This is a genomic window from Pseudomonas sp. EpS/L25, assembly GCF_001512295.1.
Taxonomy (GTDB): domain Bacteria; phylum Pseudomonadota; class Gammaproteobacteria; order Pseudomonadales; family Pseudomonadaceae; genus Chryseomonas.
Genome location: NZ_LNUP01000011.1, coordinates 793,358 through 906,916 on the forward strand (window position 1 = coordinate 793,358; position 113,559 = coordinate 906,916).

The following is a 113,559-nucleotide window of genomic DNA, read 5'->3' on the forward strand; positions in this document are numbered from 1 at the left end:
CGAACACCGAGACCTCGCCGCCCGACTTGTTGACCAGGGTCGAGAGGATGCCAATGGTGGTCGACTTACCGGCCCCATTCGGACCGAGCAGCGCAAAGAAATCACCTTCGACCACATCGAGGTCGATGCCCTTGAGGGCGGTGAAGCCGTTGTTGTAGGTCTTGGTCAGACCACGAATGGAGAGAGCTAGACTCATGTGCCTCCCGGCAAGAACTGATTGGCAAAGAAAAGTGCTACTTCCTATAACCCCGGCAGAGGGCAAAGGTTCGATCCTAGTCGAACCAGACAATATCGGACAGTGCCCCTATACTGCGCAGCCGCTTTTTCAGGAGACACCCATGGCCACTTCCTATCTCGATCACCACGTTGCCCTCCTCGCCCAGCTGCGCGCGGTCCTGGCCGACGTCGGTACGGCCGAGCAGGTGCCCTCGGAGAATCACGCGCTGTTCCTCGATCGCTTCGATGAGCTGGTCGCCGGGCTGCCCAAGGCACCCGAGGAATACGCCTATCTCGGTCAGGATCTGCTCAGCCAGATCTTCAGCCGCTATCCGCAGATCGCCCATCGCGTCCCGCGCGACCTGCTGTGGTTCTTTGGTGGCGACTGCCTGCACTTCATGCCGGACGAAGAACTGGCGCTCTATCAGCATTTGGACGAGCGCCGCCATGAGGCGGAATCCCGAGGCGAAACCTTCGACTGGGCGCAGGAGCAGCGACTGATGGCGTTGCCGGATGACGCAGCACGCCACTGAAACGCCGGAGGGCTATCGACCTGATCGATAGCCCTCCATGGCCACGAGAATTGCTCTATTAGTAGTAGGCGTTTTCGCGATTGGTGTGGTCGGTCACGTCGCGTACGGCGGTGAGTTCGGGGATCCGTTCCAGCAGGGTGCGCTCGACCCCATCCTTGAGGGTCAGGTCGACCTGGCCGCAACCCTGGCAGCCGCCGCCGAAACGCAGCACGGCAACGTTGTCGTCGACGATATCGACCAGGCTCACCATGCCACCGTGGCTGGCGAGCCCGGGGTTGATCTCGGTCTGCAGGTAGTAGTCGACGCGCTCGTTGAGCGGGCTGTCCTCGTTGACCATGGGCACCTTGGCGTTGGGCGCCTTGATGGTCAGCTGACCGCCCATGCGGTCGGTGGCGTAGTCCACCAGGGCGTCTTCGAGGAAAGGCTGGCTGATGGCGTCGATATAGGCGGTGAAGCTCTTCAGACCGATGGGCTGGTCATCGGGCTTCTCTTCGCCAGGCTTGCAGTAGGCGATGCAGGTCTCGGCGTACTGGGTGCCGGGCTGGGTGATGAAGATACGGATACCGATCCCGGGGGTGTTCTGCTTTTCCAACAGGTCGGCCAGGTAATCCTGAGCCGCGTCGGTAATGGTGATGGCGCTCATGGTCACTCCTCAACAGGTGTGACAAGTTTACGCCACCCCACCCCTGGACGAAAGCCCTAGTGAAACAGTCGGATAATCGACGCTAAGCCTGTTCAAAGGCTGGCTCGAAGGGTGAGCACCAGCGAATCAAAGACCTGAGGAAGCGAACCGGGCTCGCGTGCGAGTTTACGAGGGGTGAATGAGCATTCCGGCGGGGCCGCCTAGGTAGGGCTGGCGATCCAGGGTCTTGCCAATGCCGCCTGGCCGTCGTGCAGCAGCCTGTGAACAGGCTTTCAGTCCAGGCTGTGCACGAAGCTGGTTACTCGATTGCGCCCGCCATGCTTGGAATCGTACAGCGCCTTGTCGGCCTGCTGGATCATCTGTTCGTGGTTGCCCAGCGGCACGGAGAGGTCGGTGATGCCAATGCTGATGGTGAAGTTCAACGGCGTTCCCAGCACGTCCAGGCGCATCGCCTCGACGGCTTCGCGCAACCGCTCGGCGAGCAGCCGCGCACCGTCGACGCCGGTATCGAGCAGCACGATGCCGAACTCCTCGCCGCCGTAGCGGCCAGCGATGTCGGCGGTGCGGACATGGGTCTTGATCATCCCGGCCAAGGCCTTGATCGCCTGGTCGCCCACGGCGTGGCCGTAGATGTCGTTGATGCGCTTGAAGTGATCGATGTCGAGCATCATCAGGGCCATGCGGCCGCCATAGCGCTGGTGCCGGGCGAATTCCTCGGTGAGGCGCTCCTCCCAGTAGCCGCGATTGGCCAGGCCGGTGAGCCGGTCGGTACGCGACAGTTCCTGCAGCTTGTCGTTGGAAAGCTCCAGCTGGCGCTTGTTGATGGCGACGTCGGTAACGTCGTAGATCACCACGCAGATGTGAGCGATGGCGCCGGTGGAATCGCGCAACGGCAACAGGGTCACGTTCTGGTACATGAAGGCTTCCACACCGGTGATCGGCTGGTAGCTCTTGAAGTGGACCAGGTAGGGGCGCTGCTCCCAGATCGAGAACGCCCGGGTCCCCAGCAGGACCACACTCTCGGCCTTGGCGCGGAACCAGGCTTCGTCGATCTCGGCGAAGACGGCGAACAGCGATTGCTGGCTGACCTCGCCGAGAATCCGCCCGGAATGGTTTTCCATGAAGCTGTTCCAGACCTCGATGCGGTACTCGAGGTCGAGCACCACGACGCCGACGTCGATGTTCTGCACGATGTCCAGTAGCCAATGGAGCTCATTGATGTCGATCTGTGCGGCCATGCTCAACTCATCAGGTAGCCGATCTTGCGGGTGATGCGCTTCACCGAGTCCTCGGTGAACAGCAGCAGCAGATCGAAGTGGACGTTATGGCCTTCCAGGCTGTAACTGAGTTCGACCGCCAGGGTCTTCTTCCAGCGGGTCTTGTTGACGACGATGAGCTCGTCGATGGACGCATGGTGACCGAGGATGGTGGGATGGCCTTGGGAGAAGCGGATGTCGAACTGCTCCGCGATGCCGGCGAGGCAGGCGCCGATGATGATGCTCGACAGGTCCAGCAGCATCTCGATGTCGCCGGACTCCCCTGCCTCGCGCCAACGCACCAGGCGTGACATGTCGTGGAGTTCGGAGTCATGGAAGATCAGCAGGGCTTCGCCGGCGATACCCTCGCCGATGTAGCCCTGGCACACCGCGCTGAGTCGATCCTCGCGCTGGGCATCCACCAGCGTCATGTGCAGCTCGCTGACTTCCAGGATGTTGACGTTGGGAATCGGCAGCTGGACGAACACATCCAGCGCCTTGGCCAGCAGGGCCCCGGCGCGGCCCATGGAGACGTTGACCACCTCGCGCAGGGCATCGCGGAAACTGACCTGCAATTCCGGGCGCTCGATCGGCTCGGTGGATTCCGCCGCTGCCGCCGCATTGGCGCTATAGAGGCCATGGCGCTCGAGCACCTTGGCGAGTTCGCCAGGATCGGCCGGTTTGCGAATGAAATCCAGAGCGCCCAATTCGCGGACGCGAGCGACGGCCTGCTCCTGGACGTCGCCCGAGACCACGATCACCTTGACCGGCAGGCCTTCGCTACGGATGGCCGCCAGGGTGCCGTAGCCGTCCAGGATCGGCATGGTCAGGTCCAGCAGCATGACCTGGCCGAGCCCCTGGCGCAGTGCGGTCAGGGCCTCTTCGCCATTGGTAGCCTGGGTGATGGATACGGCCCAACCCTCCGGCAGGGAGCGAACCAGCTGCTTGCGCGCCATGTTCGAGTCGTCACAAATCACCAGAGGAATCACGGCCACCTTCCATGACGCAGTTTTGACGCACAGTAAACGTCGGTCACTGCACAGTAAAGCAGGTCGTGCCGCGCCTGCACGCCACTGGCGCCGGACGCCGCGTCCCGCTGGCATGAACGGCGCCCCAGGGCTGCATGAGCGGCACTCATCTTCAGCGGATGCTGGCCACCGGCCTGGCCCCGGCTTTTGCTATGCTGCCGCCCTTCGCCAGTATCTCTTCATCTTTCTGGAACGCCCATGACCGATCGTAGCTCTCGCCTCGCCGCCCTCCGCCAAGCCCTCGCGCAGCGCATTCTCATCCTCGACGGCGGCATGGGCACCATGATCCAGAGCTATCGGCTGGAAGAGGCGGACTACCGCGGCGAGCGCTTCGCCGACTGGCCGAGCGACGTCAAGGGCAACAACGACCTGCTGCTGCTGACCCAGCCCAGGATCATCGCCGAGATCGAGAAGGCCTACCTGGATGCCGGCGCCGACATCCTCGAGACCAATACCTTCAACGCTACCCGCGTCTCCCAGGCCGACTATGGCATGGAGGAGGTCACCTACGAGCTGAACCTGGCCGGTGCCCGGGTCGCCCGCGAGGTGGCCGATGCCAAGACGCTGGAGACGCCGGATCGGCCGCGCTTCGTCGCCGGCGTACTCGGCCCGACCAGCCGCACCTGCTCCATCTCTCCGGACGTCAACAACCCTGGCTATCGCAATGTCACCTTCGACGAGCTGGTGGAGAACTACACCGAGGCCACCCGTGGCCTGATCGAAGGCGGAGCCGACCTCATCCTGATCGAGACCATCTTCGATACGCTGAACGCCAAGGCGGCCATCTTCGCCGTCCAGGGCGTGTTCGAAGAGGTCGGCATCGAGCTGCCGATCATGATCTCCGGCACCATCACCGACGCCTCCGGCCGTACCCTGTCGGGCCAGACCACCGAAGCCTTCTGGAACTCCGTGCGCCACGCCAAGCCGATTTCCGTGGGGCTCAACTGTGCCCTGGGCGCCAAGGAACTGCGGCCCTATGTCGAGGAACTGGCGACCAAGGCCGACACCTTCGTCTCCGCCCACCCCAACGCTGGCCTGCCCAATGCCTTCGGTGAATACGACGAAAGCCCCGAGCAAATGGCGGTGGTGGTCGAGGAATTCGCGGCCAGTGGCCTGCTCAACATCGTCGGCGGCTGCTGCGGCACCACCCCGGCGCACATCCGGGCCATCGCCGAAGCGGTCGCCAAGCATCCGCCGCGCCAGCTGCCGGAGATTCCCAAGGCCTGTCGTCTCTCCGGCCTGGAGCCCTTCACCATCAGCCGCGAGTCGCTGTTCGTCAACGTCGGCGAGCGCACCAACATCACCGGCTCGGCCAAGTTCGCCCGGCTGATCCGCGAAGAGAACTATGCCGAGGCCCTGGAAGTGGCCCAGCAGCAGGTGGAAGCCGGCGCCCAGGTCATCGACATCAACATGGACGAGGGTATGCTGGACTCGAAGGCGGCCATGGTCACCTTCCTCAACCTGATCGCCTCCGAGCCGGACATCTCCCGGGTGCCGATCATGATCGACTCCTCCAAGTGGGAGGTGATCGAGGCCGGTCTCAAGTGCATCCAGGGCAAGGGCATCGTCAATTCCATCTCCATGAAGGAAGGTGTCGAGGCCTTCATCCATCACGCCAAGCTGTGCAAGAGATACGGTGCGGCGGTGGTGGTCATGGCCTTCGACGAAGACGGCCAGGCCGATACCGAGGCGCGCAAGAACGAGATCTGCGCCCGCTCCTACGACATCCTGGTCAACCAGGTCGGCTTCCCGCCGGAAGACATCATCTTCGACCCCAACATCTTCGCCGTGGCGACCGGGATCGAGGAGCACAACAATTACGCGGTCGATTTCATCAACGCCTGCGCCTTCATCCGCGACAACCTGCCCTACGCCCTCACCTCCGGCGGTGTATCCAACGTCTCCTTCTCGTTCCGCGGCAACAACCCGGTGCGCGAGGCCATCCATTCGGTCTTCCTCTACCACGCCATCCAGAACGGCCTGACCATGGGTATCGTCAATGCCGGCCAGCTGGAGATCTACGACGAGATCCCCGCGGCGCTGCGCGAGCGGGTCGAGGATGTGGTGCTCAACCGCACCCCGGCGGGCACCGACGCCCTGCTGGCCATCGCCGACGACTACAAGGGCGGTGGCGCGGTCAAGGAAGCCGAGACCGAGGAGTGGCGCGGCCTGCCGGTGGGCAAGCGGCTGGAGCATGCGCTGGTCAAGGGCATCACCACCTATATCGTCGAAGACACCGAGGAGTGCCGCCAGCAGTGCGCGCGCCCCATCGAGGTCATCGAGGGCCCGCTGATGAGCGGCATGAACGTGGTCGGCGACCTGTTCGGCTCGGGCAAGATGTTCCTGCCCCAGGTGGTCAAGTCCGCCCGGGTGATGAAGCAGGCGGTGGCGCACCTGATCCCCTTCATCGAGGCAGAGAAAGGCGACAAGCCCGAGGCCAAGGGCAAGATCCTCATGGCCACGGTCAAGGGTGACGTCCACGACATCGGCAAGAACATCGTCGGCGTGGTGCTGGGCTGCAACGGCTACGACATCGTCGACCTGGGCGTGATGGTCCCGGCGGAAAGGATCCTGCAGACCGCCATCGCCGAGAAGTGCGACATCATCGGCCTATCCGGCCTGATCACCCCCTCGCTGGACGAGATGGTCCACGTCGCCAAGGAGATGCAGCGCCAGGGCTTCACCCTGCCGCTGATGATCGGCGGCGCCACCACCTCCAAGGCCCATACCGCGGTCAAGATCGAACCGCAGTACAAGAACGATGCCGTGGTCTATGTCACCGACGCGTCGCGCGCCGTGGGCGTGGCCACCCAGTTGCTGTCCAAGGAACTCAAGGCCGGCTTCGTCGAGCGCACCCGCGCCGACTATGTCGAGGTGCGCGAGCGTACCGCCAATCGCAGCGCCCGCACCGAACGCCTGTCCTATGAAAAGGCCGTGGCCAACAAGCCGGCCTTCAATTGGCTGGGCTACCAGGCGACCAAGCCGAGCTTCACCGGCACCCGGGTGCTGGAGGACATCGACCTGGCGGTACTGGCCGAGTACATCGACTGGACGCCCTTCTTCATCTCCTGGGACCTGGCCGGCAAGTACCCGCGCATCCTCACCGACGAGGTGGTGGGCGAAGCGGCGACCGCGCTGTTCCACGACGCCCAGGCGATGCTCAAGAAGCTGATCGACGAGAAGCTGATCAAGGCCCGCGCCGTATTCGGCTTCTGGCCGGCCAACCAGGTGCGGGACGACGACCTGGAGGTCTATGGCGAGGATGGTCAGCCGCTGGCCACCCTGCACCATCTGCGCCAGCAGACCATCAAGCCCGAAGGCAAGCCCAATCTCTCCCTGGCCGACTTCGTCGCGCCCAAGGAAACGGGCGTGACCGACTACGTGGGCGGCTTCATCGTCACCGCCGGTATCGGCGCCGAGGAACTGGCCAAGGACTACGAGCGCAAGGGCGACGACTACAACTCCATCATGGTCAAGGCCCTGGCCGACCGCCTCGCCGAAGCCTGCGCCGAGTGGCTGCACGAGCGGGTGCGCAAGGAGCACTGGGGCTACGCCGCGGACGAGACCCTGGACAACGAGGCGCTGATCCGCGAGCAATACAAGGGCATCCGCCCCGCCCCCGGCTACCCGGCCTGCCCCGACCACACCGAGAAGGCCACCCTCTTCGCCCTGCTCGACCCCGAGGCACGCTTCAACGAGGCCGGTCGCAGCGGCGTCTTCCTCACCGAGCACTACGCCATGTTCCCGGCAGCCGCCGTCAGCGGCTGGTACTTCGCCCACCCCGAGGCCCAGTACTTCGCCGTGGGCAAGATCGACAAGGATCAAGTGGAGCGTTACACGGAGCGTAAGGGCCAGGAGTTGGCGGTGACAGAGCGATGGTTGGCGCCGAATTTGGGGTATGACAACTAATCCGGCAGACGCCTCAGGTAACAAAAACGCGCTCCTTTTCGCTGGCGTCCCTACTAGGGTGTAGGGACTTCCAACGACGAGGATCGCGTGCCCATGAGAGGCCTTACCCTAGCCGCCTGCAGTCTCCTGCTCGGTTTTGCCACCCTGAACGCCAGCGCCGCGCCCCAGGCACTCTCCCAGGAGCAGTGGCCCTTCACCGCCACGCCCCGGGCTACCCTGAACGCGCCCTGGGCCATCGCCTTCCTGCCGGATGGCACCGCCCTGGTCACCGAGAAAGGCGGCGTCCTCAAGCACCTGAACGTGCAGACCGGCAAGGCCCAGGACATCGGCGGCGTGCCCAAGGTGGTCGCCGCCGGCCAGGGTGGGCTGGGCGATGTCATCCTGCATCCGCAGTACGCCAGCAACCGACTGATCTACCTGAGCTATGCCGAGGCCGGCGAAGATGGCACCCAGGGTGCTGCAATCGCCCGGGCCAGGTTGACGCTGAAGGAAGACGGCAGCGGCTCGCTCAGCGAGCTCGAGGTGATCTGGCGGCAGACGCCCAAGGTCACAGGCAATGGTCACTATGGCCATCGGATGAGATTCGGGCCGGATGGCAAGCTGTGGATCACCTCGGGCGAGCGGCAGAAATTCACGCCGGCGCAGGACATGACCGGCAACCTCGGCAAGATCATCCGTCTCAACGACGATGGCAGCGTCCCAGCGGACAACCCCTTCGCCCAGCAAGGCGGCGTAGCAGCTCAGGTGTGGTCGCTGGGCCATCGCAATCCGCTGGGCGTCGCCTTCGACGCCCAGGGTCACTTGTGGGAACAGGAGATGGGCCCCCAGGGCGGTGACGAGTTGAATCTGATCCAGCGCGGCGGCAATTACGGCTATCCGGAGGTCTCCAACGGCGACCACTATGGCGGCAAGCCGATCCCGGATCACTCGACCAACCCGAAATTCATCCCGCCGAAGATCACCTGGACGCCGGTGATTTCTCCTGCGGGCCTGATGATCTACGAAGGCAATCGTTTCCCTGCCTGGAAGGGCAATGCCTTCATCGGTGGCCTATCGTCCAAGTCGCTGGTGCGGATCGAGCTCAAGGGCGAAGAGGCGCGGGAGGTGGAGCGCTATGCCATGGGCACGCGCATCCGCGATGTCGAGGAAGGTCCCAACGGCAGTCTCTGGGTCTTGGAAGACGGCGCCAACGCGCGACTGCTGGAGCTGCAGCCGAAGTGACGGCCAGGGTCGCTCCTCTATGGGCGACCCTTGACTCAACGCAGCTCGGAAGGCGAGCGGCGGACGATCTTGATGGAGTGCTTGATGTCGGGCTTGCGCGTCACGCTGATCGGCCGCTTGGTGACGGTGTCCAGGGTGATGTTCCAGAAGCCGGTGCTGGGCACGGTAATGCGCGCCGGAAAGGTGTCGAAGGCGCCGCCGTGGTAACTATGGCGGCCGCCATTCTTGAAGCTGCGGAAATTGGCATCGTTCATCAGGCGGATGTTGCACACCCCCGAACTCTGGATGACGACCAGGTCGCCCTCGTTGAGATGCTCGCGCTGGTGGATGAACTTCATGACGGGTCCTCGTCTTGCAAAGGGCTAGGATAGCATCCCTGCCCTGGCCTATTATCGCCGCCCGCCCCCCGACCTGCCGTTTTCCCATGCGTATTTCCGATGTCGTCCAACTGCTCGCCGATGCCGGCGCCAAGCCCAAGCACAGCGCCCGCATCCTACGCGCCTGGTGTCAGGGCCTGCCACTGGATACCGGCACCCGGCGCCAGCACGCGGAGAACTTCCTGCCACTGGAGGTGCGCAAGGCCATCCCCGAGCTGACCGCGCGGCTGGAAGGGCTGGCACGGATCACCTCGGAGCACCCGGGTGCCGATGGCTCGGCGCGGATGCTGGTGACCCTGGCCGACGGCCAGGCGGTGGAAAGCGTGCTGCTGCCCCGCGACGGTCTCTGCGTGTCGTCCCAGGTCGGCTGCGCGGTGGGCTGCGTCTTCTGCATGACCGGCAAGAGCGGCCTGCTGCGCCAGGTGGGCAGCGCCGAGATCGTCGCCCAGGTCGCTCTTGCCCGCCGGATAAGGCCAGTGAAGAAGGTGGTGTTCATGGGCATGGGCGAGCCGGCCCACAACCTGGACAACGTGCTGGACGCCATCGACCTGCTGGGCACGGCCGGCGGTATCGGCCATCGCAACCTGGTGTTTTCTACCGTCGGCGATCCGCGGGTGTTCGAGCGCCTGCCCCGGCAGGCCGTCAGACCGGCGCTGGCGCTGTCGCTGCACAGCACCGATGCCGAGCGTCGGGCCCGGCTGCTGCCCAGGGCGCCCCGCTATGAGCCGGGCGAGCTGATCGAACAGGGCGAAGCCTATGCCCGGCTTATCGGTTATCCGATCCAGTACCAGTGGACGCTGCTCGCCGGCATCAACGACAGCCAGGAGGAGATGGATGAACTGCTGCGGCTGATGAAGGGCAAGTACGGCGTGCTCAACCTGATTCCCTACAACAGCCTGGAAGTGGACGACTACCAGCGCCCGGACGGCGAGCGCATCGTGCAGATCGTGCGCTACCTGCACAGCCGCGGTCTACTGACCAAGGTGCGCAATTCGGCCGGGCAAGACGTCGATGGCGGCTGTGGCCAGTTGCGGGCCCGCGCCGAAGTGCTGCGGCCGCGTCGGGTCACCGCCTGACCGATCGTCCCGCGAGCGCCTCCGCCTATCAGGTCCGGCGGAACGTCCGGGTGGCACGCCCCTCAGACTGCTTTCGCCACTTTAAGAGGGAAGCTTTCGCCATGCAGGACCGCAGCTATCGCCATGATCCTTTCATCGCCGGCCTGAAGGAGCGCCTCCCGGAAGAGTTGCGGGACTCCTTCACGGAGGAGCAACTGGAGGCATTGAAGCTGGCGTTCGGCACGCGCAGCTGGGGCAAGCACAGCATCGACCTGCGCGGCACCCTCAAATTCTGGCATCGCCGCTATTACTTCGTCGTCCTGGCCGGGCGCAACTACCGGCAGCTCTCGCGCCTGGAGCAGGAGCTATCGCTGCTCGGCAAGGCCACGATGCTGGCGGTGATCCTGCTGGCCTGCGGCCTGGTCGGGCTGGTGTTGCTCTATCTGCTCAAGTCCGCGCTCGGCATCGACATCCTGCCGGATTATCACGTGGGACTTTGGGACTGGTTCAAGGGTCTGTTCGAGTAGCACGGATTCGCACGACCCTGGCAGGGAGGCTTGCCTACCGGGAGACCTCCTATGCCCCACCTGAATCGCCGCCAGACCCTCGGCCTGCTCGCCGCCAGTGCTGCCCTGCCCTTGCTGGGCAGCTATCCGCTCCGCGTCCTCGCGGCGAACACCGAGTATCTCGCCCTGGTCGAGAAGGAAGCGCCTGGCGTCGGCTTCTACCGCCTTACCGACGGCGAGCGCGTCGGCAGCCTGGAGCTGCCTGCGCAACCCCACGAGATCGTCGCCGATCGCCAAGGGCGCTATGCCTATGTCGGCCAGTACGGAGTCAAGAGCTGGCAGGCGCCTGGCGAAGGGGGGCATCAGGTCAGCGTGATCGATCTCGCCGAACGCCGCCTGGTGAGATCCATCGAGCTGTCGCCCTATCACCGCCTGCACGGCATGCGCCTGGATGACCAGGGTCGCCTCTATGTGCTCAGCGAGACCGATTCGCTGCTCATCCGCTTCGACCAGCCCGCGACTGCCGAGTACCCCAGCCAGATCGTCCCGGTGGGCGGCACCCGCAGCCACTACTTCGTACTGACCCGTGACGGGCGCCGTGCCTATGTCGCCGATACCCTGAGCGGCCTGGTGATCCTGGTGGATACCCACAATCCCGCCGTCCTGCCGGTGAAAAGACTGCTTGGCCAGGCGCCAGAAGGCTGCTGCCTGAGTCCGGACGAGCGCGTCTTCTATGTGCTGGATCGCTTCGCCGGCATCCTCCATGCGCTGGACGCCCGCGACCTCGCCCCCATCAGCCAGGCCAGGTTGCGCGGAGAAGCCGTACGCGTAGTCGCCCTGCCGGATGGTCGGCTGCTGGTCTCCAACCTGGCGGACAAGAGTCTGTCACTGCTCAGGCCCGACACCCTGGCCGAAGTGGCCTATCTGCCCATGGGCAGTGCCGTACCGGGGCTCAACCTCGCCCCCGACGGCGAGCGCCTGTTCGCGGCACTGGAAGACAACCAGCTGGCGGTGGTCGATCTGCGTAACTGGCGCGAGGTCCGGCGCTTCGCCACAGGTAAGGCGCCCGACACCGCCGTGGCCTTCCGCAGCTGAGCCCAAAAGCGCGCGCCAGTCGTCTTTGTGCAGACCTGGCGAGCGGTCGCACGAGAATCATCCTCATTTAACAAACCGAATCATTGTGATACAAAGTGCCGATTGCGAAGGGCGTTCGCTCTTTCTCTTCTCAGGCGGTGATCCACTCCATGCTCGTCCCTTTCCTGATCATGCTCCGCGAAGGTATCGAGGCGGCGCTCATCGTTGGCATCATCGCCAGCTATCTGCAACGCACCGGGCGCGGCCACTGGATGCCGGCGGTGTGGATCGGCGTGATGCTGGCGGCAGCCCTTTCGCTCTTCGTCGGCGCCGGCCTGCAGCTGGCCAGCGCCGAGTTTCCACAGCGCCAGCAGGAGCTGTTCGAAGCGGTGGTCGGTCTGGCCGCGACCGCCATTCTGACCTCCATGGTGTTCTGGATGCGCAAGGCAGCGCGTTCCATCAAGAGCGAACTGCACGAATCCCTGGAGAACGCCCTGTCCGCCTCGCGTAACCAGGTCTATGCCCTGATTGGCATGGTGTTCCTGGCAGTCGCCCGTGAAGGGCTGGAAACCGTGTTCTTCCTGCTGGCCATCTTCCAGCAGAGCGCCGGTCCGGGTGCCCCGCTGGGTGCCCTGCTGGGGCTGATCATCGCCATCGCGGTGGGTTATGGCCTCTACACCGGCGGCGTGCGACTGAACCTGGGCAAGTTCTTCCGTTTCACCGGGCTGTTCATCCTGTTCGTCGCGGCCGGCCTGTTCACCAACTCGATCAAGGCGCTGCATGAAGCCGGCTTGTGGAATTCGCTGCAGCAGGTGCTGTTCGACTGGAGCCACGTGCTGCCCGCCGACGGCCCGGTTGGCACGGTGCTGGCCGGCATGTTCGGTTACCAGGACACCCCGACCGTGAGTACCCTCGGCGCCTACCTGCTGTTCCTCGCCGTCACCCTGCCGCTGTTCTTCCGCACTCCGGCACCGTCGCGCCCGGCCGCGTCGAATCCTTCCACCGCTTCGCTGGAGCGCCAGCCGTGAACGCACCGAACGCCAACCTGCCGAAGAAAACCTCGCCGGCACTGCGCCTGGCCCTGTTCGGCTCCGCGAGCCTACTGATCGTGGCGGCCGCGGCCTTCTACTACGCCTCGCGCTCGGCGGGCGAGCGTCACGCCGCCGTGGCCGACGGCGAAATCAAGGTCGACATCCTGGCCAATCGCTGCGAACCTAATGCCCTCGAAGTGCCCGCGGGACCGGCCCGCTTCCGCATCGTCAACCGCTCGGACCGCGCGGTTGAGTGGGAGATTCTCGACGGCGTCCTGGTGGTCGAGGAGCGCGAGAACATCGCCCCCGGCCTCAGCCAGGTAATCAACGCCACCCTGGCCCCCGGCGACTACGCCATCACCTGTGGCTTGCTGAGCAATCCACGGGGGACGTTGAAGGTACTCCCCACCGCCGCCTCGGAAGCCGCCAGCAAGGCCGGCCCGACCCTGACCCAATTCATCGGGCCGCTGTCGGAATACCGCGTCTACCTGAATCAGCAGAGCCGCCTGCTGTTGCAGGGCATCAGCGCCCTGCAGCAAGCCCTGGCCACCGGCGACCTGAACCAGGCACGTACCGCCTACGCCGCCGCCCGCCTGCCGTACCAGCGCCTGGCCGCCACCGCCCAGCGCTTCGCCGAGCTGGACAATCGCCTCAACGCCCGCGCCGACTACTACGAAAAGCGCGAGCAGGATCCCGCCTTCGGTGGCTTCCACCGCCTCGAACAAGGGTTGTTCGCCGCCAACAGCACGGCCGGGCTGGAGCCCGTCGCCGCGCGCCTGCAGCAGGACGCCGTCGCGCTGCGCGACGCCCTGCTCGGCCAGTCACTGCCGCCGGAGCAACTCAGCGGCAACGCTGCGCGCCTGCTGCACAATCTGGCCACCACGCGCATTTCCGGTGAGGAAGAGCGCTACAGCCAGCTCGTGCTGCCCGGCTTCGCCGCGAACCTGGACGGCACTCGCAAGATCATCGACCTGCTGCGGCCGCTGTTGAGCAAAGGCCACCAGGACCTGCAGCAGCGACTCGACAGCCAGGTCCAGGCCTTCGCCACGGCCCTGGGCGATCAGCGGCGTCCCTATGCCAGCCTCTCCAGCGAAGAACGCAACCGTATCGCCGCAGCGGCCCAGGCCCTGGCCGATACCCTCGACCAGGTAGCCCCTGCCCTCGGCCTCGCCGCGACCAAGACCTCGTCATGAAGAAACCTTCCGATCAGCCCAATATCGACCGTCGCCGGCTGCTGGGCGGCCTCGGCGCCACCGGCCTGGCCCTGGCCGGCGCCGGACTCTGCCCGATGCATGCCCAGGCCGCCAGCACCGCCGAGGTGACCCGTGCCCCCGGTAGTGCCAACACCCATCAGCGTCAGGAGTTCTTTGGCCGGCACCAGAGCGGCATCGTCACTCCGCGCCCGGCGGCCGGCATGGTCGTGGCCTTCGATGTCCTGGCCAGCGATCGCGAAGACCTGGAGCGGCTGCTGCGTACCCTCGACGAGCGCATTCGCTTCCTCATGCAGGGCGGTCCCGTGCCCGAGGTGAACCCCAGGCTACCGCCACTGGATTCCGGCATCCTCGGCCCCGTGGTGACGCCCGACAACCTCACCATCACCGTCTCGGTGGGCGAATCCCTGTTCGACGACCGCTTCGGCCTGGCGGCGGCCAGGCCCAAGCACCTGCAGCGCATGACGGGTTTTCCCAACGATGCCCTGGAAGCGGACTGCTGCCATGGCGATCTCTGCCTGCAGTTCTGTGCCAATACCCCCGACACCAACATCCACGCCCTGCGCGACATCGTGAAGAACCTGCCCGACCTGCTGGCGATCCGCTGGAAGCAGGAAGGCAGCGTGCCCGTGCAGGACCCGGTACCCGGCAAGCCCGTGGAGAGCGCACGCAATTTCCTCGGCTTCCGCGATGGCTCGGCCAACCCCGACTCCACCGACCAGCGGGCCATGGACCATATCGTCTGGGTCCAGCCTGGCAACGGCGAGCCCGCCTGGGCCGCCCAGGGCAGCTACCAGGCGGTACGCATCATCCGCAACTTCGTCGAGCGCTGGGATCGCACGCCGCTGCAGGAGCAGGAAGCCATCTTCGGTCGGCGCAAGGCCAGTGGCGCGCCCATGTCGGGCGGTCACGAAACCGACGTACCGGATTACGCCAGCGATCCCAAGGGCCAGGTCACGCCGCTGGACGCCCACATCCGCCTGGCCAACCCACGCACCCCGGAGAGCCAGCGCAATCTCATCCTGCGCCGGCCCTTCAACTACTCCAACGGCGTGCGCAGGAACGGCCAGCTCGACATGGGCCTGCTGTTCATCGCCTACCAGGCCGATCTCGAGCAGGGCTTCATCGCCGTGCAGAAGCGCCTGGATGGCGAGCCGCTGGAGGAATACATCAAGCCCATCGGCGGCGGTTACTTCTTCGTCCTGCCGGGCATCACCGATCCAAAGGATTACCTCGGCCGCAGCCTCTTGGCCGCTGCGCAGTCTTGAACCCTCGACAGGAGAAGTCGAATGAAACGCTCGTTCCTCGCCGTTGCCCTCGGTCTGGCGCTCAGCGCGCCGGTGTTCGCCGCCAATTCGCCACTGGACCTGGTCGGCCCCATCTCCGACTACAAGATCTACGTCACCGACAACCTGGCCAAGCTCACCGAGCAGACCGAGGCCTTCACCGCGGCGGTCAAGCGCGGCGACCTGGCCACAGCGCGTAAGCTCTATGCCCCGACCCGGGTGTCCTACGAGCAGGTGGAGCCCATCGCCGAACTCTTCAGCGACCTGGACGCCGCCATCGACTCACGGGAAGACGATCATGAGCAGGGGGTGAAATCCGAGGACTTCACCGGCTTCCACCGCCTGGAATACGCCCTCTTCACCCAGAACACCACCGAAGGCCAGGGCCCCATCGCCGACAAGCTGCTGAGCGACGTCAAGGACCTGCAAAGCCGGGTCGACGGTCTGACCTTCCCGCCGGAGAAGGTGGTGGGCGGTGCTGCGGCCCTGATGGAAGAAGTCGCGGCCACCAAGGTATCGGGCGAAGAAGAGCGCTATAGCCACACCGACCTCTATGACTTCCAGGCCAACGTCGATGGTGCCAAGAAGATCGTCGACCTGTTCCGCCCACAAATCGGGAAGCAGGACAAGGCGTTCGTCGCCAAGGTCGACAAGAACTTCGCCACCGTCGACAAGATCCTGGCCAAGTACAAGACCAAGGATGGCGGCTTCGAGACCTACGACAAGGTCAGCGAGCGTGATCGCAAGGCTCTGGTCGGCCCGGTCAATACCCTGGCCGAGGATCTGTCCACCCTGCGTGGCAAGCTGGGCCTGAATTAGGTACCCCATGGGCGGTGTCCGGCACCGCCCCTCCCCACCGCTTATCGCCAGAATAGATTTATATATAAAGAAACATCGCTTTTAAGCATATAGCCCTGCTGCTATCGTTCACGGCCTAGAAAAGTCGCTAGCGCCCTCCTTGTGAGGTGCCGAAGACTTCGATCACGCGCAGCCGTGCGCGCCGCCTGACAGCAGGATGACCATGTACGTTTACGATCAGTACGATCAGCGGATCGTCGAAGAACGTGTCGCTCAGTTTCGCGACCAGACCCGCCGCTTCCTGGCCGGAGAGCTGGGTGGCGAGGAATACCGCCCGCTGCGCCTGCAGAACGGCCTCTACATCCAGCGCTATGCGCCCATGCTGCGTGTCGCCGTGCCCTATGGTCTGCTGAACACCACCCAGGTGCGCAAGCTGGCGCAGATCGCCCGCGACTACGACAAGGGCTACGCCCACATCAGTACCCGCCAGAACTTCCAGTTCAACTGGCCGGAGCTGGAAGACGTGCCCGAGATCCTCGCCGAGCTGGCCAGCGTGCAGATGCACGCCATCCAGACCAGCGGCAACTGCATCCGCAACACCACCACCGACCAGTTCGCCGGCGTCGCCCATGACGAACTGATCGATCCGCGCCCCTGGTGCGAGATCATTCGCCAGTGGTCGACCTTCCACCCCGAATTCGCCTTCCTGCCGCGCAAGTTCAAGATCGCCGTCAACGGCGCCGCCCTGGATCGCGCTGCCATCGAGGTGCACGACATCGGCCTGGAAGCGGTGCGCAACGAGGCCGGCGAGCTGGGCTTCCGCGTGCTGGTCGGCGGCGGTCAGGGCCGTACCCCGCATACCGGTGAATTCATCCGTGAATTCCTGCCCTGGCAGCACCTGCTCAGCTACCTGGAAGCCACCCTGCGGGTCTACAACCGCTACGGTCGCCGCGACAACAAGTTCAAGGCGCGCATCAAGATCCTGGTCAAGGCCCTGGGTGCCGAGGTCTTCGCCGAGAAGGTAGAAGCCGAATGGGCCCACCTCAAGGACGGCCCCATCACCCTGACCGAGGCCGAGGTAGCGCGGGTTTCCGCTTTCTTCGTCGATCCGCCCTATGCCGAGCTGCAGGACCTGGACGAGGCCCTCGCCCGCCTGGACGCCGAGCATCCCGGCTTCGCCCGCTGGCGCCAGCGCAATACCTTCCGCCACAAGCGTCCGGGCTATGTTGCCGTGACCCTGTCGCTCAAGCCCACCGGCGTAGCCCCGGGTGACGTCACCGACCGCCAGTTGGACGCCATGGCCGACCTGGCCGATCGCTACAGCTTCGGCGAGCTACGCACCTCGCACCAGCAGAACGTCATCTTCGCCGACGTCCGCCAGGACCAGTTGCTGGAACTCTGGCACGAGCTGCGCGAACACGGCTTCGCCACGCCCAACATCGGCCTGCTGACCGACATGATCTGCTGCCCGGGCGGTGACTTCTGCTCCCTGGCCAACGCCAAGTCGATCCCCATCGCCGAAGCCATCCAGCGCCGTTTCGACGACCTGGACTACCTGTTCGACATCGGCGAGCTGGACCTGAACATATCCGGCTGCATGAACGCCTGCGGCCACCACCATGTCGGCCACATCGGCATCCTCGGCGTGGACAAGAAGGGCGAGGAGTTCTACCAGGTTTCCCTCGGCGGCGACGCCGGCCGTGATGCCACCCTGGCCAAGATCCTCGGTCCCTCCTTCGCCCAGGACCAGATGCCCGAGGTGATCGGCAAGCTGATCAACGTCTACGTCGAGCAACGCACCGAAGACGAGCGCTTCATCGACACCTACCGTCGTATCGGTATCGACCCCTTCAAGGAGCGCGTCTATGCAAAGAATCATTAAGGGCGATCAGCTGGTCACCGACAACTGGCACCTGCTGCCCAAGGACGTCGCCCTGGCAGACGTCCCCAACAGCGACGACGTGATCATCCCGGCCGCGCTGTGGCTGGAGCACGGCCATGCCCTTACCTGCCGCGATGGCAAGCTGGGCATCTGGCTGGACAGCGACGAAGAGCCCGAGAGCATCGCCGGCGACCTGGAGCATTTTGCGCTGATCGCCATCAACTTCCCCGCCTTCGTCGATGGCCGTGGCTATTCCTATGCCCGCCTGCTGCGCGAGCGCTTCGGCTGGACCGGCGAGCTGCGCGCCATTGGCGATGTGCTGCAGGATCAGCTGTTCTTCCTCAAGCGTTGCGGCTTCGACGCCTATGTAATCCGCGCCGACCGCGATCCGGAAGCGGCACTCAAGGGTCTGCGCGACTTCAGCGAGACCTATCAAGCCGCGGTCGACGAGCCCCAGCCACTGTTCCGCCGTCGCCAGGCCTGATCGGCCCTCGATCAGACAAAAGAAAACCCGCCGCGGCGGGTTTTCTTTTGCTTGCTCGGCGCTAACCCAGGTTGACCACCACACGCCCCACCATTTTTCCGGCCAGGATCTGGCTGATGGTATCGGGAAGCTCCTGCAGGCCGATCTCCCGGGTCAGGCTGTCCAGGTCGTCCAGTTTCCACTGCACCGATAGCTTGTCCCAGAGGGCAGCCTTGGCCATCAGCGGCAACTCGACGGAATCGACGCCCAGCAGATTCACCCCGCGCAGGATGAAGGGAAAGATTCCGGCTTCGAATTTGGTGCCGGCGGTCATCCCGCAGCAGGCCACGCTACCGCCGTATTCCAGCGACTTGATGACGTTGAACAGGATGTCGCCACCGACCGTATCCACCGCGCCCGCCCACTGCTGATCCAGCAACGGCTTGCCGACGCCATCGGCCAGGGTCGCCCGGTCGAGGATCTGCCGGGCGCCGAGGCGATGCAGCCACTCGGCGCGTTCCAGCTTCGCCGTGGACGCCGCCACGTGATAGCCGAGCCTGGCCAACAACTTGACCGCCAGGCTGCCCACGCCACCGCTGGCGCCGGTGACCAGCACCGTGCCCGCCTCGGGGGTCAGCCCCATCTGTTCGAGCTTCTCGACGCACAGCGCCGCGGTCAGGCCAGCGGTGCCCAGCACCATGGCCTCGCGCAGGCTCAGGTTGTCCGGGCGGCGAATCACCCAGGCGGCTGGCACACGGATGTACTGGCCGAAGCCACCGGCAGTGTTCATGCCGAGGTCGTAGCCGGTGACGATGACCTCGTCCCCCACGGCGAATTCAGCCGCGCTGGAAGCCTCCACCACGCCAGCCGCATCGATGCCGGGGGTATGGGGATAGCGCCGGGTCACGCCGCGGTTGCCGATGGCCGACAGCGCGTCCTTGTAATTGAGTGAGGAGTAACGCACCCGGACCAGCACCTCACCCGCAGGCAGGTCGTCCAGGGTGCGGCTCACCACCTCCTGACGGAAGGCACCGTGGGGCCCTTCGGTCACCCAGAGTGCCTGGAAATCGCTCATCGCTGTTCCTCCCTCGAAATCTTGTTATGGGGTCGGCAAGCCTTGTGTAGCTCAGCGCCAGCGGGTCGACTCGGAGAGCCGCTCCCACCAGGTAGTCACCAGCCGATCCACGCCGAGGCTGGCCGCCATGCCCAGGCGTTCGGGCAGCGACTTCTTCTCGACGAAGCGTACGGCAAAGACATCCACGACCTGCGCGCGTTCGGCCAGGTACTCGTCACTGGTGCGCAGTTCGTCCACCAATTGCTTGCCCAGGGCGGCCTGGCCCAGCCAGACCTCGCCCGTGGCGACCTCTTCGATGTTGAGCTGCGGCCGGTAGTGAGCGACGAAGTTCTTGAACAGTTCGTGGGTGGTTTCCAGGTCGTCCTGGAATTTCTCCTTGCCCTTTTCGTCGTTCTCGCCGAACACCGTGACGGTGCGCTTGTATTCGCCGGCGGTGAAGACTTCGAAGTCCACGTCATGCTTCTTCAGCAGGCGATGGACGTTGGGCAACTGGGCGACCACGCCGATGGAGCCGAGGATGGCGAAGGGCGCGCTGAGGATGCGGTCGCCGATGCAGGCCATCATGTAGCCACCACTGGCCGCCACCTTGTCGACGCAGATGGTCAAAGGCACGCCGGCCTGGCGGATACGTGCCAGTTGCGAGGCGGCCAGGCCGTAGCTGTGCACCAGTCCGCCACCGCTCTCCAGCCGCACCACCACCTCGTCCTTGGGTGTAGCCAGGGTAAGGATGGCGGTGATCTCGTTGCGCAGGTGCTCGTTGGCCGTGGCCTTGATGTCGCCGTGAAAGTCCAGCACATAGACCCGCGATTTGCCGGTTTCGCTCTTGCGCTTGCTCTTCTCGGCCTTGGTTTCGCGCTTGCGCAGCGCCTTGAAGGCCTCCTTGCCCAGCACGCTCTGCTGCAATCTCAGGCGCAGGTCGCGATAGACGTCGTTGAGCTTCTGGACCTGCAGCTGTCCGCCCGCTCCACGGCGATTACGTCCGCGAATGGCCGCGGTGAAGAGCAGCACGGCGAGGATCGCCACCACCAGGGTGACGGTTTTGGCCAGGAAACTGGCATAGTCGGCAAGAAACTCCACGGACTCTCCTAGAATGGCGGCAGCAATGCCCTGCCCAGCATACCGAGTCGCCAGGCCGATAGAAACTCGGCAGCCACCGGCCGGCCATCCGGTCAGGGCAATGGCTTCGTCGGGCTGGTTCGAGGCCTGCCTCCCTGGCATTCAAACAAGCGTATGAATATTCGTTGACAGGGCACCTGTCGCCCCCTACCCTCGGTCGAGTATCCCAGCCAGGGCCACCACGGACCTGGCCTCATCGAAGAAGACCACAAGGACCCTCGCCATGAGCGCAGCCGATGCCATCGCTACCCTGAAGAGCAAATTCGACCCCTCCGCCGCGGCCGGCCTGGATCTCACCTATCAGTTCGACGTCGAGGGCGGTGACAACTACTACGTGGTCATCAAGGACGGCACCTGCGACGTCCAACAGGGCGACGCTGCCGATCCGGATTGCACCCTGATCATGGACCAGGCCACCCTGGCTGGCATCGTCAGCGGCGAGACCGACGGCATGCAGGCCTTCATGTCCGGCAAGCTGCGCGTCGAAGGCAACATGATGCTGAGCATGAAGCTGGGCGAACTCTTTCCCAACTAAACGCCAGTCATGAAAAAAGCCGGGCAATCGCCCGGCTTATTTCATGCTCTTTTTAAGACCCTGAATCAAGTGTAAATCGAACCAGCTATTGCCGCCCTCAGAGGGTGGTTTGAGCTATAACTGACCCATTGAAGCAATTCGCGCCGCCAACAGCCACCCGCCAACTCAGCCCCTAAAAACTATTGCGTCATTTAGGGCAGACTCGACCGCACGAATGTCTGACTCTTCATTACTGCTAAGAGCGGTAGTTTCTCCAGATGAAGTAGTTAGGATTAGCTTGTACTCGCATACTGGGCTTAATAGCGCGATACATTTTAATACCGAGAACAAGCAAGCCCACACCTATCGTAGCCATCAGCCAATGAGACTTTAGATCGCCAACCCCAATAAAGAAGAGTGCAAGACCAACGAAAAACACAATCACAGCGTTGGATTTTGATGGAGTTTTATCGGCTGAACCAACCTTTACGGAGCTGACCGAGGCCATTGCATAGGTTTTCTGATTCACAATGAATCGCGTATTCGTAACCTTAATACTGCTTGACGTATAAAAGGTTTTTCCAAACTGACTTCGCTTTCCATGCTGTCCTTACCTGATAGCAAAGGAACAAAACTATCATCTACACCACGCGATTCAAAACCCAACAAAGGGGCTGAGCCTGACGAAAGGGCATAACGTCAGGCTGAGCGCGTTTCGTTGCAGCTGTACCCAGGACTAGACATGCAGTCAGGGCCGCCGGGGCGGTGCGGGCGGCGCGAGATTGCCATCCCAGCCACCGCCGAGCGCCGCGATCAGTTGCACGCTGGCACTGAGGCGACTGCCTAGCAGGGTCAGGTTGGTGCGCTCGTTGCTCAGGGCGGTAGTTTGCAAGGTGACCACGTCGAGATAACCGATCAACCCGGCACGGTACTGATTCTCCGCCAATTGCAGGGCCCGCCGGGCGGCATCCAGAGCCTCCTGGCGCACCCCGGCCTCGTCCTCGTAGGTGCGCAACTGCACCAGGTAGTCCTCCACCTCGCGGAAACCGTCGAGTACGGTCTGGCGATAGCCGGCGACGCTGGCGTCGTAACTGGCCTCGGCCGACTCCACCTGAGCCCGGCGCAGGCCACCATCGAACAACGCCAGGGCAAAGGACGGCCCGATCGACCAGAAGCGATTCGGCGTACTGATCAGATTGCCCCACTGGCTGGCGCTGTAGCCACCGCTGGCACTCAGGGTCAGGTCGGGGTAGTAGGCCGCTTCGGCGACGCCGATGGCGGCATTGGCGGCCATGACCTGGCGCTCGGCCTGGGCGATGTCCGGGCGCCGCTCCAGCAGCGTCGAGGGGACGGCGCTCGGGAGTGGCGGCAATTCAGGAATGGTCTTGACCGCGGCCAGCTGGAAATTGGCCGGGACTTCGCCGACCAGCACCGCGATGGCGTTTTCCAGCTGGGCACGCTGATACCTGAGGTCGATGGCGTCGGCCTGGGTGCTCTTCAGCTGGGTGGTCGCCTGGGCCACATCCGCCGGCGTGACGATACCGGCACGGTACTGGTTCTGGGTCAGGCGCAGGGAACGCTCGTAGGCGGCCACGGTGGCGTCGAGCAGTCGCTGCTGGGCATCCAGCACCCGTAACTGCAGGTAGCTGGTCGCCAGTTGCGTCTGCAGACTCAGGCGGGTGGCCGCCAGCTCCGCGGCGCTGGCCTGGGCGGAGGCCCGATCCGCCTCCACCTGGCGCCTTACACGACCCCAGAGATCCAGCTCCCAGCTTACGCCCAGGCTAGCATCGTAGGCGTTGCTGATGGTGCTGGTGCCACCGCTGCTGAAGGTGCTGCTGGTGCCATTGGAGTTGCGGATGACGGTGTTGCTGCCCGAACCACCCCCGCGTCCGGAGCGGGTGGCGCCCAGGCTGCTGGACAGGGTCGGGAACAACGAGGCTCGCGCCTGGCTGACCAGGGCCAGGGATTGCCGATAGGTCGCCTCGGCCTGGGCCAGGCTCTGGTTGCGCTGGTTCAGCTGGACCATCAGGCGATCCAGGGTCGGATCATCATAGCGGCGCCACCAGTCGCCACGGACCTCCAGATCCTTGGGCGCCGCCGCCTGCCAGCCTTCGGCGTGGCGATAGGCGACCGGCACCGCGGTGGCGGGCCGCTGGTAGTCCGGGCCCAGGGTACAGCCGGCCAGCAGCAGAGCCAGGGTCAGCGTCGGCAGGCGCAGGATTGGGGTCATAGCGGCGTATCCAGGGCAGCGTCGGTACGGATGCCGCGCCAGCGATTGACGCGCCGGCGCAGGCGTTCGAAATAGAGGTAGACCACCGGGGTGGTGTACAGGGTGAGAATCTGGCTAAGCACCAGGCCGCCAACGATCACCAGGCCCAACGGCTGGCGCATCTCGGCGCCCTCGGTATTGCCGATCAGCAGCGGGACGGCGCCGAGTATGGCCGCCATGGTGGTCATCAGGATCGGCCTCAGCCGCAGCAGGCAGGCCTGGCGGATACCCTCTTCCGGCGACAGGCCCTGCTGGCGTTCCAGCTGCAGCGCCAGGTCCACCATCATGATGGCGTTCTTCTTGACCACGCCGATCAGCAGGAACAGGCCGAGCATGGAGATCAGGCTGAACTGACCACCCGTGAGCTGGATGGCGAGCAAGGCCCCTACCCCGGCCGACGGCAGCGTCGAGAGGATGGTCAGCGGGTGGACGTAGCTCTCGTAGAGCACGCCGAGCACGATGTAGACCAGCACCAGGGCGCCCAGGATCATCAGCGGCTGCCCGGAGACGGTACTGGCGAAGATGTTGGCAGAGCCGCCCAGGCGGCCCTGGACGTCGCTGGGCATGCCGATGGCCGCGACGGCGCGCTGTACCGCGCGGGTCGCCTGTTCCAGGCTGACGTCCGGCGCCAGGTCGAAGTTGATGCTCTCCGAGGCGAACTGGCCATCGTGGGTGACCCGGTCCTCGGCGAGGCTGTTGGTGTAGTAGGCGAAGGCCGACAGCGGCACCTGGGCGCCGCTGCCGGTGATGACGCGGACCTGCTCGAGGACGGTCGGGTCCTGGGCGTAGCGTGGATTGATCTCCATCACCACCTTGTACTGGTTGAGCGGCTCGTAGATGGTGGAGATCTGCCGCTGGGCAAAGGAGTTGTTGAGCACCGCGGCGACGGTCTCCATGTCCACGCCGAGACGCTTGGCCTTTTCCCGGTCGATCTGCAGGGTGATCTGCTGGGTGCTGCCTTCACGGCCGTCCACCGCGGTCAGCTCCGGCAGCGCCTTGAGGGCGGCCAGGACCTTGGGTTGCCAGGCTTCCAGCAGGTCGACATCACCGGACAGCAGGTTGTACTCGTAGGACGAGGTGCTCTGCTGGCGCCCACCGAATCTGAGGTCCTGGTCGGCCATGAGGAACAGCCGAGCGCCGGGTACCTGAGGCGCATTGGCGCGGATGCGCTCGATCACCTTCTGGGCATCCAGCTTACGTTCGGCGATGGGCTTGAGCCGGATCAGCATCACGGCATTGTTCACCCCGCTGCCGGCGCCGGAGCTGCCGACGAAACCGGAGGCGCTGGCCACCGCCGGGTCGGCCAGCAGCGCCTTGCGCAGGATCTCTATCTTCGGCTGCATGACCTGGAACGACAGGGCGTTGTCACCGCGGATGAAGCCGATCAATTGGCCGGTGTCCTGCTGCGGCATGAAGGTCTTGGGCACCACCACGTAGAGCGCCACGTTCAGCACGATGGTGGCGATCAGGCTCAGCAAGGTCAGGCGCCGATGGCGCAGGGCCCAGCCGAGGCTGCGGTCGTAACCCGCCACCAGGCGGCGATGGGCGCGCTCGCTGAAGCGCTGCAGGCGGCTTTCGGTGGCGGGATCGTGGGGCCTGAGCCAGCGCGCGCAGAGCATGGGCGTGAGGGTCAGGGACACCACCAGCGATACCAGGATGGCGGCGGCCAGGGTCAGGGAGAATTCGCGGAACAGCTTCTCGACGATGCCGCCGATGAACAGGATGGCGACGAAGACGGCGACCAGGGAGACGTTCATCGACAGCAGGGTGAAACCCACCTCGCGGGTACCCTGGTAGGCCGCCTTGAGCGGCGCCATGCCATTGTCGATATGCCGGGCGATGTTCTCCAGCACCACGATGGCATCGTCCACCACCAGCCCCGCCGCCAGGATCAAGGCCATCAGCGACAGGGTATTGAGCGAGAAGCCGAGGAGGTACATGACGGCGAAGGTACCCACCAGCGAGATGGGCACCGCCAGGGCCGGGATCACCGCGCTGCGCAAGCGCCCGAGGAACAGCCAGACCACGCCGATCACCAGGAACACGGCGATGATCAGGGTGAGCTCGGCCTCGTGCAGGGTGGCCTTGATCACCCCCGATCTGTCCATGGCCACTTCCAGCCGCGCACTGGCCGGGACGATGGCTTCCAGGGCCGGCAGGCGCGCCTTGAGCGCGGCGATGCTCTCGATGATGTTGGCGTTGGCCTGGCGATTGACCACCAGCAGCACGGCGCTCTGGTCATTGAAGAAGCCGGCGTTGTAGCGATCCTCCACGGCATCGCTGACCTTGGCCACGTCGCGCAGGCGCAAGGCCGCCCCGTCCTGGTAGCGGATGATCAGCGGCGCGTAGTCGGCCGCCTTGAACAGCTGGTCGTTGGCCTGGATCTGCCAGTTGTGGTCATCGTTGGCCACCGCGCCCTTGGGCCGGCGCTGGTTGGCACTGTTGATGGCGGTGCGGACATCGTCCAGCGCCAGGCCATAGTGCTCCAGCTGGCGCGGCTCCAGCTCGACGCGCACCGCCGGCAGGGAGCTGCCGCCGATCTGAACCTCGCCCACCCCATTGACCTGGGACAGGCTCTGGGCGAGCACCGTGGAGGCCAGGTCGTAGAGTTCGCCCTTGCTCAAGGTATTGGAGGTCAGCGAGAACACCATGATGGGTGCCTGGGACGGATTGACCTTGCGGTAGCGTGGCATCTGCCGCATGCCGCTGGGCAGCAAATTGCGCGAGGCGTTGATGGCCGCCTGGACCTCGCGGGCAGCGGTGTTGACGTCCTTGTCCAGGTCGAACTGGATGATGATCTGCGTCGAGCCCTGGCTGCTGCGGCTGGTCATGGAGCTGATGCCGGCGATGGTGCCCAGGGAGCGCTCCAGGGGCGTGGCCACGCTGGAGGCCATCACCTGGGGGCTGGCGCCGGACAGGGTCGCCGAGACGGTGATGGTGGGGAAGTCCATCTGCGGCAGCGGCGCCACCGGCAGCAGGCGAAAGGCGATGGCACCGGCGAGCAGCAGCGCCAGGCTCAGCAGCAGCGTGGCCACCGGCCGGGCGATGAAGGGCGCCGAGAGATTCACCTCAAGCCGCCCTGCGCCGGCCCAGGCGCTCACCGAGACTGTCGAAGGCCAGGTAGATCACCGGCGTGGTGAACAGCGTCAGCACCTGGCTCACCAGCAGGCCGCCGACCATCACCAGGCCCAGCGGCTGGCGCAACTCGGCGCCGGCGCCGGTGGCCAGCATCAGCGGCACCGCGCCGAACAGCGCGGCCAGGGTGGTCATCAGGATCGGCCGGAATCTCAGCAACGCCGCCTGGTAGATGGCCTCTTCCGGTTGCAGTCCCTGGTGGCGTTCGGCGTCGAGGGCGAAGTCGATCATCATGATGGCGTTCTTCTTGACGATGCCGATCAGCAGGATGATGCCGATCACCGCGATCAGGCCGAGGTCATTGCCGGTGAGCAGTAGCGCCAGCAGCGCGCCGATGGCCGCCGAGGGCAGTGTCGAGAGGATGGTCAGCGGATGGATGAAGCTCTCGTAGAGCACCCCCAGGACGATGTACATCACCACCACCGCCGCCAGGATCAGCAGCAGGGTACTGGACAGCGAGGCCTGGAAGGCCGCCGCCGCGCCCTGGTAGTGGGTATTGATGCCCAGCGGCAGGCCAATCTCCTGCTTGGCCGCGTCGATGGCCGCCACGGCGGCGCCGAGAGAGACGCCGGTGGCCAGGTTGAAGGACAGGGTCACCGCCGGGAACTGGCTGAGGTGGTTGATCACCAGCCGGGTCGGCCGCTGTTCCATCTTCACCAGGCTGGAGAGACGCACCGGCGCGCGGGCGGTATCGGGGGTGGTTTCCGTCGTGGTCGCGGTGCCGGTCCCACTGCTGCCGCTGGAGCTGGAGCTGCTACCCGCCTTCACCCAGACCTGGCTAAGGGCATCCGGGCCCAGGCTGTCGGCGGCGGCGCTGGCGAGCACCACCCGGTACTGGTTGGCCTGGGTGTAGATGGTCGAGATCTGCCGCTGCCCGAGGGCATCGTAGAGGGCATCGGTGATGGCCGACACCTGGACACCGAGGCGCGCCGCAGCATCGCGGTCGATGGTCAGGTACAGCTGCAAGCCCTTGTTCTGCAGATCGCTGGTGACGTCGGTGAGTTCCGGGCGCTGTTGCAGAGCTTGGATCAGCCGCGGCACCCAGGTGTCGAGCAGGTTGGCATCGGGCGAATCCAGGCTGAGCTGGTACTGGGTCCGACTGACGCGATCCTCGACGCTGAGATCCTGCACCGGCTGCATGTAGAGGGTGATGCCCACCACCTTGGCGACCTCGGGCCGCAGGCGGTCGATCACCTCCTGGGCGGTGACGTCGCGCTCGCTCTGCGGCTTGAGGTTGATCTGCATGCGCCCGCTGTTGAGGGTGACGTTGTCGCCATCGACGCCGATATAGGACGACAGGCTCGCCACCGCCGGGTCCTGCAACACCACCTCGGCCAGCGCCTGCTGCCGTTCGCTCATGCCGCGGAACGAAATGGATTGGGCCGCCTCGGTGATGCCCTGGATGGAACCCGTGTCCTGGACGGGGAAGAAGCCCTTGGGCACCAGCAGGTAGAGCACCGCGGTGAGGGCGAAGGTCGCTACCGCCAGCAGCAGCATCAGCGCCCGGTGCAGCAGCGCCCAGCGCAATGCCCGGCCATAACCGGCGATCAGCCGCTCCAGCCACAGGAGGCGATGCTCGGCCGCCTGTTCCTGCTTGAGCAGCCGTGCGCACATCATCGGCGTGAGTGTCAGCGAGATCACCAGGGAGATGAGGATGGCCACCGCCAGGGTGATGGCGAATTCGCGGAACAGCCGGCCGACCACGTCCTGCATGAACAGCAACGGGATCAGCACGGCGATCAGGGATACGGTCAGGGACACCAGGGTGAAGCCGATCTGCCGGGCGCCCTTGAGGGCGGCTTCCAGCGGGGTGGCGCCCTCCTCCAGATGCCGCGAGATGTTCTCCAGCATGACGATGGCGTCATCGACGACGAAACCGGTGGCGATGGTCAGGGCCATCAGCGACAGGTTGTTCAGCGAGAAGCCGGCCAGGTACATGGCGCCGAAGGTGCCGATCAGCGACAGCGGCACCGTGACCGAGGGAATCAGGGTCGCGCTGAAGCGACGCAGGAAGACGAAGGTGACCATGACCACCAGCCCCACCGCCAACAGCATCTCGTGCTGGACGTCGGTGACCGCGGCGCGGATGGTCTCGGTGCGGTCGCTGAGCACGGCGATGTCGAGACCGGCCGGCAGGCTTTCCCGCAGGCTGGGCAGCAGCGCCTGGATGCGGTCGACGGTCTGGATGACGTTGGCGCCGGGCTGGCGCTGGACGTTGACCAGGATGGCGCCGCTGCGATTGGCCCAGGCGGCCAGGCGATCGTTTTCCGCACCCTGGGCGATGGTAGCGACGTCACCCAGGCGCAGGGCGCCGTTGTCGGCATAGTTGAGGATCAGCTCGCCGTAGGCCTTGGGATCGCGTATCTGGTCGTTGGCGTCCAGGGTGGCCACCCGGGTAGGGCCGTCGAAGCTGCCCTTGGGCTGGTTGGTGTTCTCGCTGGTGACCAGGCTGCGGACGTCGGCCAGGGTCAGGTTGTGGGCCGCGAGCTTGTCGGGATCGACTTGGATGCGCACGGCCGGACGCTGGCCGCCGGCCAGGCTGACCATCCCTACCCCGCTGACCTGGGCCAGCTTCTGTGCCATGCGGGTATCGACCAGGTCGTAGAGGGTGGGCAACGGCAGTGTCCTGGAGCTGATCGCCAGGGTAACGATGGGGGTATCGGCCGGATTGACCTTGTTGTACACCGGCGGGGCCGGCAGGTCGTTGGGCAGCAGGTTGTTGGCCGCGTTGATCGCCGCCTGGACTTCCTGCTCGGCGACCGACAGGTCCAGCTCCAGGTTGAACCTGAGGGTGATGACAGAGGCGCCACCGGAGCTGGTGGAGGCCATCTGCGACAGCCCGGGCATCTGGCCGAACTGGCGCTCCAGCGGCGCGGTGACGGCGCTGGTCATGACGTCGGGACTGGCGCCGGGATAGAGGGTGAGCACGCGGATGGTGGGATAGTCCACCTGCGGCAAGGCAGCCACCGGCAACAGCCGATAGGCCAGCAGGCCGGCGATGAGCAGCGCCACCATCAACAGGGTGGTGGCGACCGGGCGCAGGATGAACGGGCGCGAGATATCCATCGCGCCCGGTCAGCCCTGGGTCTTGCCGGGCTTGCGTACCGCCGGCTTGGCCGGTTCGCTGGGCGGCGCCGAGGCTCCGGTGACGACTTCCACCTCGGTGCCCTCGCGCAGGCGGTCGGTACCTTCGGTCACCACGCGATCGCCAGCGGCCAGGCCTTCGGTGACCACCGTCAGGCTGCCGTCATCCGGGCCGACCTTGAGGGTGCGGACCTGAATCTTGTCGTCGGCTCCCACCACGTAGGCGAAGGTGCCGTTGGAGCCGAACTGGATGGCGGAAGACGGCAGCACCAGCACCTGGTCCAGCACCTGCTCGCGGACCCGAACGGTCACGAACTGGTTGGGGAACAGCGCCTCGTCGCCGTTGGCGAAGCGCGCGCGGAACTTGAGGGTGCCGGTGGTCGTGTCGATCTGGTTGTCGAAACTCTGCAGGGCGCCTTCGGCGACCTTGCGCACCCCGCCACGATCCCAGGCTTCGACCGGTAGCGTCTGGCCGCTGCGCGCTCGCTTGAGCAGCTCGCCAAGCTGGCTTTCCGGCAGGGTGAAGACCACCGAGATCGGCTGGGTCTGGGTGATCACGGCCACCACGGTGCTGTCATTGGCGGACAGCAGGTTGCCGCCGTCGAGTTGGCGCAGACCCACGCGGCCGGTGATGGGCGCCTTGATCTGGGTGAAGGCCAGGTTCAGCTTGGCATCGGCCACCGCCGCCTGGCTGTTCTTGAGGGTGCCGCGATACTGGTTGACCAGGGCTTCCTGGGTATCCAGGGTCTGCTTGGCGATGCTGTCTTCGCGGAACAGCCCCTGGTAGCGCTTGAGGTCCAATTCGGCATTGCGCAGCTGCGCCTGGTTCTGTTGCAGGGTACCCTCGGCCTGCTGCAGCGCCACCTGGTAGGGACGCGGGTCTATGGTCGCCAGCAAATCGCCGGCCTTGACCTTCTGGCCTTCTTCGAAAGCCACCCGCATCAGCTCGCCGGCCACGCGGGTGCGGACGTTCACGGTATTGAGCGCCGTGACCGTACCGATGGACTTGCGCACGATGGGGAAGCTGCGTTGCTCCACCGCCACCACCCGTACCGGTGTCGGGCCGGTCATACCGAAGGGCGACCGCGCGCCCTTGTCCGTGGCAGCTGCCTCCTTCTGCCCATGCTGGTGATACCAGTACCCGCCGGCAGCGGCCAACAGCAGGACGATGAGCAGCAGCCAGGGCAGTCGGCGACGCGAAGAGGTGCGGGGAGAAGAGTCGGACATCGAAGAATTCGTACGCGCAGGAGAAGGCGGAAGATAAGCAGCCGGAGCCGCAGTCACCAGCCCCTTTACCGCGTTTTTACCAAGGGCGAAACGGGCGGAAACAAAGACGTCCACCCGCTTCTCGTGGCCTGCGGCTCGGCAGCGCCGCAGGCAGGCATGGCTTAGCCCAGGACGGCCAGCGCCGCCGCGTAGTTCGGCTCCTGGCCGATTTCCGGGACCAGTTCGCTGTGCAGCACCTTGTCGTGCTCGTCCAGTACCACTACGGCGCGAGCGGCCAGGCCTTGCAGCGGGCCGCTGGCCAGGGCGACGCCGTAGTTCCGCAGGAATTCGGCACCGCGCAGGGTGGAGAGGTTCACCACCTTCTCCAGCCCTTCGGCACCACAGAAACGCTTCTGGGCGAACGGCAGGTCGGCCGAGATGCAGAGCACCAGGGTGTTATCCAGCTTGTCGACTTCGGCGTTGAACTTGCGTACCGAGGTAGCGCAGGTCGGGGTATCGACGCTGGGGAAAATGTTGAGCACCTTGCGCTTGCCGGCCAGGCTGGCCAGGGTCACGTCCTGCAGGTCGCCATTCACCAGGCTGAAGGCGGGTGCCTGTTGGCCGGGCTGCGGCAGGCTGCCCTGCACTTCGACCGGATTGCCGCGCAGATTGACGGTTGCCATGAATTGCTCCTTTTCTCATGAGAGGGGGACAGGGAGTAAACACGTTTTCCGCGGCCGATCAAAGCCTTGCGCGTCCCCGACTCAAAAATCGCGGCGATAGAAGAAATCCAGGGAGTTGGCCAGGCCACTGGCGATCTCCAGATAGAGCCGCCGGGTGAGCTGGTAACGCAGCGCCACCGTGTTGGCCGAATCGAATACCCCGACACCATAACGCAGCGACAACCGGTCGGTAAGATTGCCCGACGCGACGACACTGGTCTTGTCGCCGGAGCCCGCGGTGTCGAGCTGGAAGTTCTGGATACCCAGGCGCTGGGCCAGCTCGCCGGCAGTGCCGGAGCTACCCGCCAGGCCCAGCGCCAGGGCGGCCTGGCCGAGCACGTTGTTGTCGCCTTCGCTGCCGCTGGAGAGCGGCCGTCCCAGCACCAGGTAGGCCAGCGCCTGTTCCTGGCTCATGCTCGGCTCGGAGAACACCTCGATGCGCGGTTGCTGGACGAAACCGGACAGGCGCAGCCCGGCGGTGACGTTCTGCTCCTGCACCACCCGCACCGCCTCGACATCGATGTACGGCTGGGCGATGGGGCCCTGGAAGAACAGCCGGGCCCGTCTCATGGTCAGGCGCTGACCGTAGGCGTTGTAGCGGCCGTTGCGCAGGTTGAGCTCGCCGCGGGTGTCGAGGTTGTCGCCGATGTGGACCTTGCCGACGATCTCGGCGGACAGGCCGAAGGCATCGAAGGTGAGCTTGTCGGAACCGACCAGCACGTCCACGTCCATGGCGATCTGCAAAGGTTGCTGCCTGGCCGGGGCTTCCTGGCCAACGATGACGGCATCGTCCGACACCTTCACCGTAGAGGGTGGCAGCTGCTGTACCCGAATGTGTCCGCGCGGCACCCTGACTTCCCCGGCCAGCGCCAGGCGCCCGTCCTTCATCAGGATCTTGAGATTGGGCGCCACTTCCAGCTGGGCATAGGGCTCCACGTTGACCGGGAGCCTGTCGCCGGTGACCGCGACGTTGACGTCCAGTCCCTGGGCCCAGCCAAGGCTGCCCTGGACCTGGCCTCGCCCCTGGGTGCCACTGCGCCAGCCACCATCGAGAACGGCGCTGTCGCCCTGGATGCGCGCGGTCAGACTCAGATCCTGCAGCCGGGTCGGCACGCTGCCGCCGCCGATGTCGCCACCGCTAAGCTGGATCTGGCCATTGACGCGGGGTTGCAACAAAGTGCCACCCAGCTCGCCCGAACCGTTGATCTTGCCCTCCAGGTGCTCGATGCCGTCGACGAAGGCCTTGCCCAGGGCGAGATTGAGGCCCTGCAACTGGAAACGTCCGGCCAACGCCTGGTTCGGGTCACGCGGGTCCAGGCTGGCCTGGACGTCCAGGCGGCCAAGGTCGGCGCTGGTCAGGCGCACCTGGGTGTCCACCTGCTGGGGCTTCAGGGTGCTGGTCACATCAAGGCTGTCGTAGTTGAAGGTCTGCCACTGGCCAGTGGCGTCCCTTAGCCTCAGGCTGCCACGGCCGGCCTGGAAGCGGACCTCACCATCGAGCCCGGACTTGGGCAGGCGCAGATCGACGTCACCGTCGAGGGTGCCCTGCCAGGCCAGCTCCGACGGCAACAGCGGCTGCAGACTGGCCAAGGGGAAGGCACGCAGGTGCCAGGCCAGGCGGGTATCCGGTAGCAGCTGTTGATCGTCACCGCAGAGACTGGCCGCACCCGATCGCCAGCAATGGTGACCCAGCTCCAGCCGGCCATTGGCCAGGCGCTCGATGCGGGCAGGACTCTGCAGTGTCCAGTTCTGGCCACTGGCGGCGACCGAGCCCCGGGCCAGTTGCCCCTTCCAGTCACCCTTCTCGGACAGGGTACCGGCCGCCGCGAGGGCCAGCGTCAACCGAGGCCCCTGGAGCGAAAGATTCGCCTGTTGCTGGCGACGATCGCCCTGCCCTTGCAACCGCAGCACCCCGAAGTCGCGACCGGCCGCCCGCAGGCCTTGGGCGGTGAGGTCCAGTTGGCCGCGTTGGCGCTCGCCCAGGATGGCGGACACCGCCAGGCTGGCTATCCGGTTGTCGGCGTAGCCGAGTTGACGGCCATCGAGCCGCAACTGCCCTGTGGGCTCCCTGAAGGTACCGGCCAGATCGAGTCGCCCCTGGGCGCTACCGGAGAGATCGGGCCAGAGCTGCGCCAGGCGACGCAGATCCAGTTGCAACTGACCCTGCAGGCGCTGATCGAGAGCGCCCTGTCCTTGGATCCGGTTGTCACCCAGGCGAATATCCAGCTGGGAGACCTGCCACTGCTCGCCGGCGCCCTTGGCCTGGGCGGTGAGGACGGCCGGCTGGTTGCGCAGTCGGCCTTTCAGGTCCAGGTCGGCATCCAGTTGCAGGCGCCCCTCCCTGAAGGTACCGGAGCTACGCAGCGGACCGGCCAGGCTGCCAGGCAACTGGGCAACCCAGAAGGCAGGGTCCAACCGACTGACATCCAGCGCCACCTGCCAGGTGACGCCATCGACAAAACCCAGGTTGACCTTGCCCTGGGCGCGCCCCTGGCCGGCCTGAAGATCCAGGGACGGCAGGTTGAGCTGGGTGGTGTCGCCGCTGAAGGGAGTGGCCAGGGTGAAAGCCCCGGCCGGACCGGTGGCAGTGGCCTTGAGATTGCCCAGGTAGCCGCCATCGCGATAGGTCACCTCGCCTTGCAGCCGCTGCAGGCTTACCGGCGGCTCGGCCATGGGATAGAGGCGCCGCCAGGGGAAGTCGCGCCAGTCGAGGGTGGCATCGGCGGCCAGGCCTTGCTGCCAGTCCAGTTGCCCGGCCAGCACCACCCGCTGCTCGGGCGTGGCCTGCAGGCGCAAGGCCGCGATCCGTGCGCCCTTGGCATCGACGCGGCCATCCAGATTCAACGCTACCGGCCCGCCCTCGCCCGGCAACGTCGCCTGGCCGATCAAGGCATAGCCGGCGGCGAGATCGCCCCTCGCGGTTAGCTTCAGGTCGTCGAGGCGCAGGGTGTCGGGCAGGGTCGCCGCCGCCTTGAAACCGTTCGCCACCAGTTGCAGATCGGCCGGGGCGTTCTCGACCAGGGGCTGGACGCTGCCGGACAATCGTCCCGGCAGGTAGCCACTGCTGTCGGCCGTCAGACGCAGGGTCTTCTGCAGTTCACCCTCGATCTTCAGTGCCAGCGACCAGGCCGCCTGGTCCGGTGCTGGCAGGCCCAGGGTCCCATCCAGCTGCAGGGGCCAGTCGCCATGGGGTTGCAGGTGCCCCTGGGTATCCAGCGTCAGACCATGGGCCACACCGGCCAGGTGCTCGATAGCGACGCCGTCGGCCTGCCAGCGCGCCTGCAGTTGCAGGTCACGAGCCTCTTCGGCGCCGTTGTAGAGCACCTGCCCCAGGCGCACCTCGCCCAACTGCACACCAACGGGCAAGCCCAGCGAAGGCAAGCGGACCGGCTCGCTTTGCGCAGGCGCCGGCTCGGTGCTCGGCGCCTGGTCGATGGCCACCCGCAAGGCGGCCAGGGTATCGATGCACAGTTGTAGGCGGAGCAGGCAGCGTGGGCGCCAGGTGAATTGCGGCTCATCCACCGTCACCCGCGTAGCACCGCCCTGCCAGACCAGCTGTCGTGCCTGCCAATGGCTCCCCAGACGGCCCTGGAAGTCGGTCAGGGTCAGGTTAGGGACCTGGCCCAGTACCGCCCGCCCGATGCCGGCATTGCCCAGCACGAGCGCCAGCAGCAGGACCAGCGCGCCCAAGAGGGCCGCCAGGATTCCAAGAACGACACCAGCGAGCGGCTTCACAGCTCGGGCCCTATGGAAAAATGCAGGCGAATGCCGCCGGGTTCGTCCAGGCCGTGGGCCAGGTCGACGCGGATCGGGCCGACCGGCGAGACCCAGCGCACGCCCACCCCGACACTCGTCTTGAGTTGATAGTTGTTGAGATCGTTGAAGGCGCTGCCCTGGTCGACGAAGGTCGCCAGGCGCCACTTGTCCCGCAGCGGATACTGGTACTCGACGCTACCGGCGATCAGGTAGCGGCCACCGACGTAGTCACCTTCGTCGTTCTCCGGCGACAGCGTCTGGTAGTCATAACCCCGCACGCTCTGGTCGCCGCCGGCGAAGAAGCGCAGCGACGGCGGAATCTTGTTGTAGCCGTTGGTGAGGTTACCACCCAGTTGCAACCGCCCGAGGAAGCGATGGCCGTCGCCCACGGTGATCAGCCCCCGCGCCAGCGCCGTGGCATGCACCATGTTGGCGTCCGACAATAGCCCTTCCTTGGCCGCCGACACACCGAACTGCAGGCGATAGCCACGATTGGGATCGATGCGGTTGTCACTGCGCAGCAGCGAGAAGTCCACCCCCGGCATCACCAGGTTGGAGGTACCGTCGTCGTTGCCCAGGCGATAGTTCTCGTTGCGCCACTTCACCGACAGCACCCGCTCCCAGCCGTTGGGAAACTTGCGATGCCACTCGGGGCCGACGGTGAGCAACTGGCTGAGAGAATCGTCATCGGCGATCTGCTCGTACTGGTAGCCACCGGCGAAGCGGAACTTGTCGTTGATCGGGTCCTGGCCCGGAATGTCGTACCAGGTGGCGACGCTCTGGCGCGGCGCCGACAGCTCGGCCTCGGCGCCCAGGCTGTGCCCCTGCGGGTTGAGCCAGTGGTTCTCCCAGGTGAATCGGAGGCGCGGGCCGACATCGGTGGAGTAGCCCGGACCGAAGCCGAAGGTGCGCGGCTTGCGGGTGCGCAGGGTCACCGTCACCGGGACTTCCGCAGGCCCCTCGGTCCGGGGGTAGGTGTCCAGCCGGGCACCGTCGAAGAAGCCGCTGGCCAGCAGGTTGCTCTGGAAGTCGGCGATCAGCTCGGAATCGTAGGGCGTGCCCTGGGCGAAAGGCACCATGCGCTGGAGCAGATCGGGATCGAAGGGCGCATCCCCCTCGAAGGTCACCTTGCCCAGGACGAAACGCGGCCCGCTATCGAACACCAGGGCGATATCGGCGAAACCGGTGGCCGGATCGATGCGCAGCTGGTGCTGGGTGAAGGTACCGCGGAAGAAGCCGTAGCGCTGCGCCTGGTTCTGGATGAGGCTCTTGGCATCCTCGTACAGCCCCTGGTTCAGCGGCTGGCCCGGCTTGAGACCCGCGGGTATCGGGCGCTGGAAGGTCCGCAGCTGGCGCGCCGGTCCTTCGATGCGAATGTCCACGTTGCGCAGCTTGACCGGCGCGCCGGGCCGTACCTCCACCACCAACCGGGGAGTGTCACCCGGATCGACCCGGGTTTCGATCTGCGCGTGATAGAAGCCGAGTGCCTGCGCCGCCTGCTCGGCCTGCCGCTCCGCGGCGGGACGCAAGCGTTGCAAGGCCGCGGCGTCCCGTCCCTCGACGGAGCCAATATAGGCCTGGATATTGTCGCGCAGCGGATCGTTGGCGGGTTGGACACGAACGCTCACCTCGGCCGGCGCTGCCCAGGCCATCCCGTGCAGGCAACAAACTCCAATCAAGGCACGGCGTAGAGCTGTCGGACTATTCATACAGGGATGCTAACGGGCGTTGCGCTGTCAGACAAACGGATGCGTCCAGGGTTCGCTGCCAGGCCGCTTCGCCAGACCGCCGCGGAATAGGCTAGGATCTCTGTTTTCCCAGGACCGCCAAAATGAAGATAATCTGCTTCAACATCAATGGCTTGAGAGCAAGACCTCATCAGCTTTCTGCCATCATCGAGCGCTACGATCCCGACGTGATCGGCCTGCAGGAAACCAAGGTCTCGGATGATCAGTTTCCCCAGGCGGAAATCGAGGCGCTCGGCTACCACGTCCACTACCACGGCCAGAAGGGTCATTACGGCGTTGCCCTGCTGTCGCGCCTGGCGCCACTGGAACTGCACAAGGGCTTCCCGGGAGATGGCGAGGAATCCCAGAAGAGATTCATCTATGGCGTCTTCGCCGATCGCCAGGGCCAGCCGCTGGTGGTCATGAACGGCTATTTCCCCCAGGGCGAGAACATCGCTCATCCGACAAAGTTCCCTGGAAAGAGGAAGTTCTACGCGGATCTTCAGAATCTACTTGAAGAACGTTTCTCCGCCGACACGCCCTTGCTGTTGATGGGTGACTTCAACATCTCCGCCCAGGACCATGACATCGGCATCGGCGCCGCCAATGCCAAGCGCTGGCTGAGAACGGGCGCCTGCAGCTTCCAGCCCGAAGAACGGGAATGGATGCAACGTCTGCTGGGCTGGGGACTGGTCGACAGCTACCGCCACCTGCATCCCGCGGTCGAGGACCGCTTCAGCTGGTTCCCCTATCGCAGCCGCGGCTTCGAGGACGAGCCCAAGCGCGGGCTGCGCATCGATACGATCCTCGCCTCCCGCGCCCTGCGCGAGCGTATCGCAGCGGCCGGCGTCGACTACGACATCCGTGGCATGGAGAAGCCTTCCGACCACGCTCCGGTATGGCTGGAGTTGCGCTGAACGACTGTAACGTTAGTGTCACGGAGCGGCCCTAAGGTGGCGGCCTCGTCGTAGGTTCGAGGCCCGCCCCATGAACTGCTCCGCCCCGGTATTCCGCCGTACGCTGCTACGGCGAGCGGTGCTGACGCTATTGCTGCTACCCCTGGCACCGTACACCACCTTGGCCGCGGAGAGCGACACGCCGCTGCTGCGACTCCAGGGTTCCAACACCGTGAATGCCCGCCTGGGCCCCCGCCTGGTGGCCGGCCTGCTCGCGGAGCGCGGTTACCAGCAGCCGCAGACCCTGCCCACCGGCGTGATGGATGAATGGCGCCTGGTGGCCCGTGCACCCGACGGCAGCTCCGTCTCCGTGCAGATCGCCGCCCACGGTACCGGCACCGGTTTCACGGCCCTGGCCAACAAGACCACCGATGTCGCCGCCGCCTCGCGCCCCATCACCGATGCCGAGGTGACTACCCTCGCGCCCCTGGGCGACCTGCGTAGCCGGCAGGCCGAGTACGTCATCGCCCTGGATGGCCTGGCGATCATCGTGCACCCGGGCAATCCGCTGCGCGAACTCGACCTGCAGCAGTTGGCGCAGATCTTCGCCGGCGACATCGGCGATTGGCAGCAGTTGGGCGGCCAACCCGGCCCGATCCATCTCTACGCCCGGGATGACCGCTCCGGCACCTACGATACTTTCCGTGAGCTGGTGTTAACTCCCGCTGGTAAGCGATTGAATGCACAGGCGAAACGCTACGAGTCAAACGAAGAACTAGCGGAGCAGGTCACCCACGATCCCGCCGGTATCGGCTTCACCAGCCTGGCGGCCGCCGCCAAGCTGCCCATGCTGGCCCTGCGCGATGGCGAGGGACGCGCCATCCTGCCCAGCGAAGCCAGCATCGCCACCGAGGATTATCCCCTGGCGCGTCGGTTGTTCCTCTATGCACCACCCAACGAACGGTCCGACTGGGTACGCGGCCTGTTGGAGTTCAGCCAGACGCCCGCCGGCCAGAGCATCGTCCAACAGAGTGGTTTCGTCGCCCAGCGCATCGAGCCGCTACGGATCACCAACACCCAGGGCATGCCCAAGGCCTATGCCGACCTGGCCCAGCGGGCCCAGCGCCTCACGGTGAATTTCCGCTTCACCGCGGGCAGCGCCCAGCTCGACAACAAGGCCTTGCGCGATGTCGAGCGACTGGCCGACTTCATGCGGTTACCGGAAAATGCCAGCCGACGCCTGGTGCTGGCAGGCTTCAACGATGCCACCGAAGATCCCGCTCGTGCCGCCCTGCTGGCGCGGCTCAGAGCCCTGGCGGTGGCCACGGCCCTGCGCCACCAGAAGGTCTTCGCCGCCGACCTGCTTTCCCTCGGCGACCAACTGCCGGTAGCCGGACTCTCGCCCAACGGTCGGGTGAAGAATCGCCGGGTCGAGGCCTGGCTCCAATAGCGGTGACGCTCGAGCGCTTCCATAGCCGCTCGACCAGGCCACGGAGACCAGAATCCTGGGGCGTGCCTGATAGCGCAATCCAGAGCGGGCGGTCGCTTCCCAGGCCATGGCCACGACAGTCATCAGCCGAGCGGTCGAGCATCCAGCCGCCTCCGCGCCTACCCGCTACCAACGCGCAGAGTGCTGGCCAAGGACTCTGCGCGTCGGCGGTCGGTGCCAACAGCCATCGCCTCCAACCGGCCTGCTCTCGACAACGTCGTACCGCTGCCGCCATTCTTTTCGAAGACGGTTTCTTCACGCCCGGCGTCTATGCCAGCCATGCATTCGAGCGTAAGCCAGCCGCAGAAACACAGTTAAAGTAATTTCTGATGAATTTCGATAATTCACTTCATAAAACAAAATTAACTAACTGATTATAAAGGCCTATGAAAAACGAAGAGCGATTCAGCGACAGGGTCTCCGCCTACGAGAAAGGTCGTCCGGGCTATCCCTCGACCGTGATCCAGCGGCTGGCAGCGGATCTTGCAACGGATGCCGTGGTGGCGGACGTCGGCGCCGGCACGGGTTTGCTGACCCGGGAGTTCCTGGCGGCGGGCTACACCGTTCACGCCATCGAGCCCAACGCCCCCATGCGCCAGGCCATGGCCGCGAGTCTGGCCCGGCGGGCAGGCTTCCATACCTGGAACGGCACGGCGGAAGACACCGGCCTGGGCGAGCGGAGCGTGGATCTGATCGTCGTGGGCCAGGCCTTCCATTGGTTCGACCGCCAGCGAACCCGACCGGAGTTCGCCCGGATTCTGCGACCGGGGGGCACCCTCGCCTTGATCTGGAACTATCGACTGTCCGATAGCAGCCCCTTCATGGCCGGCTACGAGGAATTGCTGCAGCGCCACGGCACCGATTACCGGCAGGTGGAGCACCGCAATCTGCGCCCGGCGGAACTGGCACGCTTCTTTGGCCCCGAGGGTTGCCAGCTGTGGGTGACGAGCAATGCGCAGTGGCTCGATCGAGAGGGTTTGCAGGCGCGCGTGGAATCATCCTCCTACCTGCCCGCGCCCGGCAGACCAGGCCATGCAGCGCTCGGAGCCGAGGTGAGCCAGTTGTTCGACGCCCACGCCGAACAGGGCCGGGTTCGCTTCGACTACGACACCCTGGTATACAGCGGCCCCCTCACCTGAGTGCAGCCGGCACCGCGTCCAATCCCTGGATCTTCGCCCCGGCGGCGACGCTTCGCTGGGAGAACCAGCCGGTCGCCGTTTCCAGGGCATAGCGTGCCGGCGCCCGGGAGCAATGGCGGGTATCGGTCTGCGGCTGCATCTCCGCGAGGTTGAGGATGACGCCGCTGGCCGTGATGAAGGCCGCGGCCAGGGCACTGGGGGTATCCCTCATCCACAGGCAGCGGATGTCGTCACCGGGAAAGACGAACAACATGCCCTCGTCGGCTCCGAGCGGGGCACGCCCCATCAGCCCGTGCGTACGTTGCGCGGGCGTGGCAGCGACCTCGACCCGCAGTATCTGATCGCCGATGCGCAATTGGAGACGGTCGCCGGCCCCGGCAGGCATCCCGGCCAGAGCGGTCAACAACGCGGCTACCCCGGCTCGCCGGCTGCTGGCCTTGCCCCTGGCATGGACAAAAACCTTCATCGCGTGTGACCTTTGCCAGGCGAAAGCGATCTATCCCACATTGTCAGACAACCTCCCGAAGCCGATGTCCACCGCTACCCCACCCCCCACGCTTTCGTCCGCCCAGGCCACCCGCATCACGCTGGGCACGGTGCTGTTCACCTTCATCGCCTACCTTACCATCGGCATCCCGCTGGCCGTGCTGCCAGGCTACGTGCACGGCGAGCTGGGTTTCAACTCCATCATCGCCGGCCTGGTGATCAGCAGCCAGTATGTCGCCACCCTGCTCTCGCGCTCCCATGCCGGACGCATCATAGATACCGTCGGGGCCAAGCAATCGGTGCTCTACGGCATGCTCGGCTGTGGTCTCAGCGGTCTGCTGATGCTCGCCTCGGTGCTGCTGCAGCACTGGCCCTGGGTCAGCCTCGGCGCGCTACTGCTGGGACGCCTGGTGCTGGGCTGCGCCGAGAGCCTATCGGGTACCGGCGCTATTTCCTGGGCCATCGGCCGGGTAGGTCCGACCAACACCGCCAAGGTGATTTCCTGGAACGGCGTCGCCAGCTACGGGGCCCTGGCCATCGGCGCGCCTCTGGGCGTGGTACTGGTGGATCTGCTGGGACTCTGGATCATGGGCGCCAGCATCATGGCCCTGGCGCTGCTCGGCTACCGCATCGCCAAACCGCGGCCCGCCATCGTCCCGGTACGCGGTACGCGCCTGCCCTTCAGTACCGTGCTCGGCCGGGTGTTGCCGTTCGGGCTCGGCCTGGCCCTGGGAGGCATAGGTTTCGGCACCCTGGCTACCTTCATCACCCTCTACTATGCCAGCCAGGGCTGGAGCGGCGCTGCCCTCTGCCTGTCGGTATTCGGCTGCTTCTTCATCGGCGTGCGGCTGGTGTTCGCCAACGCCATCAATCGCCACGGCGGCTTCCGCGTGGCCATAGTCAGCCTGGCGGTGGAGGCCGTGGGCCTGGCCGTCCTCTGGCTCGCCCCGAGCGTGACGACCGCCTTGGTCGGCGCCGCCCTCACCGGCATCGGCTTCTCCCTGGTGTTCCCGGCACTGGCGGTCGAGGCGGTGCAACGTGTTCCGGCATCCAACCGCGGCGCCGCCCTGGGTGGCTATTCGGTGTTCATCGACCTGTCCTTGGCGGTGACCGGTCCGCTGATCGGCGCCGTGGCCACTCATTTCGGCTACGCCGCCAGCTTCTTCTGCGCCGCCCTGGCCGCCCTCGCCGGCCTGGCGCTCAGCGTCGGCCTTCTTCGCCGCTTCGACGAGTCATCTCGAGAACAGCCATGACCACGACCGCTCCGCCCACCACCGCGTTCGCCGTCACCCTGCGCATCATCTCCATCGTCATCTTCAGCTTTCTGCTGTTCCTCGCCATCGGCCTGCCGCTGGCGATCCTGCCGGGCTACGTGCACGACGACCTCGGCTACGGCTCGGTGATCGCGGGGCTGGCGATCAGCATCCAGTACCTCGCCACCCTCTTCACCCGCCCACTCGCCGGTAAGCTGGCGGATAGCATCGGTGCCAAGCGCGGGGTGATCTACGGCCTGTTCGGCTGCGTCGCCTGTGGCGTCCTGACCCTGCTCGCCACTGCCCTGCAAAGCTTTCCCGCTGCCAGCCTGGGGCTGCTGATCGTCGGCCGGGTGATCCTGGGCATGTCCCAGGCGATGATCGGGACCGGTTGCCTGAGCTGGGGGATGGGCAGCGTTGGCATGCAGCACGTCAGCAAGGTGATCTCCTGGAACGGCATTGCCGCCTATGGCGCCCTGGCCATCGGCGCACCGCTGGGCGTTGCCATGGTCGCGGGACTGGGCCTCTGGAGCCTGGGCGCTGCCATCGCCCTGCTCGGCGCTCTCGGCCTGGCCCTGGCCTGGAACAAGGAGGCGGCGCCGGTCATTCCGGGCGAGCGGCTGCCCTTCCACAAGGTATTCTGGCGGATCAGCCCCTTCGGCCTCTGTCTGCTGCTGAGCTCCATCGGCTTCGGTGCCATCGCGACCTTCGTCACCCTCTACTACGCCAGCAATGGCTGGCCCAATGCCGCCTTCTGCCTGACCGCCTTCGGCGCGGCCTTCATCTGCGCCCGCCTGCTGTTCGCTGGCGCCATCAACAAGATCGGCGGTTTCCGCGTGGCGCTCGCCTGTTTCACGGTGGAAACCCTGGGCCTGTTGCTGCTCTGGCTGGCGGTGACGCCGCAGATGGCGCTGATCGGCGCGGCCATGGCGGGCTTCGGCCTGTCGTTGGTCTATCCGGCCTTGGGCGTGGAAGCCATCGTCAAGGTGCCGCCCACCAACCGCAGTGCCGCCCTGGGCGCCTATTCCCTGTGCCTGGATCTGGCCCTGGGCATCACCGGGCCGCTGGCAGGCGCCATCGCCAATGGCTTCGGCTTCAGCGCCATCTTTCTCTTCGCCGGACTGATGGCGCTGGCCGGCCTCGCCTTGAGCGCCCTGCTCTATCGCCGGGCGCTCAACGAGGCTGCGGTCGCTCAGCCTCAGGCGTAGATATCAGCCCGCGACCAAGGCAGCTCGATCCGGCCGTCGACATGAGGCCGGTTAGCGAGCACCTGATGAATGTTCACCCAGTTCTTGCGGAAGGCATAGGCGCAACCCGACAGGTACAGCCGCCAGATGCGCAGGGCTTCGGCGGGCACCAGGCGCGCCGCCTCGTCGAGATTCGCCTCCAGGGCGGCACTCCAGAAATCCAGGGTACGGGCGTAATGCAGGCGCAGGCTTTCGACATCGACCACCTCCAGTCCCGCGTCGCTCATGTTGGCGATGGCGCGTGACAGATGGGGTAATTCGCCATTGGGAAAGACGTAGCGGTCGATGAACTCCCCGCCGCCATGACCGACTGCGCGCTCATCGGCATGCAGCGCGGTGATGCCATGGTTGAGCACCAGCCCACCGGGACGTACCGCGGCGAACAGCTTGCGGAAGTACAGGGGCAGATTGGCATAGCCGACATGCTCGAACATGCCGACGCTGACCACCTTGTCGTAGCGACCCTCTTCGGGTAAGTCGCGATAGTCCAACAGCTCCAGTGTCACACGATCACTCAAGCCTTCAGCCGCCACCCGCGCCCGGCCCAGTTCGAGCTGCTCGCGAGAGAGGGTGATGCCGTGCACCTCGACGCCATGCTCACGAGCAGCATGGCGCGCCAGCCCACCCCACCCACAGCCCACATCCAGCAACCGCTCGCCGGGCTGCAGCCGCAGCTTACGGCAGAGAAGCTCCAGCTTGTCGCGCTGGGCAGTGGCCAGGTCCTCGGTCCCGGTCTTGAAATAGGCGCAGGAATACACCAGCTCGGGGTCCAGCCACAGGCGATAGAAGTCGTTCGACAGGTCGTAATGATAGGCAATGGCCGAGGCGTCGGTGGCCTTGTCATGAGCTTGATGGAGGCCATCCGGCGCCTGCTCGAGCCCGACCAGCGCCTGGCTCAGCTGATCACCGATCTCGATGGCATCGCTCATGTTCCCTTCCAGATCAATCCGTGACTCCACGAAGGCCTGGCCCAGGGCATCCAGGTTTAGCTGACGGGGATCGGCCAGGAACTGGGGATCCTTGACGACCAGGGTCACCCGTGGCGTGGCGCCCAGATCGATCTCCGGCCCCTGGTCGATGCGGATGCGTAAGGGAATATTCAATCGGCGTAGTGCTGTGGGTAGCGTAGGAATCATGCGTAGGCTCCTGAAGGCTGTGAGAGTGCAACACTCGCCAGCGCCTGGCCCTTCCTCGGCCCCGGTGGCGCCGCTGGCCAACAACCTACTCGGAATACATCTTCTGTTACATGTTCCCTGAGAAATACAGCTTTGCACGCTTCGCAAGCATAGGCGCGAAGGGAGAATAAACCGGGAGCGTACCCTGGGAAAGACTAGAGCGGACCTGGGTCCGGAATAGGGGCAGGTGGTTTGGCCGGCTCGGTCAGGTTCTCCACCACATTGTCGGGAAGCTCGATATCAACCTCTTCATCGGCCATATCGGAATCATTCAAGGGCGCCTGGTCGCCTCCCAGCCACCATATAGGTGACATTACCGGGGTGGCGCCATCAAGGAATGAAGACATCATGCTGCAACTCCTGATCGAAGATCGTCGTTGATTAGGCGGCAACGAAGGGCGGTCGTTTCAACAAAACCATGACCGCACGTCGTTCCAGTAGCTAAGGTCTTTTCCTGCTGCAGCCTTCATTCAACTTGGAAATCCTGGCTTCCTGAGCGACTACCGGATATCTCGGCGAGACAGGATTCATCATTCGCAGATCAAGCAGCAGCTTGCGATCACGAAGTTGCCTGCCAGGTGCAAGAGCGGCATCGGGCAGCTGCCCAGGCGCCTGCCGCTCGAAATCCTGCAGGATGAGATCCCAGCGCGCGCAGATCTCCCGCTCCGCGAGATAGTCATGCCGTTTGCGAAAGATCAGGGCGGCCCGCACGAAAACGAAAGGGTCCGCACACTGGCGTTGCCCATGGGGCTGAACGAAATACTCGCGCTCACGTTGCAGGCAGTTGTCCAGCAGCACCTGCAGGTTGCCGATACCACTCAAGAAGAAGGCCATCTTTTCCCCTGCAGATCCACGGGGGGACCCAAATGGATGATTGGTGCACGCCGATGACCGGTCTGCCATCAGCACAGGACCGAGGCGGCGGAGCCGCCGATTGATAGCGGGCTCCCCAGGCCGCGAACAGCCACCCGTACTCGTTCGACGGTAGGCCGTACCGGGCCGCCCTGGATCACGTCCGAGCCCTGGCGGCATCAGCGGTTGAGCGGATCGCCAACGTCAGCCTGATCATCGATCTCGCCCGGGCTGGCCTCATCTTCGTCCTCGTCGTCCGGTTCAGCGAGGTCTGGCGGTTCCACCGGATCGGGCTCGTCGCCCTGGGCTGCCGCCTGACTCATCTTCAGCTTCCGCGATTCGTTGGCCTGATGAAGGCTATTGATGGAGCTTTGCAATACGGACAGCGGAGCTGTCGGCTGGGGCCGTGCGCTGGGCGAAGCCGCGCGGGCCCAGGTGCGCATGTCGATTATCATGTTGCTACCTCTCAGTGAGACCAGGATGGCCTCAGGCATGTGAGGCTGGTCCGCCCCTGGTGTTCAGTGGCCACTATCACCATCAGTCCGATAAGATCCGCTGGCACGCCGGCCTCCGCCTGCATCGGCCTTCTGCACCGGCTCCAGTCACGCCGTTGGCATGAACAAGTCAGCGTATTTGGCCAGCGACGACTAGACTCGGTACATCGCCCCTCTGGAGCTCATGCCGATGGTCTCTCCGACCCTATCCGACGTCACCGGTGAACGGCTTGCCGTCGTCTCCGAAGACGAGCTGCTGTTGCAAGCCCTGGTTCGCGAAGTCCTCAAGCAGGAAGGCTTCCAGGTGGAAACCTTCGGCACCGCCGATGCTGCGTTGCAGTTTCTGGAACTCCACTCGCAGCAGGTCAACCTGGTGGTGTCGAACGTGCGAATGCCAGGGGTGATCGATGGCATCCAGCTAGCCAGGATCGTCACCGAGCGCTGGCCCTCGCTACCCTTCGTACTGATGTCCGGCTATGCCGATCTGAGAAACGACATTCCTGCGGGTATCCCTTTCCTGCACAAACCTTGGACCCTGGACCAGTTGACAGAGGCGGTCAGGAAGGTGGTACCGCTGCCGATTCCCTAGGTTTGCCTCAGGCAGGCGTCACAAACCGGATACTTGCGGATCCGCTGGTCTTTCAAACACACGCCACGACGCCGTTTCACCGCTGGAATGCACCTCCCATCGAGCTCAACAGTCCGGCGGTGAAGGTATGGTCGGCGAGCAACGAACGCTCCGAAAGCCCCCGCTGACGTTGCTTCGCCATCTTCTGAATGCGCCGCTCGGCATTTCTGCCTGGGTTGCTGCCAGCGTGGGTGGTAACTCTTCGCGCGATGCCCCCGCATCCACCCTGGATTTCGTTTGCTCGGACATTTTCTGCTCCCGTAACGGCGACGTCTGAGCAACATGGGAAACGTCAGCCCGGGTACCGCTCAATGGCCACTATCACCAGCGGTCCGAAGAGCTCGTGAAGGGCCGAGTGAACAAAGATCCGACCGCCTTTCGTCCTCGGCAAGCCCGGAATGGCAGGCCAAGCGCCTGTCGGCCCTTCTTCGGCGTGGCGCCGGCAACCCGGCGCCTCCGCTGCCGGCGGCCTTATAAGTGCCGTCACACCTATGCGACAATGTGCTCAATGTCCGGCATGAACACCACCTTCATCGCCCAACAGCTGGGAAGCACCTTCCAGATCCTCCTTTCCACCTACGCTCGCTGAGCCGACCCAGGTTCAGACTCGAGCGAGATAGCCAAGCTCGGCGTGGGTACCGAAACGGTATCGGCGATTCCGGCAACGCTTTACGTCCTTGATAGGTAACCCCCTTTGATCTCCACCGCTAACATCACCATGCAGTTCGGCGCCAAGCCACTGTTCGAGAACGTGTCCGTCAAATTCGGCAACGGCCATCGCTACGGCCTGATCGGCGCCAACGGTTGCGGCAAGTCCACCTTCATGAAGATCCTCGGGGGCGATCTCGAACCCACCGGCGGCCAGGTGATGCTGGAACCCAACGTGCGCCTGGGCAAGCTGCGCCAGGACCAGTTCGCCTACGAGGATTGCACGGTCATCGACACGGTTATCATGGGCCACGCCGAACTGGCCAAGGTCAAGGCCGAGCGCGACCGCATCTATTCGCTGCCGGAAATGAGCGAAGACGACGGCATGGCCGTGGCCGAACTGGAAGTGCAGTTCGCCGAATTCGACGGCTATACCGCCGAAGCCCGCGCTGGCGAGCTGCTGCTCGGCCTGGGTATTCCGCAGGACCAGCACTTCGGTCCCATGAGCGCGGTCGCTCCCGGCTGGAAGCTGCGGGTGCTGCTGGCCCAGGCACTCTTCTCCGACCCGGAACTGCTGCTGCTCGACGAACCCACCAACCACCTGGACATCAACACCATTCGTTGGTTGGAAGGCATCCTGGTCGCGCGCAACAGCACCATGATCATCATTTCCCACGACCGCCATTTCCTGAACAGCGTCTGCACCCACATGGCCGACCTGGACTATGGCGAGCTGCGCCTCTTCCCCGGCAACTACGACGAGTACATGACCGCCGCCACCCAGGCCCGCGAGCGCCTGCTGTCGGACAACGCCAAGAAGAAGGCCCAGATCGCCGAACTACAGCAGTTCGTCAGCCGCTTCTCGGCCAACGCCTCCAAGGCCAAGCAGGCCACCAGCCGGGCGCGCCAGATCGACAAGATCCAGCTGGACGAGGTCAAGCCGTCCAGCCGCGTCAGCCCCTTCATCCGCTTCGAGCAGTACAAGAAGCTGCACCGCCAGGCGGTGACGCTGGAGAACGTCACCCAGGGCTTCGACGGCACCCCGCTGTTCAAGCGCCTGGGCCTGCAGATCGAGGCCGGCGAGCGCGTGGCCATCATCGGCCCCAACGGCATCGGCAAGACCACCCTGCTGCGCACCCTGGTGGGCAAGATGGCGCCGCAGAGCGGTGAAGTGAAGTGGACCGACAGCGCGGACGTGGGCTACTTCGCCCAGGATCACGCCGAGGACTTCGCCGACGACGTCACCCTGTTCGACTGGATGGGCCAGTGGACCCAGGGCGGCGAGCAACTGGTGCGTGGCACCCTGGGCCGGATGCTGTTCTCCAGCGACGACATCCAGAAGTCGGTCAAGGTGATCTCCGGTGGCGAGCAGGGCCGCATGCTGTTCGGCAAACTCATCCTGAAGAAGCCCAATGTGCTGGTGATGGACGAACCCACCAACCACCTGGACATGGAATCCATCGAGGCGCTGAACCTGGCGCTGGAGAACTATCCGGGCACCCTGATCTTCGTCAGCCACGACCGGGAATTCGTCTCCTCCCTGGCCACCCGCATTCTCGACATGAGCGAGAGCGGCATCGTCGACTTCAGCGGCAGCTACGACGACTACCTGCGCAGCCAGGGCATCAACGGTTGACCCCGAGCCCGTGTAGTGACTATCAGGACTCACTACACGGGCAAAATAGAGGGTGCCCTAAGCAGTTACCCTAGGTATCATTTCGCACCGAAACGGGTACTCGACCAGGATCGCCGCGATCAATAGCCATCGTTTGCGCCGGGAGACCAGGGGTCTCCTGCCACGTCTCGTAACACGTAGCGCCCCTCCCCGGCACGCTCGACGGGCTTCGTGTCGCACCCTGATCGCCCGCTACACCGCCTGGCTTCCGCGGAACGCCAAGGCAAGCCGCTCCACCCTACTCAATCAGAACATTGCCGGACGGCCGCTGTCGCATCTGACTGCTGCGCCCTACCGGTTGCCTACCCCTGTCTGGCCCTTGTCGGCCGGCGCGGGTCGCCCCATTCGAGGCCAGGCGCCGACGCCTGGTCTCCCTCAGGTGTAATGCGAGACACGGTCTCAGGAGTACGATGAATGCACAGTGGTAACGAAGAGTCGGATTTCGTTTTCGTCGGCGCGGGAATCATGAGCGCGACCCTGGCGGTCATGCTCAAGGAGCTGGAGCCCGCGAGTACCGTCGAAGTGCTCGAACTGCTCGACGTCGGCGCAGCGGAGAGTTCCAACCCCTGGAACAACGCCGGAACCGGCCATGCGGCGCTCTGCGAGCTGAACTACACGCCCGAGAAGGCCGACGGCAGCATCGACATCACCAAGGCACTCAGCATCAATGGCATGTTCGAGGCCTCCAAGCAGTTCTGGTCCTACCTGGTCGAGGAAGGCCACTTCGGCTCGCCCCGTGCCTTCATCAGCCCCGTGCCGCACATGTCCTTCGTCCACGGCGCCAAGGACATGGCCTTCCTGCGCAAGCGCTATGAAGCGCTCAAGGACCATGCCTGCTTCGACGGCATGGAGTACTCCGAGGACCATGCCAGGCTGCGCGAGTGGATGCCCCTGGTGATGGAAGGTCGCCCGGCGACCGAAGCCGTGGCGGCCACCCACGTGGCCGGCGGCACCGACGTCAACTTCGGTGCCCTGACCATGAGCCTGCTGGGTCACCTGCAGACCCGTCCGGGCACCCAGGTCCGCTACAACCAGAAGGTGGTGGATCTCACGCGCGAGGCCGACCAGCGCTGGCGCCTGACCATCGAGGACAGCCGCTCCGGGGCCACCCGTACGGTCATCGCCAAGTTCGTCTTCCTCGGTGCCGGTGGCGCGGCGCTGCCACTGCTGCAGAAGTCCGGCATCCCCGAGGGCGCCGGCTACGGCGGCTTCCCGGTCAGCGGCCAGTGGCTGCGCTGCGACGATCCGCACATCGTCGAACGCCACCAGGCCAAGGTCTATGGCCTGGCCGGCGTCAACTCGCCGCCGATGTCGGTGCCGCACCTGGACACCCGCGTGGTGGACGGCAAGAAATCCCTGCTGTTCGGCCCCTTCGCCGGCTTCACCACCAAGTTCCTCAAGCGTGGCTCCTTCCTCGACCTGCCCAAGTCGATCAAGCCGAGCAACATCGGCCCCATGCTCGCCGTGGCGCGGGACAACATGCCGCTGACCCGCTACCTGGTCGGCCAGGTCATGCAGTCCTTCGACCAGCGCGTCGAGGAACTGCGGGCCTTCTACCCAGCCGTGCGCAAGCAGGACTGGCGTCTGGAAGTGGCCGGCCAGCGGGTGCAGATCATCAAGAAAGACCCGCAGAAAGGCGGCATCCTGCAGTTCGGCACCGAGATCGTCGCCTCGGGTGACGGCACCATCGCCGCCCTGCTGGGCGCCTCCCCCGGCGCCTCCACCTCGGTATCCATCATGCTGACCCTGGTCGAGCGCTGCTTCCCGAGCCGCTTCCAGAGCGAAGACTGGCAGGCCAAGCTGCGCAAGATGTTCCCGGCCTTCGGCCACAAGCTGGCGGAAGAACCCGAGCTGCTGCGCGAGGTGCGCGCACGCACCACCCGCGTGCTGCAACTCGACCAGCCGGCCTGATCCGCCTGGAGGGTCCGCAAGCGGACCCTCCCCGCTCCTGACGTCCTCACTCCAGGCCTATCCCTCGTGGGAAAGGGCTGGAGTGAAGGACACGCTGCCAACAGCCCTCCGCCTAATCCCCCAATGCCGCCCCTTCCCGCCGCGGATCGGCGCCGCCCTGCCAACCTGAGCCAAGCCGGCGAATGACCTGGATGCCACTGGTCATCTCGTCTTCGCGCACCTCATGCCCCCGCTGCTCCAGGGCCTTGCGCAAGCCTGGCGTGGTCTGCCCACGCTCCAGTTCCGTGGGGCCGTTGCGACTGCCGAAATTCGGCAAGCCCGCCGCCGCCTGCGCATCCAGTTGCCAGTCCAGCAGGCCGACCAGGGTCTTGACCACGTAGCCGGCGATCTGCGAACCGCCGGGCGACCCCAGGGCCGCTACCAGAGCGCCACTGTCCCGGTCGAACACCAGGGTGGGCGACATCGTCGAGCGGGGACGCTTGCCCGGTTCCACCCGATTGGCCACCGGCAGGCCATTCTCCCGCGGCACGAAGGAGAAGTCCGTCAGTTGGTTGTTGAGCATGAAGCCCTTCACCATCAGATGGGAACCGAAGTAGCTCTCCACCGTGGTGGTCATGGACAGCGCCCCACCCCAGGCATCGGCCGCCACCACCTGGGAGGTGGAGAGGCGCAATGGCGAGCGGTCCGGCGCCCAGGCCAGCGTCGGACCGGGCGGCGTGCCGGGTGCGGCCTTGCCGATGCTGCGCTCGCCGATCAGTTGTGCGCGACTGGCCAGGTAGCCGCCATCCAGCAGGCCGCTGACGTTGACCGGTACGCGGTCGGGGTCCGCCACGTACTGAGCACGGTCGGCATAGGCCAGGCGCTCGGCCTCGGCGATCAGGTGCACCGCTTCCGGGCGCGGCTCCTGACCGGCCGGCAACGGCGTCGGCACCGGTCGCAGGGGGGCCAGGGCCCAAGCGGGATCACGGGCTTCCAGGGCCTGGAGGATGCCCAGGGTCTGGGCCACGGTGAGGCCACCGGCGGGCGGCGGCATGCCGCAGATGCGCCAACGTCTGTAGTCGGTGCAGAGCGGCGTACGGGCCTTGGCGCGATAGCCGGCGAGGTCCTGCAGCGTCAGGCTACCCGGATTGGGACTCTGCTGGACCGCCTTCGCGATCGCCTCGGCGATGTCGCCGCGATAGAGGGCGCTGGCCCCCTCCTTGGCGATCACTGCCAGGGTGTCCGCCAGCTCGGGATTGCGTAGCAGGGTGCCAACCGGCTTCACCTTTCCGCGCGGATCGAGGTAGAGCGCCGCCATGGCGGGCGAACCCTTAAGGAAGGGATCGTGGCGGAGCTGATTATGCAGCCGCGGTGAGAGCGGAAAGCCCTCACGTGCCAGGCGGATGGCCGGGGCGAACAGGCTCTGCCAGGCCAGGCGTCCATGGTCGCGGTGCGCCAGCTCCAGGGCACGCAGCACCCCCGGCACCCCAACCGAGCGGCCACCGATGCGCGCCTCCTCGAAGGCCATGGGCGTCCCGTCCGGTCGCAGGAAAAGCCCCTCCGTGGCCCCCGCGGGGGCGGTCTCGCGGCCGTCGTAGGCCTGGACCTGGCGACCATCCCAATAGAGCAGGAAGGCGCCGCCGCCGATGCCCGAGGACTGCGGCTCGACCAGGGTCAGGACCGCCTGCATGGCGATGGCGGCATCGATGGCGCTACCACCCTGGCGCAGTATCTCGCGGCCGGCCTCGGCCGCCAGTGGATTGGCCGCCGCCGCCATCTGCTGCCGAGCCTGGCTTGCCACCAGCCCCGACCGATAGCCGGAACCGGCTTCCGGGGCCTTGGGCAGGGTCGTCTCCGGGTGCGACGCACAGGCGGCGAGGATCAACGACAGCAGCAACGCGGAACAGATCGACGAAGGGGTGCGCAACGGGTTTCTCCTGGGCAGCGAGCGGCGTTCGCCCTGATGACGACCCGCCAAGCCTAGCGCAAGACCGTTGTCTTCGCCCCGTAGGGTGCCTCAGAACCCCAGATGACGGGCGAGGAAGCCGCCGCAGAGTACGTCCAGCCATAACAGCTGGTGCACGGCGACGATGGCGAAGAACACAAGGCGAAAGCTCAGCTTGACCGTCTTGTGGCGGAAACGCTGCTGGGCGATCAGCGCACCCGGCCAGCCACCCAGGAGTTCGCCCAGGTGCAGGACGCGCTCGGGCACGCGCCAGCCCCTGTCGCGGGCGCGTTGCTTGTCGTGCCGATAGAGCAGGAAGGTGACCAAGCTCGCCAGGACGTAGAGGGCCAGGGGCCAGAGCAGGCCGCGACCGAAGGCCAGGGACAGCAGGCCGACCAGGGGCAGGACGAAGATGCCGATCTGCAGCAGGAGCAGCATGTCCTGCCGGGCGATGGCCGCTCGCTGCTGATAGGGGGTCAGCGCGGGCGCCCGCTTGGCGGTCTTCGGCGGAGCGGACTGCGTGGACGCACGAGCCGGCTTGCGCCGGCTCTGCTGTTCCTTCTCCGGTTTCACCCGGCCGCCTTGGCCGCGTGCCAGTCGATCCAGCCGAATTGCCAGGTGGCCAGGATCAGCAGCCCGAAGACGATGCGATACCAGCCAAACACCTCGTAGCTGTGATTGCCGATGAACTTCAGCAGTGCCTTGACCGCCAGCATGGCGAAGATGAAGGAGGTGACGAAGCCGACCCCGAACACCAGCACGTCGCTGGCGGTGAACAGGTGACGGTACTTGTACACCGAGTAGACGGTCGCCCCGACCATGGTCGGCATGGCCAGGAAGAAGGAGAATTCGGTCGCCGCCTTGCGCGACAGGCCGAACAGTAGGCCGCCGATGATGGTGGAGCCGGAACGCGAGGTGCCCGGGATCATCGCCAGGCATTGGGCGCAGCCGACCTTGAGGGCGTCATGCCAGCGCATGTCGTCCACCTCTTCCACGCGAATTCGATGGGTACGCTTCTCCGCCCAGATCATGATCACACCACCGATCACCAGGGCGAAGGCCACGGTGATCGGGTTGAACAGGTACTCGTGGATCAGGTCGCCGAGGATCACGCCCAGCACGGCGGCCGGCAGAAAGGCGATGATCAGGTTGCCGGTGAACCGCTGCGCATAGGACTTGCGCGGCAGATCGGTGACGATCTCGAGGACCTTGAAGCGGTATTCCCAGACCACGGCCAGGATGGCCGCCAGCTGGATGATGATGTTGAAGGCGATGGCCCTTTCCCCGCCGAAACCGATGAGATCGGCGACGACGATCTGGTGGCCGGTACTGGAAATGGGCAGGAATTCCGTGATGCCCTCGACGATCCCCAGAATCAGCGCCTGCAAGGCACTCCATAGGTCCATGGTATTACTCCATCCAAGTGAAACATTTGCAGGTAGCCGGGGTGCAGCCCCGGCGGCAACGGGGTTCGAACCGTGACGCTCCGCAGGGCTTGGCCCTTCGCGGTACCCAGGACAGCTCAAGCTGTGGTGGTCGCCCGGCACCTTACCAGAGCGAGACCGGTTGAAGAGACCGATGAACGGCCATTAGGTGCCGTACAATGACCCATCGAATCGTTGCGGATGTGAAGCATGTCGTTTCTGGAGTCCCTCACCGCCCTGCTGGGCATGTCCGCCGTGGAGTTGGTAGCCGCCGTGCTGGGGGTCATCGCCGTGTGGTTCACGGTGCGCCAGAACATCTGGGGCTGGCCGATCGGTCTGGTGATGGTGTTGCTCTATGTCTGGATCTTCTACGACGTGAAGCTCTACTCCGACATGCTGCTGCAGGTCGTCTACGCCGCGCTGCAGCTCTATGGCTGGTGGCAGTGGCTGCGGGGCGGCCAGCACCACCAGGGACGTGAAGTCACCTCCCTCGTCACCCCATCGATCCTGGCGGGCCTCGCGGTAGGTGCGGGCGGCAGTCTGGCGCTCGGCTACCTCATGGGCACCCACACCGACGCCGCCCTGCCTTGGCTGGATGCGGCGCTTACGGGCTTCAGCCTGGTCGCCCAGTTCTGGATGGCGCAGAAGCGCCTGCAGTGCTGGGTGCTGTGGTTCGTGCTGGACGTCATCTATGTGGGCCTCTTCTATTACAAGGGCCTCTACCCCACCGCGGTGCTCTACGCCGTCTTCGTCGGCCTCGCGGCCTACGGCTGGCTCGACTGGCGCCGCGCCCTGGCGACCACACGATGAAGGTCGTGGTGCTGACCGGCCCCGAGTCGAGCGGCAAATCCTGGCTCGCGCAGCGCCTGAGCGAAAAATTCGGCGGTCTGCGAGTGGACGAGTACGTGCGTGAGTACTGCGCACTGCATGGTACCGACACCACCCTGGCCGACGTGGAAGTCATCGCGCGCGAGCAACTGCGCCGTGAAGATGCAGCCCGCGGCGTCGCCCCGGCACTCCTGCTGCTGGACACCCATCTGCTGAGCAACCTGCTGTGGAGTCGCCTGCTGTTCGGCACCGCACCGGCCTGGCTGGAGCCCGCCCTGCTGGCGCGCCGCTACGACCTGCACCTGCTGCTCGATCCTCGAGGGGTCGCCTGGCAGGACGACGGTCAGCGCTGCCAGCCGGAATTGGACGCGCGGCTGGCTTTCTTCGACTGCTGTCGGGACTGGCTAGGGGATCACGATCAACCGGTATTGGAGATCGCCGGCGACTGGGGCGCGCGACAGGACGCCGCCCTGGCGGCGGTCAGCCGATTGCTGCACGAGGCCTGAGCCGCCGGTAGAATGATGCCCTGTACCGGAGAACCCCATGCACGATGACGACGCCTCTTTCGCTGACTTCACCCGCGGGATCCGTCCGCTCAAGCAGGATCGTGCCGACACCGGCAAGCCACGGGCCGACCACGGCCAGATCGCCCAGCGCCGCGCCGATGCGACCAAGACCACGGCCAGCATCCGCGTCGACGGCCTGAGCGATGCCTTCGTCATCGACGTAGGCGCCGAGGACGAACTCTACTGGGGCCGCGACGGCGTGCAGGACACCCAGCTGCGGCGCCTCAAGGCCGGCCAGATTCCTTTCGAAGGCAGCCTGGACCTGCACGGCATGACCGTGGAAAAGGCCCGGCAGACCCTCTGGGACTTCATCGCCGAGGCGACCCGCCTGGAAATCCGCTGCGTGCGGATCACCCATGGCAAGGCGGCGCGCCTGGACGGGCGCCGGCCGCTGATCAAGAGTCACGTCAACACCTGGCTGCGCCAGCACGCCCAGGTGCTGGGCTTCACCTCCTGCCTCCCGCGCCACGGCGGAACCGGCTCGCTTTATGTCTTGCTCAAGCGCACCATGCTCGAAGGTCGCGACGAGTGATCCTGTGACTCGGGTGACGTCTCATCCGAGCGCTCTCTTCCTCATCGACAAACAGGAACCCAAATGTCTCTCGAACAGCACTACTCCTCCATTTTGACCGGACTCGGCGAAGACATCGGCCGGGAGGGGCTGGTGGACACGCCCAAGCGGGCCGCCAAGGCCATGCAGTATCTCTGCCGCGGCTACAGCCAGACGCTGGAGGAAGTGGTGGGCGATGCGCTCTTCACGTCCGATAACAGCGAGATGGTGCTGGTCAAGAACATCGAGCTGTACTCCCTCTGCGAGCACCATATGCTGCCCTTCATCGGCAAGGCGCACGTCGCCTACATGCCCAGCGGCAAGGTGCTGGGGCTGTCCAAGGTGGCGCGCATCGTCGACATGTTCGCTCGCCGTCTGCAGATCCAGGAGAACATGACACGGCAGATCGCCGAGGCGATCGAGAAGGTCACCGGCGCAGCCGGCGTCGCGGTGGTCATCGAGGCGCAGCACATGTGCATGATGATGCGCGGCGTGGAGAAGCAGAATTCCTCCATGGTCACCTCGGTGATGCTCGGCCAGTTCCGCGCCAGCGACGCCACCCGCGCCGAATTCCTCAGCCTGATCAATCGCTGAGCCGACCGCGACGTCCGTTGCCCTGGAGGGTCGAACCCTCGACCTTCCAGGAGCCCCGCCCATGTCGGATGTCCACAGCCTCACCCTGCTCAGAGCCCAGCCCGAACGATCCCTCGCGCTGGGTGCCCACCTGCTGGATCTGGCCGCACTGGCCGTGAAGGATGTCGGCTGCCTGGACTACCGGGTGTTTCAGGGCAGTGAAGACGGCGATCTCTGGGTGATCCAGGCGCACTGGGCGTCGGTCGCGGCTCAGGATGACCACTTCAATCAGCCGCATACCCTCGCCTTCCTCGACGAGTTACCCAAGCTGGCGGATGAGGTGGATCTTTATCCCTTGGCGCCGAGGGGTTCGATAGCGGGAAGTTGAGTTCGAGGACGACGCCGTTATCGCGGCCATGGCCGCTCCTACAGCACTAAGGTACCAATACCCGCCGCCTCTGGCCGCTTGCAGCTCCCAGAGTCGTAGAGTGGACAAGGGCGCAGCCTTGTCCACGAACGGGCATTGGCATCAAGTGGAAAACGCTACGCGGTTTTCCACGCTACGGGCTAAACGCAATCGCGGCCATGGGCCGCGCCTACCGATGTTCGATGCACCTGTAGGAGCGGCCCATGGCCGCGATGGATGAGAGCAAAGCACAGCAGGCGGACCGCGATGGCCGCGATCAACCGCAACTCAATACTCGGACAACGCAAAGCTCGTCAGCGCGAAAGTCGGAATGCCGGCCGCTTCCAGGCGCTTGGAGCCGCCCAGCTCCGGCAGGTCGACGATGGCCGCAGCTTCGTGGACGCGGGCACCCAGGCGCTTGATCAGGTTGCCGGCGGCCACCAGGGTGCCGCCGGTGGCGATGAGGTCATCGACCAGCAGCACCGAATCGCCGGCGCCGACGCTGTCCTTGTGCACCTCGATCACCGAATCGCCGTACTCGGTGCTGTAGACCTCGGTCAGCAGTTCGGCCGGCAGCTTGCCCTGCTTGCGGAACAGCACCAGGGGCTTGCCCAGTTCGTAGGCCAGGATCGGACCGATGAGGAAGCCCCGTGCATCCAGCGCCCCGACATGGGTGAAGGAGGCGCCACGGTAACGTTCCAGCAGCGCCTCCATGACGGCCCGCAGACCCTCGGGCGACTGGAACAGCGGCGTGATGTCCCGAAAGATCACCCCGGCCTTGGGAAAATCGGGCACGGCGCGAATGAGGGATTTAAGGGCGGATTCGGAGAAGGACATGGCAAAGACTCGTCGGCGGCGGGCGCCTGGCAGAAAACAAGGGGCGCAGTATAGCGGTCCGTGGCTGACCAGGGCCAACCAACCGTCCCGCACGCTGAATCGATTCATGTAGTGGCTCCGATTGACAGCTACCCCCTCTCGCACCATTCTTTGGCTGACGCAAACGTTTGCGCGACCACAACAACCATAAGAATTCGGAGATCCCCCTATGCTGGCCTTTCGCCCTGCCCGCCTGCTGGCGGCCATTGCCCTAACCTCCGCTTCGCTGATCCTGCCGCTCACCGCCAGCCATGCCACGGCCGCCGAGAAGCCCAAGGTCGCGCTGGTCATGAAGTCCCTGGCCAACGAATTCTTCCTGACCATGGAAGACGGCGCCAAGACCTACCAGAAAGAGCATGCCGCCGACTTCGACCTGATCTCCAACGGGATCAAGGACGAGACCGACACCTCCAGCCAGATCCGCATCGTCGAGCAGATGATCGTCTCCAAGGTCGATGCCCTGGTCATCGCTCCGGCCGACTCCAAGGCGCTGGTCCCGGTGCTGAAGAAGGCCAGCGACGCCGGCATCAAGGTGGTCAACATCGACAACCGCCTGGACCCCGAGGTATTGAAATCCAAGTCCCTGGACATCCCCTTCGTCGGCCCCGACAACCGCAAGGGCGCACGCCTGGTGGGCGAGTACCTGGCCAAGCAGCTCAAGCAGGGTGACCAGGTCGGCATCATCGAGGGGGTCTCCACCACCACCAATGCCCAGCAGCGCACCGCAGGCTTCAAGGACGCCATGGAAGCGGCCGGCATGAAGATCGTCGGCGTGCAGTCCGGCAACTGGGAGATCGACAAGGGCAACGCCGTCGCCGCGGCCATGCTCAACGAATACCCCGACCTGAAGGCCCTCCTGGCCGGTAACGACAGCATGGCGCTGGGCGCCGTCTCCGCGGTGCGCGCAGCGGGCAGGAAAGGTCAGGTGCAGATCGTCGGCTACGACAACATCAAGGCCATCCACCCGATGCTGAAAGACGGTCGCGTCCTCGCCACCGCCGACCAGTTCGCCGCCAAGCAGGCGGTGTTCGGGATCGAGGCCGCGCTCAAGCTGGTCAAGGGCGAGCCCACCGGTGCCAAGGACGGGGTGATCGAGACCCCGGTCGAACTCGTTACCCAGCCCTGATCCGAGGAGAGCCTCCCATGTCGTCCGAGGTGATCCTCAGCGCCCGTGACATCGGCAAGACCTATGCACAGCCGGTACTCGGCGGCGTGGACCTGGAGCTGCGCGCCGGCGAGGTGCTGGCGCTCACCGGGGAAAACGGCGCCGGCAAGAGTACCCTGTCCAAGATCCTCTGTGGCTTGGTGCAACCCACCACCGGCAAGCTGAGCTTCCTCGGCCGACCCTATGCCCCGGGCAGCCGCCGCGAGGCGGAGGCCCTGGGCGTGCGGATGGTCATGCAGGAACTCAACCTGCTGCCCACCCTCACCGTGGCGGAAAATCTCTTTCTCGACCGCCTGCCCCGGCGGCTGGGCTGGATCGACCGTCGCCAGCTACGCGAACAGGCGCGGCTGGCGATGGCCCAGGTCGGCCTGGAGGCCATAGATCCGGATACCCCCATCGCTGAACTGGGCGTGGGGCATCAGCAGATGGTGGAAATCGCCCGCAACCTGATCGGCGATTGCCGGGTGCTGATCCTCGACGAACCCACCGCCATGCTCACCTCCCGCGAGGTGGAACTGCTGTTCGAACAGATCGAGCGCCTGCGTGCCCGGGGCGTGGCGCTGGTCTACATCTCCCATCGCCTGGAAGAACTCAAGCGCATCGCCCAGCAACTGGTGGTGCTGCGCGATGGCCGTCTGGTCGCCGATGCGCCCATGGCGCACTACGACACCGACCAGATCGTCAGTCTCATGGTGGGGCGCGATCTCGGTGAGCACCTGGACCTGGGCGAGCGCCGCTTCGGCCCGCCCCTGCTGGAAGTGCAGGGCCTCAATCGCGCCGACAAGGTCCAGGACGTCTCCTTCAGCGTGCGGGCCGGGGAAATCTACGGTATCTCCGGCCTCATCGGCGCTGGTCGTACCGAGCTGCTGCGGCTGATCTTCGGCGCCGACCGGGCCGATTCCGGCACGGTACGCCTGGCCGGTCAGCCGGTGGACCTGGGTTCGCCGGCCAAGGTGGTGCGCCAGGGCATCGCCCTCATCACCGAGGATCGCAAGGGCGAAGGCCTGCTGCTCAGCCAGCCGATCGCCGCCAACCTCGCCCTGGGCAACATGGACAAGGTGGCGCAGCAGGGCCTGGTCAGCGGCAGCCGCGAGGCCGAGCTGGCCCAGCGTCACATCAAGAGCCTGCGCATCCGCTGCAATGACGGCACCCAGGCCGTGGGCGAGCTGTCCGGCGGCAATCAACAGAAGGTGGTCATTGGCCGCTGGCTGGAGCGCGACTGCCAGGTGCTGCTGTTCGACGAACCCACGCGCGGCATCGACGTCGGCGCCAAGTTCGAGATCTACGGCCTGCTGGCCGAGTTGACCCGTCAGGGCAAGGCCCTGGTGGTGGTGTCCAGCGACCTGCGCGAGCTGATGCTGATCTGCGATCGCATCGGCGTGCTGTCCGCCGGCCGCCTGGTGGACACCTTCGAGCGTCATGACTGGGATCAGGAGCGGCTGCTGGCCGCCGCCTTCGCCGGCTATCGCTCCCGCGAAGCCCTGCTGGAAGAACCTATCCCACCGCAACCCCTTTCTCAGGAAGCCATTCGATGAGCAGTCTTCCCGTCACCTCCTCCCGACGTGCCTTCGGGCTGGGCCTGGGCACCTACGTGGGCCTGGCCGCCGCGCTGCTGGCGATGATCGTGCTGTTTTCCGTGCTGAGCAGCCATTTTCTCTCCTACGCCACCTTCACCACCCTGGCCAACCAGATCCCCGACCTCATGGTGCTGGCCACCGGGATGACCTTCATCCTCATCATCGGCGGCATCGACCTCTCGGTCGGCTCGGTGGTGGCCCTGGCCGCTGCAGTAGTCAGCGTCGCCACCCTGGAGTGGGGTTGGGGCATCCTGCCGGCCGCCGCCCTGGGCATGCTCGCCGCCGCCCTGACCGGTACCCTCACCGGCAGCGTGACCGTGGCCTGGCGCATCCCTTCCTTCATCGTCTCCCTGGGCGTGCTGGAGATGGCCCGTGGCGCCGCCTACCAGTTGACCGACTCGCGCACCGCCTACATCGGCGATGCCTATGCCTGGCTGTCGACGCCCTTCGCCTTCGGCATCTCCCCCTCCTTCGTCATCGCCCTGCTGGTGATCGTGGTCGCGCAACTGCTGTTGACCCGCTCGGTGCTCGGCCGCTACCTGATCGCCATCGGCACCAACGAGGAAGCGGTACGCCTGGCCGGGATCAATCCCAAGCCCTACAAGGTCATCGTCTTCGCCCTCATGGGCCTGCTGGCGGGCCTGGCCGCGCTGTTCCAGATCTCGCGCCTGGAAGCCGCCGATCCCAATGCCGGCGTCGGCCTTGAGCTGCAGGTGATCGCCGCCGTGGTGATCGGCGGGACCAGCCTCATGGGCGGCCGCGGCTCGGTCATCAGCACCTTCTTCGGCGTGCTGATCATCTCGGTACTGGCCGCGGGCCTGGCCCAGATCGGCGCCAGCGAACCGACCAAGCGCATCATCACCGGCGCGGTCATCGTCGTCGCCGTGATCCTCGACACCTATCGCAGCCAACGGGCCAAGAGAGCGGCCTGATGGCGACGATCAAGGACGTCGCGGCCCGCGCCGGCATCTCCTACACCACGGTGTCCCACGTGGTGAACAACACCCGTCCGGTCAGTCCGGGGGTAAGGGAGAAGGTGGAGGCCGCCATCGCCGAGCTGGGCTACGTGCCCAGCGGCGTCGCCCGCTCCTTGCGCAACCAGGCCACCGGCACCTTCGGCGTGCTGGTGCCCAATGCGGTGAACCCCTACTTCGCCGAGCTGGCCCGCGGCATCGAGGACCATTGCGAACGTCAGGGCTACAGCGTGATCCTGTGCAATTCCGATGACGATGCCGACAAGCAGCTGCGCTACCTGCGGGTCCTGCGCGAGCGGCGCATCGACGGCCTGGTGGTCGCCACGGTAGACGGTGATCCGCGCTTCGCCAAGGCGCTGGCCGGGCTGCGCATCCCGCTGGTGCTGGTGGACCGTCCGCTGGAGGGTGTCCAGGCCGGGCACATCCGCGTCGACCACCACCAGGGCGGCCTGCTCGCCACCCGCCACCTGCTGGAGTTGGGGCATCGTCGTATCGCCTGCCTCGGCGGCCCAGCCGATTCGCCGGTGGCCAGCGAGCGGGTGGCCGGTTACCAGCAGGCGCTGGCCGAGGCTGGTGTCGCGCCGGGCATGATCCGTCGCTGCGCCTTCACCGCGGCTGCCGGCCACGCCGAAGCCCGGGCCTTGCTGGCGCAGCCAGGTGCCGTGACCGCAATCTTCGCCGGCAACGACACCATCGCCCTGGGCGTGCTGCGTGCCGCGGCCGAACGCGGCCTGCCGGTACCGGCCCAGTTGTCGGTGGTGGGCTTCGACGACATCGAACTCAGCCGCTACCTCTATCCGGCACTGACCACCATCGGCCAGTCGATCCGCGACCTCGGCGAACAGGCTGCCCAGCTCTTGCTGGCGCGTCGCGAGGCGGTCGGCAGCCCTTCCACCCACGACATCGCCGTACCCCGGCTGGTGCTGCGCGAATCCACCGCGGCGCCTTCTGCTCTGGAGACTTCCCATGCCCCCTGACGTCGTCGTCATCGGTAGCCTCAACATGGATCTGGTGGTACGCGCCCCGCGCCTGCCCAAGGGCGGCGAGACCCTCGCCGGCCATGCCTTCGCCACGGCCCCGGGCGGCAAGGGCGCAAACCAGGCGGTAGCCGCCGCGCGCCTGGGCGCCCGGGTCGCCATGATCGGCTGTGTCGGTGCCGATCCCTATGGCGACTTCCTCACCCGTAGCCTGGTCCAGGAAGGCATCGACTGCAGCGGCGTCTCGGTGGCGAACGACGTACCCACCGGCATCGCCTCCATTCTGGTCGACGACCAGGGCCAGAACGCCATCGTCATCGTCGCGGGCGGTAACGGCGAGCTGTCCGCCGCGCACCTGCAGGCCCAGGAAGCCCTGCTGGCCAAGGCCAAGATCGTCATCGCCCAGCTGGAAGTGCCGCTCGCCACCGTCGGTGGCGCCCTGGCGCGCGCCCGGGCGCTGGGCAAGACGGTGATCCTCAACCCGGCACCCGCGACCGGCCCCCTGCCCGCCGACTGGTACGCCCATATCGACTACCTGGTGCCCAACGAAAGCGAAGCGAGCCTGCTCACCGGACTACCGGTGGACAATCGCGAGCAAGCCGAGGCCGCGGCGCGCCAGTTGATCGCGGCCGGCGCCCGTCAGGTGCTGCTGACCCTGGGTAGCCAGGGCTTGCTGCAGGTCACCGCCGAAGGTTGCCGGCACCATCCGGCCACCCCGGTGCAGGCGGTGGACACCACCGCCGCCGGCGACACCTTCCTCGGGGGTTTCGCAGCCGGCCTGGCGGAGGGGCTGAGCGTCACGGAGGCCATCGCCCTCGGTCAGCGGGCCGCCGCCATCGCCGTCACTCGCCCGGGCGCCCAGCCGTCCATTCCCACACGCCAGGAGCTCGCCCGGTGAAGAAGACCGCCCTGCTCAACATCGCCCTGTCACAAGCCGTCGCCAGTCTCGGCCACGGTGATCGAGTGGTCATCGGCGACGCCGGCATGCCGGTGCCACCCGGCACGCCCCTGGTCGACCTGGCCGTCACCCACGGGATCCCCGATTTTCTCAGTGTGCTGCAGGCGCTGCTCAGCGAGATGCAGGTGGAAAGCCACCTGCTCGCCGAGGAAACCCTCACCGCTCAGCCACCGGCGCTGGCCGAGCTGGAACGCCTGACCGCCGCAGGTGCCCTCGGCCGCCGCCAGTGGGTCTCCCACGAGGAACTGAAGGCGCTGTGTCAGGGAGCCCGGGTGCAGATCCGTACTGGAGAGTGCCAGCCCTACACCAACCTGATCCTGGTCGCTGGCGTCACCTTCTAGTGGCCTAACGGCTGGAAGAGGCGCTCAGGGGTTGGCGGCCAGCAGCCGGCGGATCGCCGGGAGGTCCATCGGTCTGGCGAAGTGATAGCCCTGGGCATGGCCGGCGCCCATGTCCTTGAGCAGTTGCAGTGCCTGGTCATCCTCGACGCCCTCGGCGACCACGTCGAGTTCCAGGGATTCGGCCATGCGCACGATGGCGCGCACGATGGCCACGCTGCGCGTGCTGTCCGCCAGGCGCAGCACGAACGACTTGTCGATCTTGAGGCCGCGGAAGCGGTACTCGTGCACGTAGCCGAGCGACGAGAAGCCCGCGCCGAAGTCATCCAGCACCACCGAGACTCCGTGGCGATCCAGCGCCTCCATGGTCGCCTTGGCCTGGGCCGGCTCGGCCACCAGCGCCCCTTCGGTCAGCTCCAGGCAGATGCGCGAAGGCGCCACGCCATGGGCGGCCAGGATGCCCAGCACTTCGTCGGCGAATTCCGGCCGCACGATGCTGTAGCTGGAGCAGTTGACATGCACCACCGGCCAATCGGCCTGGGCCGGCTCGGCCAGGATGGCGGCGATGCGTGTCAGCATGTAGGTATCCAACCGGCCGATCAGCCGCAGGCCTTCCAGCTCCGGCAGGAAGGCGCCCGGCACCAGGACGCTGCCATCGGGCTGGCGCCAGCGGATCAAGGCTTCCAGCGCCGCCACCCGGCCGCTCGTCACCTCGACGATGGGCTGGAAGAAGGGCTCCAGCTCGTTGTCGTGCTTGAGCGCCTTGCGCAAGGCTCCCTCGCGGACCACCTGGTCGGAGACCACCTGGCGCAGCTCCTGGTTGAACACCGCGAAGTTGTCGCGTCCGCCTTGCTTCACGCGGTACATGGCCGTGTCGGCGTCGCGCAGCAGATCGTCCGGCTGGCGGTGGAGACTCGGATCGGCGACCACGATGCCGATGCTGCAGGAGGCGAACAGGCTGTGATCGTCGATCACCAGAGGGCGGTCGAAGGCCTCGATGATGCGCTGGGCGATGGCCACCGGAAACTCCAGCCCACCGCCAGGCACCAGGATGGCGAATTCGTCGCCGCCCAGGCGCGCCAGCAGGTCGGTCTCGCGCAGGCAACCGGATAGCCGCGCGGCCGCCGCCACCAGCAGCAGATCGCCGAAGGGATGGCCGAACTGGTCATTGACCCGCTTGAAGCGGTCCAGATCGAGGAACATCACCGCCAGGCCGCTGCCGTCGCGTTCCAGTGCGCTCCAGAGCTCTCCCAGGCGTTGCTGGAAGAAGCTGCGATTGGGCAGGCGCGTGAGGGCGTCATGGTTGTTCTCGTACAGCAATCTGGCATTGGCCTCGTCCAGCGCCTTGGTCCGCTCCTGTACCCGCACCTCCAGGGCCAGCCGGGATTGCAGCACCGCCTCCGCGGCGCTGCGCCGCGACAAGGCGGTGTCGATGTGGCGGGAGACGAAGGTGAGCAGTTCCTGGTCCCGGTTGCTGTAGTAGACGTCCTCGCGATAGCTCTGCACCGCCAGTACCCCGCGGACGTGCTGGCCGTCGTAGAGCGGTATGCCCAGCCAGGACCAGGCCTCGGGCGTGCCCTCCACGGGCGTGATCTCGCCCTGCTCGATCAGCTCCCACGCCTTCTGCCGATCGATGAGGCAAGGACGGCGCTGGCGGATGGTGTATTCCGTGTAGCCGCGGGTCCTGCGGCGCCTGATCGGTGCCTGGGTACGTCGCTCGTCGACGAAATAGGGAAAACTCACCTCGCCGGACGCATCGTCATACAGCGCGATGTAGAAATTCTGCGCATAGATCAGCTCCCCCACCACCTGGTGCAGGCCACTCAGCAGATCAGTCATGTCGGGGCTGGCGCTGGACAGCTCGGCGATGCGGAACAGCGCCGCCTGCAACTGCTCGGCGCGCTCCCGTTCGATGATCTGCTCGCGCAGGCGCGCATTGAGATCGGACAGTTCCTGGGTGCGCTGCCCCACCGTCGCCTCCAGATCCTCGCGCCGGAGAATGCGATCCAGCGCCATGGCCACGTCGCGGGCGATGACCTGGAACAGTGCCTGGTCCTCGCTGCCGTAGCGGCGTTCGCGGTCATAGACCTGCAGGCTGAGCACGCCGAAGGTGTGGCCGGCGCCGTCCTTGAGCGGGATGCCCATCCAGAATTCGGGCACCGTGCCCTGGCAATAGTAGGGGCCCTGCTTCAGGGCGAGCTCGATGGCCTCCTTGGACAGCAGCAGCGGTTCGCCATGAAGCAGGACATGGGCGGTCAGGCTCGGCCGATGATGCTCCAGGGGCTCGAATGAGCCAGGCTCGGGCGGAGCCTCGTCGCGCTGGTCGAAGTAGTAGGGATAGTGGATGTGCTCGGATACCGGATCCAGCAGCGCCAGGCAGAGATTCTCGGCATCGATCAGCGCCTCCAACAACTCGTGGGTGCGCTGCATGAACAGCTGGCGATCCACCGTCGAACTGGCCAGGTAGGTGATGTCGTAGAGCACCTGCTGGATGGCCTGGGCGCGCTCGAGTTGCCGCTGCTGCAGAACGAAGCCGAAGCGCAGGGCCAGGGCGGCGAAATCGGTACGGCCATCGGGGCGGGCAAGCAACCAGCCCGGCGGCGTCGGTCCGCAGCCGGTGGGATGGGACAGGACGGCCTGCTCGGCACGCAGCGCGGCCAACTGGGCGTCGTCGAGCGACAGCGGCCACTGCCCCGCCGCGTTGCCCTGCGCCATCCGGCACCAGCCGCCGTGGCGCTGATACCAGGCCCAATCGGCATCGGCGGCCGCCTCACGCAGCCGCGCGACGATCCGCTCAGGTTCGACGCCCAGCCCGTTCGGATCCGGCCAGCGGCTGCTTTCGTGCCCGCCCTGCCCGGTCGAACCCGAGCCCGGATGTCCCTCCTCAGGCACGTCCATGCTGACTCCTTCCTCCTGCGTCGTCGAATCCTGACACAAATGCAGAGCGATCCGCCACGCAGAGGGTGAACGGTACTCAGGGCCGCGCGAACGGTAAACATATGACTATAGATGGCAGCGGCCGAGACAAGACTTGTACAGCCAAAGCCCCCGCGTACAACAAAAAAGGCTGCCAGACCTCCCGCCGCCGCTGGGGTTGTAAAACAAAATCCACCCGCCTTCCCCACCGATCCGAAAGGCCCACGTCGCCCGAATCTCTGCTTCCTCCTGGCCCACTAATAATCAGACAGAACCTGGATCTGGTGGCGGACGAGGCCATCGCCACGTCCTTTTTTCCAACAGGAGTTTTCCATGACTGCATCCAAGAAAGACAACCTTATCGATTGGCTTCGCGACGCCCACGGCATGGAAGAGCAGGCGGAAAAGATGCTCACTGCCCAATCGGCCCGCCTGGAGCACTACCCCCGCCTGCGCCAACGCATCGAGCAGCACATCCGGGAAACCCAGGAACAGCGCCAGGTGATCGAGAGTTGCCTGAGCCGACTCGGCAGCAGTCCCTCTACCCTCAAGGACATGGGCGGCAAGTTGATGGCACTGGGCCAGGCCATCGGTGGCGCGCCGATGAGCGACGAGGTCATCAAGGGCGCCATCAGTGGCTACGTCTTCGAGAACATCGAGATCGCCACCTATACCGTGCTGATCGCGGCGGCAGCCGAGATCGGCGACAGCGAAACGCAGCGGGCCTGCGAACGCATCCTCGAACAGGAGAAGGCCATGGCGGCCTGGTTGCTCGAAGACCTGCCCGCCACCACCAGAGCCTTCCTGGAACGCTCCGCCGATCCCGATCTGACCGCGAAGCGCTGAACCACCCCGCGTTACCCGTGACTAGCCCCTGGAGGTTACATGTTCGTCCATAACAAGCGACTGCAATACACCGTGCGCGTGTCCGAACCCAATCCCGGCCTCGCCAACCTGATGCTGGAGCAATTCGGCGGTCCCCAAGGCGAACTCGCCGCCGCCATGCGCTACTTCACCCAGGCGATAGCCGAGCTGGACCCGGGCCGCAAGGACATGTTGCTCGACATCGCCACCGAGGAACTGAGCCACCTGGAGATCATCGGCTCGCTGATCGCCATGCTGAACAAGGGTGCCAAGGGCGACCTGGCGGAGAAGACCCAGGCAGAGGCGGACATGTACCGTTCCCTGACCGGGGCCGGTAACGATTCCCACGTCACCCAGATCCTCTATGGTGGCGGCCCTGCCCTGGTCAACTCGGCAGGTGTGCCCTGGACCGCCGCCTACATCGATACCATCGGCGAACCCACCATCGACCTGAGATCCAACATCGCCGCGGAGGCTCGCGCCAAGATCGTCTACGAGCGACTGATCAACGTCACCGATGACCCGGGTATCCAGGACACCCTGAGCTTCCTGATGACCCGCGAGATCGCCCACCAGAAATCCTTCGAGAACGCCCTGCACTCCATCCAGCCCAACTTCCCCCAGGGCAAGGTGCCGCCGCGTCCCGAGTTCGCCAGCGTCTACTACAACCTGTCGCAAGGCGAAGGCGATCTGCGCGGTCCCTGGAACCAGGGCCAGGACTGGGAATACGTCGAGCAGCCCGGCCCGGCGGTGGATGGCGGCGACGGCCTGGCCGCCGTGCAACTGCCATCGAAGCAAGCCAAGGCGGTCGAGCAACTGGCCACCCGCACGATGTCGGACCCGAGCGCTGCCCCGGTGACCGGTGCCGACCTGGGCGCAGGTCTCGCCCAGAAGCTCGACAAGAACCGTCTGGAAGAGTGATGGCCCCTGGCTTGCCGACGTGACAGTGGACGTCGGCAGGCCTCCCCCTTCATCTGTCGTCTTACCTTTCGTCGGCAGGCCGGCAAACCAATGTATCTCCTACGAACCTGGCCAGTTGCCATGAGTCCTATCGCCATCATCGTAGTAGGGGAAACCTTGATGGAAGATTATCTGTTGGCCTTCGCCATGGTCGCTCTGACCGCCCTGTTCATTGGTCTCACGACCGTCGGTCTGGTGGAAATCACCTGATGGCGCTTTGCCGCCTTCTGTGCTGAACATTCGCCTGGCGGCGTAGTCTGCCGCTGTGCATTGATGCCACCACGTTGCACCGACGTAGTCAGGGACGCCCACCATGAAACGCCACGCTTTCGCTTCAGCCGTTGCGGTCGCTGCCCTCTGCAGCAGCCCTGTCTTCGCCATGGACCAGGATGCACTGCTGTTCGAGCAGACCACCATGGCCGCCTTCAAGACCTGCGCCAACAAGGCGGTCATCGCCGGCACGCGGATCGGTGACACGGCACGTTTCGCCGATACCGACAGCTGCGTCGCCGAGGCGCTGTCGCAGATCGAACCGGCCTACCAGAAGGCCCTCACCTCGTTGCAGAACAACGGCACCGCGCGCCGCTGCCTGCAGACCTACTACAGCAACTGGACGGCGCTGATGAAGTCGCTGCCGGAGCTGCAGACCAAGCCGCCGTCTTCGGTCCTGCTGACCGCCAACGGCGGTGAGCGGCGGCTCAACCAGTACTGGCAATTTGTGGTGAGCGCGCGCTAGAACGCACCGGACAGCCGTCTACCAGAGAGCGAGCGAGCCTCGCTCCTTCGCTTTCAGCCGATCGGCACGTGGCCCGGTTGGGCGGCTACCCGGGCCAGCCAGGCGCGCAGCGCCGGAAAGTCATCCAGCACGAAACCTCCTTCGTCGGCCACATGGGTATAGGCATAGAGCGCGATATCGGCGATCGAATAGCCCTCGCCCACCAGGAAGGGAGTGCGCTGCAACTGCTGCTCCATCACCGCCAGTGCGCGGTAGCCACGCTCCAGGCATGCCTGGTGCTCGGCACGACGGGACTCTGGCAGACCTTGGTAGAGCTGGATGAAACGCGCCACCGCCACATAGGGTTCATGACTGTACTGCTCGAAGAATTGCCACTGCAGCACCTGGGTACGCAGCCGCGGCTCGCTCGGCAGGAAACGACTACCCTCCGCCAGGAAGTTGAGGATGGCGTTGGATTCCCAAAGGCAGGTGCCATCCTCCAGCTCCAGCACCGGAATCTTGCCATTCGGATTCTTCGCCAGGAACGCCGCGGTACGGGTCTCGCCGGCGAGGATGTCGACGTCGTGCCAGCGATAGTCCACACCCAGTAGGTGCAGCATCAGCACGACCTTGTAGCAGTTGCCGGAACGGCGATCACCATGGACCTGATACATCTCATAGCTCCTTGTCGTCGGGGGTGGCTTGCCGGATCACGGCGGCCAGGCGGGCCAAGCCGGTGTCGAGGCGTTCGGGCAGCACATGGCTGAAGTTGAGGCGCAGCAGACCGCGATGCTGGTCGGGATCGGCGAAGAAGGGCTCGCCGGGCATGAAGGCGACCTGCTCCGCCAGGGCCTGGTCCAGCAGCGTACGGGTATCGATGGGCGTTTTCAGCCGCAGCCAGAAGAACAGCCCACCCTGGGGCACCTGCCAGTCGGCGATATCGCTGAAATGCCGACCCAGGGCCGCGGCGAAGCTGTCCCGACGCTCCCGGTAGAAAGCTCGCACCTCGTCCAGATGCCGACCATAACGCTCGGTGCCCAGCCATTGCAGCACCTGCCACTGGCTGACGCGACAGGTGTGCAGGTCGGCCGCCTGCTTGAGTGCCCGCAAGGGTTTGAGCAGCTCCGGCGAGGCGATCAGATAGCCCACCCGCAGGCCGGGTAGCAGGGTCTTGGACAGACTGCCGGTATAGATCCAGGCGCTGCGCTGGAGCTGGGCGCAGAGCGGCCGCGCAAGCTCACCGTCATAGCACAGCTCGCGATAGGGTTCGTCTTCCACCAGGGTGACAGCGAACTCGTCCAGCAGCGCCGCCACCGCTGCCCGGTTGTTCGGGCTGTAGCGTACCCCGGACGGATTCTGGAAGGTCGGGATGAGATAGGCGAAGGCCGGGCGCCGCGCCGCCAGGCAGTCACGCAAGGCGGCAAGGTCCAGCCCTTCCGCCGTCAGGCTCACGCTCAGGCAGTTGGCGTCGAAGAACTGGAAGCTCTGCAGGGCCGCGAGGTAGGTGGGGCCTTCCAGCAGCACCGGCGTATCGACGTCGATGTACAGCTTGGCGATCAGATCCAGCGCCTGCTGCGAGCCGGTGGTTACCAGCACCTGCTCGGCCGTACAGTCCAGGCCGTAGCTGCGGGCCTGGACGGCGATGGCCTCGCGCAGCGCGGGCTCGCCTTCGCTCATGCCGTACTGGCCCAGGCCGGCGGGCATGGCGCGCCAGTCCACTGTCGGCAGGCAGCGTTCGGCCGGCAGGCCACCGGCGAAGGACATCACCTCCGGACGCTGCGCCGCTGCCAGGATATCCCGGATCAGACTGCTCTTGAGCCTGGTCACCCGTTCGGAAAATGCCATCTTCCTCCGTGGCCTGCGGCCGCTTAATGAGTCAAACTGGTTGACCGACCCTAATCTACCCTGGAAAGACAAGTCAATATGCTTGACCTAAACCAGACCGCCAGCCAACGCGAAGTCATGGAAAGCTTCTTCTTCGGCTACCAGGCGTTCACCGCCAAGGCCGACGACATGCTCGCCCGCCGCGGGCTGAGTCGCGTCCACCAGCGCATCCTGTTCTTCATCGCCCGTGATCCGGGCTTGAGCAACAAGGCGCTGCTGGAGGTGCTCAACGTGAGCAAGCAGGCGCTGAACATCCCGCTGCGGCAGTTGCTGGAGATGCAACTGGTGGTGATGGAGACCGACGCCAGCGACAAGCGCAAGCGCAGGCTATCGCTGACCCGCGGCGGCGCGGCACTGGAGCAGACCCTGAGACGCGAGCAGATGCGCCTGGTGCAGGCGGCGCTGGCCAGCGTCGGTCCCCAGGCCGCCGAGGGCTGGCTGGCGTTCAACCAGGCCTTGAGCGGCCGCTACACAGTGGCCGAAGAACGCCAGGACAGTTGAAGACTGCTGGTCGCGAAAGTGCAACTGTAATGGTTTCTCGCCGTGCCGGTGTACGGATACCCGCACGCGCGCTCTGGCTAAGCTGGGACAAAGCCCAGGGAAGCCACCATGACCGTCGAAATTCTCGCCGCCTTCGTTCTGTTCGCCTTCGTTTCTTCCGCCACGCCCGGCCCCAACAACATGATGCTGCTGGCCTCAGGCGTGAATTTCGGCTTCCGCAGGACCCTGCCGCACATGTTCGGCATCAGCCTGGGCCATATGCTGCTGGTAATCTGTACCGGCCTGGGGCTGGCGCAACTCTTCCTGCTCTATCCGCCGCTGCAGCTCGCCCTGCGCGTGGTGGGCGGTGCCTACCTGCTGTATCTCGCCTGGAAACTCGCCACCGCCGCCGCGCCTTCCCCCCGTGACGGCGCCAGCGGCAAGCCCTTTGGCTTCTTCCAGGCCGCTGCCTTCCAGTGGGTGAATCCCAAGGCCTGGGTGATGGCGATCACCGCCGTCACAGCCTATATTCCGGCGGAGAACTTCACCGCCAACCTGCTGCTGGTGGCCCTGCTCTTCGCCCTCATCAACCTGCCCAGCGTCAGTCTCTGGACCCTGTTCGGCATGGGCCTGCGCCGCCTGCTCAGCAGCCCGACACGCCTGCGGGTGTTCAACTGGAGCATGGCCCTGCTGCTGGTGCTGTCGCTCTATCCGATCCTGTTCGGCCACCATTGAGAGCCACCATGGACGTCACCAAGCGCCGGCTCAGACCGCTGGCCGACAGCTCTCCCGCGGCCTTCGTGGCCGGTTTCGTCGCCATGCTGGTGGGTTACACCAGTTCCCTGGTGCTGATGTTCCAGGCCGGCCAGAACGCCGGGCTCAGCACCGGTCAGATTTCCTCCTGGATCTGGGCGCTGTCCATCGGCATGGCCCTGACCACCATCGGCCTGTCGCTGAAGTACCGGACGCCCATCGTCATCGCCTGGTCGACCCCGGGTGCGGCCCTGCTGGTCACCAGCCTGCCGTCGGTGCCCTACAGCGACGCCATCGGCGCCTTCATCGTCTGCGCGGCCCTGCTGGCCCTGTGCGGCCTCACCGGCAGCGTCGACCGGCTGTTGCGCCGGGTGCCGCCGGCCCTGGCCGCCGCGCTGCTGGCCGGGATCCTCTTCCGTATCGGCATCGAGATCTGCGCGGCGGCCCAGCACCGGACCGCGCTGGTGCTGGGCATGGCGTTGAGCTATCTGGTGGCCAAACGTCTCTGGCCCCGCTACTGCGTGCTGGTAGCCCTGGTGACTGGCCTGCTCTTGGCGGCCAGCCTCGGCCTGCTGGACTTCAGCCAGCTGCGCCCGGAGCTGGCGACTCCGATCTGGACCGCCCCCACCTTTTCCCTCACCGCCACCATCGGCATCGCCATCCCCCTGTTCGTGGTGGCCATGGCCTCGCAGAACATGCCCGGCATCGCCGTGCTCCGCACCGATGGCTACGCGGTGCCGGCCTCGCCGCTGATCGCCACCACCGGAATCGCCTCCCTGCTGCTCTCCCCCTTCGGCTCCCATGGCATCAACCTGGCGGCCATCAGCGCAGCGATCTGCACCGGTCCCCAGGCCCACGAAGACGCCGGCAAGAGGTACACGGCGGCGGTCTGGTGCGGACTCTTCTATGGCCTCGCCGGCCTCTTCGGCGCGACCCTGGCCGCCCTCTTCGCCTCCCTGCCCAGCGAGCTGGTGATCTCGGTCGCGGCGCTGGCGCTGCTCGGCTCGATCATGAACGGGCTGCACGGCGCCCTGGTCGAACCCAGCCAGCGCGAGCCGGCCCTGATCACCTTCCTGGTAACGGCATCGGGCCTGACGCTGGCCGGAGTGGGCTCGGCCTTCTGGGGCCTGGTGGCGGGTCTCGTGGCCAGTTTGCTACTGACCGCACGCCGCGCCTAGGAAACGAGTGGGCTCCTGATCGGTCGGAACTTGATCGTTCCCCACAGGAGACCACCATGTCCCGTACCAATCGCCAATTCCTGCTCGCCAAGCGTCCATCCGGCGAACCCACCGCGGAAAACTTCGAGCGCGTCGAGCAGCCGGTAGGCGAACCCGGCGCCGGTCAGGTGCTGGTCAAGAATCTCTACCTGTCCCTCGATCCGGCCATGCGCGGCTGGATGAACGAGGGCAAGTCCTACATCAAGCCCATCGGCATCGGCGAGGTCATCCGGGCCCTGGGCGTGGGCGAGGTGGTCGCCTCCCAGCATCCGGACTTCAAGCCCGGCGACACCGTCAACGGCATGCTGGGCATCCAGGACTACTACCTCGGCGAGCCCCAAGGCTTCTACAAGGTCGATCCGAGCAAGGCCAGCCTGCCGCAGTACCTCTCGGTGCTGGGCATGACCGGCCTGACCGCCTATTTCGGCCTGCTGGAAGTGGGCGCGCCCAAGGCCGGCGAGACCCTCGTGGTGTCCGGCGCGGCCGGCGCGGTCGGCAGCATGGTCGGCCAGATCGGCAAGCTCCAGGCCTGCCATGTGGTGGGTATCGCTGGCGGCGCCGAGAAATGCCGCTACCTGATCGAGGAGCTGGGCTTCGATGCCGCCATCGACTACAAGGCCGAGCCGGATCTGGCCGCCGCCCTGCGCCGGGAATGTCCCAATGGCGTCGACGTCTATTTCGACAACGTTGGCGGTCCGACGCTGGATGCGGTGCTCGCCCAGATCAACTTCCGCGCCCGGGTAGTCCTGTGTGGCGCCATCAGCCAATACAACAGCGACAAGATTCAGGGTCCGCAGAACTACCTGGCGCTGCTCAGCAATCGCGCGCGCATGGAAGGCTTCATCGTGCTGGACCATGCCGCGCGTTACCCCGAAGCCCAGCAGCAACTGGCCATCTGGCTGGCGGACGGCCAGCTCAAGTCCCGTGAACATGTAGTGGAGGGTCTGGATACCTTCCCGCAGACGCTGATGAAGCTGTTCTCCGGCGAGAACTTCGGCAAGCTGGTCCTGAAGGTCTAGCGGGTATTCCCAAGGTTATCGGTTAACTCTTGAAGCAGTCTCTGCGAACCGGGCGTCGGAAAGTCGTCGCGTATCCGACGAAAGACGCGCCGGTTCGCTGTTTGGGTGTCAACTTACCAGCGGCGATTGGCCATCATTGACTCAACTCATTGATTTAAATGCAAATAAAAGAACTGGCACAGTTCTCGCTGTAGGGTGACCATCGGCCAAGGAGAATCCGGCATGGTCCCGCCCTCATCCAACACCATCGATTTCGATCTCGCCCGCCAGCAACGCAATGCGAGCCTGACCGCCCCCACTCGCGAAAGCGATCCCGAGGTCCTGCGTGCCCTGCGCCAACGCCTGACGGCGGTGCTGCAGGCGTCGCTGGACCTGGAGCGCGTGCTGCAGCTCTTCCAGCAGGAAGTCAGCGCCCTGGTGGATTTGCCCGGCCTGTCCTATCGCCATGCGCGGGAGGGCATCGACATCAGCCTGGGACAGGAAACCGGCCATCAGGTGCACTATCACCTGAGCCAGGGCGACATTCCCCTGGGTGATCTCAGCGTATGCCGCAGCGAGCGCTTCCATGAGGGCGAGCTCATGGCGCTGGAGCTGCTGCTCGGCAGTCTGATGTTTCCCCTGCGCAACGCCCTGCTCTACCGCGAGGCGCTGAACAACGCCCTGCGTGATGCCCTCACCGGCGTAGGCAACCGCAGCGCCCTGGATCGCGCCCTGGTACGGGAGCTGGAACTGGCGCGTCGGACGCAGCAGCCACTGTCACTGCTGATGCTCGACCTGGACCATTTCAAGCGCATCAACGACCGCTTCGGCCACGGCGTGGGTGACGATGTGCTGCGGCAGACCGCCCAGACCATCGCCAGCTGCCTGCGCAGCATGGACATGGTGTTCCGCTTCGGCGGCGAGGAATTCTGCGTCCTGTTGTCGGCCACTTCCCACGAGGCGGCCCACACGGTGGCGGAACGTCTGAGAGCGGCGGTCGAGACTCAGACCTCGCGCGAGGGCGCCATCCCCCTGTCGGTCACCCTCAGCATAGGCCTGGCGACCCTGCGCGACGTGGAGTCGGCGCGCTGCCTGCTGCAGCGCGCCGACAGCGCCCTGTACCAGGCCAAGGCCAGCGGCCGCAATCGGCTCTGCAGCCTGGCCTGAAGGTCGCCTGCCGGGCAGGCGACCTCACTTCCTAGCGGCGACCACCCTTACCGGTACCACCACCACTCGGGCCACGACGCGGTGCGATACCCGGCGCCGTACGTCCCTTGCCGGCCGGCTTGCGACCGACCTCGCTGGGACGCTCGGCCACGGCCGATCCCTGGGTTTTTCCGGCTTTGGCAGTCTTGTTGCGTGAGCCGCGACCCGCATCGATGGGACGGGCGGTCTTGCGCTGCTGGCGCTCCAGCTTTTCCTTGGTCTTGCCGCCCATGGCCGGCAGGGCTACCGGGGGTAGCCCGACCTCGGCAGCGAGGATGTCCACTTCCGACTGGGTCATCTCGCGCCAGCGCCCGACCGGCAGATCGCTGGTCATGAACACCGGGCCGAAACGCACCCGCTTCAGGCGGCTCACCAGCAGGCCCTGGGATTCCCAGAGACGGCGCACTTCGCGATTACGGCCTTCCATCACCACGCAATGGAACCAGTGGTTGAAGCCGTCACCTTCGGGCGCCTGCTGGACGTCGGTGAAACGTGCCGGACCGTCTTCGAGGATCACGCCATTCTTCAGGCGCAGCAGCATCTCCTCGGTCACCTCGCCACGTACCCGCACCGCATATTCGCGGTCCATCTGGTAGGACGGATGCATCAGCCGGTTGGCGAGTTCGCCGTCGGTGGTGAACAGCAGCAGGCCGGTGGTGTTGATGTCCAGGCGACCGACGTTGATCCAGCGCCCCTGCTTGGGCTTGGGCAGGCGGTCGAAGACGGTCGGCCGGCCTTCGGGATCGTCGCGGGTGCAGATCTCACCCTCGGGCTTGTTGTAGATCAGGACGCGGCGCACCACTTCTTCGGCCTGGTCGCGCTTGAGGAGGCGACCGTCGACCGCGATGGCATCCTTGGGCATCACCCGCAGACCCAGGGTGGCGACCACTCCATTGACCTTGATCCGGCCTTCGCCGATCCAGGCTTCGACATCTCGGCGCGAGCCGACGCCCAGGCGCGACAGGACCTTCTGCAGCTTTTCGCCAGCCGGCGCGGGGGTGGTCTCGTCGAGGGATTCTTTATCGGGGTTTCTATCGAGGGTCATCTGGCACCTCCCGGTGTAGTGGACGACAAGGGCACCACGGAACGGGCGCCAGGAAAAAGACAAGGGCGCATGATAGCGCCCCTGGGTCCGCCAGCCTAGCTGGGCAGGTCGGTGACGGATGGCCGCAGCCTCAATCCAGCGCGGCGAGCGCCTCGCGGCAGAGCTGCTCGACGCGACTCCAGTCCTTGGCCTTCACCACGTCGTTGGGCAACATCCAGCTGCCGCCGACGCACAGCAGGTTGGGCTGCTGGAAGTAATTCTTCACGTTGCCCGGATTTACGCCGCCCGTGGGGCAGAACTTGAGTTCAGCGAAGGGGCCGGCGAAGGCCTTGAGTGCATCCACGCCGCCATAGACGTTGGCCGGGAACAGCTTGAAGCGACGGTAGCCCAGGCGATAGGCCTGCATGATCTCCGAGGGCGTGGCGATGCCGGGCAGGAGCGGGATGGGCGCCGATACCCCGGCCTGGAGAATTTCCTCGGTGGTGCCCGGGGTGACGATGAACTGGGCGCCCGCCTCGACCGCAGCTGCGAACATCCGTACATCGAGCACGGTGCCGACACCGACGTCCAGATTCGGCCGCTCCTGACGCAGCAGACGCACCGCATCCAGCCCATGGGCGGATCTGAGGGTGATCTCCAGCGCGGTGAGGCCACCGGCCGCCATGGCGTCGGCGAACGGCAGCACGTCGGCAGGATCATTGATCACGATCACCGGCAGGATCCGGGCACGCGCGCACAGGGCATCTAGGGTCGCGATCTTGTTCTGCATGTCCACAAACTAACTCCTCGTCAGGGGCACCAATAGACGACCAGGGGTTCGCGCAGGAACGCCTTGATCGGAGTGGCCAACTCGTCGCCCTCGGCCAAGGCGGTTTCCAGCACCTGTCGCTTGCCTGCGCCCTGGATGGCGAGGATCTGCTGCCGCGCGCGACTCAGGTAGGCACGGCTCAGGGTGATGCGGCGCTGTGGCGCGGAAGGCGCGACACCCGGGAAGCTCAGGCGCTCGCTGGCCGGGTCCAGGGCCTCTTCCAGGCCAGGGCTGCCGGGGAACAGCGAGGCGGTATGGGCATCGTCACCCATGCCCAGCACCAGGACGTCCGGCGTGCCCAGGGCATCGCGCAGGCGAGCCTCGGTAAGGGCCATGCCCTCTTCCGGCGTATTCGCTGGGCTGTACAGATCGACGAACTGTGCGGCGGCTGCAGGCCCCTGGAAAAGGTGCTTGCGCAGCAGACCGGCGTTGCTGTCCGGATCGTCGATGGGGACCCAACGCTCATCCGCCAGGGTGACCATGACCTTGGCCCAGTCCAGCTCGGCCTTGGCCAGCCGCTCCAGAAAAGGCACCGGACTGCGACCGCCGGAAACGATCAGTAGCGCCTCGCCACGCGCGGCCAGGGCCTCGCGCAGCGCGGTGGCGACCGCCTCGGCCAGCGCCGCGGCATGGGCCTCGCGGTCGGGCAATTCGCGCAGGGTCACGCCCTGCCCCAGGTCAGACGTCGCCATACCAGGATCTCCCGTCTCGTGCGATCAGTGCGATGGAGGTCAGCGGACCCCAGCTACCCGCGGCATAGGACTTGGGCGAGTCGCCCATCTTCGACCAGCCATCCATCAGCTGGTCGCACCACTTCCAGGCCGCCTCGATCTCGTCCTTGCGGACGAACAGCGACTGGTTGCCCTGCATGACTTCCAGCAGCAACCGCTCGTAGGCGTCCGGAGTGCGCAGGTGCTTGAAGGTCTCGGAGAAGTTCAGTTGCAGCGGACCGCTGCGCAGTTGCATGCCCTTGCGCAGGCCCTGGTCCTTGCTCATCACCTGCAGCGAGATGCCCTCGTCCGGCTGGATGCGGATGATCAGGCGGTTGCTGATCAGGCTGCGCTGCTCGGGCGCGAAGATGTAGTGCGGCGGTTCCTTGAAGTGGATGACGATCTGCGACAGCTTCTGCGGCATGCGCTTGCCGGTACGCAGATAGAAGGGCACGCCCGACCATCGCCAGTTGCGGATATCCGCGCGGATGGCGACGAAGGTCTCGGTGCGGCTCTCGGTGTTGGAATTGGGCTCTTCGAGATAGCCCGGGACCGGCTTGCCGTCGCTGTAGCCCGAGGTGTACTGGCCGAGCACCACGCGGCTGGCGAGCTGGTCGGCGGTAATCGGCTCCAGGGCCTTGAGCACCTTGACCTTCTCGTCACGGATGCTGTCGGCCGAAAGGTCCGCCGGCGGGTCCATGGCAGTCAGGCAGAGCAGCTGCAGCAGGTGGTTCTGTACCATGTCGCGCAGCTGGCCGGCCTGGTCGAAGTAACCCCAGCGCCCCTCGATACCGACCTTCTCGGCCACGGTGATCTCCACGTGGGAGATGTAGTTCTGGTTCCACTGGGTCTCGAACAGGCTGTTGGCGAAGCGCAGCGCGATGAGATTCTGCACCGTCTCCTTGCCCAGGTAATGATCGATGCGATAGACGCGGTCTTCCGGGAAGAAGCGTGCCACGGCGTCGTTCACCACCTTGGAGGACTCCAGGTCGTAGCCGATGGGCTTTTCCATCACCACCCGGGTACGCTCGCACAGACCGACGGCGGCCAGGTTCTCGCAGATGGCGCTGTAGACCAGGGCTGGCGTGGCAAAATAGGCGATCAGCGTCTCGGTATCACCCACATCCTCGGCGAGTCCCGTATAGTCTTCGCGGTTGCGGAAATCGATGGCGCGATAGCCCAGACGGGCCTGCATCCGGGCGAAGACCGCCTCGTCCCAGTCCGCCTTGGGCACATAGTGGCGCAGACGCTCCGCGATGTGCTCGAGCTGCTTGACCCCGTCTCCCTGATCGCGCGCCAGCGCCATGATCCGGGTGTCGTCGTGCAGCAGACCTTCACGATCCAGCTGATACAAGGCAGGGAAAAGTTTACGCAGGGCCAGGTCGCCCAACGCGCCGAAGATTGCCAGGGTACAGGGTAGAACTCGGACGCCAGCCATAAATATTCGTTCTTTTACTTAAAGTTTGAGATATTCCACGCCCATCATAGGGGACGTGGCGCGATTCGCGTAGTCTTAATATCAAAAAATGCGGCCCGACAGCACCGGCCCAACCCTTTTATAGCCTTAGGATAGAGGCACAACAACCACTAGGAGTTCTCATGGATCGTGCCAGCACCCTGCTGCAAACCATCCAGACGCGCGTTGGCGAACTCAACCGTGCCGAACGCAAGGTCGCTGAAGTCATTCTGCAGAATCCACGGCAAGCCACCCGTTACACCATCGCGGCCCTGGCCCAGGCGGCCCAGGTCAGCGAACCCACGGTGAACCGCTTCTGCCGGTCGCTGGGGGTGAGCGGCTATCCGGAAATGAAGATCCAGCTGGCCCAGAGCATCGCCAGCGGTGCCGTCTACGTCAGCCAGGCGGTAGAGGCCAACGACGAACCCGAGGCCTACGCCGAGAAAATCTTCAGCAGCACCATCGCCTCGCTGGACAGCGCCCGCCAGCGGCTGGATGCCCGGACGGTGGATCGCGCGGTCGACCTGATGATCCAGGCCCGGCAGATCCATTTCTTCGGCCTGGGCGCCTCGGCACCGGTGGCTCTGGATGCCCAGCACAAGTTCTTCCGCTTCAACATGGCGGTCTCGGCGCATTCGGACGTGCTGATGCAGCGGATGCTCGCCTCCATCGCCCGGACCGGCGAGCTGTTCGTGATCATCTCCTACACCGGCCGCACCCGCGAGCTGGTGGACGTAGCCAAGCTGGCGCGGGACAACGGCGCCTCGGTGCTCGGCCTCACCGCCAGCAACACCCCGCTGGCCAAGGTCTGCACCCACAGCCTGGACATCCCGCTGCCGGAAGACACCGACATCTACATGCCGATGACCTCGCGGATCATCCAGCTCACCGTGCTGGACATCCTGGCGACCGGGGTAACCTTGAAGCGCGGCGTGGATTTCCAGCCGCATCTGCGCAAGGTCAAGGAAAGCCTGGTCGCGACCCGCTATCCCTCGGAGCCCGACCAGGGCTGACGCCCATGGGCTCCAGTCTTCCCGGAGCCCGTCAGTCGCTAAATGTCGTCGCGGTGGCTGAACAGATCCCAGGTGGACATGAACAGCGCGGCGATCAGCGGGCCGATGACGAAGCCGTTCAGGCCGAACAGCGACATGCCGCCGATGGTGGAGATCAGCACCACGTAGTCGGGCATCTTGGTGTCCTTGCCGACCAGGATGGGGCGCAGCAGGTTGTCCACCAGGCCGATCACCACCACGGCGAAGACGATCAGGATCACGCCCTTGATGACCGAACCAGTGGCCAGGAAGTAGATCGCTACCGGCACCCAGATCAGCGCCGAACCCACTGCCGGCAGCAGTGACAGGAAGGCCATCAGAGTGCCCCAGAGCACCGCGCCCTGCACCCCCAGCACGCCGAGGATGAAACCGCCAAGGGCGCCCTGCACCACGGCCACGATGATGTTGCCCTTCACCGTAGCGCGCACCACGGCGGTGAACTTCGCCATCAGGCTGCGCTTGTGCATGTCGCTCAGCGGAATGGCCTTGCGGATCAGCGCCACCAGCTGCGAGCCATCGCGCAGCAGGAAGAACAGCAGGTAAAGCATTACGCCGAAGCCGATGAGGAACTGGAAGGTGCCCTGGCCGAAGCTGAAGGCCTGGGTGGCGACGAACTGGCTGCCCTGCATGGCGCCTTCGGAGAGCTTCTGGCGGATGCCCTCCAGGTCACCGGCGCCGAAACGCTCGAGCACGCTGCGCACCGAATCCGGCAAGGCGCCCCAGACCTGCTGGTAGTACTGGCCGAAGTTGAGCTGCCCGCTGCTGACCTGCTGGTAGAGCAGCGAGCCTTCCTGCACCAGGGAGATGGCGATGAACACCACCGGCAGGATGACGATGAGCAGGATCACGAATAGCGTGCAGAGCGCGCCCAGGTTGCGCCTGTTGTTGAAGCGACGGACGAACCAGCGCTGCAGCGGCGCGAACAGGATGGCGAGGATGGCGCCCCAGAACACCGCCCCCAGGAAGGGGGTGAGGATCCAGATGAAGGCGAGCGAGACCACCACCAGCAGGATCAGGAACGTTTTGTTTTCCAGCCGAGCACTTTTCATTGGCTTTCGCGATTCCAAACAAGGATGACGGGCCTTGCTTAGAGCCTCGGAAGCCATTGGGTTCCCATGAGCGCCCCCAACTCGACCCGAAGAGGCGCGCCGGAGGCCCCGGCGCGCCGCTGATCATACACGGAACTGGCGGACCAGCCCGCCCAGACGCTCGCCGAGACCGACCATGCCGGCAGTGCTGGCGGCCCCCTGCTGGGCGCCCTGGGCCATGCTGTCGACGGCCCCGGCGATGGTGTGGACGCTGCGATTGATTTCCTCGGCCACCGCCGTCTGCTCCTCGGCGGCGCTGGCGATCTGGGTGTTCATGGCGTTGATGGTGGCGATCAGTTCGCTGATGGACGCCAGGGCGGCGCCGGCCTGCTCGGCCTGGGCCGTGGTGGCCTCGCCCATGCCACCGGAGCGCTCCATGGCGCCCACCGCGCGACCGGTCGCCTGTTGCAAGCGGTCGATCATGCCCTGGATCTCCTGGGTGCTCTGCTGGGTGCGGCTGGCCAGGGCGCGGACTTCGTCGGCGACCACGGCGAAACCGCGTCCCGCCTCGCCCGCCCGGGCGGCTTCGATGGCGGCATTGAGCGCCAGCAGGTTGGTCTGCTCGGCGATGGCACGGATCACGTCGAGCACGCCGACGATGGCGCCGACGTCCTGCTTCAGGCCGTCCAGGGAGACACCGCTCTGGCGCACCTCCTCCACCAGATCGTGAATGCGGGCGACGCTGGAAGCGACCACCTCGCGGGCCATGCGGCCCTGCTCCTCGGTCTGCCGGGTGGCCTCGGAGGCCTGCAGGGCACTGCGCGCCACTTCCTGGGCTGCGGCGGACATCTCGTTGATGGCGGTCGCCACCTGGTCGGTCTCGTTGCGCTGGCGCTGCATGTCGCGATCGGTACGCTGGGCCTGCTGGGCGACGTCGTCGAGCAGGCCGGTGAGTTGGCGGGTGATGTCGACGACCTGGACGATGGTGCCCTGGATGCGATCGACGAAACGGTTGAAGGAGGCGGCGAGCTCACCGATCTCGTCGCGACCGGTGACCGGAAGACGACGCGTCAGGTCGCCCTCCCCGGCAGCGATGTCGTCGAGATTCGCCCGGATCTGCGCCAGCGGCCGCAGGGTCCGGGCGGCGAAGAGTTGCGCGGCGATGCCGATCACCAGCAGCAGCACACCGGCGACGCCGAGGATCAGCCAGAGCTGGCTGCGGGTCCGCTGGGCGACCTGTTCGGCCACGGCGGCGACCTCGGCTTCGACACCGTCCAGGTTCACCGCGGAGCCGATCACCAGGTCCCATTTGGCCAGGTAGTCGGTGTAGGCCAGCTTGGGCACCAGGATGTCCTTGTTGCCAGGCAGCGACGAGCTGTAGCGGCTGAAGTGCGAGCCATCCTTGCCGACCCGGACCAATTCCTGGTTCAGGTAGACGCCATTGGGATCGCGGTTGTCCTTGAAGCTCTTGCCGATGCCGGCCGGGTCGTTGCCCTTGAACAGGCGGATCACGTTGGAATCGTAGCCGAAGATATAGCCATCCCTGCCGTAGGCGATGGCCGACAGCAGGCGAATGGCTTCCTTGCGCGCCTCGGAGTCCCCTGGGGTGGCGTTGTCGTACAGCGGTTTGACCACGGTCATGGCCGCTTCGACGGTGTTCTGCAGGGCGCCGCGGCTCTGCGCCATCAGCCGCTCGCGGGCTTCGCTGATGTCCCTGGCCGCCTGCTCGTGCAGTACCCAGTAGGACAGTCCACCCAGGACGATGGTGAAGAGGCAGACGGGCAGGATCGCCAGCAGGGTAACTTTCAATTTCAGGCTCATGGGTTCTCCTTGGCAGCAAGAGCTGTGCGGTTATCGGCCGCCCAAGGTCGAACTTGACCGAGAAGTCACACGACTGACTGGTGCTGGCTCCCTCCCGTTGGCGATGGCAAATGGATGACCACGGCGAGCCCGCCCAGGGCTGAAGGCGCCAGCGCCAGGGTGCCACCGCAGCTGTCGACGATATCCCTGGCGATGCCCAGGCCGAGGCCGTGACCAGCGACGCCTTCGTCCAGGCGGGTTCCCCGGCTCAGGATGGCCTGGCGCTCGCCTTCCGGCACACCCGGTCCATCGTCCTCGATGTGGATGGCATAGCCTTCGGCTCGGCGGGCGATTTCCAGGCGTACCTGCCGATGCGCCCATTTGCTGGCGTTGTCCAGCAGCGTACCGAACAGTTCCAGCAGATCCTCACGGTCCCACGGCAGGCGCAGGCCATCGGGGAACTGGTAGTCGAACACCAGGTGCTCGCCATGCAGGCGCTGGAGCAGTACGCAGAGCTCGCGCAACTCCGCCACGTCCAGGTGCGCCCCTGGCAGCGCCTCGCCGGCCAGCCGCGCCCGGCGCAGCTCCCGCTCCAACCGTTCACGGATGCGCGCCAGTTGCTCGCGCAGGGTGTCGCGCTGCTCCGGCAGGGTTTGCAGCTCCGGCCGCTCGGCCAGGCTGGTGAGTACCGCCAGGGGCGTCTTCAGGGCATGGCCCAGGTTGCCGATGCCATGGCGCGCGCGCTTCAGGCCCTCTTCGGTGTGGCGCAACAGGGCGTTCATCTCCGCCACCAGCGGCGCGAGCTCGGCGGGTACCGTGCCGTCCAGCGCCGAGCGTCGCCCCTGGTGCAACTGGGCGATCTGTTCGCGCACCTGCTCCAAGGGCCGCAGCGCGCGGCGCACGATCAGGCGCTGCAGCAAGAGCAGCAGCACCAGGGTCGCCAATCCCAGCGCGGCGCCCACGCCGAGGATGCGAGTGAGGCTCGCCAGCAGCGGGTTATAGTCGTCGGCGACCGTGACGCTTATCTGCTGGCCATAACGCTGGTAATCAGCGCGGTAGGTGAGCAGCCGCTGCCCGCTGGGTCCGTCGAGCAGGGCGTCGGTCAGCCCGGCAGCGGGCGGCGCTTCGAGCTGGGCATCCCACAGGGAGCGCGAACGCCAGCGGATGTCCAGCGCGGGAATCTCGATCAGGAAATAGCGGCCCGACAGGGGCCGGGTGTAGAGACTGCCCAGCCGGCCTTCGTCCAGCTGCAGGCCATGGGGTCCGCGCACCAGTGCGGCGAGCAGATTTTCCGTCTCGCTGCGCAGGCCGGTTTCCAGGTAGCGACGAAGGGCGTGGTCCACCAGCCAGGCACTGCCCAGCACCAGCACCAGACCGGCGACCAGCAGGACGACTACCAGGCCGACCCGCAGGCGGGTCTGGATGGACCTCAATCGATACCGCCCAGGCGATAGCCCTGGCCGCGGCGCGTCTCTATCACGTCCCGCCCGAGCTTGCGCCGCAAGTGGTTGACGTGCACCTCGATGACATTGGAGTCGCGCTCGCTTTCGCCGTCGTAAAGGTGATCGTTCAGCCGGGTCTTGGACAGGATCTGCCCCGGGTGCAGCAGGAAGCAGCGCAGCAGGCGAAATTCCGCGGCGCTGAGGGCGATGGTCTCGCTGCCGCGGACCACGCACTGACGCGCTTCATCCAGCGACAGCCCGGCCGCCTGCAGCAGCGGCTGGTTGGCCACGCCACGCACCCGGCGCAACAGGGCGGCGATGCGCAGCCCCAGCTCCTCCGGATGGAAAGGCTTGGTCAGGTAGTCGTCGGCGCCTGCCTTGAGTCCTTCGATGCGCTCCGCCCAGCTGTCGCGGGCAGTGAGGATGAGCACGGGCGTCACCAGGGCGGCGGCACGCCACTCGCCCAGCACCTCGAGGCCCGGTCGCCCCGGCAGGCCGAGGTCGAGCACGATGAGGTCGTAGGGCTCCTGGGCGCCTTGCCAGGCGGCGTCGCGACCGTCCGCGAGCCAGTCGATGGCGTAGCCCTGGCGGGTCAGAAAGGCCGAGAGTTCGTCAGCCAGGGCTACATCGTCTTCCACCAGCAGCAGGCGCATCTAGTCGTCCACCTCATCTTTCAGGATGGCGCCATCGATGGCGCCGATTTCCAGTTCGCGGACCCCGTCACCGACGAGAATCTCGATCTCGTAGCGGTACTGGCCATCTTCCTCTTCCAGCTCGGCCTCCAGCAGCCGGGCATTCGGATAACGTTCGTTGACGCGCTGCAACAGGGTTTCCAGGGGTCTGATCACCCCCTCCTTGCGCAGCTTGAGGGCCTCGTCCTGGTCCAGGTCACGAGCCTGGACCAGGGGGGCGGCGCCGAGCAGGATCAGCCCGGCCAGCACGAGACCTAGCGGTCGCGCTCGTTCTTCAGGACTTCGCCAGTGGTGGCGTCGAGTTCCAGATCCCATTTCACACCCTTGGGGTCACGCAGTTCCAGTTGGTAGATGTAGCGACCGTACTTTTCTTCCAGCTCCGTGTCGTGGGTGGTGGAACCCGGATGGGTGGCGACGGCGGCTTGGTTGAGCACTTCGAAACTCTTGATCTTGCCGCTGTCACGCAGCTTCAGGGCTTCGTCGGGACCGAGGTCGCGGGCCTGGGCCACGCCCACACCGGTGAGCAGGATGACGGCAGTCGTCAGGGCGGTCAGCTTTTTCATGTCGATTCTCTCTCTGGTTGCGGTTCGTGCTGGGTCCAGAGTAGCGATGCGCCATTAATCGAAACTGAAACGCCGCTTAAGCCAAGCTTAATCGGATCGGACCGCGCCAGGGGACGTCGGGGCTCAAGACTTCACCCTTCTGGGTCACGCTCAGCCGGCCCTGGCGCACCAATTCGCGGGCGACCTGGCGCAGCGGCTCCATCAGCGGTCGCCAGTCCGCCGCCAATTCGCGCGCCACCTCCGACGGGCAGAAGGTCGTACCCGGACGACGCGCCTGGGCCTTGGCCAGCAAGGCAAGGCGCAACTGTGCGTCGGTCGGCTTGAGCGCTGTCATGAGAACCCGATCCTGTCTGCTGGAGTCCACCGTTTCGACCAGGAAATCGTCGGTGCAGTCATGACCTCTCGCTCGAAAGCCTCCAAAATCATGCAACGCCTCGCCCAGACCGATCTGCCCATCCCCGCCGATGAGCGGGACGATACCGGCACCGCCCTCTGCACGCCGCTGCCGCCGGACCTCAACTACGTCGACGATGCCCAGCCCGGTCTAAGCCGGCGCAAGCTGCGCGGTAAATGGGTCTATTTCACTCCGAACGGCGAACGCATCCGCGACCAGGCCGAGGTAGCGCGCATCAACAAGCTGGCGATTCCGCCGGCCTATACCGACGTCTGGATCTGCGCGGACCCGAACGGCCACCTCCAGGCGACTGGCCGCGATGCCCGGGGACGCAAGCAGTATCGCTACCATCCGCGCTGGCGCGAGATTCGCGATACCGACAAGTACGAGCGGATGCTCGCCTTCGGCCAGGCGCTGCCCAAGCTGCGCCAGCGGGTGGATGAAGACCTGAGCCGGCGTGGCCTGTGCCGCGAGAAGATCATGGCCACGGTGATCAGCCTCCTGGATGCCACCCTGATCCGCGTCGGTAACGCCCAGTACGCCAAGAGCAACAAGTCCTACGGCCTCACCACCCTGCGTAACCGCCACGCCGAGGTGCATGGCAACACCATCGCCTTCCATTTCCGCGGCAAGAGCGGCGTGGAGCACGACGTCAAGGTCAGCGATCCGCGCCTGGCGCGTACGGTGAAGAAGTGCCTGGAGCTGCCAGGACAACATCTCTTCCAGTACGTGGACGCCGAGGGCGAGCGGCATACGGTGACCTCCTCCGACGTCAACGCCTACCTGCACGAGTTGACCGGCGCGGATTTCACCGCCAAGGACTACCGCACCTGGGCGGGCAGTGCCCTGGCCCTGGAGGCACTGCGCGAATTGCGCTGCGAAACCCAGACCGAAGCCAAGAAGGAGCTGGTGGACATGGTCAAGGCGGTATCGCGCACCCTGGGCAACACCCCGGCTGTCTGCCGCAAGTGCTACATCCACCCCGGCGTGCTGGACGCCTTCCTCGCCGGCGATCTCTGCACCCTACCCCGGCCGCGCAAGTGCAAGGGGCTGAAGGAGGAAGAGGTGCTATTGCTCAACTTCCTGCAACGGCTGGAACAGCGCGTCGCGGAAACCGAAGCGGCCTAGCGGTGGCGGGCGGCGCGAGTCGCCTTGCCGGCGCCTTCCTGGTACGTCACGATCGCGATCGCCTGGCAGAGGGTCCATGACCTCAATCTCACCGATCCGGATGACGGAGGCTGAACGTTATGTTATAACTTTTGTGATCTAGCGAAGGCTTTCCTATGTCCTCCAAACCTCCCTCCCTCCTGCTGCTTTCCGTTCCCACCCGCCTGCTGCTGGCGTGCCTGCCCCTGGCAATCCTGTGGCTTGCCGTGCACTGGGCAGTAGCCCTGCCGTGAGCGCCGCCATCGAGTTGCGGGACCTGACCCTGGCCTATCAACGCCATCCCGCCATCCATCATCTCAGCGGTCACTTCGCGGCGGGCAGTCTCACCGCCATCGTCGGTCCCAATGGCGCCGGCAAGTCGACGCTGCTCAAGGCCATCGCCGGCACCCTGCGCCCGGTCAGTGGCCGGGTCGATCGCGCCGTACCGCAGCGCCGCCTGGGCTATCTCCCCCAGGCGGCGGAGATCGATCGCAGCTTTCCCCTGAGCGTGTTGGAAACCGTGGTGCTTGGCGCCTGGCGTGGCTTGGGAGTCTGGCGTGGCGTCACCGCCGCCCAACGCCTGGAAGCGCGCCAGGCGCTGCAGGCCGTAGGTCTCGAAGGCCTGGAGGACCGCCTGGTGGGAACGCTCTCGTCGGGGCAATTCCAACGCGTGCTATTCGCTCGGCTGCTGCTGCAGGACGCCCCGGTGCTGCTGCTGGACGAGCCCTTCACCGCCATCGACGCCCGCACCACCGCCGATCTGCTGACCATCATCCGCCGCTGGCACGGCCAGGGACGCACGGTGATCGCCGTGCTGCACGACCTGGAGCAGGTCCGCGAGCATTTCCCCGAAACGCTGCTGCTGGCGCGCGAAGCCATCGCCTGGGGCGAAACCCGGCAAGTGCTGGCCCCCGATAATCTGGCCAAGGCGCGCAACCTGGCCGAGCATTGGGACGCCAATGCGGCGGTGTGTGAACGCGCGTGACGCTCTATCACCTGCTGCTTGAGCCCTTCGTGGAATTCGGCTTCATGCGTCGCGCCCTGGTCGCCTGCCTGGCCCTGGCCTTGGGCGCCGGCCCGGTGGGCGTGCTGCTGATGCTGCGGCGCATGAGCCTGGTGGGCGATGCCATGAGCCATGCCGTCCTGCCGGGCGCCGCCCTGGGCTTCATGGTCGCTGGCCTGTCGCTGCCGGCCATGGGCATCGGCGGCATGCTCGCCGGCCTGCTGGTGGCCGGCCTCGCCGGCCTGGTCAGCCGTTTCACCAGTCAGCGCGAGGACGCCAGCTTCGCCAGCTTCTACCTGATCTCCCTGGCCGCCGGAGTGCTGATCGTCTCGGCCCATGGCTCCAGCGTGGATCTGTTGCACGTGCTGTTCGGCACCATCCTGGCCATCGACGCCACGGCGCTGTACCTGGTCGCCGGCATCGCCAGCCTGTCGCTGGTGGCCCTGGCCGTGATCTATCGGCCGCTAGCCCTGGAATGCTTCGATCCCGGCTTCCTGCGCGCCGTGGGTGGCCGCGGCTCGCTCTACCACCTGCTGTTCCTGCTGCTGGTGGTGCTCAACCTGGTGGCCGGCTTTCAGGCGCTGGGGACCCTGATGGCCGTCGGCCTGATGATGCTGCCCGCCACCGCGGCGCGCTTCTGGGCCCATAGCCTGCCGGGGCTGATGGCGGTGGCCAGCCTGATAGCCAGCCTCAGCGGGCTGGTCGGCCTGGTGCTGTCCTACCACCTCGGTTACGCCTCGGGGCCGGCCATCGTCCTCACCGCGGGCGCCTGCTACCTCTTCTCCCTGGTGTTCGGTCGTCTCGGCCTGTATCGGCGGCTGCGTCCGCGCCCTCATCTCTCTCACTGAAAGGAGTCGTCATGAAATCCCTGTTCTCGCTGGGCGCCGCCCTCTTGTTCGTGGTGGCCGGCCAGGCCCAGGCCGCACCGGTCAAGGCGGTAGCCACCTTCACCGTGATCGCCGACGTGATCAAGCAGGTCGGTGGTGACCAGGTGCAGGTCACTTCCCTGGTCGGCCCTAACGGCGATCCCCACGCCTACGAGCCCACCCCGGCCGATGCCCAGGCACTCAAGCAGGCCGACGTGGTGTTCATGAGCGGCCTGCACCTGGAAGGCTGGATGGATCGGCTGATCAAGGCTTCCGGCCAGGCACGCCCGCCGGTGGTGCTCAGCGAAGGGGTCAAGACCCGGGAGATGGCCGAAGACGAGGACGAGCACGGCCACGACGAACACGATCATGACCATGGCGGTATCGATCCCCATGTCTGGAACGACCCGCTCAACGTGGTCGTTTACACGCGCAACGTAGTCAAGGCGCTGTCCGACATCGATCCGGCGGCTGCCGCGCTGTTCAAGGCCAATGGCGATCGTTACATCGCTCAGTTGGAGGCGCTGGACCGCTACGCTCGCGAGCAGATCGGCCAGATTCCCCAGGCGCGCCGCAAGGTGCTGACCTCCCATGACGCCTTCGGCTACTTCGCCGACGCCTATGGCGTGACCTTCATCTCGCCGCTGGGCCTGTCGACGGAAGCCGAGGCCTCGGCCCAGGACGTGGGCAAGCTGATCCGCCAGATCAAGCAGGAGCACGTCGCGGCCTATTTCTTCGAGAACTCCAATGATCCGCGCCTGGTGCAGCAGATCGCCAAGGCCAGCGGCGCCCAACCGGGCGGCGAGCTCTACGTCGAGTCCCTGTCCCCGGCGGACGGCCCGGCGGCCACCTACACCGCCATGTTCCGCTACAACGTGGACACTCTGGTCAAGGCCATGAAGGCGGGGCATTGAGGGGGGCTTGTCCTCCCCCTCACCCCAACCCTCTCCCTCAGGGAGAGGGGGCGTCCAACCCAAGGCTAAACCTCCGGCACCTCTTCCAGATGCAGGTATTGCGCGCCGAGGCGCCGGGCCAGCTCCGTTGCTCGTCCCAGCCGTAGCGGTCCCAGTTCGATATCCAGCACCTGGGTAGGACAGGCCGGGATCGTCAACCCCTCCAGATCGCGCAGGCGGCCATCGGTGACCAGCAGCAGCTGAGCTTCCTCACCGGGATGCCGCCGCCGACGGCTCTGGAGCCACATCTCGACTTCCGCCAGGCCGGCCAGCAAAGGTGTGCCACCGCCCGCTCCCAGCTGCTCCAGCCAGGCCTGCAACGCCTGGCCACTGCGCTGCCCCTGGAAGGACCACTCGGGTCGCGTACCCGCCGCCTGCAACACCGCTACCCTCACCCGCTGCCGATAGGCCTGCTCGAACCAGTCAGCGAGCAATCCCTTGGCCTGGGCCAGGGCGCCATGGCGGCGGGTGGACGCGGAGTGATCGAGGATCACCAGCCAGAGCTGGGCCGGGCGCCGGCTGCGCGGTTGCCGGATCAGGTCGCGGGCATGCTGCGGACGCCCCTGCAGCAAGGTGGGCAGCCAGGCGATGGCGCCGTCGTGACCGGGGGTGCGCGCCCCCTGGCGCCCACCCAGCGCCCGCCCCGCCCCGGTGCGGGCATCGCGATCCAGGGTGCGGGCGGATCGGATGCCTAGGGCTTTTTTGGGAGGGCCAGTCGCCGCCGCGGACCGCTGGCGGTCGGCTCGGGCGCCAGGGCGCCCCAGTCACCGCTATCCGCCTCGCCGCGGGCACCCTCGGCCCCTTGATCACCCCGCTCCTGCTCCGGGCTCGACGTCGGAGCATCACTCTGTAGGGGTGGTATTATTGACGAAGGTTCGCGGCGGCGATGGCGCAGGGCAAAGTCGGCCACGGCCGAGATGTCCTCGCCGGCGATCGCCGCAGCACCCCGCCAGGCCGCATGGGCGCGAGCCGCGCGCAGCCAGACCAGGTCGGCCCGCAAGCCATCGACCCCGGCCTGGTGACAGGCTTCGGTAATGGCTTCCAGCGCCGCATCATCCAAAGGAATGTCGGCAAGGCACGCACGGGCCTGGGCACAACGCTCACGCAACGTCGCCTGGGCCGGCTCCCACTGGGCGACGAACGCCGTCGGATCGTTATCGAACGCCAACCGCCGCCGCAGGATCTCGGCCCGTTCGCGCGGCGCCGGGCGAGAGTCCAAAGCCAGCGCGAAGCCAAAGCGATCGAGCAATTGCGGACGCAGCTCGCCCTCCTCCGGATTCATGGTGCCGACCAAGAGGAAACGTGCGGCGTGCTCATGGGAGATGCCATCGCGCTCCACGCGGTTGACGCCACTGGCAGCGACGTCCAGCAGCAGGTCCACCAGGTGGTCCGGCAACAGATTGACCTCGTCGACATAGAGCACCCCGCCGTCCGCCGCCGCCAGGACTCCCGGCGCGAAGCGCGCCCGGCCTTCGCCGAGGGCCGCGTCCAGATCCAGGGTGCCGACGATGCGTTCTTCACTCGCGCCCAGCGGCAAGGTGACGAAGGGACCGCCACCGAGCAGGTCGGCCAGGCCCCGCGCCAGGGTGGACTTGGCCATGCCGCGCGGCCCTTCGATCAGCACCCCGCCGATACGCGGGTCGATGGCGTTCAGGCACAGCGCGAGCTTAAGAGCGTCCGCGCCGACCACGGCGGCCAGGGGAAAGACGGGAGCGGTCATTCAGGCTTCATCCATATCCATCAAGAGCTGTTCGAGCGCCTCGCGGTAGTCGCCCGGTTCCTGCCAGAGACCGCGCTGCTGGGCTTCCAGCAGGCGCTCGGTCATGTCGCGCAGCGCCTCGGGGTTGTGACGTTCGACGAAATCGCGGGTTTCGGCGTCCAGCAGGTAGGCATCGGCCAATTGCCGATACTGATGATCCTCCACCAGCTCGGTGGTGGCGCCGAAGCCGAACAGGTAGTCCACGGTGGCGGCCATCTCGAAGGCGCCTTTGTAGCCATGACGCTTCATGCCGGCGATCCACTTGGGATTGGCCGCACGCGAGCGCACCACCCGGCCCAACTCTTCCTTCAAGGTGCGAATCTTTGGCAGGTCGGCCTGGGCATGGTCGCCGAAGTAGCTGGCGCGCCGCTCGCCGCTCAGGGTCTCTGCCGCGGCCAGCATGCCGCCCTGGAACTGGTAATAGTCGTTGGAATCGAGCAGGTCGTGCTCGCGGTTGTCCTGGTTCTGCAGCACCGCCTGCAGGCGACCGAGGCGGCGGGAAAAGTCGTCACGGGCGACGGTGCCGTCATCCTCGGCGCCGTAGGCGTAACCGCCCCAGTTCAGATAGGCGGTGGCCAGCTCGCTGCGGTCCTGCCACTGGCGTTCCTCCACCGCTCCCTGGACACCGGCGCCATAGGCGCCGGGCTGGGCGCCGAAGATGCGCCAGCCGGCCTGCCGCCGTGCGAGGTTGGCATCGGCCCCGACGGCTTCCAGTTCGGCGCGCTCGCGGCGTACCTGGGCCGCCAGGGGATTGAGATCGTCAGGCTCGTCCAACGCCGCGACCGCCTGGACGGCTGCATCGAACAGCCGTACCAACCCGCCGAAGGCATCGCGGAAGAAGCCGGAGATGCGCAGGGTGACATCCACCCGCGGGCGATCCAGCAGCGACAGCGGCAGGATCTCGAAGTCTTCCACCCGGGCACTGCCGGTCTGCCACACCGGGCGCACGCCCAGCAGGGCCATGGCCTGGGCGATGTCGTCGCCGCCGGTTCTCATGGTCGCCGTGCCCCAGACCGAGAGGCCCAGTTGGCGCAGATGGTCGCCCTCCTCCTGCAGATGACGCTCCAAGAGCAGGTTGGCCGACTGCCAGCCCAGGCGCCAGGCCGTCATGCTCGGCAGGTTGCGCACGTCCACGGAAAAGAAATTACGCCCGGTGGGCAGCACGTCCAGCCGGCCGCGACTGGGCGCGCCGCTGGGTCCGGCCGGGACGAAGCGCCCATCCAGGGCCGCCAGCAAGCCGCCGATCTCGGCGGGGCCACAGCCGTCCAGTGCCGGTGCCACCCGGGTGACCAGATGTTCCAGGATCGGACGTGTCGCCGGCAGGTCCTCCAGCGCCAGCGGCAGAGACTCGTCATCCACCATCGCGGCGACCAGGGCGAGTGCCAGCAACTCCAGTCGCTCCCGGGTATCGCCCAGGGTGCGCCAGGGTTCGGCGGACAGCGCCGCCAGGCTATCCGGACGCTCACCTAGCCAGGGCTCGCCCAGGTCGGCGGCCAGGGGGTCGAAGTCCAGCTGCAGATCCTTGGCCAGCGCCCGCAACAGGCTGGCATTGGCGCCCTGGGCATCGCCACGAGGGATACGCAGCAAGGCCACCAGGGTGTCGCGGCGCAGCTGTCCGGTCGGGGATTCGCCGAACACGTGCAGGCCGTCGCGGATCTGGGATTCCTTGAGGTCGCACAGGTAGGCATCCAGCTGCGGCAGCCAGCTGTCGGGGTCATCGGTGATCACCAACCCCAGCTCGCGATCCAGGGCGGTCTCGCGCACCAGCTGCAGGATCTCGCCGCGCAATTCGGTGGCGCGGCGCAGGTCCAGCAGGCTGGCGTCGTAGTATTCATCGGCCAGGCGCTCCAGGTCGCGCAGCGGGCCGTAACTCTCGGCACGGGTCAGCGGCGGCATCAGGTGGTCGATGATCACCGCCTGGGTACGGCGCTTGGCCTGCGCACCCTCGCCCGGATCGTTGACGATGAAGGGATAGACGTTGGGCAGCGGCCCGAGGATGGCGTCGGGCCAACAGGCTTCCGACAACCCCACCCCCTTGCCCGGTAGCCATTCCAGATTGCCGTGCTTGCCCAGGTGGACCACCGCCTGGGCGCCATAGACCTCGCGCAGCCAGAAGTAGAAGGCCAGGTAGCCATGGGGCGGCACCAGCGACGGATCGTGGTAGACCGCCGCCGGATCGACGTCGTAGCCACGGGCCGGCTGGATGCCGACGAAGGTCAGGCCGAAGCGCACCCCGGCTACCATCAGGCGGCCACGACGGTGCATGGGATCTGCCGCGGGCGCCCCCCAACGGTCGGTCACCGCCTGCTGTAGCGAGAGGGGCAGGCGCTCGAACAAGGCCTGGTAGTCGTCCAGGCTCAGGCTCTGCAAGGCCGGCCGCAGATCACGCAGGGCACTGTCGTTGGTCACCCCACCGAGCAGGCGCTCGATCAGGGCGGTGCCGCTGTCCGGCAGATTGGCCACCGGGTAGCCAGCCGTCTGCAACGCCTGCAGCACCTTGAGCGCCGCCGCTGGCGTATCCAGACCGACACCGTTGCCGATGCGGCCGTCGCGGGTCGGGTAGTTGGCCAGGATCAGCGCGATGCGCTTGTCCGCCGCCGGGCGTAGTGCCAGTTCGATCCAGCTGCGCGCCAGACGGGCGACGAAGGCCATGCGTTCGCCATCGGCCTGGTAGTTGACCACGTCACTCTGGCTGCGCTCGCAGCGCCAGGCCAGGCCCTTGAAGCTGATCGGCCGGGTGATGATGCGCCCATCCAGCTCCGGCAGGGCGATGTGCATGGCCAGGTCGCGAGCGCCCAGCCCCTGAGCGTTTTCCTGCCAGCGCTCGCGGTTGTCCTGGGCACAGATGGCCTGGAGCACCGGCACCGGGCGGCGGAAGGGCGCGAGATTCGGTCGCTCCGGGCTGGATTGGGCGAAGCCGGTGGTATTGAGGATCAGCACCGTGTCGGTCTCGTCCAGCAGCCGCTCCACCTCCTCCAGGCAGGCCGGCTCCTTGAGACTGGCCACGGCGATGGGCAGCGGATTCAGGCCCTGGGCCTCTAGCTGCTGGCAGAAGACATCGACGAAGGCAGTGTTGGCCGACTGCAGGTGGGTGCGATAGAACAGCAGCGCCGTCGTCGGCCAGTCCGGTCGCCAACGCTGGCGCCAGCCGTCGAGGCCCAGGCCCTCCGCTTGGTAGACCGCTACCCGCGGCAATTCCCGTGGAGCCTCGTAGGTGTACCGGGCATCCAGGCATTCCGCGGCCAGGCAGTGCAGGAAATCCCGGGCATTGCCCAGGCCACCCTGGCGCAGATAGCGCCACAGCCGTTCCGCCAGCTCGGGCGCCACCGTACCGAGGGCCATCAGTTCCGGATCGGGGCGGTCGCAGCCGGGGACCGCGATCAGGGTCAACCCATGCGCCGCCAATTCCGCCAGTTGCTCCATGCCATAGCGCCAGTACCCCTGGCCGCCATGCAGGGAGATGAACACCACCCGTGCCTGGCTCAGCACCTCCTCGACATAGAGATCCACCGAGGCGTGGTTCTGCAGTTGCATGGGATTGGCCAGGCGCAGGCTCGGATAGCCGGCGTCCAGGGTGCGGGTCGCCTCGGCCAGCAGCGCCAGGTGCGAATCGCCGCTGCAGAGCACGACGATTTCTCCGGGTGTCTGCGCCAGGTGGGCGATGCCATCGTCCGGGACGAAACCGCCCGGCTGGGTACGCAGCAGATGCATCTAGGTTCAGGCCACCGCGGCGCGTAGCTGGGCGGTGATGGCCGCCTGGTCCAGCTCCTGACCGATCAGTACCAGCTGGGTGCTGCGGGTCTCGCCGGCCTGCCAGGCACGGTCGAAGTGCTTGTCGAAGCGGGTACCCACGCCCTGTACCAGCAAGCGCAGCGGCTTGCCGGCGATGGCGGCGAAACCCTTCACCCGCAGCACACCATGGGTCCTCACCACCTCGCCCAGGGCCGCCAGCAAGGGGGCTTCCGCCACTTCCGGCAGCTCGACACCGAAGGAGTCGAATTCGTCGTGATCATGGTCTTCATGACCTTCGAGGTCATGGTGGGTCGGCCGGCTGTCGATATGGGCCTCGGACTCGGCCTGCAAACCCAGCAGCACCGACAAGGGCAGCACGCCGCGACTGGCTTCCACCACCTTGACCGCCGGCGGCAACTCTTCGCTCACCTCGGCACGTACCCGCGCCAGAGCCCCGGCATCCAGGCCGTCGGCCTTGTTGAGGATCACCAGGTCGGCACTGGCAAGCTGGTCTTCGAACAGCTCATGCAGCGGCGATTCATGGTCCAGGTTGGGATCCTGGCGGCGCTGGACGTCCACCTGTTCGGGATGGGCGGCGAAGGTGCCAGCCGCCACCGCCGGGCTGTCGACCACGGTGATCACCGCATCCACGGTACAGGCGTTGCGAATCTCCGGCCACTGGAAGGCCTGCACCAGGGGCTTGGGCAGGGCCAGGCCGCTGGTCTCGATGAGGATATGGTCGATGTCGCCGCGGCGCGCCACCAGCTCCTTCATCACCGGGAAGAATTCTTCCTGCACGGTACAGCACAGACAACCGTTGGCCAGCTCGAAGACGCGGCCCTGGGCCTCTTCTTCGGTGCAGCCGATGCTGCACTGGCGAAGGATCTCGCCGTCGATGCCCAGTTCGCCGAATTCGTTGACGATCACCGCGATGCGGCGGCCTTCGGCATGGTCGAGCAGGTGTCGCAGCAAGGTGGTCTTGCCGGCACCGAGGAAGCCGGTGACGATGGTGACGGGGGTCTTGGCCAGGGTTTTCATGGGCTGCCCTTAGAGATAAAGCGAAAAAAGACGGGCAGGCATGCCGGGCGCTCGCGCTGGCGAAGCCCTGGTGGCAGCCCGGATCACCCCGCCCGGTTGCGTGTTCGAAGCTGGCGAGGCAGGTCTCCTGGCTCGCGGCGCCCGGCTCCGGCCTTCCCGCGTGAGCAGTGGCCTTAGAGCCTGTTCATGATTTCGCGAGCTAGAGTCAAACAAGGCGAAGATGCCTGAGGAAGCGGAGTTTACGCGAGGTAAATGAGCATTCCGACCGGGCTGGCGACCCAGGGCATCTTCAACGCAGTTTGGCCGACGCGCAGCAAATTATGAACAGGCTCTAGTGGAGAGGCTAAAAATGCCGCTTACAGTTGCGGGGGCAGCCGCGGTGTCGCACCGCGTTCCCTTTCAAGCTTTCGGTGAGGAAAGCACCTCGAAGCCCGACAGGCTACGAGCGCCCTCCCGGGGTGTCAATCGAAGGGGCTTGACCGGTAGCGGAAGCCCGTGGTCTGCTCGCCGTTGCTTCAGGTGTCGCGACTCCGCCATGGGTCGCGGTGAAACGGGAAGCCGGTCCAAGTCCGGCACTGCCCCCGCAACGGTAGACGAGCGCAGGATCACGATGCCACCCGGCCGGCAAGCCTGGGGAAGGCGATCCTGGTAGTTGCCTAGATATGCGGTCTTGAGCTAGCGCCTGGCAAGGCGAAATCCTCCAAGGAAGCGCGGTTTACCGAGAGTAAATGAGCATTCCGCGGTGGGTTTCGACGCAGCCAGGCCGACACGCAGCGAAGGCCGCATCTTGCAACCCTCGTGAGTCCGGAGACCGGCCTGTCGCTTTCAAGCAACCTGCGGTGGGCGGTCGTGCTGGACGGCGGCCGCCTGCGGCTCGCTGCCTTGGCGCGTCCCTGCCGCTTCGACTCCGAGGCCTTGCCATGACCGCTACCCGCTCCACCACCGCCCTATCCCAGACCAGTACCCGCACCCAACGCCTGACCGCCACCCTGCTCGCCGGCCTGTTCGGCCTGGGCCTGGTATTCCTGGCCGGTTTCTCCCACATCGAGGCCCTGCACAACGGTGCCCACGATACCCGCCACAGCGAAGGCTTTCCCTGCCACTGAAGGAGTTCGCCATGTTCCAGCGTATCGCCTTCAGCGCCGGCGTCGCCGGGCTGCTCGCCGCCCTGTTGCTGAGCGTCCTGCAAAGCCTCTGGATGACGCCGCTCATCCTCCAGGCAGAAACCTACGAGGTCCAGACCGAAGCCCCGGCGATGGCCCAGCACCATGAGCACGGCGACGAAGCCTGGTCGCCGGAAGACGGCTGGCCGCGCACCCTCTCCACCTTCGGCGGCAACCTGGTGGTGGCCGTGGGCTTCGGTCTGGTGCTGGCCGGGCTGTTCAACCTGCGGCCGCCGACCCGCCTGCGCCAGGGACTACTCTGGGGCCTGGCCGGCTATGCCACCTTCTGCCTTGCCCCGAGCCTGGGACTGCCGCCGGAGCTACCGGGCACCGCTGCAGCCGACCTGACCCTGCGCCAGGCCTGGTGGATAGGCACTGCCACGGCTACCGCAACTGCCCTCGCCCTGCTGGCGTTCGCCCGCCATCCTGGCTTCAAGCTCGCCGCCCTGGGCCTGCTGGTCCTTCCCCACCTGCTGGGTGCGCCCCAACCGGTCGCGCATGGGAGCCTGGCGCCGGAAGACCTGCAACGGCACTTCCAGCTCGCCGTGCTGGCGAGCAACCTGCCGTTCTGGCTGCTGCTGGGCCTGGCCTGCAGTTGGCTGTTCCGCCGCCAGGGCGCTCGATGCTGATGACCAGAGTGCTCGGCGTCGGCTGTCGCCAGGGCTGCCCAGCGGAGGAACTGGCCGAACTGGCACTGGCCGTGCTGCAGGAGGCGAATTGCCCGGTCGAAACCTTGACCGCCCTGGCGACCATAACAGGGCGGCTGGACGAACCCGCGGTTCAAGCCCTCGCCCAAGGCTGGCGCCTGCCTCTGCGGGGCTTTCCGGCGGACCAACTGGCTCGACAGGCCGGCGTCAGCACGCCAAGTCCCACGGTGCAGCAGCACACCGGCAGCCCGAGCGTCGCCGAAGCCGCGGCGCTATTGGCCGCCGGAAGTGGCGCTCGCCTGACAGTCGCAAAACGCAAGAGCCCCGCGGCCACGGCGGCCCTGGCCTACGCCTGAAGCTGTTCTTCCGCGTCGATGCCGCTGACCCGGGCACGCACGTGGATGGGGCTGAAGGGCTCGTTCTGCACCAGCTCCACCAGAGATTCCTTGACCAGCTCGAGGATGGCCATGAAGGTCACCACCACCCCGAGCCGACCTTCCTCCAGCGTGAACAGGGCGACGAAAGGCACGAAGTCGCCATTCTTGAGTCGTTCCAGCACCTGGCTCATTCGCTCCCGGGTCGAGAGGATCTCGCGGGTCACCTGGTGGCTCTCGAACAGGTCCGCCCGCCGCAGCACCTCACCCATGGCCAGCAGCAGCTCGCCCAGCTCCACCTCGGGTAGCAGCCTGCGTGCCCGGGCTTCGGGGGCTGGCAAGGTCGGCACCACGAAATCGCGCCCCTCGCGTGGTAGCTCGTCGAGGTCCTCGGCAGCCTTCTTGAAGCGCTCGTATTCCTGCAGGCGGCGGATCAGCTCGGCGCGCGGATCCTCCTCTTCCGCATCCAGACCTTCCGGGCGCGGCAGCAGCATGCGTGACTTGATCTCCGCCAGCATGGCGGCCATCAGCAGGTATTCGGCGGCCAACTCCAGGTGCACGGCCTTCATCAGCTCGACGTAGGTCATGTACTGCCGGGTGATCTCGGCCACGGGGATATCGAGGATGTCGATGTTCTGCTTGCGAATCAGATAGAGCAGCAGGTCCAAGGGCCCTTCGAAGGCTTCGAGGAAGACTTCCAGGGCGTCCGGGGGGATATAGAGGTCCTGCGGCAGCTCGGTGAAGGCTTCGCCGTAGACCAACGCCAGGCGGAGCTGCTCGGGTTCGAGCAGCTCCGTGTCGAGCACCTCGCTCATGCCTCGATCATGAAGGGCGTCGGATCACCGGCCCCGACGCGGATGACCTCGGGTTCGTCGTCCGCCAGGCTGATCACCGTGGAGGGCTGCAGGCCGCCCGGACCGCCCTCGATCACCAGGTCGACGAAATGCTCCAGGCGCTCGCGGATCTCCCAGGCATCGCCCAGCGCCTCGTCATCGCCGGGCAGGATCAGGCTCACGCTCATCAGCGGCTCGCCCAATGCCTCCAGCAGCGCCAGGGTGATGGGATGTTGCGGCACCCGCACGCCGATGGTGCGCCGCTTGGGATGCAGCAGCATGCGCGGCACCTCGCGGGTGGCGTTGAGGATGAAGGTGTAGGGGCCGGGGGTATAGGCCTTGAGCAGGCGGAAGGCGCTGGTATCCACCTTGGCATAGATGCCCAGCTCCGACAGGTCGCAGCACACCAGGGTGAAGTTGTGCTTGTCGTCGAGCTGGCGGATACGACGGATGCGCTCCACCGCGCTCTTCTCGCCGATCCGACAGCCCAGCGCATAGGACGAATCGGTCGGATAGGCGATCACGCCACCGGACTGGATGATATCCACGGCCTGACGAATCAGCCGCGGCTGGGGATTCTGCGGATGAATCTCGATGAACTGGCTCATTGGGGTTCCCGATCCTGAGGGTACAGCGGTTGACTGAAGCGCGCCCAGAGCGGCGGCAGATCCTCGGGCACCGGTCGGTACATACCGAGTTCCGACCAGTCGGCCGGCGCATGGAAGTCGCTGCCCGCGCTCACCATCAGACCGAATTCGCGCGCCAGAATTGCCAGGGTACCCACCTGCTCGGCCGGCTGCACGCCATTGACCACCTCGATGGCATGGCCGCCACCGCTGACGAAATCGCCGATCAGCTTGCGCAGCTTGGTACGGGTGAAGCCATAGGCCAGCGGATGGGCCAGGCTGATCCAGGCCTTGGCCGCCTTGAGTGTGGCCAGGGTTTCCGCCAGCGTCGGCCAGTGCTGCTTGACGTCGCCGAGCTTGCCGCCTCCTAGCCACTTGCGAAAGGCATCGTTGCGGTCTTCCACGTAGCCCGCCTGCACCAGGTACTCGGCGAAGTGCGGCCGCGCCGGGGCGTTGCGGCTGTCGCCCAGGGCCATCTGCACCGCGCGGGCGCCTTCTAGGGTAGCCGGCATGCCCTTGGCCGCCAGGCGCCGGTCGATTTCCCGGGCGCGTTCCCAGCGACCCTCGTGCAGGGCGTCGAGCGCCCCGGTCAGCTCCGGCGCTCCGGGCGCGAAACCGTAGCCGAGGACATGCAGCGTCGCACCACCCCAGGTGCAGGACATCTCAATCCCCGGCAGCAGCCGGATACCCAGGCCCTGGGCGACGTCCAGCGCCTCTGCGTAGCCGTCCAGCGTGTCGTGATCGGTGATCGCCAGGAGCTGCACGCCGCGCTCATGGGCGCGCCTGACCACCTCGGCCGGCGCGAAGGCGCCGTCGGACGCGGTGGTATGGCAGTGCAGGTCGACACGCATGGGCTTTCTCCTCCGGCTTCATCGGGTATTATGCCGCGATGCACGGCTATCGGCTGCGGTAATGAAACAATTCATCGACTTCATCCCCCTCCTGTTGTTCTTCCTCGTCTACAAGCTCGACCCGCGTCCGGTGGAGTTCGCCGGGCACGCGTTCACCCTGGGGGGCATCTTCAGTGCCACCGCCGTGCTCATCGCTGCCTCGCTGGTGGTCTATGGCGCCATCTACGTGGCCCAGCGCCGGCTGGAGAAGAGCCAGTGGCTGACACTGCTGGCCTGTCTGGTGTTCGGCGGCATGACCCTGGCCTTCCACAGCGAAACCTTCCTGAAATGGAAGGCACCGGTGGTGAACTGGTTGTTCGCCCTGGCCTTCCTCGGTAGCCATTTCATCGGTGACAAGCCGCTCATCCAGCGCATGCTCGGCCATGCGGTCAAGTTGCCGGCGCCGATCTGGACGCGCCTGAACATCGCCTGGATCATCTTCTTCATCGTCTGCGGCTGTGCGAATCTCTTCGTCGCCTTCACCTTCGAGAGCATCTGGGTGGACTTCAAGGTCTTCGGCAGCCTGGCGATGACCCTGGTCTTCATGCTCGGCCAGGGCCTGTATCTGGCGCGTCATCTGCAACCCATGGACGAACCGCGAGACTAGTGCCATGAGCCAGATTCTGCTGATCGACGACGACCAGGAACTCTGCGACCTGCTCGGCGCCTGGCTGAAACAGGAAGGCTTCGAGGTCACCGCCTGCCATGCCGGTGTCGATGCGCGCAACCACCTGCGCGACGCGACACCCGACGTGGTGGTGCTCGACGTCATGCTGCCCGACGGCAGTGGCCTGGAACTGCTCAAGCAACTGCGCAGCGACCATCCACAGCTGCCGGTGCTGATGCTCTCCGGCCGCGGCGAGCCCCTCGATCGCATTCTTGGCCTTGAGCTTGGCGCCGACGATTACCTGGCCAAGCCCTGCGATCCGCGAGAGCTCACCGCACGCCTGAGGGCCATCCTCCGGCGCAGCCATCCGGCGCAGCCCGCCGCCCGCCTGCAACTGGGCGACCTGTCGCTGAGCCTGGCGCGAGGCGTGGCCAACATCGGCGAGACCGAGATCACCCTCACCCTGACCGAAAGCCGCATCCTCGAAGCCCTGCTGCGCCAACCGGGCGAGCCCCTGGAAAAGCAGGCGCTGGCCCAGGCCGCGCTGGGGCGCAAGCTGACGCTCTACGATCGCAGCCTGGACATGCACGTGAGCAACCTGAGACGCAAGCTCGGCAGCCATGCCGACGGTCGTCCGCGCATCCTGGCCCTGCGTGGCCGCGGCTACTACTACAGCGTCTAGGCGACGGGTGCTTGCGCCCGCGTCTTTACCCCGCCTTTACGCCCGCTGACCGCCACTGACTCCCCGGCTCCTAGACTTGGGCCCATCCGGTATCGCAACCGGCCATCCCAAGGAGATTTTCCGATGCGCAAACTCATGCCCGCCGTCCTCTTCGTGGCCCTGTTGCCCACCCTGACCCTGGCCGCCACTCAGGACGGCACCGGCATCACCCCGCCCCCCCAGGCCAAGCCGATGGATGGCGGCCACCGCGGTGAAGGTCCGCTGCGCGGCCTCAAGCTCACCCCCGATCAGCGTGAGCAGGTGGGCAAGCTGATGGGCGCAGAGCACCGGCAGCAGCGTGAGATCGTCAAGAGCTACCTGGACAAACTCCCCGAGGACCAGCGCAAGGCCCTGCAGGAGCAGCTCGCCGGCAATCGCGACAAGACTCGCCAGGCCATTCGCGCCCTGCTCAAGCCCGACCAGCAGAAGCGCTTCGACGAAATGGAGAAGAAGCGTGAGGATCGCGCCAAGGAATGGGCCGAATTCCAGCAGTGGAAGCAAGACCACAAATCCTCGTAACCCCCCGTCCGCCGCGCCAACGGTCCTCGGCGCGGCGTTTGCGCGAGAATTTGCTGAAACGCTCCGAGCAAGAGACAGACAAGGCCTAGCTGGCCCCGCGAAGATAACTGAGGAAGCGGATCGGACCCGCGCTCGGGTTTACGAGTGGTAAATGAGCATTCCGGCGGGGCCGCCTAGATGGGGCTGGCGACCCAGGGCATCTTCAACGCAGTTTGGCCGACGCGCAGCAGATTTTGAACAGGCTCTAAGGCGACCGCATGGTTTTTCGTTCCCTCTTCTGGCGCATCTTCGCCACCTTCTGGCTGGCCATCCTCTCCGCGGTCGGCCTGACCATGCTGCTCGGCCACCTGGCCGACCAGGACTCCTGGATCCTCGCGCAGCATCCAGGCTTGCGCGACCTGCCCGAACAATGGGTGCAACGCTATGAAAACGACGGCCCCGCCGCGGCCCAGGGACTCCTCGAACAGCGCAAGGGCCGCTACGGCATCGATGTGCTGGTGCTGGGCGAGAACGGCTCGCCCCTGGTGCGCGGCACCCTGCCACCGCGCCTCTTCGACCAGGATCCCGACCAGCCACAGCGCCTGCAGCGCCCCGGCCCAGGTGCCCGCGACCCCAACCGACCGCTGCCCTGGCGACGTCTGACCGACGAATACACCAGCCCCAGCGGCCAGAACTACCTGTTCATCTACCACCTGCCCACGCCGGAACTGGGCGCCTGGCGCCGCGAGAGTCTGTTCTGGCCGGTCGGCACCCTGGCCATCGCCACCCTGGTACTGACGCTGTTCAGCCTGCTGCTGACGCTCAGCCTGACCCGTCCGCTCAATCACCTGCGTCGTGCCGTCCATGATCTTGGCCAGACGGCCTATCAGCAGGACACCCTCGCCCGCCTGGCCCGCCGCAAGGACGAACTGGGTGTGCTGGCGAGCGACTTCAATCGCATGGGTGCGCACCTGCAGCGGCTGATCGACAGCCAGCGTCAGCTGCTGCGCGACGTTTCCCACGAACTGCGCTCGCCCTTGGCCCGACTGCGCATCGCCCTGGCTCTCGCCGAACGCTCGGATCCGCACGACCTGGGCAACATGTGGCCGCGCCTGACGCTGGAATGCGATCGCCTGGAAACCCTGATTGGCGAAATCCTCGCCCTCGCCCGCCAGGAAGCCGATCCGGGTCCACCCGAGCAGGTCGAGCTGCACCCGCTGCTCAGTAGCCTGGTCGAGGACGCCCAGCTCACCGCGCCCCAGCAGAGGATCGAACTGGACGTGCCCCCCGCCCTGCAGCTGGACGGCTGGCCCGACGTCCTGGAACGCGCGCTGGACAACCTGTTGCGCAACGCCTTGCGCTTCAACCCGCCAGCACAGCCCATCGTCATCTCGGCGGAGGTCGCTGCCGGCGAGGTGCGCATCCAGGTCCGCGACCACGGTCCCGGCGTCCGGGCCGACGATCTACCCCGCCTGGGCGAGCCCTTCTTTCGCGCGGATCACCAGCAAGCCAACGGTTACGGCCTGGGCCTGGCCATCGCCCGCCGTGCCGTGCAGCGCCATGGCGGCGACCTGCTGCTGGCCAATCATCCGCAGGGCGGTTTCGTCGCCAGCGTCACTCTGCCGCTACGGCCGGTCCTGGCCAATGGCTGACCTGCTGACCCAGATCCCTGGGCGCCGGCACTCGCGGCGCCACCTCCGGCGTGCCCAGATAGATGTAGCCCACCAGTTGCTCTTCGGCAGCCAGGCCCAACCCCCGCAGCACCCAGGGGTCGTAGCTGAACTCGCCGGAGCGCCAGACCGCGCCCAGGCCGAGGGCGAAGGCCGCATTGACCAGCCCGTGGGCGACGCAGCCGGCGGTGATGATCTGCTCCTGCAGCGGTACCTTCGGGTGCTCCTGGGGAGAGGCGACCACGGCGATCACCAGGGGCGCGCGCAAGGGCATGCGCCGGGCCTTGTCCAGGGCCGCGGCGTCCACCCCGGGCTCGCGCCGCAGCAGCGCCTCGGCATAGAGCTCGCCCAGGCGTTCGCGCCCCTCGCCCGACACCAGGATCAGTCGCCAGGGACGCAACAGCTTGTGATCCGGCGCGCGGTCCGCGACGCGCAGGAGCAACTCGAGCTGCTCGACGGAAGGTCCGGGCTCGGTGAGGCGACCGACCGACGCACGATTGCAAAGGGCTTCAAGGGCATCCATGGGGTCACTCCTGGGGAAATGGCCCAGTGTAACCCACCGAGCCCCCTTGAAATTCGATGTCATACGAGGGGATTTGGTGACATCCTTGGCCGAGCTCGAGCCTCTCGGCTAAAATTGCTGCAGCTCGAAAACCCGGCCGCTTTCATCGTCGCGAACGGAGTTGTAACGACTTATCGCCTATCTCCAAACGGACCCGTCAGATGAAGTTTGCGCTCAACCGGTTCCTCGCTGCTTCCGGTGACAGCCTGGGTGTCTATTACGCTCGGGTATTCGCCTATCTGATCGCCGCCGCCAGCATTTCCGCCGGCTACTACACCCAGGCCAACGCCGTCGGCCTGTGGCTGATTCCCTACGCCCTGCTCTATCCGCACCTGGCCCAGACCATCAGCCTCAAGCTCAGGCGCGACCGCGGCCCCCAGACCGACATCCTGCTCGCGGCCGTCGATGCCATCCACGTCGGCCTGGCCGCAGTGGTACTACGTTTCCCGCTGATGCCCACCCTGATGCTGCTGATCATGCTCGGCTATACCAGCATGCTGCGCGGTGGTCCGCGCCTGCTCGGGCTCTGCCTGCTGTTCGCCACCAGCGCCGCGGCACTGGGCAGTGCCACCTTCTTCCAGGGTGTCGACCTGACCAGTCCGCTGCTGGTGGCCGTTACCGCCGTGGTGGGCACCATGCTGCACCTCTGGGGCACCGCCTACTTCCTGCACCGGCAACGCAAGCGCCTGATCCAGATCAACGACGACCTCAAGCGCGAGCAGGAAAAATCGGCGATCCTGGCGCACAACCTGGCCAAGTACCTCTCGCCCCAGGTGTGGGAATCCATCTTCACCGGCAAGCAGCACATCGCCCTGGGCACCCAGCGCAAGAAGCTCACGGTGTTCTTCTCCGACATCAAGGGCTTCACCGAGCTGTCCGAGGAACTCGAGGCCGAAGCCCTCACCGACATGCTCAACAACTACCTCAACGAGATGTCGAAGATCGCCGTGAAGTATGGCGGCACCATCGACAAGTTTGTCGGCGATTGCGTCATGGTGTTCTTCGGCGACGCCAACAGCCAGGGCGCCAAGAAGGATGCGGTGGCCGCGGTCTCCATGGCCATCGCCATGCGCAAGCACATGAAGGTGCTGCGCCAGCAATGGCGAAGTCAGGGCATCAACAAGCCGCTGGAAATCCGCATGGGGCTCAATACCGGCTACTGCACGGTGGGCAACTTCGGCTCCAGCACGCGCATGGACTACACCATCATCGGCCGCGAGGTGAACCTGGCCAGCCGTCTGGAAAACGCCGCCGACGCCGGCGAGATCCTGATCAGCCACGAGACCTATTCGCTGATCAAGGACACCATCATGTGCCGCGACAAGAGCCAGATCACGGTCAAGGGCTTCAGCAAGCCGGTGCAGATCTATCAGGTAGTGGATTTCCGCCGCGACCTGGGCGCCTCCCCCAGCTACGTCGAACACGAGCTGCCCGGCTTCTCCATGTACCTGGATACCAACAACATCCAGAACTACGACAAGGAGCGGGTCATCCAGGCCCTGCAGCTGGCCGCCGAGAAGCTGCGCGACAAGGTGATCTTCTAGCCCGTGTTCCGGCAGGCAGAAAAAAGCCCCGGATATCCGGGGCTTTTTCATTACGCGGGGATCAATCCTCGCGATAGCGACGCAGGCGCAGGGCCTTGCCGGCTACGCGGGTGTCCTTGAGCTTGGTCAGCAAACGCTCCAGGCCTTCCTCGGGCAGCTCCACCAGGCTGAAGGAGTCACGGATCTGGATGCGGCCGATGGCCTCGCGATCCATGCCGCCTTCATTGATGATGGCGCCCAGCAGGTTCTTGGCAGCGATGCCATCGCGCGCACCCAGGGCGGTACGGCAGCGCACGCGACCTTCCGGCAGCGGCTGCATCGGGCGACGCTCGCCGCGATCCGGACGCTCGCCACGCTCAGGACGATCGCCGCGTTCGGTACGCGGACGGTCACCACGGCCAGAGCCGGGGGTCAGCGGCTGCTCACGGCGCAACGACTCGATGTCGAGGGCACGACCAGCGGTCAGCTTGGCCAGCAGCGCGGCAGCCAGGGTCGAGGGATCGCACTGCAGACGCTCGCACAACTCCTGACGCAGGGCGCCGTGGGTAGCATCGGCATCGGCCAGCAGCGAACCCACGCCATCGGCCAGGCGCGAGATACGGGCTTCCAGCACGGCTTCGGCGTCGGGCAGGCGAATCTCACCCACGCGCTGACCGGTGACGCGCTCGATGACCTGCAGCATGCGGCGCTCACGCGGAGTCACCAGCAGCAGGGCGCGGCCTTCGCGACCGGCACGGCCGGTACGGCCGATACGGTGGACGTAGGACTCGGGATCGTAGGGCATGTCGACGTTCAGGACGTGGGTGATACGCGCCACGTCCAGGCCACGGGCGGCCACGTCGGTGGCGACCACGATGTCCAGGGAACCATCCTTGAGCGATTCGATGGTCTTCTCACGCTGGGCCTGGGGCATGTCACCATTCAGGGCGCTGACGCGATAGCCCTGGCGCTCCAGCAGCTCGGCCAGGTCCAGGGTCGCCTGCTTGGTGCGGACGAAGGCGATCAGGGCGTCGAAGTTCTCCACTTCCAGCAGGCGCAGCACCGAGGCCGGCTTCTGGTCGGCGTGGACCATCAGGTGCGCCTGCTCGATGCGAGCGACGGTCTGGGTCTTGGCCGCGATGCGGACGTGTTGCGGTTCCTTCAGGTGACGCTCGGCGATGGCGCGGATCGACGGCGGCAGGGTGGCCGAGAACAGTACGGTCTGACGGGATTCCGGCATGGCTTCGAAGATGAATTCGAGGTCGTCCATGAAGCCCAGCTTGAGCATCTCGTCGGCTTCGTCGAGCACCAGGTGCTGGACGGTGGCCAGCAGGTTGTCGTCACGACGCAGGTGGTCGCAGAGGCGACCGGGGGTGGCGACCAGTACCTGGGCACCCATGCGCAGGGACTTCAGCTGCGGGCCCATGGGCGCGCCGCCGTAGAGGGCCACGACTTTAACGCCGGGCATCTCGGTGGAGTAGGTTTCGCAGGCGGTAGCGACCTGCAGAGCCAGTTCCCGGGTAGGAACCAGCACCAGTATCTGGGGTTCACGACGGGACGGGTCGAGCTGCGAGAGCAGCGGCAGAGCAAAAGCTGCGGTCTTGCCGGTACCCGTCTGCGCCTGGCCGATCATGTCGTGGCCGGCGAGGATCACCGGGATGGACTGCGACTGGATGGGCGACGGCTCTTCGTAGCCGACGGCCTTGATGGCGGCGAGGATGGCGGGATTGAGATTGAGCGCAGCGAAATTGCTGATGTCCTGGGTCATTGTCTTGCCTCGTGTGCTTCGCAAAGACCCCAAAGCCAAGAGCTGCGCTTATCCGAATGACCGAAGTCGCCCAGGCAGCCAAGGTGTGAGCTTTTTGCGAAATAGCGGATGAAAAAGGGGTGAAGCGTCTAGGATTGTTCGCCGTCGGGCGAACGCACACCGGTGTGACCATGGCGGCGGACCGGGAAAATGCAGTTCCTGAACGGAAGGTCAAAAAGACCGGGGCGAATCATACCCGACCCCTGGACATTTCTCCAGAGGACGTTAGCCGATATCCGATCAGGTCGCCGCACGCAGGCCGTCCAGATAAGGCTCGAGATCGAAGCCCGCCTGCGGCGTCAGGTCGCGCACCCGCGCCCGCACCCCAGCCTCGTCCAGCTCCTGTTCCAGACTGGCCGGCACCAGCAGAATGACGTTACCTTCGACCACCGGACATTCCCAGTAGTGGTGGCGGAACAGTCCGCGCAGCAAGGGCGCCCCCAGGGGCTTGCCGTCATTGGTGCTCCACTGATTGATCACCAGCCAGCCGCCGGACTGGAGCTTGGCCTGGCAGTTTTCCAGGAAACGCCAGGCCAGGTGGGCACTCGAGGGGCCCACGTCGGTATAGAGGTCGACGAAGACCAGATCCGCCGGGGCTGCCGCCTCTAGCAACTCCATGGCATCGCCGATACGGATGTCGAGCCGCGGATCGTCGCCCAGCCCCAGGTGCTCCCGCGCCAGGCGCGGAACCTCCGGGCGGAGTTCCAGGGCCTCCACCGCTTCCAGCGGCAACCACTTGAGGCAGGCCTGGGTCAGGGTACCGGCGCCCAAGCCGAGGAACAGCGCCCGCCGCGGCGCGGGATGGCAGAGTGCCCCCAGCAGCATGGCGCGGTTATAGTCGTATTCCAGCCAGGCCGGGTCCCGGGTGAAGACGCAGCTCTGCTCCACCTCCTCGCCGAACTCCAGGAAGCGATAGGGGCCGACCTCGACCACCCGGATTCGCCCATGGGCATCGACGACCTCCTCCAGCAAGACTTCCGTAGCCGCCATCACCACCCTCCTCTATTGACCACCATGGTAGCCGCCATGGCCATAGTCTATCGAGCGCTACCGGCTCCTTCGGTTATCATGACCGGCTTCGTCGATCCCTTGCAGAGAGAGCCATGTCCGCGCCCTGGAGCCCTACCAGCTGGAGAGGCCTGCCCATCCAGCAACAGCCCGAATACCCCGATCAAGCCCGCCTCGCCGAGGTGGAGCGCACCCTGGCCGGCTATCCGCCGCTGGTGTTCGCCGGTGAAGCCCGCGAATTGCGCCGGCAGTTCGCCGAAGTCACCCAGGGTCGGGCCTTCCTGTTGCAGGGTGGTGATTGCGCGGAAAGCTTCTTCGAATTCTCCGCCGGCAAGATTCGCGACACCTTCAAGGTGCTGCTGCAGATGGCCGTGGTCATGACCTTCGCTGCCGGCTGCCCGGTGGTCAAGGTCGGGCGCATGGCCGGCCAGTTCGCCAAGCCGCGCTCGTCGGGCGAGGAAGCCCAGGACGGCGTCTCCCTGCCGGCCTACCGCGGCGACATCGTCAACGGCATCGACTTCACCGAAGGCAGCCGCATCCCCGATCCGCAGCGCCTGATCCAGGCCTACAACCAGTCCACCGCGACGCTCAACCTACTGCGCGCCTTCGCCCAGGGCGGCTTCGCCGACCTGCACCAGGTACATCGCTGGAACCTGGACTTCATCGCCAACTCCGCGCTGGCCGACCGCTATCACCAGTTGGCGGACCGCATCGACGAGACCCTGGCGTTCATGCGCGCCTGCGGCCTGGACACCGCGCCCCAGGTCAAGGAAACCAACTTCTTCACCGCCCATGAGGCGCTGCTGCTCAACTACGAGGAAGCCTTCGTCCGCCGCGACAGCCTGACCGGCGACTGGTACGACTGCTCCGCGCACATGCTCTGGATCGGCGACCGCACGCGCCAGCCGGACGGTGCCCACGTGGAATTCCTGCGCGGGGTCAACAACCCGATCGGCGTCAAGGTCGGTCCCTCCACCACCAGCGAAGACCTGATCCGCCTGCTCGATACCCTGAACCCAGAGAACGACCCGGGTCGCCTGAACCTGATCGTGCGCATGGGCGTCGGCAAGGTCGGCGATCACCTGCCGCGGCTGATCCAGGCCGTGGAACGCGAAGGCCGCCAGGTGCTGTGGAGCTCAGACCCCATGCACGGCAATACCATCAAGGCCTCCAGCGGCTACAAGACCCGGGATTTCGCCAGCGTGCTGGGCGAGGTCAAGGAGTTCTTCGGCGTGCACAAGGCGGAAGGCACCTACGCCGGTGGCATCCACATCGAGATGACCGGCCAGAACGTCACCGAATGCATCGGCGGCGCCCGCCCGGTTACCGAAGATGCCCTCTCCGACCGCTACCACACCCATTGCGACCCACGCCTGAACGCCGACCAGTCCCTTGAGCTGGCCTTCATGATCGCCGAGACGCTCAAGGGCATCCGCCGCTGAGTAGCTTTAGGTGGTCGCCGTGCGCGGCGACCACCTAACGGGCGCCAGCGCCTCTTGCAGAACGCTGGCCGGCCCGTGCAATTGCACCTCGGCAAGCCCCAGCCAGTCGGCCAGCTCGCGCAACTGCCCGGCCAAGGCCTCCCGCCCCTCCTCGTCCAGCCCCGCCGGCTCCAGATGCACGGCATGCACCGCCAACCGCGACTGCGCCCGCTCGGCGCGCAGGTCGACCCGTGCCGCCAAGCGCTCCCGATAGAGAAAGGGCAGCACGTAGTAGCCGTAGACCCGCTTGGGCGCTGGTGTGTAGAGCTCGAGCCGGTAGCGGAAGTCGAACAGTTGTTCGGTGCGTCCGCGCTGCCAGACCAGGGAGTCGAAAGGCGACAACAGCGCCACCGCGCGCACCGGTCGCCCTGGATTCGGGGTGTCCGCGACGTAGGCGAGCTTGGACCAGCCCTGCACCTGGATCGGCTGCAGACTGCCCTCCTCGCGCAATTCGGCGATGCCTTGGCGGGCTTCGGCGGGACTGAGACGAAAATAGTCGCGCAACTGAATCTCGGTCGCCACGCCCAACGCCCGCGCACTGCGCAGCAGCAGTGCCCGCCGCGCCGCGGCCGGTGTCGGCACCGGGGCCGCCAGGATGGTCGCTGGCAGGACTCGCTCAGGCAGATCGTAGAGTCGTTCGAAACCGCGGCGACCGGCCACCGTGACCTCACCCGCGGCGAACAGCCATTCCAGTGCCAGCTTGGTCGGACTCCAGTCCCACCAGGGCCCGGCCTTGTCGGCGCGCTTCGCCAGGCTGCCGGCGCCCAATGGGCCGCGCTGCACCACGGCCTCGAGCGTCTGGGCCACCACCTGGGGCTGCTCGACCGCGAAGCGGGCCAACTGCCGATAGATCCCTACGCCCTGCCGCGCCAGCTCCCGGCGCCAGCGCAATTCGGTCCAGACCTCCGCAGGCACCAGCGAAGCCTCATGGGCCCAGCATTCATAGAGCTGGCGTGAGCGACCCTGGCCCCAGGCCAGGGCGTCGAAGTCGCTGAACTCATAGCGTCCCAGCCGACTGAACAGCGGCAAATAGTGGGAGCGCACCAGGGCATTGACCGAGTCGATTTGCAGTACGCCCAGGCGCGCGGCCTGACGATACAGAGCGGCCACGCCCGCGCCGCCCTTGGCTGGGCTACCGAAGCCCTGAGCGCGCAAGGCCAGACGCCGGGCCTCACGCAGGGAAAGGCTGTCCATCCGCACTCCCGATAGAAAGAAGGTGAGCCCTCACCCTAGCAGGATCGGCGGCCACCCTCATCGAGCGGCTGCTGCCAGAACGGCTTGTCGGCCTCTTGCCAGGCATCGGCACGACTCAAGCCAAGGTCGCTCAGGGCGGTGTCATCCAAACGGTACAGAGCACGGCGCTGGCGAGAGACTTCCAGCACTTGCTGTAGCCAGACAAATGCCTGATGCAAACGACCGAGGGCACCCGACGACGCTGCCAGGCAGACGGAGGAAACACGATGAGATGCGAGCTGAGCCATGACACTCTCCTTCATTGAGGGCTATGGCTCCAGTCTCCGATTCGGCTTAACATCAATCCAACGAAT

The 113,559-nt window shown here is 65.9% G+C and carries 103 protein-coding genes, 2 pseudogenes and 2 riboswitches (1 of these 107 running past the window's edge); of the genes and pseudogenes, 54 read left to right on the forward strand and 51 right to left on the reverse strand.

The window, feature by feature from the left end:
- A protein-coding gene (locus AR540_RS12645; RefSeq protein WP_059229421.1) for an ABC transporter ATP-binding protein crosses the window boundary here: on the reverse strand, positions 1-196 show its start. 737 nt of this gene lie to the left of the window's left edge; the window shows 196 of its 933 coding nt (coding positions 1-196); its start codon is at positions 194-196; its stop codon lies off the left edge, out of view.
- A 142-nt stretch (positions 197-338) separates the two neighbouring features.
- Here AR540_RS12645 and AR540_RS12650 point away from each other — a divergent pair, with 142 nt between their 5' ends.
- Entirely contained in the window at positions 339-749 is a 411-nt protein-coding gene (locus AR540_RS12650; protein WP_059229423.1) for a PA2817 family protein, read from the forward strand.
- Between the two features lie 58 nt (positions 750-807).
- Here the strand turns inward: AR540_RS12650 and nfuA are convergent, their stop codons facing one another.
- The 3 genes from nfuA to AR540_RS12665 all read right to left on the reverse strand — a co-directional run bounded on the left by nfuA (position 808) and on the right by AR540_RS12665 (position 3,643).
- Entirely contained in the window at positions 808-1,392 is a 585-nt protein-coding gene (gene nfuA / locus AR540_RS12655) for a Fe-S biogenesis protein NfuA (protein ID WP_007158397.1), read from the reverse strand.
- Between the two features lie 272 nt (positions 1,393-1,664).
- On the reverse strand, positions 1,665-2,630 hold the full coding sequence (locus AR540_RS12660; RefSeq protein ID WP_059229424.1) for a sensor domain-containing diguanylate cyclase: 966 nt from the start codon (positions 2,628-2,630) through the stop codon (positions 1,665-1,667).
- A 2-nt stretch (positions 2,631-2,632) separates the two neighbouring features.
- Positions 2,633-3,643 (reverse strand): response regulator, encoded by a 1,011-nt coding sequence (locus AR540_RS12665; protein ID WP_153014234.1) that lies wholly within the window; start codon positions 3,641-3,643, stop codon positions 2,633-2,635.
- 231 nt (positions 3,644-3,874) lie between these two features.
- On the opposite strand from AR540_RS12665, the gene metH reads away from it, so the two are divergent.
- Both metH and AR540_RS12675 read left to right on the forward strand, forming a co-directional pair.
- Positions 3,875-7,585, forward strand: a complete 3,711-nt coding sequence (gene metH, locus AR540_RS12670; RefSeq protein WP_059229427.1) for a methionine synthase — start codon at positions 3,875-3,877, stop codon at positions 7,583-7,585.
- Positions 7,586-7,678: 93 nt separating this feature from the next.
- Positions 7,679-8,806 carry a PQQ-dependent sugar dehydrogenase gene (locus tag AR540_RS12675; protein WP_059229430.1) on the forward strand — a complete coding sequence of 376 codons (1,128 nt, stop codon included), beginning with the start codon at positions 7,679-7,681 and terminating at the stop codon, positions 8,804-8,806.
- A gap of 35 nt (positions 8,807-8,841) precedes the next feature.
- On the opposite strand, the gene AR540_RS12680 is transcribed toward AR540_RS12675, so the two are convergent.
- Positions 8,842-9,144, reverse strand: a complete 303-nt coding sequence (locus AR540_RS12680) for a DUF1883 domain-containing protein (protein WP_059229432.1) — start codon at positions 9,142-9,144, stop codon at positions 8,842-8,844.
- Between the two features lie 86 nt (positions 9,145-9,230).
- Between AR540_RS12680 and AR540_RS12685 the strand changes: the two genes are divergently transcribed.
- The 9 genes from AR540_RS12685 to AR540_RS12725 all read left to right on the forward strand — a co-directional run bounded on the left by AR540_RS12685 (position 9,231) and on the right by AR540_RS12725 (position 18,510).
- Complete coding sequence (locus AR540_RS12685) at positions 9,231-10,259, forward strand: RNA methyltransferase (protein ID WP_059229435.1); 1,029 nt, start codon at positions 9,231-9,233, stop codon at positions 10,257-10,259.
- Positions 10,260-10,360: 101 nt separating this feature from the next.
- Positions 10,361-10,765 (forward strand): hypothetical protein, encoded by a 405-nt coding sequence (locus tag AR540_RS12690; protein ID WP_059229437.1) that lies wholly within the window; start codon positions 10,361-10,363, stop codon positions 10,763-10,765.
- A 51-nt stretch (positions 10,766-10,816) separates the two neighbouring features.
- Positions 10,817-11,839 carry a YncE family protein gene (locus AR540_RS12695; RefSeq protein ID WP_059229439.1) on the forward strand — a complete coding sequence of 341 codons (1,023 nt, stop codon included), beginning with the start codon at positions 10,817-10,819 and terminating at the stop codon, positions 11,837-11,839.
- A gap of 149 nt (positions 11,840-11,988) precedes the next feature.
- On the forward strand, positions 11,989-12,846 hold the full coding sequence (gene efeU / locus AR540_RS12700; protein WP_059229441.1) for an iron uptake transporter permease EfeU: 858 nt from the start codon (positions 11,989-11,991) through the stop codon (positions 12,844-12,846).
- On the forward strand, positions 12,843-14,042 hold the full coding sequence (gene efeO, locus AR540_RS12705) for an iron uptake system protein EfeO (RefSeq protein WP_082706994.1): 1,200 nt from the start codon (positions 12,843-12,845) through the stop codon (positions 14,040-14,042). The genes efeU and efeO (AR540_RS12705) overlap by 4 nt, the downstream gene beginning before the upstream one ends.
- Entirely contained in the window at positions 14,039-15,328 is a 1,290-nt protein-coding gene (gene efeB, locus AR540_RS12710) for an iron uptake transporter deferrochelatase/peroxidase subunit (RefSeq protein WP_059229443.1), read from the forward strand. The genes efeO (AR540_RS12705) and efeB overlap by 4 nt, the downstream gene beginning before the upstream one ends.
- A 21-nt stretch (positions 15,329-15,349) precedes the next feature.
- Positions 15,350-16,165, forward strand: a complete 816-nt coding sequence (gene efeO / locus AR540_RS12715; RefSeq protein ID WP_059229444.1) for an iron uptake system protein EfeO — start codon at positions 15,350-15,352, stop codon at positions 16,163-16,165.
- A 202-nt stretch (positions 16,166-16,367) separates the two neighbouring features.
- Positions 16,368-18,026, forward strand: coding sequence for a nitrite/sulfite reductase (locus tag AR540_RS12720; RefSeq protein WP_059229447.1), 1,659 nt, complete (start codon positions 16,368-16,370; stop codon positions 18,024-18,026).
- Positions 18,010-18,510 (forward strand): DUF934 domain-containing protein, encoded by a 501-nt coding sequence (locus tag AR540_RS12725; protein ID WP_059229449.1) that lies wholly within the window; start codon positions 18,010-18,012, stop codon positions 18,508-18,510. Before AR540_RS12720 ends, AR540_RS12725 begins: the two co-directional genes overlap by 17 nt.
- Before the next feature lie 61 nt (positions 18,511-18,571).
- On the opposite strand, the gene AR540_RS12730 is transcribed toward AR540_RS12725, so the two are convergent.
- Both AR540_RS12730 and sohB read right to left on the reverse strand, forming a co-directional pair.
- Positions 18,572-19,564, reverse strand: coding sequence for a YhdH/YhfP family quinone oxidoreductase (locus AR540_RS12730; RefSeq protein WP_059229451.1), 993 nt, complete (start codon positions 19,562-19,564; stop codon positions 18,572-18,574).
- Between the two features lie 51 nt (positions 19,565-19,615).
- Positions 19,616-20,641, reverse strand: a complete 1,026-nt coding sequence (gene sohB / locus AR540_RS12735) for a protease SohB (RefSeq protein WP_059229453.1) — start codon at positions 20,639-20,641, stop codon at positions 19,616-19,618.
- 262 nt (positions 20,642-20,903) lie between these two features.
- Between sohB and AR540_RS12740 the strand changes: the two genes are divergently transcribed.
- Positions 20,904-21,215 (forward strand): SCP2 sterol-binding domain-containing protein, encoded by a 312-nt coding sequence (locus tag AR540_RS12740; protein ID WP_058765123.1) that lies wholly within the window; start codon positions 20,904-20,906, stop codon positions 21,213-21,215.
- Between the two features lie 165 nt (positions 21,216-21,380).
- Here the strand turns inward: AR540_RS12740 and AR540_RS25410 are convergent.
- The 8 genes and pseudogenes from AR540_RS25410 to AR540_RS12775 form a co-directional block, all read right to left on the reverse strand.
- Positions 21,381-21,702: pseudogene (locus AR540_RS25410) on the reverse strand (hypothetical protein).
- 240 nt (positions 21,703-21,942) lie between these two features.
- Entirely contained in the window at positions 21,943-23,424 is a 1,482-nt protein-coding gene (locus AR540_RS12745) for an efflux transporter outer membrane subunit (RefSeq protein WP_059229455.1), read from the reverse strand.
- Complete coding sequence (locus tag AR540_RS12750) at positions 23,421-26,531, reverse strand: efflux RND transporter permease subunit (protein WP_059229457.1); 3,111 nt, start codon at positions 26,529-26,531, stop codon at positions 23,421-23,423. Before AR540_RS12750 ends, AR540_RS12745 begins: the two co-directional genes overlap by 4 nt.
- 1 nt (position 26,532) lies before the next feature.
- Positions 26,533-29,664 (reverse strand): multidrug efflux RND transporter permease subunit, encoded by a 3,132-nt coding sequence (locus AR540_RS12755; protein WP_059229459.1) that lies wholly within the window; start codon positions 29,662-29,664, stop codon positions 26,533-26,535.
- 9 nt (positions 29,665-29,673) lie between these two features.
- On the reverse strand, positions 29,674-30,909 hold the full coding sequence (locus tag AR540_RS12760) for an MdtA/MuxA family multidrug efflux RND transporter periplasmic adaptor subunit (protein WP_059229461.1): 1,236 nt from the start codon (positions 30,907-30,909) through the stop codon (positions 29,674-29,676).
- A 161-nt stretch (positions 30,910-31,070) separates the two neighbouring features.
- Complete coding sequence (gene tpx, locus AR540_RS12765; protein ID WP_059229463.1) at positions 31,071-31,571, reverse strand: thiol peroxidase; 501 nt, start codon at positions 31,569-31,571, stop codon at positions 31,071-31,073.
- 81 nt (positions 31,572-31,652) lie between these two features.
- Positions 31,653-35,345: a translocation/assembly module TamB domain-containing protein gene (locus AR540_RS12770; RefSeq protein ID WP_059229465.1), complete on the reverse strand. Its 3,693-nt coding sequence runs from the start codon at positions 35,343-35,345 to the stop codon at positions 31,653-31,655.
- A complete protein-coding gene (locus AR540_RS12775) occupies positions 35,342-37,018 on the reverse strand; it encodes an autotransporter assembly complex protein TamA (RefSeq protein ID WP_059229468.1) in 1,677 nt (558 codons plus the stop codon). The genes AR540_RS12770 and AR540_RS12775 overlap by 4 nt, the downstream gene beginning before the upstream one ends.
- Before the next feature lie 179 nt (positions 37,019-37,197).
- Between AR540_RS12775 and xthA the strand changes: the two genes are divergently transcribed.
- From xthA to AR540_RS12790, 3 genes are all read left to right on the forward strand, one after another.
- A complete protein-coding gene (xthA, locus tag AR540_RS12780; RefSeq protein WP_059229470.1) occupies positions 37,198-38,010 on the forward strand; it encodes an exodeoxyribonuclease III in 813 nt (270 codons plus the stop codon).
- Positions 38,011-38,080: 70 nt separating this feature from the next.
- Positions 38,081-39,439: a substrate-binding domain-containing protein gene (locus tag AR540_RS12785; RefSeq protein WP_059229472.1), complete on the forward strand. Its 1,359-nt coding sequence runs from the start codon at positions 38,081-38,083 to the stop codon at positions 39,437-39,439.
- A 425-nt stretch (positions 39,440-39,864) separates the two neighbouring features.
- Positions 39,865-40,617: a class I SAM-dependent methyltransferase gene (locus AR540_RS12790; protein WP_059229474.1), complete on the forward strand. Its 753-nt coding sequence runs from the start codon at positions 39,865-39,867 to the stop codon at positions 40,615-40,617.
- Here the strand turns inward: AR540_RS12790 and AR540_RS12795 are convergent.
- The gene (locus AR540_RS12795; protein ID WP_059229476.1) at positions 40,610-41,083 is read right to left on the reverse strand and encodes a DUF192 domain-containing protein; all 474 of its coding nucleotides are present in this window, start codon (positions 41,081-41,083) and stop codon (positions 40,610-40,612) included. The genes AR540_RS12790 and AR540_RS12795 overlap by 8 nt on opposite strands.
- A 64-nt stretch (positions 41,084-41,147) precedes the next feature.
- Here AR540_RS12795 and AR540_RS12800 point away from each other — a divergent pair, with 64 nt between their 5' ends.
- Both AR540_RS12800 and AR540_RS12805 read left to right on the forward strand, forming a co-directional pair.
- On the forward strand, positions 41,148-42,356 hold the full coding sequence (locus tag AR540_RS12800; RefSeq protein ID WP_059229479.1) for an MFS transporter: 1,209 nt from the start codon (positions 41,148-41,150) through the stop codon (positions 42,354-42,356).
- Positions 42,353-43,564 (forward strand): MFS transporter, encoded by a 1,212-nt coding sequence (locus tag AR540_RS12805; RefSeq protein WP_059229481.1) that lies wholly within the window; start codon positions 42,353-42,355, stop codon positions 43,562-43,564. Before AR540_RS12800 ends, AR540_RS12805 begins: the two co-directional genes overlap by 4 nt.
- Here the strand turns inward: AR540_RS12805 and cfaB are convergent.
- From cfaB to AR540_RS12825, 4 genes are all read right to left on the reverse strand, one after another.
- A complete protein-coding gene (gene cfaB / locus AR540_RS12810; protein ID WP_059229483.1) occupies positions 43,555-44,739 on the reverse strand; it encodes a C17 cyclopropane fatty acid synthase CfaB in 1,185 nt (394 codons plus the stop codon). The genes AR540_RS12805 and cfaB overlap by 10 nt on opposite strands.
- Positions 44,740-44,933: 194 nt before the next feature.
- Entirely contained in the window at positions 44,934-45,128 is a 195-nt protein-coding gene (locus AR540_RS12815) for a hypothetical protein (RefSeq protein ID WP_177339211.1), read from the reverse strand.
- Positions 45,129-45,219: 91 nt separating this feature from the next.
- A complete protein-coding gene (locus AR540_RS12820) occupies positions 45,220-45,612 on the reverse strand; it encodes a hypothetical protein (RefSeq protein WP_059229485.1) in 393 nt (130 codons plus the stop codon).
- A 197-nt stretch (positions 45,613-45,809) separates the two neighbouring features.
- On the reverse strand, positions 45,810-46,073 hold the full coding sequence (locus AR540_RS12825) for a hypothetical protein (protein ID WP_059229487.1): 264 nt from the start codon (positions 46,071-46,073) through the stop codon (positions 45,810-45,812).
- Between the two features lie 241 nt (positions 46,074-46,314).
- Here AR540_RS12825 and AR540_RS12830 point away from each other — a divergent pair, with 241 nt between their 5' ends.
- The 3 genes from AR540_RS12830 (at position 46,315) to mqo (ending at position 50,986) form a co-directional block, all read left to right on the forward strand.
- On the forward strand, positions 46,315-46,713 hold the full coding sequence (locus AR540_RS12830) for a response regulator (RefSeq protein ID WP_059229489.1): 399 nt from the start codon (positions 46,315-46,317) through the stop codon (positions 46,711-46,713).
- Positions 46,714-47,446: 733 nt separating this feature from the next.
- Positions 47,447-49,036, forward strand: coding sequence for an ABC-F family ATPase (locus tag AR540_RS12840; RefSeq protein ID WP_059229490.1), 1,590 nt, complete (start codon positions 47,447-47,449; stop codon positions 49,034-49,036).
- 453 nt (positions 49,037-49,489) lie between these two features.
- Entirely contained in the window at positions 49,490-50,986 is a 1,497-nt protein-coding gene (mqo, locus tag AR540_RS12845) for a malate dehydrogenase (quinone) (RefSeq protein WP_059229493.1), read from the forward strand.
- A 112-nt stretch (positions 50,987-51,098) separates the two neighbouring features.
- Here mqo and AR540_RS12850 read toward each other — a convergent pair whose 3' ends face one another.
- The 3 genes from AR540_RS12850 to AR540_RS12860 form a co-directional block, all read right to left on the reverse strand.
- Positions 51,099-52,892, reverse strand: a complete 1,794-nt coding sequence (locus AR540_RS12850) for a gamma-glutamyltransferase family protein (RefSeq protein WP_082706995.1) — start codon at positions 52,890-52,892, stop codon at positions 51,099-51,101.
- A 90-nt stretch (positions 52,893-52,982) separates the two neighbouring features.
- Positions 52,983-53,483 (reverse strand): DUF1294 domain-containing protein, encoded by a 501-nt coding sequence (locus AR540_RS12855; protein ID WP_065242534.1) that lies wholly within the window; start codon positions 53,481-53,483, stop codon positions 52,983-52,985.
- On the reverse strand, positions 53,480-54,316 hold the full coding sequence (locus tag AR540_RS12860) for an undecaprenyl-diphosphate phosphatase (RefSeq protein ID WP_059229495.1): 837 nt from the start codon (positions 54,314-54,316) through the stop codon (positions 53,480-53,482). The genes AR540_RS12855 and AR540_RS12860 overlap by 4 nt, the downstream gene beginning before the upstream one ends.
- Positions 54,317-54,580: 264 nt before the next feature.
- On the opposite strand from AR540_RS12860, the gene pnuC reads away from it, so the two are divergent.
- The 5 genes from pnuC (at position 54,581) to AR540_RS12885 (ending at position 57,239) form a co-directional block, all read left to right on the forward strand.
- Positions 54,581-55,144, forward strand: a complete 564-nt coding sequence (pnuC, locus tag AR540_RS12865; protein ID WP_059229754.1) for a nicotinamide riboside transporter PnuC — start codon at positions 54,581-54,583, stop codon at positions 55,142-55,144.
- Entirely contained in the window at positions 55,141-55,668 is a 528-nt protein-coding gene (locus AR540_RS12870) for an AAA family ATPase (protein WP_059229497.1), read from the forward strand. The genes pnuC and AR540_RS12870 overlap by 4 nt, the downstream gene beginning before the upstream one ends.
- 37 nt (positions 55,669-55,705) lie before the next feature.
- A complete protein-coding gene (locus tag AR540_RS12875) occupies positions 55,706-56,260 on the forward strand; it encodes a Smr/MutS family protein (RefSeq protein ID WP_059229499.1) in 555 nt (184 codons plus the stop codon).
- A 63-nt stretch (positions 56,261-56,323) separates the two neighbouring features.
- Entirely contained in the window at positions 56,324-56,872 is a 549-nt protein-coding gene (folE, locus tag AR540_RS12880) for a GTP cyclohydrolase I FolE (RefSeq protein ID WP_059229501.1), read from the forward strand.
- A gap of 61 nt (positions 56,873-56,933) precedes the next feature.
- Positions 56,934-57,239 (forward strand): putative quinol monooxygenase, encoded by a 306-nt coding sequence (locus tag AR540_RS12885; RefSeq protein WP_059229503.1) that lies wholly within the window; start codon positions 56,934-56,936, stop codon positions 57,237-57,239.
- Between the two features lie 306 nt (positions 57,240-57,545).
- Here the strand turns inward: AR540_RS12885 and AR540_RS12890 are convergent, their stop codons facing one another.
- A complete protein-coding gene (locus AR540_RS12890) occupies positions 57,546-58,094 on the reverse strand; it encodes an adenine phosphoribosyltransferase (RefSeq protein WP_059229505.1) in 549 nt (182 codons plus the stop codon).
- A gap of 208 nt (positions 58,095-58,302) precedes the next feature.
- Between AR540_RS12890 and AR540_RS12895 the strand changes: the two genes are divergently transcribed.
- The 6 genes from AR540_RS12895 to rbsD are packed head-to-tail and all read left to right on the forward strand — an operon-like array spanning position 58,303 to position 64,125.
- Complete coding sequence (locus tag AR540_RS12895) at positions 58,303-59,259, forward strand: sugar ABC transporter substrate-binding protein (RefSeq protein ID WP_059229507.1); 957 nt, start codon at positions 58,303-58,305, stop codon at positions 59,257-59,259.
- Between the two features lie 17 nt (positions 59,260-59,276).
- Entirely contained in the window at positions 59,277-60,833 is a 1,557-nt protein-coding gene (locus AR540_RS12900) for a sugar ABC transporter ATP-binding protein (RefSeq protein ID WP_059229509.1), read from the forward strand.
- Positions 60,830-61,807 (forward strand): ABC transporter permease, encoded by a 978-nt coding sequence (locus AR540_RS12905; protein ID WP_059229510.1) that lies wholly within the window; start codon positions 60,830-60,832, stop codon positions 61,805-61,807. Before AR540_RS12900 ends, AR540_RS12905 begins: the two co-directional genes overlap by 4 nt.
- Positions 61,807-62,826 (forward strand): LacI family DNA-binding transcriptional regulator, encoded by a 1,020-nt coding sequence (locus AR540_RS12910; RefSeq protein ID WP_059229512.1) that lies wholly within the window; start codon positions 61,807-61,809, stop codon positions 62,824-62,826. The genes AR540_RS12905 and AR540_RS12910 overlap by 1 nt, the downstream gene beginning before the upstream one ends.
- A complete protein-coding gene (gene rbsK / locus AR540_RS12915; RefSeq protein ID WP_059229514.1) occupies positions 62,816-63,724 on the forward strand; it encodes a ribokinase in 909 nt (302 codons plus the stop codon). Before AR540_RS12910 ends, rbsK begins: the two co-directional genes overlap by 11 nt.
- Positions 63,721-64,125, forward strand: coding sequence for a D-ribose pyranase (gene rbsD, locus AR540_RS12920; RefSeq protein WP_059229516.1), 405 nt, complete (start codon positions 63,721-63,723; stop codon positions 64,123-64,125). Before rbsK ends, rbsD begins: the two co-directional genes overlap by 4 nt.
- Before the next feature lie 24 nt (positions 64,126-64,149).
- On the opposite strand, the gene AR540_RS12925 is transcribed toward rbsD, so the two are convergent.
- A complete protein-coding gene (locus AR540_RS12925) occupies positions 64,150-67,020 on the reverse strand; it encodes a sensor domain-containing phosphodiesterase (RefSeq protein WP_059229518.1) in 2,871 nt (956 codons plus the stop codon).
- Positions 67,021-67,371: 351 nt separating this feature from the next.
- On the opposite strand from AR540_RS12925, the gene AR540_RS12930 reads away from it, so the two are divergent.
- The 3 genes from AR540_RS12930 (at position 67,372) to AR540_RS12940 (ending at position 69,598) form a co-directional block, all read left to right on the forward strand.
- Positions 67,372-67,884, forward strand: a complete 513-nt coding sequence (locus AR540_RS12930) for a ferritin-like domain-containing protein (protein WP_059229520.1) — start codon at positions 67,372-67,374, stop codon at positions 67,882-67,884.
- A gap of 39 nt (positions 67,885-67,923) precedes the next feature.
- Positions 67,924-68,823 carry a manganese catalase family protein gene (locus AR540_RS12935; RefSeq protein ID WP_059229522.1) on the forward strand — a complete coding sequence of 300 codons (900 nt, stop codon included), beginning with the start codon at positions 67,924-67,926 and terminating at the stop codon, positions 68,821-68,823.
- A 352-nt stretch (positions 68,824-69,175) separates the two neighbouring features.
- Complete coding sequence (locus AR540_RS12940; protein ID WP_236712056.1) at positions 69,176-69,598, forward strand: hypothetical protein; 423 nt, start codon at positions 69,176-69,178, stop codon at positions 69,596-69,598.
- 53 nt (positions 69,599-69,651) lie between these two features.
- Here the strand turns inward: AR540_RS12940 and AR540_RS12945 are convergent, their stop codons facing one another.
- Together AR540_RS12945 and AR540_RS12950 are read right to left on the reverse strand one after the other, a co-directional pair.
- The gene (locus tag AR540_RS12945; protein ID WP_059229525.1) at positions 69,652-70,251 is read right to left on the reverse strand and encodes a glutathione S-transferase family protein; all 600 of its coding nucleotides are present in this window, start codon (positions 70,249-70,251) and stop codon (positions 69,652-69,654) included.
- 1 nt (position 70,252) lies between these two features.
- Entirely contained in the window at positions 70,253-71,422 is a 1,170-nt protein-coding gene (locus tag AR540_RS12950) for an aminotransferase-like domain-containing protein (RefSeq protein ID WP_059229528.1), read from the reverse strand.
- 78 nt (positions 71,423-71,500) lie between these two features.
- Between AR540_RS12950 and AR540_RS12955 the strand changes: the two genes are divergently transcribed.
- The 5 genes from AR540_RS12955 to AR540_RS12975 all read left to right on the forward strand — a co-directional run bounded on the left by AR540_RS12955 (position 71,501) and on the right by AR540_RS12975 (position 76,076).
- The gene (locus tag AR540_RS12955; protein WP_059229530.1) at positions 71,501-71,962 is read left to right on the forward strand and encodes a MarR family winged helix-turn-helix transcriptional regulator; all 462 of its coding nucleotides are present in this window, start codon (positions 71,501-71,503) and stop codon (positions 71,960-71,962) included.
- Positions 71,963-72,070: 108 nt separating this feature from the next.
- Positions 72,071-72,676 carry a LysE family translocator gene (locus tag AR540_RS12960; protein WP_059229531.1) on the forward strand — a complete coding sequence of 202 codons (606 nt, stop codon included), beginning with the start codon at positions 72,071-72,073 and terminating at the stop codon, positions 72,674-72,676.
- An 8-nt stretch (positions 72,677-72,684) separates the two neighbouring features.
- Positions 72,685-73,872, forward strand: a complete 1,188-nt coding sequence (locus tag AR540_RS12965; RefSeq protein WP_059229534.1) for a benzoate/H(+) symporter BenE family transporter — start codon at positions 72,685-72,687, stop codon at positions 73,870-73,872.
- 56 nt (positions 73,873-73,928) lie between these two features.
- Positions 73,929-74,930 (forward strand): NADP-dependent oxidoreductase, encoded by a 1,002-nt coding sequence (locus tag AR540_RS12970; RefSeq protein WP_059229535.1) that lies wholly within the window; start codon positions 73,929-73,931, stop codon positions 74,928-74,930.
- A gap of 222 nt (positions 74,931-75,152) precedes the next feature.
- Entirely contained in the window at positions 75,153-76,076 is a 924-nt protein-coding gene (locus AR540_RS12975) for a GGDEF domain-containing protein (protein ID WP_059229537.1), read from the forward strand.
- Between the two features lie 31 nt (positions 76,077-76,107).
- On the opposite strand, the gene rluB is transcribed toward AR540_RS12975, so the two are convergent.
- The 4 genes from rluB to zwf form a co-directional block, all read right to left on the reverse strand.
- Positions 76,108-77,160, reverse strand: a complete 1,053-nt coding sequence (rluB, locus tag AR540_RS12980) for a 23S rRNA pseudouridine(2605) synthase RluB (protein ID WP_059229540.1) — start codon at positions 77,158-77,160, stop codon at positions 76,108-76,110.
- Between the two features lie 130 nt (positions 77,161-77,290).
- Complete coding sequence (locus AR540_RS12985; RefSeq protein WP_059229756.1) at positions 77,291-77,929, reverse strand: bifunctional 4-hydroxy-2-oxoglutarate aldolase/2-dehydro-3-deoxy-phosphogluconate aldolase; 639 nt, start codon at positions 77,927-77,929, stop codon at positions 77,291-77,293.
- Positions 77,930-77,949: 20 nt separating this feature from the next.
- Positions 77,950-78,660 (reverse strand): 6-phosphogluconolactonase, encoded by a 711-nt coding sequence (gene pgl / locus AR540_RS12990; protein WP_059229542.1) that lies wholly within the window; start codon positions 78,658-78,660, stop codon positions 77,950-77,952.
- On the reverse strand, positions 78,647-80,116 hold the full coding sequence (zwf, locus tag AR540_RS12995; protein ID WP_059229544.1) for a glucose-6-phosphate dehydrogenase: 1,470 nt from the start codon (positions 80,114-80,116) through the stop codon (positions 78,647-78,649). The genes pgl and zwf overlap by 14 nt, the downstream gene beginning before the upstream one ends.
- Before the next feature lie 161 nt (positions 80,117-80,277).
- On the opposite strand from zwf, the gene AR540_RS13000 reads away from it, so the two are divergent.
- The gene (locus AR540_RS13000) at positions 80,278-81,147 is read left to right on the forward strand and encodes a MurR/RpiR family transcriptional regulator (protein ID WP_059229546.1); all 870 of its coding nucleotides are present in this window, start codon (positions 80,278-80,280) and stop codon (positions 81,145-81,147) included.
- A gap of 38 nt (positions 81,148-81,185) precedes the next feature.
- Here the strand turns inward: AR540_RS13000 and AR540_RS13005 are convergent, their stop codons facing one another.
- The 8 genes and pseudogenes from AR540_RS13005 to AR540_RS13035 all read right to left on the reverse strand — a co-directional run bounded on the left by AR540_RS13005 (position 81,186) and on the right by AR540_RS13035 (position 87,045).
- The gene (locus tag AR540_RS13005; RefSeq protein WP_059229548.1) at positions 81,186-82,235 is read right to left on the reverse strand and encodes an AI-2E family transporter; all 1,050 of its coding nucleotides are present in this window, start codon (positions 82,233-82,235) and stop codon (positions 81,186-81,188) included.
- 123 nt (positions 82,236-82,358) lie between these two features.
- Entirely contained in the window at positions 82,359-83,114 is a 756-nt protein-coding gene (locus tag AR540_RS26575) for a methyl-accepting chemotaxis protein (protein WP_442963793.1), read from the reverse strand.
- Between the two features lie 102 nt (positions 83,115-83,216).
- Positions 83,217-84,035 (reverse strand): annotated as a pseudogene (locus tag AR540_RS26580) (cache domain-containing protein); the annotation flags it as partial.
- A 65-nt stretch (positions 84,036-84,100) separates the two neighbouring features.
- A complete protein-coding gene (locus tag AR540_RS13015; RefSeq protein ID WP_059229552.1) occupies positions 84,101-85,447 on the reverse strand; it encodes a sensor histidine kinase in 1,347 nt (448 codons plus the stop codon).
- Positions 85,444-86,109 carry a response regulator transcription factor gene (locus AR540_RS13020; protein ID WP_059229553.1) on the reverse strand — a complete coding sequence of 222 codons (666 nt, stop codon included), beginning with the start codon at positions 86,107-86,109 and terminating at the stop codon, positions 85,444-85,446. Before AR540_RS13020 ends, AR540_RS13015 begins: the two co-directional genes overlap by 4 nt.
- A complete protein-coding gene (locus AR540_RS13025) occupies positions 86,110-86,463 on the reverse strand; it encodes a PepSY domain-containing protein (RefSeq protein WP_236712057.1) in 354 nt (117 codons plus the stop codon). It abuts the gene before it with no gap.
- Entirely contained in the window at positions 86,403-86,711 is a 309-nt protein-coding gene (locus AR540_RS13030) for a PepSY domain-containing protein (RefSeq protein ID WP_059229555.1), read from the reverse strand. The genes AR540_RS13025 and AR540_RS13030 overlap by 61 nt, the downstream gene beginning before the upstream one ends.
- Positions 86,712-86,787: 76 nt before the next feature.
- Entirely contained in the window at positions 86,788-87,045 is a 258-nt protein-coding gene (locus tag AR540_RS13035; protein ID WP_059229557.1) for a DUF3253 domain-containing protein, read from the reverse strand.
- A gap of 90 nt (positions 87,046-87,135) precedes the next feature.
- Here AR540_RS13035 and AR540_RS13040 point away from each other — a divergent pair, with 90 nt between their 5' ends.
- The 4 genes from AR540_RS13040 to AR540_RS13055 all read left to right on the forward strand — a co-directional run bounded on the left by AR540_RS13040 (position 87,136) and on the right by AR540_RS13055 (position 91,034).
- Positions 87,136-88,233 carry a DNA topoisomerase IB gene (locus tag AR540_RS13040; RefSeq protein ID WP_059229758.1) on the forward strand — a complete coding sequence of 366 codons (1,098 nt, stop codon included), beginning with the start codon at positions 87,136-87,138 and terminating at the stop codon, positions 88,231-88,233.
- Between the two features lie 268 nt (positions 88,234-88,501).
- The gene (gene aztA, locus AR540_RS13045) at positions 88,502-89,236 is read left to right on the forward strand and encodes a zinc ABC transporter ATP-binding protein AztA (RefSeq protein ID WP_059229559.1); all 735 of its coding nucleotides are present in this window, start codon (positions 88,502-88,504) and stop codon (positions 89,234-89,236) included.
- Positions 89,233-90,102 (forward strand): metal ABC transporter permease, encoded by an 870-nt coding sequence (locus AR540_RS13050; RefSeq protein ID WP_059229561.1) that lies wholly within the window; start codon positions 89,233-89,235, stop codon positions 90,100-90,102. Before aztA ends, AR540_RS13050 begins: the two co-directional genes overlap by 4 nt.
- An 11-nt stretch (positions 90,103-90,113) precedes the next feature.
- On the forward strand, positions 90,114-91,034 hold the full coding sequence (locus AR540_RS13055; protein WP_059229564.1) for a metal ABC transporter substrate-binding protein: 921 nt from the start codon (positions 90,114-90,116) through the stop codon (positions 91,032-91,034).
- A 65-nt stretch (positions 91,035-91,099) separates the two neighbouring features.
- Here the strand turns inward: AR540_RS13055 and AR540_RS13060 are convergent, their stop codons facing one another.
- Genes AR540_RS13060 through cobW form a run of 4 tightly spaced genes read right to left on the reverse strand, consistent with a single transcriptional unit; the run spans position 91,100 to position 97,602 of the window.
- The gene (locus AR540_RS13060) at positions 91,100-91,744 is read right to left on the reverse strand and encodes a vWA domain-containing protein (protein WP_177339234.1); all 645 of its coding nucleotides are present in this window, start codon (positions 91,742-91,744) and stop codon (positions 91,100-91,102) included.
- Between the two features lie 20 nt (positions 91,745-91,764).
- A complete protein-coding gene (locus tag AR540_RS13065; protein ID WP_059229568.1) occupies positions 91,765-92,793 on the reverse strand; it encodes an ATP-binding protein in 1,029 nt (342 codons plus the stop codon).
- Positions 92,794-96,543 (reverse strand): cobaltochelatase subunit CobN, encoded by a 3,750-nt coding sequence (cobN, locus tag AR540_RS13070; protein ID WP_059229570.1) that lies wholly within the window; start codon positions 96,541-96,543, stop codon positions 92,794-92,796.
- 6 nt (positions 96,544-96,549) lie between these two features.
- Positions 96,550-97,602 (reverse strand): cobalamin biosynthesis protein CobW, encoded by a 1,053-nt coding sequence (gene cobW / locus AR540_RS13075; RefSeq protein WP_059229572.1) that lies wholly within the window; start codon positions 97,600-97,602, stop codon positions 96,550-96,552.
- A gap of 100 nt (positions 97,603-97,702) precedes the next feature.
- A riboswitch (cobalamin riboswitch) is annotated at positions 97,703-98,044 on the reverse strand.
- A gap of 58 nt (positions 98,045-98,102) precedes the next feature.
- Positions 98,103-98,436, forward strand: a riboswitch (cobalamin riboswitch).
- Between the two features lie 86 nt (positions 98,437-98,522).
- Between cobW and AR540_RS13080 the strand changes: the two genes are divergently transcribed.
- Genes AR540_RS13080 through AR540_RS13090 form a run of 3 tightly spaced genes read left to right on the forward strand, consistent with a single transcriptional unit; the run spans position 98,523 to position 99,768 of the window.
- Entirely contained in the window at positions 98,523-98,708 is a 186-nt protein-coding gene (locus AR540_RS13080; protein WP_059229575.1) for a CbtB domain-containing protein, read from the forward strand.
- Between the two features lie 11 nt (positions 98,709-98,719).
- The gene (locus AR540_RS13085; RefSeq protein WP_059229577.1) at positions 98,720-99,394 is read left to right on the forward strand and encodes a CbtA family protein; all 675 of its coding nucleotides are present in this window, start codon (positions 98,720-98,722) and stop codon (positions 99,392-99,394) included.
- Positions 99,388-99,768, forward strand: a complete 381-nt coding sequence (locus AR540_RS13090; protein ID WP_236712058.1) for a cobalamin biosynthesis protein — start codon at positions 99,388-99,390, stop codon at positions 99,766-99,768. Before AR540_RS13085 ends, AR540_RS13090 begins: the two co-directional genes overlap by 7 nt.
- Here AR540_RS13090 and AR540_RS13095 read toward each other — a convergent pair.
- From AR540_RS13095 to AR540_RS13105, 3 genes are all read right to left on the reverse strand, one after another.
- The gene (locus tag AR540_RS13095) at positions 99,759-100,487 is read right to left on the reverse strand and encodes a segregation and condensation protein A (protein WP_177339235.1); all 729 of its coding nucleotides are present in this window, start codon (positions 100,485-100,487) and stop codon (positions 99,759-99,761) included. The genes AR540_RS13090 and AR540_RS13095 overlap by 10 nt on opposite strands.
- 110 nt (positions 100,488-100,597) lie before the next feature.
- Positions 100,598-101,227 carry an L-threonylcarbamoyladenylate synthase gene (locus tag AR540_RS13100; RefSeq protein ID WP_059229581.1) on the reverse strand — a complete coding sequence of 210 codons (630 nt, stop codon included), beginning with the start codon at positions 101,225-101,227 and terminating at the stop codon, positions 100,598-100,600.
- Positions 101,224-102,096, reverse strand: coding sequence for a PHP domain-containing protein (locus AR540_RS13105; RefSeq protein ID WP_059229583.1), 873 nt, complete (start codon positions 102,094-102,096; stop codon positions 101,224-101,226). The genes AR540_RS13100 and AR540_RS13105 overlap by 4 nt, the downstream gene beginning before the upstream one ends.
- Positions 102,097-102,157: 61 nt before the next feature.
- Here AR540_RS13105 and AR540_RS13110 point away from each other — a divergent pair, with 61 nt between their 5' ends.
- From AR540_RS13110 to AR540_RS13125, 4 genes are all read left to right on the forward strand, one after another.
- Positions 102,158-102,742 (forward strand): septation protein A, encoded by a 585-nt coding sequence (locus tag AR540_RS13110; protein ID WP_059229585.1) that lies wholly within the window; start codon positions 102,158-102,160, stop codon positions 102,740-102,742.
- Between the two features lie 4 nt (positions 102,743-102,746).
- Entirely contained in the window at positions 102,747-103,424 is a 678-nt protein-coding gene (locus AR540_RS13115) for a response regulator transcription factor (protein WP_059229587.1), read from the forward strand.
- A 123-nt stretch (positions 103,425-103,547) separates the two neighbouring features.
- Positions 103,548-103,982, forward strand: a complete 435-nt coding sequence (locus AR540_RS13120; protein ID WP_059229589.1) for a Spy/CpxP family protein refolding chaperone — start codon at positions 103,548-103,550, stop codon at positions 103,980-103,982.
- Between the two features lie 257 nt (positions 103,983-104,239).
- Complete coding sequence (locus AR540_RS13125) at positions 104,240-105,613, forward strand: sensor histidine kinase (protein WP_059229590.1); 1,374 nt, start codon at positions 104,240-104,242, stop codon at positions 105,611-105,613.
- Here the strand turns inward: AR540_RS13125 and AR540_RS13130 are convergent.
- Positions 105,576-106,154, reverse strand: a complete 579-nt coding sequence (locus tag AR540_RS13130; protein ID WP_059229592.1) for a nitroreductase family protein — start codon at positions 106,152-106,154, stop codon at positions 105,576-105,578. The two genes, AR540_RS13125 and AR540_RS13130, sit on opposite strands and share 38 nt — an antisense overlap.
- Positions 106,155-106,354: 200 nt before the next feature.
- On the opposite strand from AR540_RS13130, the gene AR540_RS13135 reads away from it, so the two are divergent.
- A complete protein-coding gene (locus AR540_RS13135; RefSeq protein ID WP_059229594.1) occupies positions 106,355-107,737 on the forward strand; it encodes an adenylate/guanylate cyclase domain-containing protein in 1,383 nt (460 codons plus the stop codon).
- A gap of 61 nt (positions 107,738-107,798) precedes the next feature.
- Here AR540_RS13135 and AR540_RS13140 read toward each other — a convergent pair whose 3' ends face one another.
- Both AR540_RS13140 and AR540_RS13145 read right to left on the reverse strand, forming a co-directional pair.
- Positions 107,799-109,484 (reverse strand): DEAD/DEAH box helicase, encoded by a 1,686-nt coding sequence (locus tag AR540_RS13140; RefSeq protein WP_059229596.1) that lies wholly within the window; start codon positions 109,482-109,484, stop codon positions 107,799-107,801.
- A gap of 279 nt (positions 109,485-109,763) precedes the next feature.
- Positions 109,764-110,519 (reverse strand): spermidine synthase, encoded by a 756-nt coding sequence (locus tag AR540_RS13145; RefSeq protein WP_442963781.1) that lies wholly within the window; start codon positions 110,517-110,519, stop codon positions 109,764-109,766.
- Positions 110,520-110,626: 107 nt separating this feature from the next.
- Here AR540_RS13145 and AR540_RS13150 point away from each other — a divergent pair, with 107 nt between their 5' ends.
- Positions 110,627-111,973: a class II 3-deoxy-7-phosphoheptulonate synthase gene (locus tag AR540_RS13150; protein ID WP_059229600.1), complete on the forward strand. Its 1,347-nt coding sequence runs from the start codon at positions 110,627-110,629 to the stop codon at positions 111,971-111,973.
- 6 nt (positions 111,974-111,979) lie between these two features.
- Here AR540_RS13150 and AR540_RS13155 read toward each other — a convergent pair whose 3' ends face one another.
- Together AR540_RS13155 and AR540_RS13160 are read right to left on the reverse strand one after the other, a co-directional pair.
- Entirely contained in the window at positions 111,980-113,206 is a 1,227-nt protein-coding gene (locus tag AR540_RS13155) for a winged helix-turn-helix domain-containing protein (RefSeq protein WP_059229602.1), read from the reverse strand.
- A gap of 35 nt (positions 113,207-113,241) precedes the next feature.
- Positions 113,242-113,493, reverse strand: a complete 252-nt coding sequence (locus tag AR540_RS13160) for a DUF1127 domain-containing protein (RefSeq protein WP_059229604.1) — start codon at positions 113,491-113,493, stop codon at positions 113,242-113,244.
- Between the last annotated feature and the right edge of the window lie 66 nt (positions 113,494-113,559).

Coding starts and splice junctions, on each gene's coding strand:
- AR540_RS13135 (WP_059229594.1), top strand. CDS start 106,355: ATGAAGTTTGCGCTCAACCGGTTCCTCGCTGCTTCCGGTGACAGCCTG.
- AR540_RS12820 (WP_059229485.1), bottom strand. CDS start 45,612: ATGGCCTTCTTCTTGAGTGGTATCGGCAACCTGCAGGTGCTGCTGGAC.
- AR540_RS12745 (WP_059229455.1), bottom strand. CDS start 23,424: ATGACCCCAATCCTGCGCCTGCCGACGCTGACCCTGGCTCTGCTGCTG.
- AR540_RS12960 (WP_059229531.1), top strand. CDS start 72,071: ATGACCGTCGAAATTCTCGCCGCCTTCGTTCTGTTCGCCTTCGTTTCT.
- AR540_RS12805 (WP_059229481.1), top strand. CDS start 42,353: ATGACCACGACCGCTCCGCCCACCACCGCGTTCGCCGTCACCCTGCGC.
- AR540_RS12895 (WP_059229507.1), top strand. CDS start 58,303: ATGCTGGCCTTTCGCCCTGCCCGCCTGCTGGCGGCCATTGCCCTAACC.
- AR540_RS12755 (WP_059229459.1), bottom strand. CDS start 29,664: ATGGATATCTCGCGCCCGTTCATCCTGCGCCCGGTCGCCACCACCCTG.
- AR540_RS12905 (WP_059229510.1), top strand. CDS start 60,830: ATGAGCAGTCTTCCCGTCACCTCCTCCCGACGTGCCTTCGGGCTGGGC.
- AR540_RS12680 (WP_059229432.1), bottom strand. CDS start 9,144: ATGAAGTTCATCCACCAGCGCGAGCATCTCAACGAGGGCGACCTGGTC.
- AR540_RS12890 (WP_059229505.1), bottom strand. CDS start 58,094: ATGTCCTTCTCCGAATCCGCCCTTAAATCCCTCATTCGCGCCGTGCCC.
- AR540_RS12675 (WP_059229430.1), top strand. CDS start 7,679: ATGAGAGGCCTTACCCTAGCCGCCTGCAGTCTCCTGCTCGGTTTTGCC.
- AR540_RS12910 (WP_059229512.1), top strand. CDS start 61,807: ATGGCGACGATCAAGGACGTCGCGGCCCGCGCCGGCATCTCCTACACC.
- AR540_RS12660 (WP_059229424.1), bottom strand. CDS start 2,630: ATGGCCGCACAGATCGACATCAATGAGCTCCATTGGCTACTGGACATC.
- metH (WP_059229427.1), top strand. CDS start 3,875: ATGACCGATCGTAGCTCTCGCCTCGCCGCCCTCCGCCAAGCCCTCGCG.
- zwf (WP_059229544.1), bottom strand. CDS start 80,116: ATGGCTGGCGTCCGAGTTCTACCCTGTACCCTGGCAATCTTCGGCGCG.
- AR540_RS12815 (WP_177339211.1), bottom strand. CDS start 45,128: ATGATGTCTTCATTCCTTGATGGCGCCACCCCGGTAATGTCACCTATA.
- AR540_RS13120 (WP_059229589.1), top strand. CDS start 103,548: ATGCGCAAACTCATGCCCGCCGTCCTCTTCGTGGCCCTGTTGCCCACC.
- AR540_RS13100 (WP_059229581.1), bottom strand. CDS start 101,227: ATGAGCCAGTTCATCGAGATTCATCCGCAGAATCCCCAGCCGCGGCTG.
- AR540_RS12925 (WP_059229518.1), bottom strand. CDS start 67,020: ATGGACGTGCCTGAGGAGGGACATCCGGGCTCGGGTTCGACCGGGCAG.
- AR540_RS13105 (WP_059229583.1), bottom strand. CDS start 102,096: ATGCGTGTCGACCTGCACTGCCATACCACCGCGTCCGACGGCGCCTTC.
- AR540_RS12860 (WP_059229495.1), bottom strand. CDS start 54,316: ATGGACCTATGGAGTGCCTTGCAGGCGCTGATTCTGGGGATCGTCGAG.
- AR540_RS13035 (WP_059229557.1), bottom strand. CDS start 87,045: ATGACAGCGCTCAAGCCGACCGACGCACAGTTGCGCCTTGCCTTGCTG.
- AR540_RS13125 (WP_059229590.1), top strand. CDS start 104,240: ATGGTTTTTCGTTCCCTCTTCTGGCGCATCTTCGCCACCTTCTGGCTG.
- AR540_RS13090 (WP_236712058.1), top strand. CDS start 99,388: ATGCTGATGACCAGAGTGCTCGGCGTCGGCTGTCGCCAGGGCTGCCCA.
- nfuA (WP_007158397.1), bottom strand. CDS start 1,392: ATGAGCGCCATCACCATTACCGACGCGGCTCAGGATTACCTGGCCGAC.
- AR540_RS13150 (WP_059229600.1), top strand. CDS start 110,627: ATGTCCGCGCCCTGGAGCCCTACCAGCTGGAGAGGCCTGCCCATCCAG.
- AR540_RS12685 (WP_059229435.1), top strand. CDS start 9,231: ATGCGTATTTCCGATGTCGTCCAACTGCTCGCCGATGCCGGCGCCAAG.
- AR540_RS13080 (WP_059229575.1), top strand. CDS start 98,523: ATGACCGCTACCCGCTCCACCACCGCCCTATCCCAGACCAGTACCCGC.
- AR540_RS12760 (WP_059229461.1), bottom strand. CDS start 30,909: ATGTCCGACTCTTCTCCCCGCACCTCTTCGCGTCGCCGACTGCCCTGG.
- AR540_RS13160 (WP_059229604.1), bottom strand. CDS start 113,493: ATGGCTCAGCTCGCATCTCATCGTGTTTCCTCCGTCTGCCTGGCAGCG.
- AR540_RS12940 (WP_236712056.1), top strand. CDS start 69,176: ATGAAACGCCACGCTTTCGCTTCAGCCGTTGCGGTCGCTGCCCTCTGC.
- AR540_RS12870 (WP_059229497.1), top strand. CDS start 55,141: ATGAAGGTCGTGGTGCTGACCGGCCCCGAGTCGAGCGGCAAATCCTGG.
- AR540_RS13025 (WP_236712057.1), bottom strand. CDS start 86,463: ATGGGATCTGGAACTCGACGCCACCACTGGCGAAGTCCTGAAGAACGA.
- AR540_RS12955 (WP_059229530.1), top strand. CDS start 71,501: ATGCTTGACCTAAACCAGACCGCCAGCCAACGCGAAGTCATGGAAAGC.
- AR540_RS13140 (WP_059229596.1), bottom strand. CDS start 109,484: ATGACCCAGGACATCAGCAATTTCGCTGCGCTCAATCTCAATCCCGCC.
- AR540_RS13085 (WP_059229577.1), top strand. CDS start 98,720: ATGTTCCAGCGTATCGCCTTCAGCGCCGGCGTCGCCGGGCTGCTCGCC.
- efeO (WP_059229444.1), top strand. CDS start 15,350: ATGAAACGCTCGTTCCTCGCCGTTGCCCTCGGTCTGGCGCTCAGCGCG.
- AR540_RS12825 (WP_059229487.1), bottom strand. CDS start 46,073: ATGCGCACCTGGGCCCGCGCGGCTTCGCCCAGCGCACGGCCCCAGCCG.
- AR540_RS12725 (WP_059229449.1), top strand. CDS start 18,010: ATGCAAAGAATCATTAAGGGCGATCAGCTGGTCACCGACAACTGGCAC.
- mqo (WP_059229493.1), top strand. CDS start 49,490: ATGCACAGTGGTAACGAAGAGTCGGATTTCGTTTTCGTCGGCGCGGGA.
- cfaB (WP_059229483.1), bottom strand. CDS start 44,739: ATGATTCCTACGCTACCCACAGCACTACGCCGATTGAATATTCCCTTA.
- AR540_RS12795 (WP_059229476.1), bottom strand. CDS start 41,083: ATGAAGGTTTTTGTCCATGCCAGGGGCAAGGCCAGCAGCCGGCGAGCC.
- AR540_RS13040 (WP_059229758.1), top strand. CDS start 87,136: ATGCAACGCCTCGCCCAGACCGATCTGCCCATCCCCGCCGATGAGCGG.
- folE (WP_059229501.1), top strand. CDS start 56,324: ATGTCTCTCGAACAGCACTACTCCTCCATTTTGACCGGACTCGGCGAA.
- AR540_RS12935 (WP_059229522.1), top strand. CDS start 67,924: ATGTTCGTCCATAACAAGCGACTGCAATACACCGTGCGCGTGTCCGAA.
- AR540_RS13020 (WP_059229553.1), bottom strand. CDS start 86,109: ATGCGCCTGCTGCTGGTGGAAGACGATGTAGCCCTGGCTGACGAACTC.
- AR540_RS13005 (WP_059229548.1), bottom strand. CDS start 82,235: ATGAAAAGTGCTCGGCTGGAAAACAAAACGTTCCTGATCCTGCTGGTG.
- AR540_RS12970 (WP_059229535.1), top strand. CDS start 73,929: ATGTCCCGTACCAATCGCCAATTCCTGCTCGCCAAGCGTCCATCCGGC.
- AR540_RS12695 (WP_059229439.1), top strand. CDS start 10,817: ATGCCCCACCTGAATCGCCGCCAGACCCTCGGCCTGCTCGCCGCCAGT.
- AR540_RS12830 (WP_059229489.1), top strand. CDS start 46,315: ATGGTCTCTCCGACCCTATCCGACGTCACCGGTGAACGGCTTGCCGTC.
- cobW (WP_059229572.1), bottom strand. CDS start 97,602: ATGAAAACCCTGGCCAAGACCCCCGTCACCATCGTCACCGGCTTCCTC.
- AR540_RS13110 (WP_059229585.1), top strand. CDS start 102,158: ATGAAACAATTCATCGACTTCATCCCCCTCCTGTTGTTCTTCCTCGTC.
- cobN (WP_059229570.1), bottom strand. CDS start 96,543: ATGCATCTGCTGCGTACCCAGCCGGGCGGTTTCGTCCCGGACGATGGC.
- AR540_RS12785 (WP_059229472.1), top strand. CDS start 38,081: ATGAACTGCTCCGCCCCGGTATTCCGCCGTACGCTGCTACGGCGAGCG.
- pgl (WP_059229542.1), bottom strand. CDS start 78,660: ATGGCGACGTCTGACCTGGGGCAGGGCGTGACCCTGCGCGAATTGCCC.
- AR540_RS13065 (WP_059229568.1), bottom strand. CDS start 92,793: ATGACCGCTCCCGTCTTTCCCCTGGCCGCCGTGGTCGGCGCGGACGCT.
- AR540_RS13030 (WP_059229555.1), bottom strand. CDS start 86,711: ATGAAAAAGCTGACCGCCCTGACGACTGCCGTCATCCTGCTCACCGGT.
- AR540_RS12900 (WP_059229509.1), top strand. CDS start 59,277: ATGTCGTCCGAGGTGATCCTCAGCGCCCGTGACATCGGCAAGACCTAT.
- AR540_RS12965 (WP_059229534.1), top strand. CDS start 72,685: ATGGACGTCACCAAGCGCCGGCTCAGACCGCTGGCCGACAGCTCTCCC.
- AR540_RS13055 (WP_059229564.1), top strand. CDS start 90,114: ATGAAATCCCTGTTCTCGCTGGGCGCCGCCCTCTTGTTCGTGGTGGCC.
- AR540_RS26575 (WP_442963793.1), bottom strand. CDS start 83,114: ATGCAGCGCCAGCGCAACGAGACCGACCAGGTGGCGACCGCCATCAAC.
- AR540_RS12975 (WP_059229537.1), top strand. CDS start 75,153: ATGGTCCCGCCCTCATCCAACACCATCGATTTCGATCTCGCCCGCCAG.
- AR540_RS12650 (WP_059229423.1), top strand. CDS start 339: ATGGCCACTTCCTATCTCGATCACCACGTTGCCCTCCTCGCCCAGCTG.
- AR540_RS12775 (WP_059229468.1), bottom strand. CDS start 37,018: ATGGCCTGGGCAGCGCCGGCCGAGGTGAGCGTTCGTGTCCAACCCGCC.
- AR540_RS12930 (WP_059229520.1), top strand. CDS start 67,372: ATGACTGCATCCAAGAAAGACAACCTTATCGATTGGCTTCGCGACGCC.
- pnuC (WP_059229754.1), top strand. CDS start 54,581: ATGTCCGCCGTGGAGTTGGTAGCCGCCGTGCTGGGGGTCATCGCCGTG.
- tpx (WP_059229463.1), bottom strand. CDS start 31,571: ATGGCAACCGTCAATCTGCGCGGCAATCCGGTCGAAGTGCAGGGCAGC.
- AR540_RS12790 (WP_059229474.1), top strand. CDS start 39,865: ATGAAAAACGAAGAGCGATTCAGCGACAGGGTCTCCGCCTACGAGAAA.
- AR540_RS12800 (WP_059229479.1), top strand. CDS start 41,148: ATGTCCACCGCTACCCCACCCCCCACGCTTTCGTCCGCCCAGGCCACC.
- AR540_RS13155 (WP_059229602.1), bottom strand. CDS start 113,206: ATGGACAGCCTTTCCCTGCGTGAGGCCCGGCGTCTGGCCTTGCGCGCT.
- efeU (WP_059229441.1), top strand. CDS start 11,989: ATGCTCGTCCCTTTCCTGATCATGCTCCGCGAAGGTATCGAGGCGGCG.
- AR540_RS12730 (WP_059229451.1), bottom strand. CDS start 19,564: ATGAGCGATTTCCAGGCACTCTGGGTGACCGAAGGGCCCCACGGTGCC.
- rluB (WP_059229540.1), bottom strand. CDS start 77,160: ATGACCCTCGATAGAAACCCCGATAAAGAATCCCTCGACGAGACCACC.
- AR540_RS12690 (WP_059229437.1), top strand. CDS start 10,361: ATGCAGGACCGCAGCTATCGCCATGATCCTTTCATCGCCGGCCTGAAG.
- AR540_RS13000 (WP_059229546.1), top strand. CDS start 80,278: ATGGATCGTGCCAGCACCCTGCTGCAAACCATCCAGACGCGCGTTGGC.
- xthA (WP_059229470.1), top strand. CDS start 37,198: ATGAAGATAATCTGCTTCAACATCAATGGCTTGAGAGCAAGACCTCAT.
- AR540_RS13130 (WP_059229592.1), bottom strand. CDS start 106,154: ATGGATGCCCTTGAAGCCCTTTGCAATCGTGCGTCGGTCGGTCGCCTC.
- AR540_RS12740 (WP_058765123.1), top strand. CDS start 20,904: ATGAGCGCAGCCGATGCCATCGCTACCCTGAAGAGCAAATTCGACCCC.
- AR540_RS12985 (WP_059229756.1), bottom strand. CDS start 77,929: ATGCAGAACAAGATCGCGACCCTAGATGCCCTGTGCGCGCGTGCCCGG.
- AR540_RS12875 (WP_059229499.1), top strand. CDS start 55,706: ATGCACGATGACGACGCCTCTTTCGCTGACTTCACCCGCGGGATCCGT.
- AR540_RS12945 (WP_059229525.1), bottom strand. CDS start 70,251: ATGTATCAGGTCCATGGTGATCGCCGTTCCGGCAACTGCTACAAGGTC.
- AR540_RS12885 (WP_059229503.1), top strand. CDS start 56,934: ATGTCGGATGTCCACAGCCTCACCCTGCTCAGAGCCCAGCCCGAACGA.
- AR540_RS12950 (WP_059229528.1), bottom strand. CDS start 71,422: ATGGCATTTTCCGAACGGGTGACCAGGCTCAAGAGCAGTCTGATCCGG.
- efeB (WP_059229443.1), top strand. CDS start 14,039: ATGAAGAAACCTTCCGATCAGCCCAATATCGACCGTCGCCGGCTGCTG.
- AR540_RS13115 (WP_059229587.1), top strand. CDS start 102,747: ATGAGCCAGATTCTGCTGATCGACGACGACCAGGAACTCTGCGACCTG.
- AR540_RS12720 (WP_059229447.1), top strand. CDS start 16,368: ATGTACGTTTACGATCAGTACGATCAGCGGATCGTCGAAGAACGTGTC.
- rbsK (WP_059229514.1), top strand. CDS start 62,816: ATGCCCCCTGACGTCGTCGTCATCGGTAGCCTCAACATGGATCTGGTG.